Genomic DNA, 112610 nt, shown 5'->3' with positions numbered 1-112610 from the left:
CACCTGGTTCCCGACCTGGCTGGCCACCGAACGCCATATGCCGTGGCTGAAGGTTGGTTTCTTTTCCATCCTGCCGTTTGTTGCCGCCGCCGGTGGGGTGATGTTTGGCGGCTGGATCTCCGACAAGCTGCTCAAAGCCACCGGGTCGGCCAACCTGGGGCGTAAGCTGCCGATCGTCGCTGGCCTGCTGATGGCCAGCTGTATCATCTCCGCCAACTGGCTGCAGAGTGACCTGGCGGTGATCCTGGTGATGTCGTTTGCCTTTTTTGGCCAGGGGATGGTGGGCCTCGGCTGGACGCTGATCTCCGACATCGCCCCGAAGGGGCTGGGCGGACTTACCGGTGGCCTGTTCAACTTTTGCGCCAACCTCGCGGGGATCCTCACCCCGCTGGTGATCGGCTTTATCGTCGCCGGGTTCGGCAATTTCTTCTACGCGTTGATCTACATCGGCGGCGCCGCGCTGCTGGGTGTGGTGGCCTATCTGTTTATCCTCGGCGACGTCAAACGTATCGAGTTATCGCAGTAAACAAAGGAGCAAGGCATGGTGATTAGTGGGAATACGCGGCTGATAGCGCATCTTGGCTATCCGACCGCCAGTTTTAAGGCGCCGATGATCTACAACCCGTGGTTTGTCGACCAGCAGGTGGACGTGAAGGTGGTGCCGATGGGGGTCAAACCGGAGGACTATGCCGCGTTTATTCCGCCGCTGTTTACGATGACCAATATCATCGGCGCGCTGGTGACGATGCCGCATAAAATCGCCACCTGCGAGCTGGTGCAGCGCCTGAGCCCGACGGCGGCTATCGCCGGCGCCTGTAACGCCATCCGTCGCGAGGCGGACGGCAGCCTCTCCGGGGACATGTTCGATGGTGACGGCTTTGTGCTGGGCCTGCGCCGCAAAGGATTTCATCCTGAGGGGACGCGGGCGCTGGTGGTCGGCAACGGCGGAGTGGGGTCGGCTATCGCCGCCTCTCTCGCGGCGGCAGGGGTTAGCGCTCTGACCCTGTACGATACCCGACCGGAGGTGGCGCACGCTCTCGCCGGACGGCTGCATCAGCACTATCCGCAGCTCGATATCACCCTGATGCAGCGCGATCCGGCCGGACACGAGCTGGTGGTTAACGCCACGCCGCTGGGGATGAAGGTCAGCGATCCGCTGCCGCTGGACGTGGACCGTCTGGCGCCTGGCACCTGGGTGGGGGAGGTGGTGATGACCCAGGAGTATACCCCGCTGCTGAGGGCCGCCCAGGCGCGACAGTGCCCCATCCAGCGCGGGACCGACATGCTGTTTGAAATGATCCCCGCCTATCTGCGCTTTTTCGACCTGCCGGTAGCCACCCCTGAACAGCTCCGGGCGCTGGCGGAAATTCGCTACTGACGTGGCGGCAAACCGGGTAATATAGCGCTATATTATCCGGTTTATAGCGACGATCTATAATGTCCACTCCTCTCACGCTGCTGGCGGCGGGAAGCCTGAAAAGCGCTTTTCTGCCGCTGGTGGCGTACTTTCAGCAGCAGACTGGCCTGGCGGTCGATGCGCAGTTTGGCCCTGCCGGCCTGCTGCGCGAGCGGATCGAGGCCGGGACCCCGTGCGCGGTTTTTGCTTCCGCCAACGCGGCGCACCCGCAGGCGCTGCTCCAGGCGGGTCTGGCGCAGGAATGCCAGGGATTTGCCGGCAATCAGCTGATGCTGACCGCCAGGCGGTCGCGAGACAACGATGGCCTGGACTGGCTGGCGCTGCTCAGCACGCCCCGCCTGCGGCTGGCGACCTCCACGCCGGGCTGCGATCCGTCAGGAGATTACACCTGGCAACTGTTTGCCCGAATCGAGGCGCGCTGTCCTGGGTTGGGCAACGCGATGGCCGGGCGGGCGCAGCCGCTGGTCGGCGGCAGAGACTCACTGAGCGTGCCGCCGGGAGAGATAGCCGGCGCGTGGCTCATTCGCCAGAATCTGGCGGATCTGTTTATCGGCTACGCGCACTATGCCCCCGCGCTGGCCTCCTGCGACGATCTGCGTACCCTGACCATCCCGGCAGCGTGGAATATTCGCTGCGATTACCAGTTGGCGCGCCTCAGTGCCGATCCCGCCGCGCTGGCCCTGTATCGCTTTATCCTCGGCGACGTTGGCCAGGGGTATCTCCGGCAGGCGGGTTTTATGCCGTTCAGCGACGCAGAGTAAACCCCGGCGCCAGCAGAGGGGACGCGGACGCGGGATAGTAGATCAGACGTACTGGCAGGCCGTATGCTTGCCGGAGGTGCGTTTCGCTCAGCACTTCGGCAGTCTCGCCCGCCAGCCACTGGCCCTCCGGCAGAAGCAGCAGCGTATGGCTGGCCACCTGTAGCGCATGATTCGGATCATGAGTGGTGAACAGGACGGTGCGCGTCTGGCGGTGAGCGAGGTCGTCGATCAGCTGGAGCACCACCTGCTGGTTACCGAGATCCAGCGCCGAGCAGGGCTCATCCAGCAGGATATTCTGACTGGCGCTGACCAGCGCGCGGGCAATCAGCACCAGCTGCTGCTGGCCGCCGGAGAGCGCGTCGAAGTCATCCCCGGCCAGGGCGGCAATCCCCAGCTGCGCCAGCGCCTGCTCAACCCTCCGGGCATCCTCCTCGTCCGGCTGGGCAAAGAGATCCACGTGCCGGGCGCGGCCCATCAGCACCACATCGCTCACTCGCCAGCGGAAAGCGGGACGAAACGACTGCGGAACCAGGGCGACGCCGCCCTCGCACTGCGCCCGGCCGCTCAGCGGCGGCAGCACGCCGGTCAGGGTATCCAGCAGAGTACTTTTTCCCCGGCCATTGGCGCCCAGCACCGCCCAGATCTCGCCGGGACGGCAGGCCAGCGTGAGCGGGGCGAAGAGCGGCTGACGGTGGCCGTAACGTAGCGCTTCCAGCGACAATGAGCGGTTCATTGGAGCGTATTCCGGCGTCGGGATTGCACCAGCAACAAGGTAAACAGCGGCGCGCCGAGCAGGGCTGTGATGATCCCGATCGGGATCTCCGCCTGCGTCAGCGTGCGCGCCATATCGTCCACCACCAGCATCAGGGCGGCGCCGAGCCAGAAGGCGGCGGGCAGCAGGCGACGATGGTCGGCGCCCACCAGCAGACGGGCGAGGTGCGGGACCACCAGTCCCATCCAGGCGATGCTGCCGCTGACCGCCACTTGCGCTGCCACCAGCACCGCGCAGCAGACCAGCACGGCGCGACGCAGCGCGGCCACCGGAACGCCAAGACTGCGGGCATCGCGCTCCTCCAGCGCCAACAGATTGATTCGCCAGCGCAGCTTCCACAACACCCCGGCGGCCACCGCCATGGGCAGGATCATGAGCAGTACCTTATGCCAGCTGGCGGTTGCGAAGCTGCCGAGCAGCCAGAAGACAATGTTCGGTAACGTCTCTTCGCTGTCGGCGAGGTACTGCATCAGGCTGACCAGCGCGGCGAAGAAGCCGCTGAGGATGATCCCGGACAGAATCAGCCCCAGCGTGCTGTCCCGCCCCTGCAGGGCGGCGAGGGCGTAAATCAGCCCCAGCGCGACGAGGCCAAAGAAAAAGGTCGAGGCCATCATCAGCAGGCCGCCGACGCCCAACAGGATCGCCAGCGTGCCGCCGAAGGCGGAGCCAGAGGTCACTCCGATGATGTGCGGGTCGACCAGCGGGTTCTGGAACACGCCCTGTAAGGTAGCGCCGCACAGCCCCAGCGCGCCCCCGGCCAGCAAAGCTATGACCACGCGCGGCAGGCGAACCGACCAGACGATCTGTCCGATCACCCCTTCGCCTGGTGGGAGATGGATCAGGGTGTGGCCAACGGCGCTCAGGCTTAACGGGAACTGGCCGAAACAGAGAGAGGCGACTGCGATCGCCAGCGTCGCCAGCGCCAGGCTGCCCTGCAACAGCCAGGGACGGTGGTTAGCGGGCATCTGGCGTCCACGCTACGCGGTAAAAGCGTTGATAGTAATCCCTGGCTTGACTGTCCACATCGATGTTCTGGTAACGCGAAGGGTAGAGTTTTTTCGCCATCCACAGCTCGCCCAGCGCCAGGGCCTCCGGCATCGGGTAACCCCAAGCTTTGGCGTACTCCGGCATCAGCCACACGCGGTGATGTTTCACCGCATCGATCGCCTGCCACTGCGGGTCGTTCTCTATCTGTTTGACCACCTGCGGATAACGGTCCTGGACGAAGATCACCTGCGGGTTCCACGCCAGCACCTGCTCCAGCGACACCTGACGGGCGCCTGTTACGCTGGCGGCCGCCACGTTCAGCGCCCCGGCGTGCGCCATCATCAGACCGGTGTATTTGCCGGCGCCGTAGGTATTCAGATCGGGGTTGGCCATATACACCCGCACCCGCTGGTTCTGGGGAATATCGGCCACCGGCGCATTGGCTTGCTTACGCGCCTCAAAGGTGTAGTGAATCAGCGCCTCGGCCTCGGGCTGGCGTTCGACGACCTCGCCGATAAGGCGGATCCCCTCTACCAGTCCGGCGTTATAGGCCTGCTCCTCGTCAGCCATGGTGGGGTTCATTTTACTTTTTTCCCCAGCGGCATCCTGGCGCAGCGAAATGGCCACCACCGGGATCCCGGCCTGTTGGATCTGCGCGATCATCGCCGGCGGCGCATAGTTGGCGACGAAAACCACCTGCGGACGCAGCGCCAGCAGGCTTTCAATATTGACCTGAGTGAGATCGCCCGGGGTCGCCAGTTGCCCGATCTCGGGCATAAAGCGGGCGAACTGCGGCCCGAGCTGTTTCTGCCAGCTGCTTAAGACGCCGACGATATCCTCAGCGGCATGCAGTTGCACCAGCAGGTTGAGCGTCTGATGCTGCAGAACCACGACGCGGGTGACGTGGTTGGGGAGGGTGACCTGGCGACCCAGCTGGTCGGTGACAGTGCGGTCGGCGAAGGCCTGACCGGTGAACAGGCTGGCGCTGAGCAGCGTCAGGCCCAGCAGTAAGGGGTGTTTTGGCATGATCTGGCCCGAATGGCGTGAAAAATTCGTTGTGTATTAAATTATATAACGACGCCGGGCGCAATGGTTGATCGCGTTTACCCTCACTACGATCAAGGCATTTCGTACCACACTTCTTGATCCTCCATGCGCGCCTCTATCTGGCCCGCCACCCTCTGCAGCGTAGAGAGATGCTTTTGCGCCGCCTGCTCAATGGTCATGGCGCTGGCGATATAGACCAGGTTGAGGCAGCCGATGACCCGCTGCTGGCTGCAGACCGGCACGGCGATAGAGGCGATTTTCTCCTCCTGCCGCCAGCCGCGGAAGTTTTCTCCATAGCCGTTCTGGCGGGTGCGGGCGAGGATCGCCGCCAGCCGTTCCGGTTCGCGGGCCAGCTGATACTCCGCTTCCGGACGGGCTGCCAGCATGCTGAGAATGGCGTCGCGCTCCGCGTCGGGAGCAAAGGCCAGCCACGTCAGACCGGAGGCGGTGAGCAGCAGCGGCAGTCGCCGTCCGACCATCGCCCGGTGAAACGACAGCCGACTGAAACGGTGGGTGGTTTCGCGCACCACCATGGCGTCGACGTCGAGGGTGGTGATGTCCGTCGGCCACTGTACTTCGCGCAGCAGCTCGCCGAGCAGCGGCGTGGCGAGGGCAGAAATCCAATGTTCGTCACGAAATCCGTCGCTCAGCTGGCGGACGTTAATGGTCAGACGAAAGCTGTCATCGGAGCGGCTGCGGCGGACAAAACCCTCCTCCTGCAGCGTCTCCAGCAGCCGGCGCACGGTGGTGCGATGCAGGCCGCTAAACTCCGCCAGCTGGCCCGGCGTCGCGCCGCCGTCGAATTTATTTAACAATTTTAATAACAATAAACCCCGGCTTAATCCGCGCACCGTTTTGTACGCTGTGGACCCATCGTCATGCATCAAACCCTCCTGAAAACGCTTTATAAACAGCGCTGTGCACCTGGTGCACATTCGATGATGTTTTGATTGTAGCCGAAAACCCCCGCCCTATACTCAGCCCATTATAAAAATACGTTTACACATGATTAACAAATGGCCTGCCGGTCTGGCCGTTTCCGAGTCGTGAGGTCGCTGAGAATGACAACATCTACACCCGATATTCAACCCGCCGTGCAGCATACCGCCCAGGTCGCCATCGCCGGCGCCGGTCCGGTAGGCCTGATGATGGCCAACTACCTTGGCCAGATGGGCATCAGCGTGCTGCTGGTGGAAAAACTCGACAAACTGATCGATTACCCGCGGGCCATCGGTATTGACGATGAATCGCTGCGGGCGATGCAGGCGGTGGGGCTGGTGGATGACGTGCTGCCGCACACCACGCCGTGGCACGCCATGCGCTTTCTGACCCCGAAGGGCCGCTGCTTTGCCGACATCCAGCCGATGACCGATGAGTTTGGCTGGTCGCGGCGCAACGCCTTTATCCAGCCGCAGGTGGATGCGGTGATGTATCACGGCCTGCAGCGTTTCCCACAGGTCCGTTGCCTCTTCTCCCGCGAGGTGGAAGCCTTTAGTCAGAACAGTGACAGTGTCACGTTAAATATCAAAGGGCCGGACGGCGAGCGGGAGACGGTGCGCGCGGACTGGCTGGTGGCCTGCGACGGCGGCGCCAGCTTTATTCGCCGTACGCTGAACGTCCCCTTTGAAGGCAAGACCGCGCCGAATCAGTGGATCGTCATCGATATTGCCAACGACCCGCTGGCCACCCCGCACGTCTATCTGTGCTGCGACCCGGTGCGGCCCTATGTTTCCGCTGCGCTGCCACACGGCGTGCGCCGCTTTGAATTTATGGTGATGCCCGGGGAAACCGAAGCCCAGCTCAGCGAGCCGCACAATATGCGCCGCCTGCTGAGCAAAGTGCTACCGGACCCGGATCGCGTCGAACTGATCCGCCAGCGGGTCTACACCCATAACGCGCGCCTTGCCGAGCGCTTTCGCATTGACCGGGTGCTGCTGGCCGGCGACGCCGCGCACATCATGCCGGTCTGGCAGGGCCAGGGATACAACAGTGGCATGCGCGACGCCTTCAACCTGGCGTGGAAGCTGGCGCTGGTGGTCAACGGCAAAGCGGGAGAGGCGCTGCTTGACAGCTACCAGCAGGAGCGTCGCGACCACGCGAAGGCGATGATTGACCTGTCGGTGACCGCCGGCCACGTGCTGGCGCCGCCGAAGCGCTGGCAGGGGGCCGTGCGCGATGGCCTCTCGTGGCTGCTGAACTACCTGCCGCCGGTGAAACGTTACTTCCTCGAAATGCGCTTTAAGCCGATGCCGCAGTATCGCGAGGGGGCGCTGCTGACCGATGGCGCAGATAAATCTTCGCCGGTGGGCAAAATGTTTATTCAACCGCAGGTGACGCTGGAGAATGGCGAGAGCCTCCTGCTCGACGAGGTTATCGGGGCGAATTTCGCCATTATCGGCTGGGGCTGCAACCCGCAGTGGGGGCTCGACGCCGGGCAGATCGCTCGCTGGCGCGCGATAGGGGTGCGCTTTATTCAGGTGGTGCCGGAGGTGCAGATCCACCGCGAGCAGGATAACGCTCCGGGCACGCTGCGGGTGGGGGATAAGCAAAACCGACTGAAGAGCTGGTTTGCGCAACATCACACCGCCATCGCTGTGGTCAGGCCGGACCGCTTTGTCGCCGCCCTCGCTATCCCGCAAACCCTCGGCGCGCAGCTGACCGCCCTGGCGGAAAAAATGACCCTCGCAGCCGGGGATACCGCCCACGCTGAAGAGAAGGTGGCCTGATATGCATGCCTATCTGCACTGTCTGTCGCACACCCCGCTGGTGGGATTCGTTGACCCGGAGCAGGCGGTCCTTGATGAGGTCAACGGGGTGATTGCCGACGCCCGGCGGCGGATCGCTGAATTCGATCCCGAACTGGTGGTGCTCTTCGCCCCCGATCACTACAACGGTTTTTTCTATGACGTGATGCCGCCGTTCTGCCTCGGCGTCGGCGCCACCGCCATCGGCGACTTCGCCAGCGCCGCCGGCGACCTGCCGGTGCCCACCGAGCTGGCAGAAGCCTGCGCTCACGCCGTGCTCAACAGCGGTATCGACCTGGCGGTGTCGTACAACATGCAGGTGGACCATGGCTTCGCCCAGCCGCTGGAGTTTTTGCTGGGTGGGCTGGATCGCCTGCCGGTGCTGCCGGTGTTTATTAACGGCGTCGCCGCGCCGCTACCGGGCTTTCAACGCACCCGGCAGCTTGGCGAGGCGATGGGCCGCTTCCTCAACACCCTCAATAAGCGGGTGCTGATCCTCGGCTCTGGCGGGCTGTCGCACCAGCCGCCTGTGCCGGAGCTGGCGAAGGCCGACGCCCATCTGCGCGACCGCCTGCTCGGCAGCGGCAAACAGCTGCCGCCGGACGAACGCGAGCTGCGCCAGCAGCGGGTGATCAGCGCCGCCCGCCGGTTTACCGAGGACCCGCGCTCGCTCCATCCCCTCAATCCGGTGTGGGACAACCGCTTTATGAGCCTGCTGGAGCAGGGGCGGCTGAGCGAACTGGACGCGATCGGCAACGACGAGCTGTCGGCGATGGCCGGCAAATCGACGCACGAAATTAAGACCTGGGTGGCCGCCTTTGCCGCGCTATCCGCTTTTGGCCGCTGGCGTAGCGAAGGCCGCTATTACCGGCCGATCCCCGAGTGGATCGCCGGATTCGGCTCGCTGAGCGCCACCACCGAGATTTGATTAACCGGGAGACTAACATGAGCTATCAACCGCAAACCGAAGCCGCCACCAGCCGATTCCTCAACGTCGACGAAGGGGGCCGCACGCTGCGTATCCATATCAATGACTGCGGCGACGGGAAAGAGACCGTGGTGATGCTCCACGGCTCCGGGCCGGGGGCTACCGGCTGGGCCAACTTCAGCCGCAATATTGACCCGCTGGTCGAGGCGGGCTATCGCGTGCTGCTCCTCGACTGTCCGGGGTGGGGGAAGAGCGATTCGATCGTCAACAGCGGCTCGCGTTCGGATCTCAACGCCCGCATTTTGAAAAGCGTGGTCGATCAGCTGGGGATCGATAAAGTCCATCTGCTGGGCAACTCGATGGGCGGCCACAGCGCAGTGGCCTTCACCCTGAGCTGGCCGGAGCGGGTGGCTAAGCTGGTGCTGATGGGCGGGGGGACCGGCGGCATGAGCCTGTTCACGCCGATGCCGACGGAGGGCATCAAGCTGCTGAACGCCCTGTACCGCGAGCCGACCATTGAAAACCTGAAGAAGATGATGAGCATTTTCGTCTTTGACACCCGCGACCTCACTGACGCGCTGTTCGAGGCGCGGCTGAACAATATGCTGTCGCGCCGCGACCATCTGGACAACTTCGTTAAAAGCCTCGAAGCCAACCCGAAGCAGTTCCCTGACTTTGGTCCGCGGCTGGGCGAGATCGCTGCGCCAACTCTGATCGTCTGGGGACGCAACGACCGCTTCGTGCCGATGGACGCCGGGCTGCGCCTGCTCGCCGGGATCGCCGGCTCTGAGCTGCATATTTACCGCGACTGCGGCCACTGGGCGCAGTGGGAACATGCCGACAGTTTTAATCAGCTGGTGCTCAATTTCCTCGCACGAGCCTAAGGAGTGATGATGACTTTTTCTCTTGACGCGCTGGCGCAGCAGCTGCGCGACGCCGAACGGACCGGCCAGGCGATCGCCCCGCTGCGCGATATCCTCGGCGTCGACAACGCCGACGCCGCCTACGCCATCCAGCGTCTGAACGTTCAGCACCACGTGGCCCATGGCCGGCGGGTAGTGGGCCGCAAGGTAGGCCTGACCCATCCCAAAGTGCAGCAGCAGCTGGGGGTCAACCAGCCGGATTTCGGCACCCTGTTTGCCGACATGTGCTACGGCGACAACGCCGACGTGCCGTTTGGCCGCGTGCTGCAGCCGAAGGTGGAGGCCGAGATCGCCCTGGTGCTGAAACATGATCTGCCCCATGCCGATACCACTTTTGATGAACTGTATAACGCCATCGAATGGGTGCTGCCGGCGCTGGAGGTGGTGGGCAGCCGGATTCGCGACTGGTCAATCGGCTTTGTCGACACCGTCGCCGATAACGCCTCCTGCGGCCTGTACGTCATCGGCGGCCCGGCGCAGCGCCCGGCGGGGCTGGATCTGAAGCAGTGCGCCATGCGGATGACCCGCAACCAGGAGCTGGTCTCCAGCGGCCGGGGCAGCGAGTGCCTGGGGCATCCGCTGAACGCCGCGGTCTGGCTGGCGCGCAAGATGGCCAGCCTCGGCGAACCGCTGCGGGCGGGGGATATCGTGCTCACCGGGGCGCTAGGCCCGATGGTGGCGATTAACGAGGGGGACAGCTTTGTCGCCCATATCGAAGGTATTGGCTCAGTCGCGGCACGCTTCGTCGCCGCCGGAGAAGGACATCGTGATGCGTAAACGTAAAGTCGCCATTATCGGCTCCGGAAATATCGGCACCGATTTAATGATTAAAATTCTGCGCCACGGCCAGCATCTGGAGATGGCGGTGATGGTCGGCATCGACCCGCAGTCGGATGGTCTGGCCCGCGCCCGGCGCATGGGGGTAGCGACCACCCACGAAGGGGTGGGCGGCCTGATGCAGATGGCGGAGTTTGCCGATATCGACTTCGTCTTCGACGCCACCAGCGCCGGGGCGCACGTCAAAAACGATGCCGCGCTGCGCGAAGCGAAGCCGGGGATCCGCGTCATCGACCTGACGCCGGCGGCGATTGGCCCATACTGCGTGCCGGTGGTCAACCTCGCGGCCAACCTCCACCAGGGCAACGTCAATATGGTGACCTGCGGCGGCCAGGCGACCATCCCGATGGTCGCCGCGGTCTCGCGGGTGGCGAAAGTACATTACGCGGAGATCGTGGCCTCCATCGCCAGTCAATCCGCCGGGCCGGGCACGCGGGCGAATATCGACGAATTCACCGAAACCACCTCGCAGGCGATTGAAAAAGTCGGCGGCGCGGGCAAGGGCAAGGCGATTATCGTGCTCAACCCGGCGGAGCCGCCGCTGATGATGCGCGATACCGTGTATGTGCTGAGCGAGATGGCGTCCCAGGAGGCGATTGCCGCCTCGATCGCCGAGATGGCGGCGGCGGTGCAGGCTTACGTCCCTGGCTACCGGCTGAAGCAGCAGGTGCAGTTTGAGGTTATCCCCGAGGATAAGCCGGTCAACCTCCCCGGCGTGGGCCGTTTTTCCGGCCTGAAAACCGCGGTTTACCTCGAAGTGGAAGGGGCGGCGCACTATCTGCCGGCGTACGCCGGCAACCTCGATATTATGACCTCGGCGGCGCTGGCGACGGCGGAGCAAATGGCCGGGGCAATGAACAGCGCGGCGGGAGCGACAGCATGAACGGTAAAAAACTTTATATCTCGGACGTGACGCTGCGCGATGGCATGCACGCCATTCGTCACCAGTATTCCCTGGCGCAGGTGCAGCAGATTGCCGGCGCGCTGGATAAGGCGGGGGTCGACTCCATCGAAGTGGCCCACGGCGATGGGCTGCAGGGATCCAGCTTCAACTACGGCTTTGGCGCCCACAGTGATATCGCCTGGATTGAAGCAGCGGCGGCGGTGGTCAGCCAGGCGAAAATCGCCACCTTGCTGCTGCCGGGCATCGGCACGCTGCACGACCTGAAAGCCGCGTATCAGGCCGGGGCGCGGGTGGTGCGGGTCGCCACCCACTGCAGCGAAGCGGACGTCGCGGCGCAGCATATTGCCTTTGCCCGCGAGCTGGGAATGGACACCGTCGGTTTTCTGATGATGAGCCATATGATCTCCCCGCAGGCGCTGGCGCAGCAGGCGCTGAAGATGGAATCCTATGGGGCGACCTGCATCTACGTGGTGGATTCCGGCGGGGCGATGACCATGAACGACATTCGCGACCGCTTCCGCGCGCTGAAGGCGGTGCTGAAGCCGGAGACCGCCACCGGGATGCATGCCCACCATAACCTGAGCCTCGGGGTGGCCAACTCTATCGTCGCGGTGGAAGAGGGCTGCGATCGCATAGACGCTAGCCTGGCCGGGATGGGGGCGGGGGCGGGCAATGCGCCGCTGGAGGTGTTTATTGCCGCCGCCGACAAGCTCGGCTGGCAACATGGCACCGATCTCTATGCGCTGATGAACGCCGCCGACGAGCTGGTGCGGCCGCTGCAGGACCGCCCGGTGCGCGTCGACCGCGAAACGCTGGCGCTGGGCTACGCCGGGGTCTACTCCAGCTTCCTGCGCCACAGCGAAGCGGCGGCGGCGCGCTATGGCCTCAGCGCGGTGGATATTCTCGTCGAGCTGGGCAAACGGCGGATGGTCGGCGGCCAGGAGGATATGATCGTCGACGTCGCGCTGGATCTGCTTAACCGCCAAAAATAACAACGCGCGGCTGACCACGCATCAGCCGCCCATCACCTGATCCGCTTGTCCGGCTATCGCCAAGGTACCCTATGACCAAGATAACGACCGCAAACTCCTCGCGCCTGATGGTCACCATCGGGCTCTGTTTTATGGTGGCCCTGATGGAGGGGCTGGATCTGCAGGCGGCGGGGATCGCCGCCGTCGGCATGGCGCAGGCCTTTGCGCTGGATAAAATGCAGATGGGCTGGATCTTCAGCGCCGGGATCCTCGGCTTGCTGCCCGGCGCGCTGGTGGGCGGCATGCTGGCGGACCGCCACGGGCGCAAACGCATCCTGCTGAGCTCGGTGCTGTTGTTTGGCCTGTTCTCGCTGGCCACCGCGGTGGCCTGGAGCTTCCCGACGCTGCTGCTGGCGCGCCTGCTCACCGGCGTCGGGCTGGGGGCGGCATTGCCGAACCTGATTGCCTTAACCTCGGAAGCCGCTGGCCCACGCTTTCGCGGCCGGGCGGTGAGCCTGATGTACTGCGGCGTGCCCATTGGCGCCGCGCTGGCGGCGGCGCTGGGGTTCTCTGGCCTCGCCGCGGCCTGGCAGACCATCTTCTGGATTGGCGGCGTGGTCCCGCTGCTGCTGATCCCGCTGTTGATGCGCTGGCTGCCGGAGTCGCAGGCGTTTCAGCGCGTGGAGACCAGCGTACCGCTGCGCACCCTGTTTGCCCCGGGACATGCTGCCGCCACGCTGCTGCTGTGGCTGGGCTATTTCTTCACCCTGCTGGTGGTCTATATGCTCATCAACTGGCTGCCGATGCTGCTGGTGGGCCAGGGGTTCAGCGCCAGCCAGGCGGCGGGGGTGATGTTCTCTCTGCAGATCGGCGCCGCCTGCGGCACTTTGCTGCTGGGCGCGCTGATGGATAAGCTTACTCCGCTGCGCATGTCGCTGCTGATATACAGCGGCATTCTGGCATCGCTGCTGGCGCTGGGCAGTGCGTCGACGCTGAGCGGGATGCTGCTGGCGGGGTTTGTGGCCGGGCTGTTCGCCACCGGCGGCCAGAGCGTGCTCTACGCGCTGGCGCCGCTCTTCTATCCCGCGGCGATCCGCGCTACCGGGGTCGGCACCGCCGTGGCGGTGGGCCGCCTCGGGGCGATGAGCGGCCCTTTGCTGGCCGGCAAGATGCTGGCCCTCGGCACCGGCACCGTCGGGGTGATGGCAGCCTCAGCGCCGGGCATCGTGCTGGCCGGCGTGGCGGTGTTCTGGCTGATGCATCGCCAGCAGCGCGCGGCCATGGTCTGATGCTGTCCGGCGGTCTGGCGGAAAAATGCCGGGCCGCCGCCTTGCCTCTCCGCATGTCCTGGCCTAAGGTAAGACATCATTCCCTGTCGTTTATCGTCTCTATGGCTTACCGCTCCCGCTTGCTCGACGCTATCCCTGGCATCCGCCACGCGTTTCTCGATGTCCACGAAACCGCCGCTTTTCCCTATGCCGAATTGGCCCCGGTGAAGCTGGTCCATGGCAATGAGGTGCATCACTATCAGCAGCCGCTGCCGACGCGGCCGCACGCCGACGCGGTGTTTACCGCCGTGGCCGGGCAAAAGGTGGGGGTGGTGACCGCCGACTGCCTGCCGATACTGATCGCCTCGCGCGACGGTCGCTTCGTCTGCAGCGTCCATGCCGGCTGGCAGGGGCTGGCCAGCGGCATTGTCGACAACAGTCTGGCGACTTTTCGCCAACAGGGGGTGGCGCTGACCGATCTGGTCATCGCCGTGGGGCCGCATATTCACCCTTGCTGTTACGAAGTCTCCGCCGGATTTTATCAGCAACTGCTCGACCAGCCCGGCGGTGACCGGGTGGCCCGGCACCGCCAGCGGCTGTTCCATTCCCGTTCGGCCCCGGTCAGCGATCCGCTTAAAGCCGCAGCGCGCGGCAGCGATAATCTGTGGTTTGATCTGCGCGCTTTCGCTGAAGCGATCTTCACAGAGGCGGGGGTGGCGCCGGCGAGCGTTGAATGGCTGGGGAGCTGCACCTATTGCACGCCGCAATCGCTGGGCTCCTACCGGCGCCGGACCCATTTTCCGGCGCCGAAGAGCTTTCAGTACTCGTGGATCATGCGTCAGGCCTGAGGCGCGCTGGCGTTAGATCACCCGAAAACCGTGGGTGCCGTCGCGGGCCAGCTGATCCACCAGGCCGTACTCCCACTCCAGATAGGCCTGCATGGCCTCTGCGGAATTATCGGTCCCTTCATAGGGACGGCGATAGCGGTCCCGGCGCTCGACGGCGAGGCCGTCGTCGCCATGGGCCAGCGGCAGACCGGCGGCGATCCACGCCAGCGTCCCGCCGCGCAATACCTGTACCGGCTTACCGGTTAAGGCCGCCACCTCGGGCACCGCGTAGCGGGCCAGCAGGCTGCTGCCGCAGGTCACCACGTAACGTTGCGCGGGAGGGATCGCTTCCAGGGCCTGGCGCAGCTGCGAGCGCGTCAGCCACCACGCGCCGGGGATATGGCGGGCGACAAAGTTGGCGCTGGTAGTGAAATCGAGCACCACCGTCCCGGGCTCCTCCAGCTGTTGCGCCAGCTGCGCCGGGCTTATCTCCTCCGCCGGCGGGGCGGGGGGCACTTCGGCGGCCGGCACCCCGCGCTCGCTCAGCTGGCTGGGAGACAGCGCGCTCAGCCGCGCCGTCTCCCAGCCCATCTGCGCCAGCCACGAGCCGGTCATCGCCGCCCGGACGCCATCGTCATCCAGTAACACTATCCGCGCTCCCCGCACGCTGGCGAAGTGATCGGTCTCCTGCACCAGCTGGCCGCCTGGCGCGCTCAGGCTGCCAGGATAGTGGCCCGCCGCGTACTCCTCGGGGCTGCGGACATCAAACAGGAAGGTGGTGCGGTCGCTCTGCTGCCGCCAGCGTTGTAGCGTCGCTTCATCGATGACTGCCACCCCGGCCCGTTCGGCGAGATGCGCCGCCTCGGCGGCCCGGACGCCGGAGGCGCGGGCGGAGGGGTCGTATTGCCGCTGCTGCTGGTGCGCCAGCGTCTGACCGGCCAACGTCCAGCCGATAGTGCCATTGCGCAGGGCATGGACCGGGTTCGGCACCCCGGCGTTGATCAGCGACTGGGTGCCGATGATGCTGCGGGTGCGTCCGGCGCAGTTGACGATGATCGGCGTCTGCGGGGAGGGCGTCAGGCTCTCCACCCGCAGGACCAGCTCGCCGCCGGGCACGCTGATGCTGCCGGGGATGCTCATGGTCTGGTACTCATCGAAGCGCCGGGCGTCGACGATCACCACCTCCTGTCGTCTGTCGATGAGCGCCTGAACCTCCTGGGCGCTGAGCGACGGCGTGTGACGCACGCTTTCCACCAGCTCGCCAAAAGCTTTACTGGCAGAGTTGACGTCCTGAAACAGCTCGCCGCCGCTGCGGCGCCAGCCGGCGAGACCCTCGGCCAGCAGGGCCACATCCTGATAGCCCCAGGTCCGCAGCCGTTCGACGGCGATCTCCGCCAGCCCTTCGCCGTTGTCGTAGACGGTGATCGGGGTGGTGAAGCGCGGTATCCGCCGGCGGACCTCCAGCTCCAGTTTGCTGAGCGGCAGATTGACGGCAAACAGTGGATGAGCGGTGGCGAAATCGGCCTCTTCACGGACGTCGATCAGCGCCAGTTCACGACGGTCGAGCAGCGCCTGACGGATCCCGGCGGCCTGGCGATAAGCGTAAGTGGACATAATGGTTATCCTTGGTGTTCGCGGGAGGAATCCCAGATATTGGGTAAATGGCGGTTGGAGTAGCCGGATATAAACGGTTTTTGCTGGCCTTCCGGGGTATACACTGCGCGCTTCACCGCGCCGATGTTGCCGCCGTAAACATGTATGCTGATGGAGACGCGATCCGCCAGCGCATTGCTGACGCGATGAATGTCGCCATCGTCAGCGGAGACTTTCTCCACCTGACCTGCCTGCAGAAGCGTGGCGGCGCCCAGCGCGCGCGGTATGCCATCGGCATCCAGCTTGTAGCGTTGATTTTCCTCCGCGCCGCGCAACATCCCAATGGCCCCCCACACCCGGTGGTCATGGATCGGCGTCGCCTGCCCCGGCCCCCAGACGAAGCTGACGATCGAGAAGCGCTCCCCGGAGTCGGCATGCAGCAGATACTGCTGGTAATGGTGTGGGTGCGGCAGGGTGTACTCTTCCGGCAGCCAGTCGTCGTGACGCACCAGCGCCGCCAGCCGCTGCGCCACGGCGTCAAGCAGCGGCGCGGTCGAGTGGTGTTCCCGGTGCAGACGGTCAACCTCATGAATAAAATGGCGTAATTTTTCCAGTCGTGGTGCAGTCATGTGCGCTTCCTGTCAGAGGGACTGGTCAAAACGCTAACAGAGGCGTTAATATTATTTAAATGCAATTTACGCATATATTAATATGCAAATTTCACATAAGGATCCTATGCGCATCGACGATATTGACGCTCTGCTGGCCACAGTGCAGTTTTCTTCCCTCAATCAGGCGGCGGATTATCTGGGGATCACCCAGTCGGCGATCACCCGGCGCCTGCAGCGTCTGGAGCAGGAGCTGAACGTCACGCTGTTAGCGCGTCAGACCCGCCCGCTGACCCTGACCGCCGCCGGTCAGCGGGTGTACGAGCAGTGCCTGAGCATTAAGCGCGAGACGAAAAAGCTCTACAGCCTGTTGGATCCGCAAGGCGAGCCGCGCGGCGCGCTGCGTCTCGGCGTACCGCAGAGTATCAGCGAGATCGCGCTGCCGGCGGCGCTGGCGGCGCTGAGCCAGCAGTTTTCCGCACTGTCCCCGCAGGTCACCTGCGGCTGGAGCGGAGAGCTGCAGCGCCGGCTGGAAAACGGCGAACTGGACGGGATGCTGGCGATGGGCCCCGCCCAGCAGACCCTCGCCGAGGGCTACAGCGGGCGTCTGCTGTGCCCCCTGGAGGTGGTGCCGATTGCCGCCCGGCGGCTGAATCTGCGGGCGTCGTCGCTGCGGGAGTGCGTCGAACAGGGCTGGATCCTTAACCCCGATGGCTGTGGCCTGCGCGCCGGGCTCATCCGCGAGCTGCAAAGCCAGGGCCTGCGCCTGAAGCTTAACGTCGAGAGCGCGGGCGCCCAGCTGCAGATGGCGCTGGTGGCGCAGGGACTGGGGCTGGGTCTGGTGCCGCGGGCGGCGCTGGCGGCCAGCCCGTGGCGGGACGAGATCGAGGTCGTCAACCTCAGCGATTTTCAGCCTGCGGTGTCGCTGTGGCTGATCCACGCTCAGTATCTGGCCAACCTGCAGTCGCCGCTGATCTTTTTCGCCAGCAAAGTGGTGCAGCAGCTGACAGTATCCGACTGAAAACACTACTCATTTTCTATTAATGCAAGCCTTGCATATTAAGATATGATAAAAATGCATTTTGTTCATTAACACACTCTGTATAGGGTAATGACCAGCGCCGCCGTCGCGGCCACTCCATTACCCTGACGCAAGGAGTTGTTCATGAGCATTCAGTTTCTTGGCATGATTGGCCACCGCCTCTCTTCCGAAACGATTGCCCCGGTGGGGCCGATCTTTGACCGCGACTATATTGTTCGCTTCGCGCAAACCCATGAAGCCGCCGGGTTCGATCGCCTGCTGGTGGGGCACTGGTCCGATCAACCCGACGGCTTTCTGGTAACCGCCCTGGCCGGACTGTCGACGCAGAAAATTCAGTACCTGCTGGCCCATCGCCCCGGTTTTGTCTCGCCGATCCTCGCCGCCCGCAAATTCGCCACCCTTGAGCATCTGCTGGGGGGCCGGCTGGCGGTGCATATCATCAGCGGCGGCAATGACGCCGAGCAGCGCCGGGACGGCGATTACCTCGACCACGACCAGCGCTATGCCCGCACCGACGCCTTCCTCGACGTGGTGCGCCAGGTGTGGACCAGCGAGCAGCCTGTCGATATTCACAACGATTTTTATCAGGCCGAACAGGCCTGGTCAGCTATTCGTCCGCTGCAAAAGCCGCATCTTCCCATCTACTTCGGCGGTTCGTCGGCAGCGGCCATCGCCGTCGCCGGCAAACACGCCGACGTCTTCGCCCTGTGGGGCGAGTCGCTGGCGCAAACCGGCGAGACCATCCAGCGCGTGCGCGCCGAAGCGGCGAAACACCAGCGTGACATCGGTTTCAGCGTCTCGTTCCGGCCGATTATCGCCGACAGCGAAGCCGAGGCCTGGGAGAAAGCCGAGCATATCCTGCATGTCGCCACCGAGCAGGCGGCGCAGCGCGGGGGCGGTTTCAAGGCCAAACCGGACAGCATCGGCGCCCAGCGGCTGCGGGCCACCGCCGCGCAGGGCAGAGTGGTGGACAAACGCCTGTGGACCGGCATCGCCCAGCTGGTGGGCGGCGGGCATAACTCAACCGCCCTGGTGGGTACTCCGGAGCAGGTGGCCGATGCGCTGCTCGATTACTACGACCTCGGGGTGCGCAACTTCCTGATCCGCGGATTCGACCCGCTGAACGATGCGGCAGACTACGGCCGGGCGCTGTTGCCGATCGCTCGGGAAAAAGCCGCGCGGCGTGCGGTGGCGGAGCGCGCATCGTGATCCATCCTGAGCGCGACGACTGGGCGCAGCAGCTGACGGCGGTACGCCAACAGATGGCGGAGCAGGCGGCCAGCCTCGACGCCAGCGGCGACTTTCCCTGGCGCAATATCGACCACCTGCGCGCGGGGGGCTGGTTAAGCCTCGCCGTGCCGCGTGCTTACGGCGGCGCGGGCGCCAGCCTGGCCCAGCTGCAGCAGGCCATCGCCGCCATCGCCTGGGGTGAGCCGGCGACGGCGCTGATCGTCTGCATGCAGTATCTGCACCATTTGCGGCTGGCGGAAAACGACGCCTGGCACGCGCCGCTGCGCCAGCAGGTTTTTCACGACGCCGTCGAACGCGGTGGCCTGATCAACAGCCTGCGCGTTGAGCCGGAGCTGGGTTCCCCGGCGCGCGGCGGCCTGCCGGACACCGTGGCGAGCCGCTGCGCGGACGGCTGGGACATCAACGGTCATAAAATCTATACCACCGGCATTGAAGGGCTACGCTGGCTGGCGGTATGGGCGAGAAGCGATGATAACCCGCCGCGGGTGGGCACCTGGCTGGTGCCTGGCGACAGCGCCGGGATTAGCGTGGTGAAAAGCTGGGATCACGCCGGGATGCGGGCCACCGGCAGCCATGAGGTGATTTTTCGCCACGTGCGGGTGGCGGCAGAGCACGCGGTGGATGTCTGGCCTGTCGATGCACCACCCTCTGCCCAGGCGGAACCGTTGCGCCTGTTCGCCAACCGGCAGACGGCGCTGCTGGCGGCGATCTATGACAGCATCGCCCGCGCCGCTCACCACTGGCTGGTGAGGTGGCTGACGGGGCGGGTGCCCGCGGGCCTCGGCCATCCGCTTTCCCGCCTGCCGCGGGTGCAGGAGAAGGTCGGGCAGATCGCCGGGCTGCTGCTGGTGAACCGCAGCCTGCTGGAGCAGGCCGCCGCGCTGCGCTTTTCCGCCATCGAGGCCAATCTGGCGAAAGTCACTATTACCGACAACGCCATTCAGGCGGTGAATATCGCGCTCGAGCTGACCGGCAATCATGGCCTCAGCCGACAGAACCCGCTGGAACGCCACTACCGCAATGTGCTCTGCGGCCGGGTGCATACCCCGCAGAGCGACAGCGCCTGGCTGGCAGCCGGCCACTTCGTCTTTCAATCACAAGGATAATCACGATGCGTCTATCATTCTCAGGCCGGGTGGCGGCAGCGCTGATGCTGCTGGCGCTGGGCGGTTACGCGACGGCGCAGGAGCGGCTTACCCTGCGCATTGCCGATCAAAAAGGCGGCATGCGTTCGCAGCTGGAGGCGGCCAACGCCCTGCAAAACCTCCCCTATGACATTAAGTGGGCCGAGTTCCCGGCCGCCGCACCGCTGGCGGAAGCCCTTAACGCGGGCGCCGTGGACGCGGGGATCATCGGCGATGCGCCGCTGCTCTTCGCCCTGGCTAACGGCGCGCCGGTGAAAGCGATTGCCGTGGACAAAAGCAACCCGGCGGGGACCGCAGTGCTGGTTTCCCCCGGCAGCGCGATAAAAACCGCCGCCGGGTTAAAAGGCAAGCGCATTGCCACCGGCAAAGGGTCGATTGGTCATTTCGTGGCGCTGAAAGCGCTCGAGCAGGCGGGCATCTCACCGAAGGAGGTGCAGTGGGTGTTCCTCGGCCCGGTGGACGCCAAAGTGGCGCTGCTTAACGGTTCGGTGGACGCCTGGGCGACCTGGGAACCCTACACCACCCAGATGGTGAAGACCAACGAGGGGCAGATCCTGGTGAGCGGCAAAGGGCTGCTGCCGGGGAATACCTTCCTTGCGGCAACGGATTCCGCGCTTAACGATCCGCAAAAGCGCGCCGCGCTGCAGGATTATCTCCAGCGCCTGGCCGGCGCCGAGCGCTGGGCCTACGCCAATCTCGACAGCTACGGCAAAACGCTGGGGGAGATCATCCGCTTCCCGGCCGAGATCGCCCGCGCGCAGTTTGCCAACCGCCAGTCGCAGTGGCAGCCGCTGGCAGAGGAAACCGTGACCCAGCAGCAGGCGACGGCGGACTTTTATCTCGCCAACGGCCTGATCCGCACCCGGCTGGACGTGAAGCCGACCTTTGACCCCAGCTTTAGCGTGCCCGCCGCGGCGGCCCACGCGGAGGTGACGCCATGACCCGAACCGCTTTTTCCCGCCGCCGTTTTTTACAGCTCAGCGGCGGCCTGGCGCTGGCCGGGGTCTCTCTGCCGCTGTGGGCTCACGATATGGCGGAGATGGCCAGCGGCGATGCCCATCCGGCGCTGCGCCTGCCAGAGCCCTACAAGATCAAGCTGGCGATCAATAAAAGTGCGGTATGCCTCGCGCCGGTCGCCGTCGCCGAGCAGCAGAAGATTTTCAGTAAATATAACCTCGACGTTGAGTTTGTTAACTTCGGTAACTCCACCGATGTGCTGCTGGAGGCGATCGCCACCGGCAAGGCCGACGCCGGGGTGGGGATGGCGCTGCGCTGGCTGAAGGCGCTGGAGCAGGGCTTTGACGTCAAGCTCACCGCCGGGACCCACGGCGGCTGTCTTAACCTGCTGACGGCCAAAGACTCGCCGTTCGGCGGCCTCGAGAGCCTGAAGGGACAAACCATCGGCGTCACCGACATGGCCGGGCCGGATAAAAACTTCTTCGCCATTCTGCTTAAGCGCCACGGTATCGACCCGATCAGCGACGTGCAGTGGAAAGTCTACCCGGCGGATCTGCTCAGCGTGGCGCTGGACAAACGCGAAATCGCCGCCATCAGCGGCAGCGAGCCGTTCAGCTATCGGCTGCTGGAGACCGGCAAGTATCAGCTTGTCGCCAGCAATATGACCGGAGATTATGCCAACCTCAGCTGCTGCGTGCTGGGGGTGAGCGGGAGCCTGGCGCGGGACCATAAACCGGCCGCCGCGGCGCTCACTCAGGCGATCCTTGAAGCGCACAGCTATGCCGCAGAACACCCGGAAAGCGTGGCGCAATCCTTCCTTGCCCATGCGCTCAATACCAATGAAGCGGAGGTGAGCGGCATTCTGCACGGGCAGGGGCACGGCCACCACGCGGTGGGTGAGGCGTTCGTGAAAGAGCTGACGCAGTACGCGGTCGACCTGCAGCGGGTGCAGGTGATCAAACCGGGCACCGATCCCCATCAGTTTGCGGAGAGTATCTATGCCAACGTCTTCGCCTGAGCAGGTTCTGGCGCGCCCCACCGTCCGCGCGCCGCTGTGGGGAGAAGGGCTGCTGGCCGCCGCGCTGTGGCTGCTGGGCGGTCTGTTTACTCTGACCTGGCCCGATGCCGGGCGGCGCTGGCCGTTTAGCGAGGGCTGGGCGCTGGCGCAGTTCACCTTCGGCGGCGGCTTGCTGCTGCTGGCGCTGAGCTATCGCTACTGGCGAGCGCGCGGCGCGCGCGTGCGGCATGCCGGCAAGTGGCTGGCGCTGCTGCCGGTGCTGTTCGCTGCCTGGGAAGGGCTGACCGCCAAGAGCGGCGTGCTGCCGGTGCCGTTTTTCGCGCCGCCGCAGGCGCTGATCGAGGTGCTGCATGATGACTGGCCGCGTCTGCTCGACAGCCTGTTGCACTCCCTGGGGCTGCTGGGGCTCGGTGTGCTGCTCGGCACCAGCAGCGGGTTCATCACCGGTCTGGCCATTGGCTGGTCGCAACGAATTGGCTACTGGGTTCATCCGGTGTTACGCCTGCTGGGGCCGGTGCCGTCTACCGCGCTGCTGCCGCTGTGCCTGTTTATTTTTCCGTCAAGCTTCGGCGCCAGCGTGTTTTTGATTGCGCTGAGCACCTGGTTCCCGGTCACGGTGCTGACCTGGTCCGGGGTCATTGGCATTGACAAGGCGTGGTACGACGTGGCGCGGACCCTCGGCGCCAGCCAGCGTTTCCTGATCCTGCGGGTGGCGATCCCCGCCGCGCTGCCGAACGTCTTTGTCGGCCTGTTTATGGGGCTTGGCGCGTCGTTTTCGGTGCTGATTGTGGCTGAAATGGTCGGGGTGAAGTCGGGGATCGGCTTTTACCTCCAGTGGGCCCAGGGCTGGGCGGCCTATCCCAATATGTACGCCGCGCTGCTGGTGATGGCCTTGCTGTGCTCCGGCCTGATTAGCGGATTATTTATGCTGCGCGATAAGCTGCTGAGCTGGCAGCGGGGAGGGATGCAATGGTAACCGCGACATCAGGTTCGCAGACGATAGCGCGCGGCGCGGCGGTATCGATAAGCCATCTTCATCACGCGTTTACGCTCGGCAAACAGGCGGTGCCGGTGCTGGAGAATATCAGCCTGCAGCTGCGGCCGGGGGAAAGCGTGGCGCTGCTGGGTCCTTCCGGCTGCGGTAAATCCACCCTGCTGCGGCTGCTGGCCGGGCTGGAAGCGCCGCAGAGCGGACAGATGCAGTTCGACGGCGCGCCGCTCGGCGCTCCCGGGCCGGAGCGCATACTGGTGTTTCAGGATCCGACGCTCTATCCGTGGCTGACGGTGCGGCAGAACGTACTGCTGGGCCCGCAGGCGCAGGGCAAAAGGGGGCTGGAAGCCAAGGCCGACGCGCTGATTGACCGCATCGGGCTGCAGGCCTTCAGCGAGGCGTGGCCGCGGCAGCTGTCAGGGGGGATGGCGCAGCGCGCCGCGCTGGCGCGCGCGTTGTTGAACGAGCCGCGCCTGCTGCTGCTCGACGAACCGCTGGGCAAGCTGGACTCGCTGACCCGCATCAGTATGCAGCGGGAGCTGATCGCTCTCTGGCAGCAGCAGGGTTATACCAGCCTGCTGGTGACCCACGATATCGAAGAGGCGCTGCTGCTGTGCGAGCGGGTGCTGGTGATGTCGCCGCGTCCGGGGCGGATTATCGCCGAATTCGCGCTGCCGCTGGACTTTCCCCGCCATCGCGATAACCCGCAGCTGCTGCAGCATCGTCAGGATATATTGCGCATCCTCGGCCAGGAGGAGGACTGGTAAGGTGAACGCAATGCCCGGTGGCGGCTGCGCCTTACCGGGCCTACGAACTCGAGGGGAAGGTCCGTAGGCCGGTGCAAGCGCAGCGCCGCCCGGCAATCGACGTCCGGCGCCAGTGTAAGGGTTAAAAATCCATCTTCACCGTGAACTGCACCTCGCGCGGATCGCCAATCTGGTTACCGAGGTTATTGGTGCCGATGGAAGAGGTGTAATAGGTCTTATCAAACAGGTTCTTCACGTTCACCTGCAGCGTCACCGGATACTGCAGCTTCATCTTATAGGCGGCGAACACTTCTGCCACCGCATAGCCCGGCAGATAATAATCCGCGCCGTTGGTGCCGGAGCGCTTGCTGACCGCATGGCCGCCGCCGCCGATCGTCAGGGTGTTGCTGTTGTAGACGTTATGAATGTCATAGGTCAGGAACAGCGAACCGGTGTGCTTCGGTACGTTCGGCAGCGGTTTCCCCGCGTAATCCGGATCTTCCAGCACTTTGGCGTCGGTATAGCCGTAGCTGGCAATCATGCTGAGGTTATCGGTAATTGACCCGGCCAGATCCACCTCCACCCCCTGGGAACGCACCTTGCCCGCGGTTTTCGCCACCGTCTCATCGCCAATACTCTCGGTGTACAGCACGTTGCGCTTATGGATATCAAACAGCGCGATATTGGCGGTAATGCCCTCCAGCAGGTCGAATTTGGCGCCCACTTCGTAGGCGGTGGACTCTTCCGGCGGCAGCTCGCCGATATAGCTGGCGATCGACGACTGCGGCATAAACGACTGGGCGACGTTGGCGAACAGCGACACGTTCGGCGTCACTTTGTAGACCAGGCCGGCTTTCGGCGTCCATTTCTCATCGCGGCTGTCGGTATTGACGTTAAACGGTCGGCCTTTACCGGCGTACTGGGTGTAATACTGGTAGCGCACGCCGGCGACGGCGATCCAGTTGTCGGTGAGGTACAGCGCGTCCTGCACGTAAGCGGCATAGCTCTCCTGCTGGATCCGCTGATCGCTGTCGGACGCGGAGACGGTATTGCAGGTGTCCAGGGTGCCGTAGACCGGATGATAGATGTTAAAGCCTTTCACGTTCTTGCAGCGCAGCATATCGGTGCGCAGCAGATCGTAATTCTCATAGGCGACGCCGGTCAGCAGTTCGTTATAAAAGCCACCCACCACCACGTTGCCCTGCAGGTCGGCGCGGGTCGAGTGCATCTTCTGCGTGGAGCCATGGGTACCGTCAACCCGGCGGGTGAGGTTGCCGGTCGCCGAATCATAGGCCATCACCCGCGCCTGGTTATCGTTATAGTGATCCTGGCTGTAGCTGTAATCGAAGCGCGCGGTCCAGGCGTCGTTAAGGCGATACTCGGCGTTGAGCTGGGCGAGGTCGGAATAGCCATCGGTAATATTAAAGGCTTCATCGAAGCGGGTTTTGCGATCGACGTTCACCGCATGCCCGGTATTGAGATCGAAGATAGTGCCGCGGTCGAAGGGGGCGCTGTAGTCGCGGTGCGAATAGGACGCGGTCACCGTCGCCCGTTCACCAAACCAGGTCAGGGAAGGGGCGATAAAGCGGCTTTTGTTTTTACCAAAATTGCGCCAGTAATCCTCATTCTGGTATTCCCCAATCAGCCGGTACGCCAGATTTGTACCTTCGATGGGACCCGTGACGTCGACGCTGCCGGTGCCGCCGCCAAAGCTGGTGGACGTCGCGGAAACCGAACCAGAGAACTGCCGCTCAGGCCGTTTGGTGATGACGTTGATCAGCCCGCCGGGGTCGAGAATACCGTACAGCGTCGAAGCTGGCCCCTTCAGGACTTCCACCCGTTCGGTGGCGGCGTTAAAACTGCGCGGCAGCACGGTGCGCAGGCCGTTGGTCATGATCGAGCCGTCGCGGTTAGCGCCGAAGCCGCGGCGGGTAAAAGCGTCCTGGGTGCCGCCAAGGGTGTTGGTCTGCACCACGTTGGCTACGTTATACAGCGCCTCATCGAGCGAGGTGGCGTGCTGATCTTCGAGAACCCGATCGCTGACGGTATTCACCACCTGCGGAATATCCAGCAGCGGCATTGAGGTCAACGTCGCGGTAGAGGAGCTGAGCGGTTGATAGCCGCTGGTGGCGCTCTGCCGGGCGTCGTTGGCCACCACGATGATGGTCTCTTCCGCATCGTTGTTATCTTTCGCCGCGTGATTTTCCGCGGCCATTAATCCCGGTGAGGCTAAAAAAAGAAGCGAAAAAAGCGCCCGCCCTTGCAACGAGGTGAAGGCGACATGGGGTTGAGTCATTATCTTTTTCTCGTGAACGAATCTGCCTTTGCGGTCAGATAAAGCCAATAAAATCATTGCCCTGAATAATAAAAACACGTGGTTTAGCGTCTGAACGCGCCTTTATATGTGTAATTGAGAATCATTCAACCATGAAGGAATGTAGTAGTAAACGTTAGGCAAGATAAAATTTCAGCGGCGAGGAACAGGACGTTTTAAACGCCTCCAGTAGGGAGCATTATGTAGTTATCGCTTTGATATTGTTTTATTTTAATTCTATTGCGTTGGCGCAGCCTCGCTGTAGTCAGCGTCCCCGCAGGAAGACGATGGCGACTATTGACTACTACATTCATCCCCGTCATGATCAAAAGAGAATGAGATTTATTTTGATTTGACTGCAGAATGTCCAGCCATCGCCTGGAACGCTGCGGCGCAGGAGCGAGTTATGCCACAGCGGGTGACACCTGCAGTGCAGGGGATCGTACTGGATGCCCTGTCAGCCGGCTACGGCCAGACCCTGATCGTTGACGACATCAACCTGACCATCCCCAGCGGCAAAATGACGGTGCTGGCAGGGGCGAACGGCTCCGGCAAATCAACGCTGTTGTCGACTATCGCCAGGATGCTGAAGCCGCTCGGCGGCTGCGTGCGTCTGGACGGGCAAGCCATTCATCAGATGCCGACGAAGGCCGTCTCGCGCCAGCTCGGGATCCTGCCGCAATCGCCGCTGACCCCGGAAGGGTTAACGGTTTTCGAGCTGGTCTCGCGTGGGCGCTATCCGTGGCAGGGTCTGATGCGCCAGTGGTCAGACGCCGATGAGCTGGCGGTGGAGGAGGCGCTGCGCTTAACGGGCACCCGCGAGTTCGCTCATCTGCCGTTGGACAGCCTCTCCGGCGGCCAGCGTCAGCGCTGCTGGATCGCCATGGCGCTGGCCCAGCAAACGGCCACCATTCTGCTCGATGAGCCGACCACCTGGCTCGATCTGCGCTATCAGGTCGATATCCTCGAGCTGCTCCAGACCCTGACCCGCGAACATGGCCGCACGGTGGTGACGGTGCTCCATGACCTCAACTTTGCCGTGAACTACGCCGATCTGCTGGTGTTTCTCAAACAGGGGCGCATCGCCGGTACGATTAGCGACAACGAAGTCTGTAGCCCTGAGCTGATTAAACGCGTGTTTGACGTTGACGTGCAGATGTCGATTAACCCGCAAACCGGCAAACCCTTCTTTATGCCGTTTCGCGCCCGCCAGGCGGCGGCGCAATGAGCGTGACTATCCTGCTTTCCGCGCGGCGGCGCGCCCGTCCCCGACTGGCGCTGCTCCTGCTTACGCTGCTGCTTATCGCCGGTTCGCTGGTGCATCTTGGCCTGGGCGCCCGCTGGATCGCCCCGCAGACGGTGCTGCAGGCGCTGCTGGAGTACAATCCGCGCAATTTCGAGCAGCGGATTATCGTCGAACTGCGCCTGGTGCGGCTGGCGGCGGCGCTGCTGACCGGCGCGGCGCTCGGCGTCGCCGGGCTGCTGCTGCAGACGGTGATCCGCAACCCGCTGGGCGAGCCGCATATCCTCGGCCTTAACGCCGGCGCGTCGCTGGCAGTGGTGGCGACCTCCGCGCTGGGGCTCTCTCTCGGCGCTTTCCCCGCCGCGCGGCCGCTGACCGCCGCCTGCGGCGCGGCGCTGCTGTTCGGCGGGGTGATGGTGCTGGCCTCTGCCGGTCGCGGCGGAGCGACGCCGCTGCGCATCACGCTGTGCGGGGTAGCGCTGTCGGCGTTTGCGTCGGCGGTGACGGCGGCGATATTAATTCTCGATGAACAAACGCTGCTGGCGATGCGCACCTGGCTGGCGGGCGATCTGGCCGGGCTGAACTGGAGCACGCTGTGGACGGCGCTGGTCCCGGCGCTGATCGGCCTTGGCGTCGCGCTGTTCCTTGCCCCGCGCCTTAACGTGCTGGCGCTGGGGGATAAGGTGGCGCTGGGCCTCGGCGTGAACCTCGTCCAGACGCGGCTGCTGGGCCTGCTGGCGATTGCGCTGCTCTGCGGCGCGGCGGTGGCGGTGGCCGGACCGATCGGCTTCGTCGGGCTGGTGGTGCCGCACGTGGTGCGCCGTCTGGTGACGGAAGATATCCGCCTGGCGCTGCCCCTGGCGGCGCCGGTAGGGGCGCTGGTGCTGCTCCTGGCAGATATCGCCGCCCGGACGCTGGTCGCGCCGCAGGAGCTGGCCACCGGGGCGATGACCGCCCTGGTGGGCGCACCGCTGTTTATCTTTATCGCCGCGAGGTTTTTTAAATGACGCGCGCCGTTCACCGGGCCGGTTTTCGGCCGCTGCTTTTCGCTTCCCGCCAGCTGCTGCTGCGCCCGGCGGCGCTGAAAATTGCCGCCTTTATGCTGCTGATGCTGCTGGCGCTCGGGCTGTACAGCCTCAGCCGCGGCAGCTATCCGCTGCCCGCGTCGACGCTGGCGCAGGCCCTGCTGGCGCCACAGGAGATGGGCGAGCAGCCGCGCTTTATTCTGTTTGATATTCGCCTGCCGCGGATCCTGATGGCGCTGCTGTGCGGGGCCATGCTGGGGCTGGCCGGCGCGGCGATGCAGAGTATCACCCGCAACGGGCTGGCCGACCCGGGGCTGATCGGCGTTAAAGAGGGGGCCAGCATCGTGGTCCTGGCGCTGGTGCTGTTTTTCCCGGCGGTAGGCCTGGTCTGGCGGCCGCTGGCGGGGATGGTCGGTGGCGTGGCGGTGGCCCTGCTGGTCCTGACGCTGGCCCGCGACTGTTCGCGGCCGCGCTTTATTTTAATTGGCATCGGCGTCTCCTGGACCCTGGCGGCGGCGGTCGGCATCTTTATGACCACCGCCGACGTACGCGACGTGCAGACGGCGATGATCTGGCTGGCGGGCAGCCTGCAGGCCGCCACCTGGCCGCTGCTGGCGGTGGCCTTTTGCTGGGCGCTGCCCGGGGCCATCATCCTGTTCTGTACCGCCCGGGCGGCGGACGCGGCGCTGCTGGGCGACCGAACCGCCATCGGCCTCGGGGTGCGTCTGCAGCAGTTGACTCTGCTGCGCTTTTTCGCCCCGGTGCTGCTGACCTCGGCCAGCGTCTCCTGCGTCGGCAGCCTGGGCTTTGTGGGCCTGATGGCGCCGCATATGGCGCGTTTCGTGCTGCGCGGCGGCCAGGTCTCGCTGCTGAGCGGCAGCGCCCTGATTGGCGCCTTGCTGGTGCTGGCGACCGATACCCTTGGCCGGTTGGCGTTTGCGCCGCTGCAGATCCCGGCGGGGATTGTGATTGCCCTGGTGGGCTGCCCGTTCTTTGTTGTCTTGCTCTGGCGTCGCCGTGATGCCCTTTAATCAGGAAGGTATTATGCGTTGGTTCGTCTCATTGCTGCTGTTGCTGACGGGGGCCGTCAGCGCCGCCGACCCACAAACTCAAACTTTTACCGATGATTTAGGCCGCACGGTCACCGTCCCGCTGCATCCGCAGCGCATTGTTTCGATGCACGATCTCGATATTACTATTCCGCTGATTGAGCTCGGGGCGCCACCGATCGCCAGCCACGGCCGCACGCGCCCGGACGGCAGCCACTATCTGCGCTCCAGCGCCCAGCTCACCGGTGTCGATTTCGATAACAGCGATATCCGCTTTATTGGCACCGCCGATATCGATCTGGAAGCGGTGGCTGCCGTCAGGCCGGATCTGATCATCACCGAGCCCAGTCGCCACGTGTCCGTGGAGCAGCTGGAGAAGATTGCCCCGACGGTGAGTATCGACCATCTAGAGGGCAGCGCCCCGGAGATTTACCGCAAGCTGGCCCAGCTGACCAGCACCCAGCCGCGGCTGGCGATCCTTGAGCGTCGCTATCAGGAACAAATCAAGCAGCTGAAAGCGATGGTCAACCCTTCTCAGTACACCGTCTCGGTGATCCAGGCGAACAATGGCAAGGTCACGGTGCATCATTCGTATCATGCCCTGGGCCGGGTGCTGCGCGACGCCGGGTTCCGCTTTCCGCCGCTGATTGAGCGGATCCCCGACGGCCAGCGCATTGACGTCAGCGCGGAACAGCTGCCGGAGCTGGACGCCGATTTTGTCTTCGCCACCTGGCGGTCGGATACTGGCGGTAAGCCGCAGGATGAGCTGCAGGCGATGGAAGCGGTGATGCCCGGCTGGTGCGACTTTATGCGCGCCTGCCGCACAGGGCACTATATTTTGCTGCCGCGGGAGGAGGTGATCTCCAACTCCTACGCCGCGCTCTCCCTGATGGTGGCCCAGGTGCAGTCGCATATTGCCGGCAGGCCGCTCCCGGCGGAGGCCAAATGAAAAGCGCGGTAAAAAAAGAGAAGGGGCGGGTCGACCTGTTCGGCGAACGCTATCGCGCCCGGGCGCATCAGCTCTCTCCCCGACTGCGGGCCGTGGTCAGCTATATCAACGACAACCGCGAGGTGGTGCTGGAGCAGACGGCGATGGAGATCGCCGCTGCGACCCAGACCTCCGACGCCACGGTGGTGCGCGCCATCCAGGCGCTGGGCTTCGCCGGGCTGCGCGAGCTTAAGCAGACCATGGAGCGCTGGTTCGGCACCTCGGTCACCTCGGCGGAAAAGATGCGCTCCACGGTCACCGCGCTCTCCAGCGACGTCAATTCCAGTATTGATTTTGTGCTGGAAGGCCATCAACGGGTTTGCGAGGTCCTGTCGCGGGCCGACAACCGCGCGGCGGTGGCTCAGGCGGTGGCATTGCTCAGCGACGCACGCCAGGTGGGGATCTTCGGTATCGGCGCCTCGGGGATCCTCGCCGAATACACCGCCCGGCTGTTCAGCCGCATTGGCCTGCCGGCGTATGTGATGAACCGCACGGGTTTCAGCCTCGCCGAGCAGCTCATCGGCCTGCAGCGCGGCGATGTGCTGATCATGATGGGGCAAAAATCGCCCCATCGTGAGGGGATGACCACCCTGCGCGAGGCGAAGCGCTTGGGTATTCCGACCATCCTGCTGACCCAGGCGGTGGACTCGCGCTTCAGCCAGGAGGCGCAGGTGGTGATTGACGTCCCGCGCGGCGGGGACAGTAGCCGGATGCCGCTGCACGGCACGGTGCTGGTCTGTCTGGAGATGATTGTTCTGTCGGTGGCCTCCACCACGCCACAAAAAACGGTGAAATCCCTGAAGCGAATCAACGACCTGCACCGGGCCATTGGTAAATCCGGCGGTAAACGCGGCAGTTGATAAGATAATTCACCAACGGGAAGGTTTCCGGTTGCATATAAAAGTCAGTGTGTGTATTTTTATGCAAAATAAATGCATAAAAAGGAAATCTCATGGTCAAGAATTTGCTCAAAGCGTGTTTCATGATGGCCGCGCTGACGGCAGCCGGACAGGCGGCTGCGGAAACCTATACCGTCGGCTCCGGCGGCACCTACCGGCCGTTTGAATTTGAAAACAGCCAGAAACAGCTGGAAGGTTTCGACATCGACATCATCAAGGCCATCGCCAAAGCCGAAGGCTTTGACGTCAAGCTGGTCAATACCCCCTGGGAAGGCATCTTCGCCACGCTGAACACCGGCGACCGCGACATCATCATCTCCGGGATCACCATCACCGATAAACGCAAACAGATGGTCGATTTCTCCGCGCCGTACTTCCCGGCTGAGCAGTCTATCGTCGTCGCCCAGGACTCGAAGGTGGATTCGCTGGCGGCCCTGAAAAACGAGAAGGTCGGGGTGGTGAACTCCAGCACCGGCGATATCGTGGTTTCTGAGGTGCTGGGCAAGAACAGCACGGCGATCAAGCGCTTCGACAATACCCCGCTGATGCTCCAGGAACTGTTCGAGGACGGCGTCAGCGCCGCGGTGGGTGACGTCGGGGTGGTGAAGTACTACATCAAACAGCACCCGGAGAAGCAGTTCAAGCTGGTGCCGGATGCCAAATTCGAACGTCAGTATTTCGGTATCGCGGTGGCGAAAGGCAACAGCGAACTGCTGGGCAAAATCAACGCCGGTCTGCAGAAGATCGTTGCCGACGGGACTTACGCCAAAATCTATAAAACCTGGTTCGACGACAACGTGCCGACGCTGCCAGCGCAATAAGCCACCTTTTTCAGTGACCACGGCTATCGCCCAGGCGATAGCCGTATTTTTTAGGGAAGGACTATGACGGGATTCCGTTGGGAGATCATCGAGGAGTACGGCCCGCTGTTTGTGGACGGCGCCCTGATGACGATTAAATGTACCATTATCTGCGTGATCCTCGGGACGCTGTGGGGGTTAACCCTCGGTCTCGGACGGATGGCGAAGGCCGAGCACGGGCCGTGGAAATATATTCTCCGCTACCTGGTGCAGTTTCCGGTGCGCTTTTACGTTAGCGCCTTCCGCGGTACGCCGCTGTTCGTGCAGATCATGGTGGTGCACTTTGCGCTGGTGCCGCTATTTATCAACCCGCGCGACGGCCTGCTGGTGACCAGCGGCCTGATGAGCGCCGACTTTGCCCGCGAGCTGCGTGCCAGCTACGGGGCGTTCCTCTCCTGCATCGTGGCGATCACCCTTAACGCCGGGGCCTATGTGTCGGAGATTTTCCGCGCCGGCATCCAGTCGATCGACAAAGGGCAGATGGAGGCCTCCCGCGCGCTGGGCATGCCGTGGTGGAAAACCATGCGCAAGGTTATCCTGCCGCAGGCGTTTCGCCGCATTCTGCCACCGTTGGGCAACAACGCCATCGCCATTGTTAAAGACTCGTCGCTGGCCTCGGCGATTGGCCTGGCCGATCTGGCCTACGCCGCGCGCACCGTCTCCGGCGCCTACGCCACCTACTGGGAACCCTACCTGACCATCTCCCTGGTCTACTGGGTGATCACCTTCCTGCTGGCGCAGCTGGTTAACCGTCTGGAAAAGAGGTTTGGCAAAAGTGATTCACATTAATAACTTACATAAGCGCTTTGGCGACAGCCACGTGCTGCGCGGCATCAGCTGCGATATTAAACCGCAGGAAGTGGTGTGCATCATCGGCCCGTCCGGCTCGGGGAAAAGTACCTTCCTGCGCTGTATGAACGCCCTGGAGACAGTCAGCGAAGGCGAGGTGGTGGTCAACGGCTTTGCCGCTCACGACCGCACTACCGACCTCAACAAGATGCGCGAAAGCGTTGGCATGGTGTTCCAGCGCTTTAACCTGTTCCCGCATATGACGGTGCTGGAAAACCTGATTATGGCGCCGATGAATCTGCGCAATATGCCGCGCCAGCAGGCGGTCGACCTGGCGGAAGCCTTGCTGGCGAAGGTGGGCTTAAGCGATAAGCGCGACGCCTGGCCCTCGAGCCTGTCCGGCGGCCAGCAGCAGCGGGTAGCCATCGCCCGCGCGCTGGCGATGAAGCCGTCGATTATGCTGTTTGATGAGCCCACTTCGGCGCTGGATCCGGAGCTGGTGGGCGACGTGCTGGAGGTAATGAAAAACCTCGCCAGCGAGGGGATGACCATGGTGATCGTGACACACGAAATGGGCTTTGCCCGCGAAGTGGCCGACCGGGTGATCTTCATCGACCAGGGCGTGATTCAGGAAGAGGGCAAGCCGGGGCAGATCTTTAGCGCGCCGAGCAACCCACGCACCGCCGCGTTCCTCAGCAAGGTGCTGTAAACCGAGCGGGCTGGCGCCAGGCCAGCCCGCTGAGTGTTGTCAAATATATTGATGATGTTTTTCATCATCAGTATAAACATTGACTGAACTCATATATCCCGCGATAACCCCTTTGTTAATCTCCGGGTATCGCTTTGGGCTTCTTCAGGAATATAACGTTGGAAATCTTTTTTTAACCCACTGAAAAATAGAGACTAACTATTTTTCATACGCCAAAAATCATGGTCCGTTAATGACGGACTCGGTTTCGTATGGGTTAAAAAAGGTACGTTATGACAGTTACATGGACGGTCACGCCCGTGGGGTATCAGCACATTGCTAAACGCTGCCCCGCCTGCAATGTAAAACGCGACTTCGCACCTTCCGGCGCCATCCGGGTGAATTCGCAAAAGAAGCTGCTGGATATCTGGAGCATCTATAAATGCACGCACTGCGATTACACGTGGAATATCGCCCTGTTTTCCAGGCTGCACGTCAGCAAGATAAACCGTAAACTGCTTCAGCGCTTGATGCAGAACGATGCAGCTATGGTTCACTATTATGCCGCTGACCTCGCGACGCTGAAGCGCAACCGCGCCGAGCCGTCGGGGCAACCTGATTTTCGTATTCATGAGCAATGGTCGGTGACGCTGATGGCGTGCCCGCGGATAACGGTGCGCGTCAGAGTCAGTCGGCCATTTCGCATCAGCCTGCTATCAATACTGAAAAAACAGCTCAAGCTGAGTACGGCTGAAATCCGGTGGTTGGTCGCGACAGGGCATATCGAGGGTATTCCACTAAAACAGCTCAAGACGAAAAAGCTGAAGGCGATGGAATATCATTTTCAGCTGGCGGCGGAAACGCTGTATGCGCGACGCCGGATTACGTTATCACTTCGCGGTAGATAACTCGTCGGGGAGAGAAGTCGTAGCGCTTTAACCGCGGTTTTTCGTGATTCTCAATGAAATCAGGACGGCGAAGTCGGCCGTCCTGAATGACGCATTACTGCCTGAAAAAGGCACTTCCGCATCAGCCATTCAAGCTGCCGACGCATAATAAACAAACGCCAGCTTATTGCCGTCGGGATCGCGGACGTAGGCGCTGTGAAAGCCGTTGCCATATTGTGGGCGATGACCGGGAGCGCCTTCGTCACGTCCGCCGAGTTGCAGGGCGAGGGCATGCAGTTCCGCAATATGTTCGACGGAGCGGGCGTTAAGCGCCACCATCGTTCCATTACCCACCCCGGCAGGCTGCAGGTCAAAAGGAACGCCCACGCACAGCCCACAGGTGTGGTTGCCATTGAAGGTGCCCCATGATGCTCCCTGTTCGTTACGGCCGGCTTTGGGCTGCCCCAGCAGCGCCATTAACGGGTCATAGAACTTGATGGCGCGTGGCAGGTCATTGGTTCCCAACATGATGTATGAAAACATAGTGTCCTCCTGTTGCGGGCAAAAAGGTGTCTTTCGCCCGCTTACTGCGTGAAGCTGATCGCAACAGACCCGGCGCTGCGCTCAGCCTCGCCATGGTAGACCGCCTCAATATTATTCCCCTGCGGATCCAGCACAAAAGCGGCATAGTAACCAGGATGATAGTGTCGTTCGCCAGGCGCGCCGTTATCGCGGCCGCCATGGGTCAGCGCCGCATGGTAAAAAGCGTCCACCCTGTCACGATCTCTGGCCTGGAACGCCAGGTGGTGGCGTCCTGTCAGTTTCCCGGCAGCCTCCGGGCTGTGGCGTGAGGCCACCACCAGTTCGTCGGCCAGCAAGTAGTCATTAGCAGTGGTAATAACCGGGATCTCCAGCGCCGACAGTACGGCAGTATAGAAGTCTTTGCTTGCCTCAAAGTCTTCGACAACCAGCAGGATATGATCGATCAATCTGCCACGATGTAACGTCATGCTTTCCATGGAATTTCCTCTCGGCAGGGGGCCGGCAATGGTTATAGCAGTGAGCCAGCAGGAACAGGATTCCCTCAGGTAAGGGCCATAAAAAAAGGGCTGGCGCCAGGCCAGCCCGTCAGGACTACTGCGCGGACTCCGTCGCTTCGTCCATGTCGTCTTCCTGCTCGCTGGCGAGCAGGATTTTCTCGTTTTTGCACAGACACTGAATCAGCAGGAACAGCACGCCGCTGGCCACCAGGGTGGCGATCAGGCCATCGTAGCCGGTGATGCCGATCAGCATGCCGCTGACTACCGGCCCGGCGACGCTGCCGGCGGACCAGAAAAAGCCGAACAGGGCGTTAATCATAATCAGCTTCTGTCCGCTGAAGGTTTTCCCCGCCCGCACCAGCGACAGGGTATAAAGCGCCCCCGCCGCGGCGCCCAGCAGCAGGCAAATGGCCATCAGCTGAATGCGCGAACCGAGCATCAGCGGCAGGGCCAGCAGCGACAGGCTGAAAACCACCGCGCAGGCCAGATGCACGCGGCGAATGCCGACCCGGTCGGCCAGCCAGCCGAGCGGGGTCTGGAACATCGCATCCCCGGTAAGCACCACGGTCACCAGCAGCACCGCCATTCCTTCATTAAGCCCTTTATCCATACCGTACAGTGGCAGCAGGGCGAGGATGCTGGCGTCGAAGAAGGCGAAGCAGAAGACCCCGGAGGCCAGTACCGGCAGGAAGGCGCCGAGGCTGCGCCAGCTGGCGCGCTCCCCAAGGCTTTCGCGGGTGCCGGTGGGCAGATGGCGCAGCATCAGCAGGCAGACGGCGGTGACCGCGACGATCGCCATCAGCGCCGAGGCCTGCCAGGCAGGGCCGACGGAGATCAGCAGCGGCCCGGCCAGCTGGCAGCCGGTAAAGGCCGAGGCGTAGATACCGGTGAGGGTGGCGCGCTGGTTGCCTGCCGCGCCGCCGGTGATCCAGCTTTCACCGAGGACGATAATGACCCCGGAGGCCAGGCCGGTCAGCAGGCGCGGCAGCAGAAGCAGCGTCATATCGGTGGTCATGCATGAGGCGATGGTCGCCAGCGCCAGCAGGATCAAACTGCCGCTCAGCAGCACGCCCATCTCAACGCGCCGGCACAGCGCAGGAGAGAGGAAAGAGGAGATCATCATGCCGGCGGGCGGCAGGGCGGCCAGCAGGCCGACATACAGCGGCGCGATCTGCTGCTGCGCCAGCTCAAGACTGATTAACGGCACCGTATAGCCGGTGATAAATCCCACGAGCGACGCGGCCATGATCATCGCCAGCGTGGGAGCAAGACGATTCTGGTCTGGGTTAAACATTTTATTTCCGATGACGGAGAGGTCAGTAGTGGATCCTTCGGCAAATTGCCGTCCTGAGCTGCATAATAATTAATCGCCTGGCCGTTGTCACCGTTGAAATCACTACCAAAAAAGGACCGCCGGGCGACGGCAGGCCTGTACGCCGCGCCGCCGCCGCATTTCGTGACGTTGTCAGCGTGTTAACGACAGGATATAACGGAGGGAGCGGCAGCGAACCGACGCCGGTGAGCGACGGGTAAAAACGCAACGCATGACCAAATTATTCAGCATTACGCTATGCAGGAAAGGAGTAATACATGGCCGTATCGCCGTCACTGATCGCCGAAGCCACAGGCTGGCGACGTGAGTTTCACGCCGCGCCTGAGCTCGGATATCAGGAGCAGGAGACCTCGCGCCGCGTCGCCGAGCTGCTGGCATCGTTTGGCCTGCAGGTTCATCGCGGGCTGGCCGGCACCGGCGTCGTGGCGACGCTGGAAAACGGCCCCGGGCCGGTCATCGGCCTGCGCGCCGATATGGACGCCCTGCCGATCACCGAGCTGGGGAGCGTCAGTTACCGTTCGCGCCGCGCCGGGGTCATGCACGCCTGCGGCCACGATGGCCACACCGCGATGCTGCTGGCGGCCGCCGCCCATCTGGCGCAGACCCGTCAGTTCAGCGGCACCGTCCACTTTGTTTTCCAGCCAGCGGAAGAGAACCTCGGCGGCGCGCGCAAAATGGTGGAAGAGGGGTTATTCGAACGCTTCCCGATGGATGCGATTTACGCGCTGCATAACTGGCCGGGGATCCCGCTTGGCGAAGTGGCGCTCAGCGATGGCGCGATGATGGCCTCCCTCGACGCCTTCGAGATCACCCTGCGCGGCAAAAGCTGCCATGCGGCGATGCCGGAGAGCGGGGCCGATCCGATCGTCGCTGCGGCGCAGCTGATTATGGCGCTGCAGACCATTCCTTCCCGCCGCCTGTCACCACAGGATTCGGCGGTGGTCAGCATCACCCAGATAAACGGCGGCGAGGCGATCAACGTCCTGCCGGACACCGTGGTGCTGCGCGGCACCTTCCGCTGCCTGAGCAATCGCGTTCGCGCCCGCGTGCGGGAGCTTATCGAAAGCTATGTGGCGACCCAGCCACAGGTGTCCGATGTGCAGGGCGAGATTAGCTGGTTTCCGGGGTATCCGGTGACCAAAAACCATGCGCCCCAGGCGCAGCTGCTGCGCGAGGTGGCGGTCGCCACCCTTGGCGCGGAGGCGGTGCGCTGGAACCAGGCGCCGTCGATGGCCTCAGAGGATTTCGCCTGCATGCTGGAGGCCTGTCCGGGGGCCTATTTCTGGATCGGCACCGATGGCGAAACGCCGTCGAAGCCGCTGCATAACGCCAGCTATGACTTTAACGATGCGCTGATTAGCCACGGGGTGGCGATGTGGGTGGCGCTGGTGGAGAAACAGCTGCCGGCGGCGTAACCCACCGGCAGCGGCAGCAGGGAGCGCGCGCTCCCTGAGGTCAGACGTCGGCGGCGGCTTTCAGTCGCGCCTTCATGTCGCTGTAGGCCGTCCAGGCATAGCGCTCCGCCCACTGCTGGTCGGCTATCGCTTCCACTTTCACCGCACAGTATTTGGTTTCCGGCGTTTTGGAGATCGGATCGAGGTTATCCTGGGTCAGCTCATTGCAGGCGCCCACCCACCACTGATAGGTCATATAGACCGCGCCCGGGTTGATGCGATCGCTGAGGTCGGCGCGGGTGATGACTTTCCCGCGTCGGGAGCTGACCCACACCAGCTGTTTGTCAGCGATCCCCAGCCGTTGCGCATCCACCGGATTTATCTGCACCCGTCCCGGCTCGTCGGCCAGCGACTGCAGCGCGGCGCAGTTGCCGGTCATCGAGCGGCAGGAGTAGTGCCCCACCTCCCGCACCGTGCAGAGCACCAGCGGCCATTCATCATCCGGACGCTCCGCCGGCGCGCGCCAGGCGGTGGCGAACAGCTGCCCTTTACCCGATGGGGTGTCGAAGCGGTTGTCTTTATACAGCCACGGCGTGCCGGGGTGGTCGAGGGTCGGGCACGGCCACTGAACATGGCCCATATCGCCCATTTTCTCCCAGGTCACGCCGTAGAAAAGCGGGCAGAGCTCGCGCATCTCGTCCCAGATCTGCTGGTTGTTCTCATAGTGCATCGGATAGCCCATTTCGCTGGCCAGCAGACTGATGATCTCCCAGTCGCGCTTCACATTCCCCGCCGGAGGGATTGCCTGTTCAAACCGCTGAAACCCGCGGTCGGCGCAGGTGAAGACGCCACCGTGCTCGCCCCAGGAGGTGGCCGGCAGCAGGACATCGGCAATCTCCGCCGTTTTGGTCATGAAGATATCCTGCACCACCACGAAGTCCAGCGCCTCGATGCCTTTGCGCACCAGGCCGAGGTCGGCTTCGGTCTGCAGCGGATCTTCACCCATGATGTAGTAGGCTTTGATCTCGCCGGTCAGCGCTTTATGCGGCACTTCGGTGATGCGGGTGCCGACCTGGTCATCCATCTGCGCCGGGTCGATCCCCCAGGCGGCGGCGAATTTGGCCCGCACGGCGGGGTCGGTGACCTCCTGATAGCCGGGGAACAGGTTCGGCAGCACGCCCATATCGCAGGCGCCCTGCACATTATTTTGCCCACGAACCGGGCCCACACCGACGTTCGCCCGCCCCAGGTTGCCGGTGAGCAGCGCCAGGCTTGCCAGGCCGCGCACCACGTCCACCGCCTGGCCAAACTGGGTGACCCCCATGCCCCACATAATGGTGGCGGAAGGGGCGGCGGCAAACATGCGCATCGCCTCGCGAATTGCCTGCGCGCTGACCCCGACAATCTCTTCCACTGCTTCCGGGGCGTAATCCTTCACCGCCTCGCGGTAGGCGTCCAGCCCTTCGGTGTAGCGTTCGACATAGGCTTTGTTGTACAGCTCCTCCTCCAGCAGCACATAGCCGAAGGCGTTCACCAGCGCCATATTGCTGCCGTTGTTGAGCTGCAGATGACGGTCGGCTATGCGTGCGGTTTCAATGCGTCGCGGATCGCAGACGATGATTTTGGCGCCGTTGTCCCGGGCCTTGATTACCCGGCGGGCGACGATGGGATGGGAGTCGGCGCAGTTGTAGCCAAAGACCAGCAGGCACTTCGAGTTTTCGATGTCGCTTATCGAATTGCTCATCGCCCCGTTGCCCAGCGCCTGCTGTAGCCCGGCGACGGAAGGGCCGTGGCAGACGCGGGCGCAGCAGTCGACGTTATTGGTGTTCAGCACCGCGCGAGCGAACTTTTGCATCACATAGTTGGTTTCGTTGCCGGTGCCGCGCGAGGAGCCGGTGGTCATGATGGCGCGCGGGCCATGCTTCTCTTTAATCTCCCTGAGCTTGCTGGCGGTATAGCGAATCGCCTCCTGCCAGCTGACCGGCGTAAAGGCGCCGCCTTTCTGGTAGCGGATCATTGGTTGTTTAAGACGGGGCGTCAGGAGCTGCGTGTCGTTCAGAAAATCCCAGCCGTAATAGCCTTTCAGGCACAGCTGGTTCTGGTTGGTGACGCCGTCGGCGGCTTCCGCGCGAATGATTTTATTGTTGTCGACAACCAGTTTAAGTTTGCAACCCGCCCCGCAGTAGGGGCACACGCTCGTGATTTTTTTCATCAGTAACAGACCTGTTAACAGTGAACAGAGGATCGCTGTCGCGCCGGGCCCGACGGGCAACGATCGCGGTATCGCCTGGTGGTGATGCGGACGCAGGCCCGCTGCGCTATGCAGGTCTCGTGCCAGATTTTAATGTGTTGATTTGTAATGAAAAACTTCAGATGGATGATGACGGGAGCGTGACCTCGTCACTAATGACGATGACGCAGAGCGCCGACGTCAGACGCTCTGCGGGGGAAAACGCCGCTACGCGAGAGGGCGGCAGCGGGTGATATGCGACTCGCTCAGGCCGACGTCGCGTGCGGCGGCGCAGATTGCCTGCCAGCTGCCCGCATCCAGCGGGATCCCCTCGGCCAGGCGCGCTTCGCGGTTGGCGGCTTCCCATTCGCCGGGGGCCAGCACCGGGGCATCGGGATCGTGCGGCGACTGTTTACACCATGCGATAAAGGCCTCCGTCTGCGCCTGGCTGTCCGGGGCATCGAACGCGTCCGGGCGCAGGATCACGGTGGTCATGCAGTTAAAGATGGCGTCGACGCTGGTCTGCAGGCTTTCCTGATGGGTGGTTTGCCCCCCGGAGAGCGCGCCGCCGAGCACTTCACACAGCGTCGCCAGGGCATAGCCTTTGTGCTGGGCGAAGGTGAGCAGGGCGCCCAGCGGCGAGGTTTGCATCACCGCCGGATCGGTGGTGGGCAACCCCTCGGCGTCGATCAGGCAGCCGGGGGCCACGGCTTCCCCTTTGTGCCAGGCGACGCGGGTTTTTCCAAAGGCGATGGCGCTGGTGGCGTAGTCCAGCAGCAGCGGCGGATGGCCCTCTCGCGGAAACACCACGCACAGGGGGTTGGTGCCGAAGCGACTGTCTTTTCCGCGGAACGGAGCGACCATCGGGTCGCCGATTACGCTGACGAAGTGAATGGAGATCAGTCCGGCGGCGGCGCACTGCTCGGCCCAGTAGCCGATGCGCCCGACGTGATGCGCATTGCGCAGGGCGATAGCCGCCATGCCGTGCTGCTTCGCCTTTTCGATACCTAACTGCATCGCTTCGTGGGCGACTACCTGGCCGAAGCCGGCGTTGCCGTCGAGGGTGACCACGGCGCCGGCATCTTTGGTGACCGTGGCGTGGCGGTTGAGCTGCAGAAAACCGCCGGCATGGGATTTCACATAGCTTGGGATCATCCCGACGCCATGGGAGTCATGCCCGGCCAGGTTGGCGGCGATCAGGTGGTCGGCGACCAGCGTCGCTTCTTCTGAGCGGCTGCCGAGATGGGTAAACAGTGAGACGACAAACTGATGCAGATCCGTCGCCAGAAAGCGGTGTCCTGTTGGCACTGATTCTCTCCTGTAGTCTGTTGTTATTTTGTTATGTTTGCCGTTTTATGCTGCGCCGCCCGGCGCAGAAGGTCAAGGGCGGGGGCTCCGGGCGTCACGCCACTGCGCCAGCGTCTGCGTTATACGCCAGACGATAAAAAACCGGTCCGCGATCGCGTTTTAATTAACGTCATAAACACCACATTTTTAAATTCTGCCACTGTCACAAAAGCCAGAAAAAAGCCAGCCCCGGCGTTGCAAGGGCAGCTGATACCACTATATGTTAAATTTGTGTTTATTAATTGATGATTAAAGGTTGGTATCATGTATAAGAAAATAAGTGGTTTAGTGGTTTCACTGACGGCCGTTTTCGCCTGTGCCGCCTGGGCGGAGGTGCCTGCGGGCTATCCGGCGGATTATCAAAAAACGGTTGATGCCGCCGTCAAAGAGGGCAAGGTGGTGATCTATTCCACAACCGATACCAAAGCCGCCGGGCCGTTAATTAAAGGATTCGAAGCGCAATATCCGGGCGTCAAAGTCGAATATAACGACATGAACAGCACCGAGCTGTATAACCGCTATATCAGCGAGCAGGCCGCCGGGGGCGGCAGCGGGGACGTGGTGTGGAGCTCATCGATGGATACGGCGCTGAAATTAGCCACCGAATACGCGGAACAATATGCCTCGCCGGAGGTGAAGCAATTGCCCGACTGGGCGGTGTGGCAGCAGAAAGCCTATGGCACCACCTACGAGCCGGTGGTATTTATCTATAACAAACGGCTGATCCCGCAGAATGAGGTTCCGGATTCGCATACCGCGCTGGCAAAATTGATCGCCAGCCAGGCCGATAAATTTAAAGGCAAAGTCACCACCTACGATATCGAAAAATCGGGCCTCGGCTTTATGCTGGCGGTGCAGGACAGCCAGGCCGACGCGAACTATTTTACCGACCTGGCGAATATCGCCAAAGGCGGCCTGACGGTGCAGTCTTCCACCGGCACGATGATGGAGCGCGTCTCCTCTGGCGAAAACCTGATCGGCTATAACATCCTTGGCTCCTATGCGGAAGCGCGGGCGAAAAACGATCCCTCTTTAGGCATTGCCTATCCGAAAGATTACGTGCTGGTGCTCTCCCGCGTCTCGTTTATTAGCCAGGGGAGCGAACATCCCAATGCGGCAAAATTGTGGCTGGACTATGTCCTGTCGGAAAAAGGCCAGCAGATCCTCGCCAGTCAGGCGGATATTCCCTCTATTCGTCGCGATATTGAAGGCAAAAATGATATCGACGGCATGACCGCGCTGCTGGGCAAAGCGTTAAAACCGATCCCGGTCAACGAAACGCTGCTGGATTATTTACAGCCGCAAAAACGTCTGCAGTTTATTAAACAATGGCGCAGCGCCGCCGCGAAATAATCCTCCCCCGGGGCATCGCCGATGCCCCTTATTCACACCCGGCGGGTTTATTCACCTGACCAAAGGGATGAACCATGAATGTATTACGCAGAAAGTGGCAGGGGCTGCCGCGCGGCGTGGTGGTGTGCATCACGGCGCTGGTGATTTATGTCCCGCTGTTATTTATTGTGGTGCAGAGTTTTCTCTCCGCGCCGTTCTTTTCCCGCTCCAAATCCTGGAGCCTGGAAGCCTTCGCCTTTATTTTTACCGACCCGGATTTTTATCTGGCGTTAAGGTCAGGCTTTATTCTGGCCTTTGGCCTGGTGATTATCGCCATTCCACTGGGCGGTATTTTGGCCTTTCTGATGGTACGCACCGATTTACCCGGCCGGCGTTTCATTGAGCCGCTGATCCTGGTGCCGATCTTCGTCTCGCCGATGGTGCTGGGCTTTGGCTACGTGGTGGCCGCCGGGCCGGTAGGCTTCTTTTCCCAGTGGGCGCAGCAGCTGATCGGCTTTGTGCCGTGGAATATCTACTCGATGTTCAGCATTGTGGTCATCGCCGGCTTAACCCACGTGCCGCACGCCTATCTTTATATCTCTTCGGCGCTGCGCAGCGTCGGTTCCGACGTGGAAGAGGCGGCGCGCACCGTCGGCGCCACGCCGCTGCAGGTGATGACCTCGGTGAGTCTGCCGATGGTGCGGCCGTCCATTCTTTACGCCTGCGTGCTGCTCTTTTTCCTCGGTCTGGAGGTCTTCGGTCTGATGCTGGTGCTGGGCGACCCCGAGGGCAACATGGTGCTGGCGACCTATCTCTACAAGCTGACCAATAAGCTCGGCACCCCCTCCTACCATCTGATGGCGGCGGTGGCGGTGGTGCTGATCTGCATCACCATCCCGCTGGTGATGCTCCAGCGGCGGCTGATGCGCACCGCCAACCGCTTTGTCACCATGAAGGGCAAGGCGTCGCAGGCGCGGGCGCTGCCGCTGGGCAAATGGCGCTGGGTGGCCGGGGCGGTGGTAGTGGCCTGGCTGACGGTGACCATCGGCGTGCCGCTGCTCGGCGTGGCGCTGCGCGCTTTTATCTCCAACTGGGGAGTCGGCGTGTCGCTGTGGGATGAGCTGTCGCTGACGACGTTCCACAATATCTGGCAGCAGCCCAACCTGCTGCGGGCGATCGTCAACTCGATGGCTATCGGCATCGTCGGCGGCGCGCTGGCGGTGATCTGCTATCTGTTTGTCGGTATCGCCATGCACCGCAAAGCGGACAACGTCACCCGCTTTCTTGATTACAGCGTACTGGTCCCGCGCGCGGTGCCGGGGCTGCTGGCCGGTCTGGCCTTCCTGTGGGTGTTCCTGTTTGTGCCGATGTGGCTCGATCAGTCGCTGAAGCACGGCTGGCTCTCGGCGCTGCCGGTGGCCGACTGGCTGCGGGAGCACCTTATCGTGCAGCTGCGTGCCCTGCGCAACACCATCTTCAGCGTCTGGCTGGCCTACACCGTGGTATGGATGGCTTATGGCCTGCGGCTCATCTCTTCGACGCTGCTGCAGGTGGGCCCGGAGCTGGAGGAGGCGGCGCGCAGCACCGGCGCCTCGCGGGGGCAGATCACCCGCCACGTCACCGTCCCGCTGTCGCGCTATGGGCTGATTGGCTCCTGGCTGCTGATGTTCCTGATCTTTGAGCGCGAATATTCCACCGGCGTCTATCTGCTGTCGCCGGGTACCGAAACCATCGGCTCGATGCTGGTGTCGCTGTGGGCGGCGGGGGCCATCGATATCGTCGCGGCGCTCTCCTTTATCAATATTCTGCTGGTGGTGATTGGCCTTGGCATCGCCCTGCGCTTTGGAGTGAAATTACATGATTGAGTTATCGGTAGAAAACCTGCATCTCACCTATGGCGACAACCCGGTGCTGAAAGGGGTGTCGATGACGCTCGGCCGGGGAGAGGTGGTGTCGTTGCTGGGGCCGTCGGGAAGCGGCAAAACCACGCTGCTGCGGGCGGTGGCCGGGCTGGAGAAGCCGACGAGCGGACGGATCGCCATCGGCAACCGCACGGTGTACGACGGCACGCCGCGCAGCGAAATCCCGGCCGAAGAGCGTAACCTCGGGCTGGTGTTCCAGTCCTATGCCCTGTGGCCGCACAAAACGGTGTTCGACAACGTGGCCTATCCGCTGAAGCTGCGTAAAGTCGCCGCCGGGGAGATAAAAGAGCGGGTGCAGCGCGTGCTGGATCAGCTGGGGCTCGGGCACCTTGGCAACCGCCATCCGTACCAGCTCTCCGGCGGCCAGCAGCAGCGGGTGGCTATCGGCCGGGCGCTGGTCTACAACCCGCCGGTGATCCTGCTGGATGAGCCGCTCTCCAACCTTGACGCCAAGCTGCGCGAAGAGGCGCGGGTGTTTCTGCGCGAGCTGATCGTCAAGCTGGGCCTGTCGGCACTGATGGTCACCCACGATCAGAATGAGGCGATGGCCATCTCGGATCGTATTCTGCTGCTGAACAATGGCGTCATCGAGCAGCAGGGGACGCCGCAGGAGATGTACGGCAGCCCGGCGACGCTGTTCGCCGCCGAGTTTATGGGCAGCAATAACCGCCTGCACGGCAAGGTAATGGCGCTGGAGAACGGCAGGGCGCGGATCGAAGGCGCCAGCTGGAGCCTGTGGGGGCGAGCGGGCGAGGGGGTTAGCGTCGGCGAGCCGGCGACGGCGGTGATCCGCGTCGAGCGCCTGCGTCTGGACGGCGCGGCGCAGGATAACAGTCTCCAGCTACCGCTGCTGACCAGCATGTACCTCGGCGACCGCTGGGAGTACCTGTTCCGCACCGAGGGCGACGATTTCCCGCTGCGCGCCTACGGAACGGCGCTGCGCGATGCCGAACACTGTCATCTGACGCTCCCGGCGGAGGATGTGTGGATTTTTCCGCAGCGGTAACCGCTGGTTAAGACGCCAGATGGCACACGGCTTCAATATTGTGCCCGTCTGGCGCAATCACAAAGGCGGCGTAATAACTGGCGTGGTAGTTTGGTCGTAACCCCGGCGCGCCGTTGTCCTTTCCTCCGGCGGCCAGCGCCGCCTGCCAGAAGGCATCGACCTGCTCGCGGCTGTCGGCGCGAAAGGCAATGTGCAGCGGCGCCGGTTTTTCCGTACTTTGATAGAGGCATAGAGAGACATCGCCGCTGCCGGCCAGCTCTGCGCCGTAGGTCGGCTCGCCTTCGCCGACCAGCGTTACGCCAAGCGGGGCAAGGGCTTGTAAAAAGAACGCTTTGCTCGCGGCATAATCACTGACGCCGAATTTCACATGATCGAACATATCTTCTCTTCTCCTGCGGATGGGATATCGCCAGCCGAACGCGTTAGCCGGGAAATAGATGCAAAATAGTTAACAACGGTTATTAACTTTTTTAACAGCTCAAAATGTTTAATTATTCCTAATACGAGTATTTACAGACGTTTAATCTGCCATGTACCATAAACAAAAAATAACATTTGTGATACAAGTCACTCTTTTTTGGCGCATGGGTAAGCTCAGCGCGGTGTGAACGCCGCCGGTTTACCGCCTCAAGGTTATGGCAGCACCCTTCTCACGATGACATTCCGGTGAATTTCTCTCCGATTTCCCGCGTTTCGTTGAGAATCGTCTACTATCCAAACGATAACCCTATAAATGATATCGCCTCTGGCGATGTTTTATCCGACTTGCCGGGCCGGGCCAGACGCTAAGCGGTTTAAAAGCGCAATGGTATCGGTTCCAGCACGACATTCACTGGTTTTGTCAGCGACAAAAACAGTAATTTTCAATGACAGGAATGTGATGATGTCGAGCGAGAAAACTAACAATTCCAGGCGTGATTTCCTGGTGAAGTCGATGGCGCTGATCCCGACGGTGGTGATCGGCGGCGCGGGAGCAGGGGCCATTGGCGTGGCCACCAGCGCGACCGCGCAGGCGGCCCCCGCTTCAGAGCCAGCCTCCGGGAACACGGCGGCGGCCAGCGACTGGAAGCCGCAGTTCTTCAACGATCGTGAGTGGGCGTTTATCAACGCCGCCGTCGCGCGCCTGATCCCAGCGGATGAACTTGGCCCCGGCGCTAAAGAGGCCGGCGTGCCGGAGTTTATCGACCGCCAGCTTAATACCCCTTACGCCACCGGCTCCATCTGGTATATGCAGGGGCCCTTCAACCCCGACGTGCCGAAAGAGATGGGCTATCAGCTGCCGCTGGTGCCCAAACAGATCTATAACCTCGGGATCGCCGACGCCGAGGCCTGGTGTCAGGACAAGTATCACAAGACCTTCGCTGAACTGAGCAACGAGCAACAGGACGAGGCGCTCGGCCTGTGGGAATCCGGCAAAGCCGAGTTCAAACAGCTTCCGGCCTCGCTGTTCTTCACCTATCTGCTGCAGAACACCCGAGAAGGCTTCTTCAGCGACCCGATCCATGGCGGTAATAAAGGCATGGTCGGCTGGACGCTGATTAATTTTCCCGGCGCGCGCGCCGACTTTATGGACTGGGTTGAACGGGGCGAACGCTACCCCTTCCCGCCGGTATCAATTAATGGGGAGAGGGCGTAATCATGGCCACCGTATTGAAAAAAACCGATGTCGCGATCGTCGGCTTCGGCTGGGTTGGGGCGATCATGGCCAAAGAGCTGACCGAAGCCGGGCTCAACGTCGTGGCGCTGGAGCGCGGTCCGATGCGCGACACCTGGCCGGACGGCGCCTATCCGCAGGTGATTGATGAGCTGACCTACAACATCCGCCGCAAGCTGTTCCAGGATCTGTCGAAAAGCACCGTCACCATCCGCCATAACACCAGCCAGCAGGCGGTGCCGTATCGCCAGCTGGCGGCTTTCCTGCCGGGTACCGGCGTGGGTGGGGCCGGGCTGCACTGGTCCGGCGTCCATTTCCGCGTCGATCCCATCGAACTGCGGATGCGCAGCCACTATGAAGAGCGCTACGGCAAAAACTTCATTCCCCAGGATATGATCATCCAGGATTTCGGCGTCACCTACGACGAGCTGGAACCGTTCTTCGATAAAGCGGAGAAAGTGTTCGGCACCTCCGGGACTGCCTGGTCGATCAAGGGCAAGGTCGTCGGTAAAGGCCGCGGCGGCAACGCTTTCGCCCCGGACCGCTCAGACGACTTCCCGCTGCCGGCGCAGAAAAACACCTGGTCAGCGCAGCTGTTTGAAAAAGCGGCGCTCGAGGTGGGTTACCATCCCTACAACCTGCCGTCGGCCAACACCTCCGACTCCTATACCAACCCCTATGGCGCGCAGATGGGTCCGTGCAACTTCTGCGGTTTCTGCAGCGGCTACGCCTGCTACATGTACTCTAAAGCCTCGCCGAACGTGAACATCCTGCCGGCGCTGCGCCAGGAAAAACGCTTTGAGCTGCGGACCAACGCCAACGTGCTGAAGGTCAACCTGACCGACGACAAATCCCGCGCCACCGGCGTGACCTACGTCGACGGCCAGGGGCGCGAAATGGAGCAGCCGGCGGACCTGGTGATCATCGGCGCCTTCCAGTTCCATAACGTGCACCTGATGCTGCTCTCCGGGATCGGTAAACCGTACAATCCGGAGACCGGCGAAGGGGTGGTGGGGCGTAACTTCGCCTACCAGAACATGACCACCATCAAGGCCATTTTCGACAAAGACACTTATACCAACCCGTTTATCGGCGCGGGCGGCAACGGCGTCGGCGTCGACGACTTCAACGCCGACAACTTCGACCACGGCGCGGCCGGCTTTGTCGGCGGTTCGCCGTTCTGGGTCAACCAGGCCGGGACCAAGCCCATCTCCGGTTTCCCGGTACCGCCGGGCACCCCGGCGTGGGGCAGCAAGTGGAAAGCGGCGGTGGCCGATACCTACACCCATCACCTGTCGATGGATGCCCACGGCGCGCACCAGTCCTATCGGCAGAACTACCTCGATCTTGATCCGAACTACAAAAACGTCTTTGGCCAGCCGCTGCTGCGCATGACCTTCGACTGGCAGGAAAACGACATCAAGATGGCGCAGTTTATGTTCGATAAGATGGCGCCGATCGCCAAAGCGATGAAGCCGAAATATATCCTCGGCAGCCCGAAAAACGCCAACAGCCACTTTGATACCACCACCTACCAGACCACCCATATGAACGGCGGGGCGGTGATGGGGGAGGATCCGAAAACCAGCGCCGTTAACCGTTATCTGCAAAGCTGGGACGTGCATAACGTCTTCGTCATCGGCGCCTCCGCTTTCCCGCAGGGGCTGGGCTATAACCCAACCGGCACGGTGGCCGCGCTGGCCTACTGGTCAGCGAAGGCGATCCGCGAGCAGTATCTGAAAAATCCGGGTCCCCTGGTGCAGGCATAAAGGAAGGCAGATGATGAAAATGCAATGGTTATCGGCCCTGGTGCTTGGGGCATTGAGCTGCGCGGCCTTCGCCGAAGAGGCGCCTGCGGACAGCAATCTGATTAAGCAAGGGGAGTATCTGGCGCGGGCGGGGGACTGTGTCGCCTGTCACACCAACGGCAAAGCGGGCAAACCTTTCGCCGGCGGTCTGCCGATGGAGACGCCGATCGGCACCATCTACTCCACCAATATCACGCCGGATAAAGAACACGGCATTGGCGGGTACACCTTCGAAGAGTTCGACGATGCGGTGCGCAAGGGCGTGCGGAAAGATGGTTCCACGCTCTATCCGGCGATGCCGTATCCCTCGTTCGCACGGATCAGCGAAGCGGACATGCGCGCCATGTACGCCTACTTTATGCACGGCGTGGAGCCGGTGAATGTCGCCAACAAGGACACCGACATCCCGTGGCCGCTGTCGATGCGCTGGCCGCTGGCGTTCTGGCGCGGCATCTTCGCGCCGACGCCGAGCGACTTTGTCGCCAACCCGCAGGTTGACCCGGTGCTGGAGCGCGGCCGCTATCTGGTGGAAGGCCTGGGCCACTGCGGCGCCTGTCATACCCCGCGTAGCCTGACGATGCAGGAAAAAGCGCTCAGCGAAAGCGAAGGCGATGATTACCTGGCGGGCAGCAATGCGCCGATTGACGGCTGGGTTGCCTCCAGCCTGCGCGGCGAAAACCGCGACGGTCTGGGGACCTGGAGCGAAGCCGAGCTGGCCGAGTTCCTGAAAACCGGACGTAACGATAAATCGGTGGTCTTCGGCGGCATGAGCGATGTGGTGGAGCACAGTCTGCAGTATCTTTCTGATGACGACATCACCGCCATCGCCCGCTATCTGAAGTCGCTCCCGCCGCGCGGCGGCAAACAGACCCCAGCCCCGGTGGAAGACAGCGTGGCGAAAGATCTGTGGAAGGGTAACGACAGCAAAACCGGCGCCGCGCTGTACGTCGATAACTGCGCCGCCTGTCACCGCACCGACGGCGCAGGCTATAAACGCGCCTTCCCGTCGCTGAAGGGCAATCCGGTGGTGCAGACCGAAGATGCCACTTCGCTTATCCATATCGTTCTGACCGGGAGCACCACGCCGGCGGTGAAAGATGCGGTCTCCAACCTGACCATGCCGTCGTTCGGCTGGCGTCTGGACGACCAGCAGGTGGCGGATGTGGTCAACTTCATCCGCACCAGCTGGGGCAACAACGCGCCGGCGGTCAGCGCCAGCGATGTGGCGAAGGTGCGTAAGGAGACCGTGGCGCACGATGAGAAGGCGTTAGGCAACGCTGATATCTCGAAGCTGCCGGGGGCCGGACAGTAACCGTCAGGGTTGCGTCGCCCGCGCGGCGCAACCCATACTTAGCCAGGACGTAAAATACTGTCTGAATCAAGGAGTTTGCCTTCATGCTGCATGCAGAGCGACTGACCTGCATCGTTGACGATCGACCGCTGTTTGCGGAGCTGACGCTGTCCCTTGCTGCCGGTGAGCTGCTGCAGGTCGCCGGTGATAACGGCGCGGGGAAAACCTCGCTGCTGCGGATCCTCTGCGGCCTGGCGCGCCCGGAAAGCGGCGGGGTGAGCTGGCAGGGCCAGCCGCTGGCGAAGGTCCGGGAGTCATTTCATCGTCAGCTGCTGTGGCTGGGCCATAAGCCCGGCGTCAACGCGGCGCTGACCGCCGATGAAAATCTGCGTTTCTTCTTTCCGGGCAGCCGCCTTCAGCAGCGGGAACGCGCCCTCGCCGCCGTCGGCCTGGCGGGCTATGAAGATCTCCCCTTGAACCAGCTCTCTGCCGGGCAGCAGCGCCGGGTGGCGCTGACCCGCCTGTGGTTAACCGACGCGCCGCTGTGGATCCTCGATGAGCCGTTCACCGCCCTCGACGCCACAGCGATGGAAACCCTGACCCGACGCCTGGAGCAGCACGCCCGGCAGGGGGGAAGCGCGATCCTCACCACCCACCAGCCGCTGCGGCCGCTGCGCTGCCCGTTGCGCACCCTGCGCCTCGGCGGCGGCGACGGGAGGTGGCAATGATCCGGGCGCTGTTGGCCCGGGAACTGCGCCTGGCGTGGCGCAGCGGGGCGGAGATCCTCAATCCGCTCTGGTTCTTTCTGATCGTCATCACCCTGTTTCCGTTCGGCGTCGGCGCCGCGCCGCAGCTGCTGGCGCAGATTGCGCCGGGCGTGGTGTGGGTCGCCGCGCTGCTGGCGGCGCTGCTGGTGATGGAACGGTTATTTCGTGACGACTGGCAGGACGGCTCCCTGGAGCAGCTGTTGCTTCTGCCGACGCCGCTGGTGGCGGTGGTGCTGGTGAAGGTGGTTGCCCACTGGATGATGAGCGGCCTGCCGCTGCTGATCGTCTCGCCGCTGGCGGCGCTGCTGCTGGGGATGAGTCTGCATGACGCCGGCGTGCTGGCGCTGACCTTGCTGCTCGGCACCCCGACGCTCAGTTTTCTCGGCGCGGTGGGGGTTGGCCTGACGGTCGGCCTGAAGCGCGGCGGCGTCCTGCTGAGCCTGCTGGTGCTGCCGCTGGCGGTGCCGCTGCTGATTTTCGCCACCGCGGCCTGCCAGGCCGCCGCCGCCGGGCTCCCGGTCGGCGGCTATCTGGCGATGCTGGCGGCGTTCTTAACCGCCAGCGCCACCCTGTGTCCGTTCGCCACCGCCGCCGCGCTGCGGCTGACCGTGCAATAATTCGCTGCGCCTGCGGGCGCGGCCATCATAACCGTGTGAGTAAGCGTCTATGTGGAAAGCGTTACATCAACTGGCGATCCCCGAGCGGCTGTACCGCCTGTGCGGATGCTGGATCCCCTGGCTGGCGGCGTTGAGCGCGCTGTTGCTGGTCATCGGTCTGGGGTGGGGCTTTGGCTTCGCCCCGGCGGACTATCAGCAGGGGGAAAGCTACCGGATCATGTATCTTCATGTCCCGGCGGCGATGTGGTCGATGGGGCTGTACCTGGCGATGGCCGTTGCGGCCTTCGTCGGGGTGGTCTGGCAGATCAAAATGGCCGACCTGGCGATCGCCGCCCTGGCACCGGTGGGGGCGATCTGCACCCTGGTGGCGCTGGTCAGCGGCGCGGCGTGGGGCAAGCCAATGTGGGGGACCTGGTGGATCTGGGACGCCCGCCTGACCTCGGAGCTGGTGCTGCTGTTTCTGTATGCCGGGGTCATCGCCCTGTGGCACGCCTTTGACGACCGGCGGCTGGCCGGGCGCGCGGCGGGGATCCTCGTGCTGGTCGGGGTGGTCAATCTGCCCATCATTCATTACTCGGTCTACTGGTGGAATACCCTGCACCAGGGTTCGACCAACTTGCAGCAAACCATCGACCCGAGCATGCGTCTGCCGCTGCGGATCTGTATCTTTGCTTTCCTCGCGCTGTCGGTCACCCTGACCCTGATGCGCCTGCGTAACCTGATCCTGCAGCTGGAGCGTCGTCGACCGTGGGTGGTGGCGCTGGCTAACAAAGGAGCCGTCCGATGAGCCCCGCTTTTTCTTCGTTCGCCGCCTTCCTGAATATGGGCGGCTATGCCCAGTACGTCTGGCTGGCGGTGGCGGTGGCCGTCGCCGCCTTTGGCCTGCTGACGGTGCACACCCTGTGGGCGCGGCGGGCGCTATTCCATGAAGTGCGACGCCAGCAGGCGCGCGAGCGGCGGATCGCGGCTGCCCGCGAACATGACAAGGAGGCCGCGGATGCAAGCGCGTCGTAAAACCCGGCTGTATATCGTGCTGGCGGTGCTCGCCGGACTTGGGCTCACTGTCAGCCTGACGCTGTACGCCCTGAGCAGCAATATCGATCTGTTTTACACCCCGGGGGAAATTATCTACGGCAAAACGGAAACCCGGGCGCTACCTCATACCGGGCAGCGCCTGCGAGTGGGGGGCTACGTTCAGCCGGGCTCCCTGCAGCGCGACCCGCAAACCCTCGACGTGCGCTTTAAGCTGTATGACGCCCGCGGGGTGGTGGACGTTAGCTATAAGGGCATTCTGCCGGACCTGTTCCGTGAAGGGCAGGGCGTGGTGGCCCAGGGCGTGCTGGACGGCGAGCGGCATATTACCGCCCAGCAGGTGCTGGCCAAACATGATGAAAATTACACCCCGCCGGAGGTGAAAAACGCCATGACGCCGGAGAAAACGGGGGCGCAGCCATGATGCCGGAGCTGGGCAACTTTTTATTGTGTCTGGCGGCGGGGCTGGCGCTGCTCCTGAGCGTCTATCCCCTGTGGGGCGCGGCGCGGCAGGACCGCCGGCTGATGGCCCTGGCCCGGCCGCTGGCCTGCGGGCTGTTCGCCTGTATCGGCGGCGCTTTCCTGCTGCTGGTGCACGCCTTCGTGGTCAACGACTTTACCGTCCGCTACGTGGCGGAAAACTCCAACAGCGCGCTGCCGGTGTGGTATCGGGTGGCGGCGACCTGGGGGGCGCACGAGGGCTCGCTGCTGCTGTGGGTTCTGCTGCTCAGCGTCTGGACCTTCGCCGTCGCCCTCTTCAGCCGCCGGATGCCGCTCGACGCCGTCGCCCGGGTGCTGGCGGTGATGGGGATGATCGCCCTGGGGTTCCTGCTGTTTATCCTCTTTACCTCCAACCCGTTCAGCCGCGGCCTGCCGCAGTACCCCATTGATGGCCGCGACCTTAATCCGCTGCTGCAGGATATCGGCATGATTTTCCATCCGCCGATCCTCTATATGGGTTACGTAGGCTTCTCGGTGGCTTTCGCCTTCGCCATCGCCTCGCTGCTGGCGGGCCGGCTGGATACTGCCTGGGCGCGCTGGTCGCGTCCCTGGACCCAGGCGGCATGGATGTTCCTCACTCTCGGCATCGTGCTGGGCTCGGCATGGGCCTATTACGAACTGGGCTGGGGCGGCTGGTGGTTCTGGGACCCGGTGGAAAACGCCTCGTTTATGCCGTGGCTGGTTGGAACCGCGCTGCTGCACTCCCTGGCGGTGACCGAGAAGCGGGGCAGCTTCCGCGCCTGGACGGTGCTGCTGGCCATCGCCGCCTTCTCCCTGTGCCTGCTGGGCACCTTCCTGGTGCGCTCCGGGGTGCTGGTCTCGGTGCATGCCTTCGCCTCGGATCCATCGCGCGGGCTGTTTATCCTGGCGCTGCTGATTGTCGCCATCGGCGGGTCGCTGCTGCTGTACGCCCTGAAGGGCGGCCGGGTGCGGGCGCGGGTGGAACATACCCTGTGGTCGCGCGAGTCGTTCCTGCTTGGCAACAATATTTTGCTGATGGCCGCGATGCTGGTGGTGCTCCTCGGGACGCTGTTGCCGCTGGTGCATAAGGAGCTGGGCCTCGGCAGCATCTCCATCGGCGAGCCGTTCTTCAATACCATGTTCACCGCCCTGATGGCGCCGTTTGCGCTGCTGCTGGGGCTGGGACCGCTGATCCGCTGGCGGCGCGATGACATCGCCAGGCAGATTAAGCGCCTGATTATCGCTCTGCTGGTGACGTTGTCACTTTCTCTGGCGCTGCCGTGGCTGCTACAGGACCGTATCACCGCCATGGCGGTCATTGGCCTGATGATGGCCCTGTGGGTGCTGATCTTCGCCCTGCTGGAGGTTCACGAACGGGCCACTCATCGCCACGGCTTCTGGCGCGGCCTGCGGACGCTGACCCGCAGCCAGTGGGGGATGGTGCTCGGTCACGTCGGCGTGGCGGTGACCGTTATCGGCATCACTTTTAGCCAGAACTACAGCGTGGAGCGCGATGTACGGATGCGCCCCGGCGACAGTATCGATATCCATCGCTATCACTTTGTGTTTAACGGCGTGCGCAATATCGTCGGCCCCAACTGGACCGGCGGCGAAGGCATTATCGCCGTGACCCATAGCGGACGCCCGGAAGCGACGCTGTATGCCGAGAAACGCTTTTACACCGCCAGCCGGATGATGATGACCGAGGCGGCGATCAGCGGCGGGCTGACCCGCGATCTGTACGCCGCGCTGGGGGAAGAGCTGAGCGACGGCAGCTGGGCGGTACGTCTGTACTACAAACCGTTCGTTCGCTGGATCTGGTACGGCGGGGTGCTGATGGCCCTCGGCGGTCTGTGCTGCATGCTCGACCCGCGCTATCGGATGCGTAAGAAACTGCAGGAGGCCTCATGAACCGGAAGCTGCTGTTTATCCCGCTGGCGCTGTTTCTGGCGCTGGCCGCCGCGCTGTTCTGGCAGCTGATGCGCAATGCCGATGGCGACGACCCGACGACCCTTGAGTCGGCGCTGATTGGCAAACCGCTGCCGGAGTTTCGCCTTGAAGCGCTGAATACCCCCGGTCAGACGCTGGACCGGCGGACGCTGATTGACGGCAAGCCGCTGCTGCTCAACGTCTGGGCCACCTGGTGCCCAACCTGTCGCGCCGAGCATCAGTTTCTCAACGGCCTGGCGCAGCAGGGCGTGCGGGTGGTGGGGATGAACTACAAAGACGATCGCCAGAAGGCGATGAGCTGGCTGCAGCGCCTGGGTAATCCGTACAGGCTGAGCCTGTACGACGGCAACGGCATGCTCGGCCTGGATCTGGGAGTTTATGGCGCGCCGGAGACGTTTCTCATCGACGGTCAGGGCATCATCCGCTGGCGGCACGCCGGCGACCTGAACGAACGGGTGTGGCGCGAGGAGCTCCAGCCGCTGTGGAATCAATACAACCGGGGGGCGGGCTGATGAGAGGGGTAATGGGCATCCTGCTGGCGCTGATGGTGACCGGCCAGGCGTGGGCCGCCATCGATACCTGGCAGTTTAAGGATGAGGCCCAGGAGCAGGCCTTTCGCGAGATCACCTCCCAGCTGCGCTGCCCGAAATGCCAGAACAACAGCATCGCCGACTCGAATGCGATGATTGCTGCCGATATGCGGCAGAAGGTGTACGAACTGATGCAGCAGGGGAAAACGAAAGGGCAGATCGTTGACTATATGGTGGCCCGCTACGGCAATTTTGTCAGCTACGAGCCGCCGCTGACCGCGGGCACGGTGCTGCTGTGGCTGGGGCCGGGGCTGTTCGTGCTGGCGGGCGCCGGGATGATTATCGCCCGCGCGCGTCGTCGCGACATCCCTGACGCGGCGCTCAGCGCTGAAGAGCGCCAGCGGCTGGCGGAATTATTAAAAGAAGGAAAAGAACGATGAGCCTGTTGGTGGTTATCGCCGGGCTGTTGCTGGCTGGCGCGCTGGGACTGCTTTATTACCCATGGACGGGCAACGGGGCGGTGGACCGCGATACCCTCAACCGCGCCCTGTATCAGTCGCGCCTGCAGGAGCTGACGCAGGAGCGCGGCGAGGACAACCCGGCGCTGGTCGTCGAGCTGCAGCGCACGCTGCTGACCGATATCCCGCCCCAGGCACAGCCTGGCGAACGGCCGCTAAGCCGCTGGGCGCTGCTTCCGGGGGCGCTGCTGCTGGTGGTCCTGAGTCTGGGCCTGTATCTGAAAACCAGCGATATCGGCCAGGTGCTGCTCTGGCAGCAGGCTGAACGGCATTATCCTGCGCTGTTGCAGCAGGTTAAGGACCCGACGGCGGCGCCGCTGCGAATGGATGAGCTGGCGGAGCTGCGGCTTGGCCTGCGCAGCCACCTGCAGGATACCCCGAATGACCTCCCCGGCTGGCAGCTGCTTGGACGGCTGGGCCTGTTGTTAAACGATGGCGAGACGGCGATCGGCGCCTTTGGCCGGGCGCATGCTCTGGCGGCGGATGACCCGGCGGCGGCTTTCGATTACGCCAGCGCGCTGGTGCGGGCGGGAGATAGCGGTCAGGTTCGGATGGGCGAGCTGCTGCTGCGTGACCTGCATCAGCGGCAGCCGAACAGCCTGCCGGTGCTGGAGATGCTGGCCCTGAGCGCGGTGCGCAATGAAGATTACCCCGAGGCCGTGGCAGCCCTGCAGGCGCTGCTGGCCCGGCTGCCGGAAGGGGATGCGCGGCGCGAGGCGATCGTCCGCCAGCTGGCGCAGGCGCAGCAGCAGGCGCAGTAACTGCCCGGCGGTGCTGCGCAGGCGCGGGTCTGGGGCATGCCACCAGAAGAGTACGGGCAGCCCTGTTTTTGTAGGCCGGGTCAGGCGCAGCCGCCACCCGGCACAAAATCGGCTCCGTGCCCGCTGTCCTTGCCCGGCGGCGCTACGCTTGCGCGGGCCTACGAAGGGCGCGAATAGAGCGCCAAATCGCGGGCAGTTTTGTAGGCCGGGTATGGCGCAGCCGCCACCCGGCACAAAATCGGCTCCGTGCCCGCTGTCCTTGCCCGGCGGCGCTACGCTTGCGCGGGCCTACGAAGGGCGCGAATAGAGCGCCAAATCGCGGGTAGTTTTGTAGGCCGGGTCAGGCGCCAGCCGCCACCCGGCACAAAATCGGCTCCGTGCCCGCTGTCCTTGCCCGGCGGCGCTACGCTTGCGCGGGCCTACGAAGGGCGCGAATGGAGCGCCAAATCGCGGGCGGTTTTGTAGGCCGGGTATGGCGCAGCCGCCACCCGGCACAAAATCGGCTCCGTGCCCGCTGTCCTTGCCCGGCGGCGCTACGCTTGCGCGGGCCTACGAAGGGCGCGAATAGAGCGCCAAATCGCGGGTAGTTTTGTAGGCCGGGTCAGGCGCAGCCGCCACCCGGCAAAATAACGGCACAAGAGTGGCGCAATAGCGTAGCCAGGATAAGGCGCCACGCGCCGCCATCCGGGAACTTCCCAGCAGGCGCTACGCATAGCCGCTAGCGCGTTACGTCCCCCTGGTGTCGATCACGCCTGCTGTGTGCCAGATATAGTCATTAAACTCTCAGGCGTAAATTTTCCCCGATTGAACCATGTGCTCATTAATACAGCAGTCGCGCCCCGGCAGTCGTCACTGACACACTGCGCGTGGTCCTTGTCAGCAGGCGGATTTGCATCCGTTCTTCCTGCCCGGAAATCGCCTGCTCAAGCGGGCTGGGTCACGCCGAGCTGGGCGGCAGCGCGCGTAAAGCTACCCTCACGCACCACGGTAACGAAAGAGAGTCAGTCGTTGAGATTGCGCCTGGCCATGCTCGTTTCCGGTCCATTTATAAATTTTACTCATAAGGGTATTAAGTATTCATTAGCTAGTTAACCCGCTGCATATTGCTAATAATAAAGCGATGAAAAAGTCAACGCTAACCCTTATGCAAAACGCTTACCGCAGAACATCACTGCTGCTTCTTGCCGGCCTGATTTTCGTCACGCAGTCCGCTATGGCGAGTGACAACGACCGGGGAGTGGCGCAGGAGACGCTTATGAAAATTGAGATCATCGTGGAGGGAGAAACCGCTACCGCCACCCTCTATGATACGCCGACAGGCCGGGACTTTGCGTCTTTGCTTCCTCTCAGCCTGACGCTGGAAGACTATGACGATATTGAGCGTATAAGCGACCTGCCGCGCAGGCTTTCCACGGTGCAGGCACCGGACGGCATGACGCCGGAAGCCGGAGATATCACTTACTACGCGCCGTGGGGCAACCTGGCGATTTTTGCCCGGGGCAGGGCTTACGGCCGTTCACTGATCCCGTTAGGGAAAGTGGATTCCGGACTCCCGGTCCTGCAGCGCCACGGACCTCTTGCGGTGCAGATCAGGGTAGCCAACTGACCCACAGCACCTTCCACATCGCGATTATCCCTCTTATCCCGTCCCCGTATGCCGTTTCAGCTCTTCCTTCAGCGCTGCAGGCTCCGGGGCGCAGACTTCATGTTATCTACTGAAAAGAAATCCCTGAATGAGTAATAAGACAGACGAAAACAGAAAAAATAACACCGGAAGCGGGAAACAGCCTGAGCACTGGAGTGGTGTCTTTGCCATGACGCTGTGCGTCTTTGCCCTGATCGCCTCCGAATTCATGCCTGTCAGCCTGCTGACACCGATGGCGCAGACCCTTCGTGTCACCGAAGGTATGGCCGGACAGGGCATCGCCATTTCCGGGACATTTGCAGTGGTAACCAGCCTGTTTATTTCCGTGCTGGCAGGCACGCTTAACCGGAAAACGCTGCTGCTCGGTCTGACCTGCATTATGGCAATTTCCGGTGCTGTTATTGCGATGGCGCCCAATTACCTGACCTATATGGCGGGCAGGGCCCTGATTGGCATTGTGGTCGGCGGATTCTGGTCGATGTCGGCCGCGACGGCAATGCGTCTGGTCCCGGTGCATCGTGTTCCGCTGGCGCTGGCTATTTTCAACAGCGGCAATGCTCTGGCTACCGTCGTGGCTGCCCCTCTGGGCAGCTGGCTCGGATCGGTTGTTGGCTGGCGGGGTGCCTTCTTCTGCCTGGTGCCGGTCGCCATCATCGCGTTTGTCTGGCAATTACTCAGTCTCCCTTCTATGTCGGTCACCCGTCAGACGGCGGCTTCCCGCAACGTTTTCACGCTGTTTCGTCGCCGGGTGGTCACGCTGGGCATGCTGGGTGTGGGGATCTTCTTTATGGGGCAATTCACGCTCTTTACCTACATCAGGCCTTTCCTTGAGACGGTGACGCGGGTGGATGCCGCAACGGTGACCTTGGTCCTGCTGGTTATTGGTGTCGCGGGTTTCATCGGCACTACCCTGATTGGCCGGGTGCTGAAAAGCGGGTTCTACCCGACCCTGATGGCCATCCCTGTACTGATGGCTATCACTGCGCTGGCCCTGATTGCCTTCGGCAGTCATGTAGCCATCGTGACGGCGCTGCTCGGGCTGTGGGGGCTGATTTCCACTTCCGCACCGGTGGGATGGTGGGCATGGGTTCCGCATACCTTCCCTCAGAATGCCGAAGCGGGCGGCGGACTGATGGTGGCGATGGTGCAACTGTCCATTGCTCTCGGTTCGACGGTGGGCGGTCTGCTTTTCGACCATCACGGCTACCAGAGCACCTTCCTGGCCAGCGCCGCGATGCTGATTATCGCAACCGTACTGATCTTTCTGACCTCGCGGGCAGACACTTCTGCCGCAGACCATTCATAAACCCAGGAGTAACGCCATAACAGTTAAAGCTTACGGCGCCCATGCGTGCATATTGCCGCTGGAGCCGATGGATAAGGCCTCGTCGTGAGGAAAGAATATGTCTACGGGCGGGGTCAGTCCAAATCACTCAATGTTGCGCCCATTTGTTCGAGAACTGGTCACCCTAATTTTATGATGTACGTTAGGTTTTCGCGTTCAGTAATATTACTTTTTACTCGATGACCGATTGCGTAGTACCTCTCCGACAACAGGAGCAGCGGTAAACGCGTTTGGCCAGCCGGCATAGAACGCGGCTTGGGTAACGATCTCACCAGCCTCCTCAGCAGATAGTCCATTATCCATCGCTCTGTTGAGGTGATAGCCAATCTGTGCACTTTGTCCGGATGCGATTAAGGCGCTGACCGTAACCAGGCTTCTGTCGCGGGGTTTCAGCGCGGGTCTTTGCCAGAGATCCAGGAACAGGGGTTCAGCAGTGAACTTAACCAGGCCTGGAGATATTGAGCCAACATTTTTTTCCACTGTTTCTGAACGCTGCTTTTCTGCTTCCTGATTGAGGGGGAGCAGATCCGGAGAAGCGTCAGGAATTGCATCCGCCGTAACGCCACGAGATTCAAAAACCGTTTTGGTCACGCTGATGGCTGACATTGCATTTGGCCAACCTGAGTAGAACGCCAGATGGGTAATGATTTCTGACAGTTCCGCTGGTGTCACGCCGCTATCGAGAGCGACTTCAATATAGTGCTTAAGCTCGCCTGGCTGGTTGCGGGCAATCAGCATGGCAATGGTCACCATACTACGGTCCCTGGGCGAGAGGGAATCGCGTGTCCACAGATCTTCAGTAATGGCTTCACGGCTGAAGCGCGCCAGAGCCGGAGAGACAGCACGAATATCAGCTTCCGAAATCGCTGAAGGTTCAATTTTCATCATCGCTTTACCTCTTGTTTCCTCAGCAATAGCAAAATCAGAAATAACAAGCGACATGGCCGCCGCTGCAATTATGCTTTTCATGTTAATCCTCACTGATCAACGGTGCGGATCTTGTTTGATTCCGCCTTTGTTACGAAGAAATACCGGTTTTACCGGGATAGCGTCCTTACTGGCGCTCATATGCGCCGTTTGCCTGAGATAGTCCCGAAAGTGTGGCGTTTGTCGGTGCAGTTGATACGCTTCCTCACTGGCGTAAATCTCATAGAAATACCAGCGGTTCGGAGTCTGTGAGTCTGTAGCGGCATACATAGCTAACACGCCTTTCTCTACTTTGAGCGACTCAGCCATTTCAGGCATGACGATGTTTTTAAATTCGGTCTGAAATTCAGGCTTTACCTCGACGATCACCAGATTATTAATGGTTCGCTCATTCGGTATGATGTGTTTGTCCCCCAGAAATTGGGGCTCCAGAATGATTTTATTTTTCCGTTCGATAATGTCAGGTGCCCGGGCAGCGAATGCCTTGTACGGGTCGCCATTCAGATGTTTGTGGTAAGCGCTTTCGTTTTCATAGAGCTCCACCATGAATGCATGACTTGGATGGTCGCTGCGTTGCAGGGCGTACATCGCCAGCGTACCTTCTTCATGAACAACCGAAGCAGAAATCGTCTGTCTGGCCACGTCTGCAAAATCGTTGCCCCGATCGGGCCTGACCCCAATCTCGAAGAGATTCATCACTGACTTATCCAGCACATCCGGTTTTGTTGCAAAAACCGGACTGCTTATTAGTATGCAAATTAAAAGCATAAGGCTCTTTTTCACGAGGCTCCTTTTACTGACATTACTGTTTAAGTCGTTCGATCAGCTGGTGCTGGTAGGAAGGTAGCCGATCGCTACGGGCGCCCTCAAAGACCAGGGGAGGAAGCCACGTCATACCTGCGTGCAGGGCGCTGGCTTTCATTGGTAAAAACACATCCGCGAGCGATACCCCGATCCTGCCGTCTGGCCCGTAAGTTGAGCTTCCCCCCGCAGCCGTACTGACAATAAGCATCTCCTTTCCCTGCCACAAACCGGGTCCGACACTCCCCCAGGTTTCATTAAGCCAGGCTTTCATCATCGGCGTAATATTGAACCAGTGTGTCGGGAAGATAAAAACGACACGACTGTGCTCACGCATCATTTTTCGCTCCGCGTCGCCATTAATCTGACGTGTGTCATAACCATACAATGTCTCAAGGTTGCGAACCGTCACGCCTTCCAGACTCTCAGCGGCTGCCTGCAGCCCTTTTGTCAGAACTGAGCGTTCCGGATAAGGGTGTGAGACGATAACGAGCGTTTTAATGTCGGTCTTTTCACGACTATGTGCATGGCTAACGGGCATCAGGAAGATAACTGCAAACAAAAACAACGCTGCTGTTCTGTGCTGCAGTAACCAGATCATAAAACCTCCTATAAAAGTGAATAAGGGCTACCGCGTCCAGACCTGCCTGGCGTCTTTCGTTTGCGGCGTGTTTTGCGCCATGATCCCCGTCAGAACATGCGGCTGGTAGGTTTCTTCCAGAAACCGGATTTCCTCCTGGCTCAGTTGAAGATTGACGGCGTTTACCGCGCCATCGACGTGATCTTTTTTTGTGGCCCCTACAACAGGTGACGTGACTTTTGTCAGCAGCCAGGCGAGAGATATTTCCGTCATGGACACCTGATGCCGTTCGGCAAGTTCGGCTACACGCTCAATAATGAGCCGATCCTGTTCAGCCGTGCTGTCATATTTCCCGCGCGCATAATCATCCTCCGCGGCTCGTCGCGTGTGGCCTTCTTTCCGGGAGAGACGACCGCTGGCCAGCGCGCTATAGGGGGTCATGGCGATATCATCTTCAGCGCACAGACCGAAGAGCTCTCGTTCATCTTCACGCATAATCAGGTTGTAGTGGCTCTGCACGGAAACAAAGGGCGTCAGCCCTTCGCGTTCGGCAAGGGCGTTCGCCTTCGCCAGCTGCCAGGCATAGCAATTGGAAATACCAATCGCGCGCACCTTGCCGGCGGTCACGGCGGCGTGCAGCGCTTCAAGCACCTCAATAACTGGCGTGTTGTAATCCCAGATGTGATAGATGTAGAGGTCGATGTAGTCCATCCCCAGATTCTGCAGGCTCTGGTCGAGCGATCGGGCTATGGCTTCTTTTCCGCCGATCCCCGCGGCAATTTGCGCGGCGGTTCGTGGCAGAAACTTGGTGGCCAGCACCACGTCCTCGCGTTTTGCCATCTCCCGCAGCGCCCGGCCAACGTATCGCTCGCTGGAGCCGTTCTGATAGGCGATGGCGGTATCGTAAAAATTGATACCCTTTTCGAGACCGTAGCGGATAATGTCCCGGCTTGCTGTTTCGTCCAGCGTCCAGCGATGCTGGCCCGTTAACGGGTCGCCAAACCCCATACATCCCATGCAGATGCGGGAGACCAGTAAGTCACTTTTACCAAGCCGGATATACTGCATCGTTATTCTCCCTTTGGATTATTCACGACGGAATTGAGCAGATCGACAAGCCTTGAAGCGTGTTCCCGGGCAAGCGTTTTTTGCTGCGCGATTTTGTCGGCATCCCGGTCGGCATAGCTGATACCGCAGGTATAAACCGGCGCCAGCAGCTCAAGATTGCACAGCCTTGCCGTGGTCTCGAACGGAATAAGATACGCTTCAATGGCATGGCCAAAGAAACCGTCAGCGGTATAGAGCGCCTGTGGCGCCCCGGTAGTGAAGGAGAGGAGCAGCTTTTTACCGCGCAGTTTCGCCGTTGAGCCATGCGCGAAGCCGTGGACAAAGACCTCGTCCAGCCATGGTTTCATTACCCCGGGTAGCCCATACCAGGAAAAAGGAAACTGCCAGACAATCACATCGGCCCTGAGCAGGCTTTCCTGCTCCGCAGCGATATTGAATTTGCCGTCCGGATAGAGCCAGTCCAGACGACGAATTTCAGCATCGGGAAGGGCGGTAGCCACTTCATCAAGGATAGTGGCATTGGCGACGGAATGGTTCAGCTCAGGATGACCTGAAACAACAAGGATATTTTTCATTTCAATCAGTTAAACATCATTGGTGAATATTTAACCCAGTATAGAGTGACACCATTATTTTTTTTAGAGCAGTAAAGGCTCATTCACTTTTAGACAAAAACTAATAATGGTCGACGGATCTTATTGTGCCCGGTCATCATGAACCCGTGAACTACGCCGTGATGCCCAGTAAACGTTCTGCATTGCGAAACGCGATGGCCTCTTTTTCAGCCTTATTGACCGGCAGACAGTCGATAAATGTTTTTACACCGTCCAGGGTCTGATAGGGATAATCGACGGAGAACAGGATCCTGTCTGCCCCCATTAACTCGTAGATAAACTGGAAGTGCGGCAGTGTCAGCATACCTGACGGGGTAACATAAACGTGTTCCTGGAAGGTTCTCGTTAGCGTGCGTGACAGACCCGTTGCAGCCAGCGGAAGGCTGTCATCAAGACGCTGCAGCCAGAAGGGCAGCATCTCCCCCCAGTGGCCACTGATTACCTGCAGGTGGGGATATTTATCAAATGCGCCCGATAACATCAGCCGTAACAAATGGATCCCGGCTTCGTGATGCCAGCCCCAGCCAAACATAGAGAGCCTGGCGTTGACCTCTGCGCTGAAGCCCGTGAAGTAGGCCTGTTGCACGCTTTTAAACGGTAATCCGGGATGAAGGTAGAGTGGCACATTCAGTTTATTAAAGCGGGAAAGCAGGGAGTCATAGTCAGGATGATCGAGAAAGCATGAAGAGGGTCGGCCATTGAGAAGTGCCCCTTTAAACCCCAGTTTTTCAACTGCGCGGACAAGCTCTTTTTCAGCCTCTTCCGGCTGTGCCCAGGGAAGTGTGGCAAATGCCGCGAAGCGATCCGGGTGATTTCTTACCGCCCCGGCAAGGCGGTCGTTTGCCGCCGTATTTAATGTTACCGCTTCATCCCCGGGTGCCAACTGGGGGAATCCGCCCACAGAAAGGATCTGCAGGGTAATTCCAGCCTCATCCATATCCCTGAGGCGGCGGCTTCCCAAATCTGCGCCTTTCGCGTTTATCAGCGCATTCTTTTCTATCTGCGGCCGGCTTCGGTCAGGATTATGACCATCAGCGACGGTTTTCCCCCAGTCGCCAAGGAAAGGCGCCTGCTCAAGCGCAACAGGCATACACGCTCGCCCTAACTCGCTGTCGAGATAATGTTCTTCGAGGCAAATGATTTTCATATTCTCACCCTTCATACAAAGCAGTAAAAGTGATGCAGATAAGGATCAGCCGGAACTGTCCATACGTGAATGTCATTCATGACAGTCTGTCCCGGACGGGCGTTACACCATCGGTTTTTCCCAGGCGCCTCGTGTATCCACTCTGGTCTCTGTGGCGAGTTGTTCCAGCAGGATGATTTCCTCCTCGCGTAACTGGATATCTGAAGCACTGGCGGCGTCCAGAACGTGATGGACTTTAGTCGCGCCGATGAGTGGAAGGGTACCTTTCGCAATAGCCCATGCGATGGCTATCTGTGCAACGCTGGCATTCCTTTCAGCTCCCATTTTTTTCATGGCGGCGGTTAATCTTTCTATCTGCGGCAGTACTGCGTTATAACTTTCGGCCCGGCCACTCCCGGCAGGCATGGGATGATTTGAATCATAACGACCACTGAGCGCGCCTTGCTCCAGGACCATGTAAGCAAAGAACGTGATGTTATTTTGTCGGCAATAATCAAGGATCCCGGCCTCTTCAGAGGCGCGATAAAGCAGGCTGTAGTGATTCTGTACTGCACTGAGGGAATAACCGGAAGCGTTAAGGATTTCGTTGGCGCGTCTGATTTGTGCCAGATTGTGGTTGGAAACACCGACGCGTTTTACCTTACCGCTTTGTAAAAGTGGGATCAGTCCTGGCGTCCATTTCTCAACATCGAGGGGATTATGGATCCAGTAGAAATCAATCGCGTCCACACCCAGGCGTCCCAGGCTGGCCTCAAGCATATTGCTGACAGGCTGCGCTGACTGTTCGTCCGCAATCTGCGGCGTGAATTTGGTGGATAAAATCATATCCTCGCGGGGGAATTGACGGACTAACGTTCCCAGCGCAGCCTCTGAACTCCCCATGCCATATACTGCTGCGGTATCCCAGAGATTGAGGCCCTTACTCATGGCCGTGGTGAACACGTCTGCCATCTGAGTATCAGAAAGATGATTGCCGAAGACGGTGTCGCCACCGGCAAAGCCTGTGCCCCAGGACCATGTGCCGAGCGCGACGGGAGGAAGAGTTTTCATATTCAGCTCCTGAAAAAAGGCCGGATCGTTGCTGACGTAAACCGGCCAAAGAGGGTGAGTAACGATGAAAGACAGATGAATGAATTAAGCTGTCTGGCGGAGCGCATTTAACAGCGCCACACCGACACCGTGCGCTGAAGCGGGATTCTGCCCCGTGATAAGGCGACCGTCAGTAACCACGTTTTCAGACCAGTTCGGAGCTTCATGATGAAGCGCGCCATGCTCGCGGAGTGCAGTCTCAAGCAGGAAGGGAACCACATCTGTGGTGTGAACTTCTTCCTCTTCCTTGTTGGTAAAGGCCGCCACGTTTTTGCCTTTTACCAGGTATTCGCCGCTACTGAGTTTTGCGTCAACCAGTGCCGCAGGTCCGTGGCAGACGGCTGAGACAATCCCATCATTTTCATACACTTCGCGGATAATACGCTGGGCATCCTGGCTGTCGCGGAAATCCCACATGGTTCCATGCCCGCCCGCAAAGAAAACGGCGCTGTAATCGGTACCGTTCAGCTCGGATAACGCAGGCGTTGTGGCCAGGCGCTGCTGAAAATCGGTTTCGTTCCAGAACCAGGCGTTGACAGGGTCACTGAGGTCAAATCCATCCACCGGTGGCTGTCCCCCACGAATGCTGGCTATCGTCGTTTTTAGTCCGGCATCTTCCAGTACTTTCAGCGGATGCGTCAGCTCGGCCAGGAAAAAACCGGTCGGTACACCGGATGCACCTTTAATTGGATGGCTGGAGACAACACACAGCACGGGTTTATCTGCAGGTTTCATATCGGGCCTCACTTTTACTTTTTGAATTCAGCGGCAAAAAGATTTTCCCAGTTAATAAAGGAGCCAAGCGGAATGCACTCGAAGCTTAATAAGCCTGCTTTTGCCAGCGGAAATTCGGCCATGACGTTCACCGCTTCATCGACAGAGTCACACTCAAGAAAAATAGCGACGCCAGGTCTGTCCTGACGGAAGTAGATGTCGCGGATGAACCCGGATTTATACAATCCCCAGGCGTGCAGCGCTTCAGCGTTAAGGTGTGGAGCATATTTTTCCAGCGATGCTCCAGGTGCGGGGATATCCAGACATAAAATTCGCATCATAGTCTCCTGAACTCAGGTCGTTGTAGAAAGAGATAAAAGTATAAGAGGCGAATTTCATGAAGATTAGAGGAGCATTGACTTAAGCATCTTTAGACTGTACTTAATAATCTGGCGGAGATTGTTTAAGGAACACATTATGAATAATGCCCTTTATAACCAGATACGCATCTTTCAGAGCATTGCACGTGAGGGTAATATTTCGGCAGCCGCAAGAAAACTGGCAATTACGCCTCCTTCTGTCAGCAATGCGCTTAAGCTGCTGGAAGAGCATATTGGCCATCCGCTTTTTGTGCGTACGACCCGCCGTATTGAGCTGACGGAAACCGGGCAGCTGTTGCTGGAACAGACCGCTGCGGCGGTGGAGTCGCTGGAAAATTCGCTTGAAAGCATTCGCGACCAGAATCAGGAGCCCTCTGGTATTGTGCGAATCACACTCTCGCGTTTTGCCTATTTGTTAATTCTTAAGCCTGCAATGGCGAAATTCTGTCAGCAATATCCGGGCATACAGCTGGAAATATCGGTCTATGACGGTACCGTGAATATCATCGAAGGGCGTTTTGATCTGGGGATCCGTTTTGGCGATATTCTTGAAGGCGGGGTGGTGGCGCGGCCGTTAATGAAACCCTTTCGTGAAGGATTATATGCATCCTCAGCTTATATCAGCGAGCATGGAATGCCTGAGGTGCCGGCAGACCTCAGTCAACACAAGCTGATTGGCTACCGTTTTATCACTAACAACCGCATCCTTCCGTTGCTCCTGAACGACCACGGAGAACAACTGACGGTTGAGATGCCCGGACAATTAATCAGTAACGATATCGATGTTATGGCTGACGGGATCCGTAACGGGCTGGGAATTGGACGCCTGTTTGAACCCATCTGGCAGTTACAGCCCGACAGGGAGCACTTTATCCCCGTGATGGAGTGCTACTGGAAAACCTACCCGCCAGTTTATCTCTATTATCCCAAAAACGCGGGTAAAACGAAAAGAGTGAAGACCCTGATTGATTTTCTGCTATCCGCTACGAGGCGATAAAGACGTTAACTCATTGTTCAGTATGGAGGCGCTATTTCACAACCCCAGCGGCCTGGCCTCCTGTATAAACTCAATCAGAAGACGAAGCCCGGTCGGCAGTTGCCGGCGGCTTGAATAATAGATATGAAAACCTTCCTCCAGCGGTGACCATTCCGTAAGCACCAGGCGGAGCCGCCCATCCTTGACATAGGGAGCAACGAGAGGCTCCGGAAAATACATCAGGCCAGCCCCGCCCAGTACGGCTACAAGGCCCGTTTCGGCATGATTGACCGTCACTGAGCCTGGCACTGTCATTTGGTATGTTTCGCCGTCTCGCTTAAGTTCCCAGCGATAAACCCGATCGTCGCCGAGACGATTGCTGATGCAGCGATGGTGTAATAAATCATCCGGATGTTCAGGCGTTCCGTAGCGTTCCAGGTAGTCGGGGGAGGCCGCGATAACCCAGCGAATATCGGCGGATAGACGCCGGGCAACCATATCCTCCGGGACGGTGCCGCCATAGCGGATGCCGGCATCGAAGCCCGCATCAGTGACGTCAACCATACGGTTGCTGGCCACAATATCGATTTCAATATCGGGATAGCGATCCATAAAAGCGGGCATGACCGGCGCAAGCAAAAGATTTGCCGCTTCAACGGCTGCATTGATGCGGATACGTCCGGTAGGGGTATTGCGATACCGGTTAAGCGATTCAAGCGCGCCTTCTATGGTGTCGAAAGGCTGAAGAACAGACTGAACCAGTTCCTCACCAGCTGCCGTAGGGGTGACGCTCTTGGTCGTGCGATTAAGCAGGCGAACCCCGAGCCGGGTTTCCAGTCCCTTCAGGGCATGACTCAGCGCTGATGCACTGACGCCTAGTTCAATCGCCGCACGGCTGAAGCTGCGATGACGTGCAATCGCCATGAAATAAATGAGATCGGCAACATCAGCTCTGCTTATTTGCATACAGAATAGTTTTCCTTGTGCGTTAAGGCCCGAATGCGTTGATAAGGAAATGATATACACCTTAGACCGATTAGGGCTAATCCGTTGCTGAATTTTATTCACAAGTCCATCCACTCATGTCCTCTCACTGAACATGTTGTGCTTCGTTATTCTTGAAAATTATGCACTCTGGCTGGTGGGCCAGGGCGGAACATTCACCTAACGGAGCCGTTTATGAACTATACGCATCTTGGCCGCACTGGCCTGAAAGTCAGCCGCCTTTGTCTCGGAACCATGAATTTTGGTGACGTCACCGACGAGAAAACCAGTGCCCGCATTCTGGATGAAGCGCTTGAGGCGGGTATCAATTTCATTGATACAGCGGACGTGTATGGCACCGAACAATCCCCCGATATCCAGCAAGGCTCAGGGCTGTCCGAGGAAATTATTGGTCGCTGGCTTCAGCAGGGTGGCCGCCGTGACCGTATTGTTCTGGCGACGAAAGTCTATCAGCCTATGGGACCTGGTCCGAACGATCGCCGGCTTTCTGCTTACCATATTCGCAAGGCCTGCGAGGACAGTTTGCGACGTCTTAAGACCGACCATATTGACGTCTATCAGATGCATCACATCGATCGTCATACACCGTGGGAAGAGATCTGGCAGGCCATGGAACTGCTTGTTCAGCAGGGAAAGGTTCTTTATATCGGTAGCAGCAATTTCGCCGGCTGGGACATTGCGACTGCGCAGTCAGTCGCCACGGCCCGTCATTTCCTGGGCCTGGTCGCCGAGCAAAGTCTCTACAATCTGACTGCCCGAACTATTGAGCTGGAGCTCATTCCCGCATGCCGTCATTTTGGCCTGGGACTGATCCCCTGGAGCCCGCTTGCCGGAGGGTTGCTTGGCGGCGTACTGAAAAAGATGGCAAGCGGGCGCCGAGCAAGGCCCGCGTTTGCCCGCCAAATTGAACAGTATCGTCCGCAGCTGGAAGCCTATGAAGGATTATGTGAGAACCTCGGCGAAACCCCTTCCGATGTGGCGCTGGCGTGGCTCCTGCAGAATCCTGTCGTTACCGCTCCACTGATTGGGCCTCGTACGGTCGAACAACTCCAGCAGGCGCTTCACGCAACGACAGTCACGCTATCAGACGACACCATGAGCTGTCTCGACGAAATCTGGCCAGGCCCCGGGGGAGAAGCGCCTCAGGCTTACGCCTGGTAATGACCAAATTGATGAATCCTTTCTTCGTTATAGGGAGTTCCAGTTTATGAGCAAGATGATGCATGACCAGCCTTCTGCTGCCGTACCCGCTTCCTGGGACCGGCGCAATTTTCTGATCGCCGGCGCCGGTCTGGCGTTGGCCGCAACCACCCTTGGCAGGAGCGGCGCCGTGATGGCGAAACCGGCTGGTCAGGACACGCCGAACGCCCCTGCGGATGCTGTTCCCGTCCAGAAGGAAACCTTAACCACGCGTAAACTCGGCTCGCTGGAGGTTTCCGGCATGGGACTCGGGTGCCTGCCGATGGTGGGCTATTACGGCGGAGGTCCGCGCGATCGTAAAGCCATGGTTTCGCTCATCCGGGCAGCCTTCGAACAAGGTATCACGTTCTTTGATACTGCCGAGGTGTACGGCCCCCATCTCAGTGAAGAATTTGTCGGGGAAGCACTGGCCCCCGTTCGCGATCGTGTGGTGATTGCCACCAAGTTCGGCTTCGGCGTGGAGGAGGGGAAGCCCACTTCCCTTAATAGCCATCCTGACCATATCCGCCGCGCCGTAGAAGGCTCACTAAAGCGTCTGAAAACGGACCACATCGATCTTCTTTATCAGCATCGCCCCGACCCGAATGTGCCGATCGAGGATGTGGCGGAAACCGTGAAGGCGCTGATCCAGGAGGGGAAAGTGAAACACTGGGGACTGTCGGAAGCGAGTGCCAGGACAATCCGGCGCGCACATGCGGTACTCCCTGTGACTGCAGTGCAGAGTGAGTATGCCATGTGGTGGCGGGAACCGGAGACGCGGATATTTCCGACGCTCGAAGAGCTGGGTATCGGTTTCGTACCTTACTGCCCGACCGCCCGCAGTTTCCTTGCCGGGGCAGTCAATCCAGATCAGCGGTTCGACAGCACAGATCGGCGGCATAACCTGCCACGCTTCCAGCCCGATGCCCTGGCCAAAAACATGGTGCTGCTTGAATTCGCGCAGTCCTGGGCCCGTCGCAAAAACACCACTCCGGTTCAGTTCGCGCTGGCCTGGGTAATGGCCCAGCGACCCTGGATTGTCCCTATCCCGGGTACGACGCAATATCCGCACCTGATAGAAAATAGCGGCGCACCGCAAGTCCGGTTGACGGACAGCGAGCTACGCGAAATCGATGCGGCGCTTGCCAAAATCCCATTGCAGGGCGGTCGCGCCGATCCGTTTACCGAAAGTCAGTTTGATAAAAGTTAATACCTGCTGTCACAGGGAGACTGCAGGTGAAGTCTCCCTCTGTATTATTGCCGGGGATAAACCACATGAATGGACTAAATCATAAAGCGCTTACATGCAGTGCCGTCCCCATACCGCCCTGGGAGCGTTCTCTTCAGGCCGTGGAGGCCCAGCCGTACTTCAGCGTTTCACAGGCGTCGCTCGTGCTCGAAGGGATCGTGTTCGATCGGAACAATAACCTGCTGTTTGTTGATGTGGCGACGGGGCGCGTGTTTAAGCTCACCCCGGAGTGGCAGCTTTCCATTGTCCTTAAGGAGAATACGCTCGGTGCTTCCGGCCTGGCGGTACACAAGGATGGACGGATCTTTATCGCCTCGGTGGGCGATATGCAGCGAGGTTCTGTTCGGGCTATCGAACCCAACGGCACCGGTGAGCAGATGATTGTTGCTCCTGATGCCGGATTTCTTGTCAACGACCTGGTCTTTGATAATCAGGGCGGATTTTATTTCACTGACAGCCGGGGAAATTCAGCCGATCCACAGGGTGGAGTGTTCTACGTTAGTCCCAATGTCGGGTCAATTCATGCCATCCTGCCTGGGCTCGCAGTCGGGAACGGCATAGCGATTGACCCTGACGGTACTCAGATATGGGCCACAGAACACGCTAAAAACAGGCTTCATCGCGTAAGACTGTCAGACGCCACCACGGTCGCCCCGTTTGGTTCAGTTGTTACCTATCAGTTCACCGGGCCGGCGCCAGACGGGGCCCGTGTCGACAGCGAAGGCAATGTATATGTGGCCATCTCAGGCCAGGGCCGCGTCATGGTCTTCAACCGCAACGGACTGCCGATTGGGCAAATTGTGCTGCCTGACCGCGACAAAGGCCGTAACCTTAAATCGACAAGCCTGGCGATCCGCCCCGGGCATCGCGAGTTGTTTATTGTCGCCAACAGCGGGAGCGAACCTGGTGGAGCGATGATTTTTCGATCGGGCGCATTCGCGCCGGCACCGTTTCCCTTTTCACATCAGTGACCGGGAATGAGTGGTCTGGCAGACCCGGCAACGCCGGGCCAGGGCAGGGTGTTAACAGTTCTGGATTGCTGAAGGCGGCGTGAGGGAAGGCGGCGTATCCGGAAGCGGGGGAATGATCCCGTCAACGGGGTGCGGCAGATACTGTGCCTCGAGTTCTATGATTTCGGCATCGCTCAGAGAAAAGTCCAGCGCGCTGATAGCCGTGGAAAGATGTTCTGGTTTCGTTGCGCCAATGATCGGTGCTGTGATGACGGATTTTGATAACAGCCAGGCAATTGCAACATGAGCTCTTGGCACCGCGTGCTTTTCGGCAATGCTGGCAACAACATCAATAACGGGCTTATCCAGAAGGGCTGCGTTCTCATACATTTTTAACGCAAAGGCATCGTTTTGCGTTCGTCGGGACGTGACACTCCAGTCGCGCGTGAGCCTGCCGCGTGCCATCGGACTCCAGGGGATCACCCCAATGCCCTGGTCTTCACACAGGGGCAGCATCTCGCGCTCTTCTTCCCGGTAAAGCAGGTTGTATTGCGGTTGCATCGTGATAAATCGGGTCCAGCCGTTACGCTCAGCGGTATGCTGCATTTTTGCAAAGCGCCAAGCTTCCATAGAAGATGCGCCGATGTAACGTACTTTTCCTGCTTTAACGAGGTCATGCAGAGCCTCCATGGTCTCTTCAACAGGCGTGGAGTGGTCAAAGCGGTGAATCTGAAAGAGATCCACATAATCCATGCCTAAGCGCATCAGGCTATCGTCAATAGACTGAAAAATGGCCTTGCGGGAAAGAAACCCGGTATTGGGTGAGTTGCGCCACGGAAAGAAGGTCTTTGTCGCTACAACGATCTCGTCACGTCTGGCCATTTCTCTCAGCGCTTTTCCAGTAATCTCTTCAGAACTTCCGCCTGAGTAGATATTCGCGGTATCAAAAAAATTAATGCCGGCTTCAAGCGCCTGGCGAATGAGCGGACGTGACGCCTTTTCATCCAGGGACCAGGGTTGAGGCAACCGTTCAGGTTCGCCATAGCTCATACAACCGAGACAAAGACGGGAGACTTTCAACCCGCTACGACCCAGATTCACATACTTCATTCGGTGTTCCTTCTTTTATTGCCAGCAATTCTGTATGTGACAGGGTATTGCACTGGTATGAAGGGAACCAGCATGCGCCATTGAATGGTGTTATGAGTTTTTTTCACAAGTAGTCGACAATGGAATTAAAATCGAAGTACAGTCCCGACAAAGTAACATTGGTGATCGCATCAAACATCCCTGCTTTCATAATGCGCTATCGGTAACAAAAATCTCCATGGGCTGTTAACACTTATTAATATCTCAAGTATAGTTGGGATTCATATGTTAAATTTGGTGGCTATATGGACCTAAAAATTCTACGTTACTTCCTGACCGTTTCAAACACTAACAATATTACCAAGGCTGCGGATTTGCTACACATTACGCAGCCAACATTAAGTCGCCAGCTAATAATGCTTGAACAGAGCCTTGGTGTGGAGTTGTTCGAAAAAAATGGCAGGGCAATGACCCTCACACCAGAAGGTAAATTATTAAAGAGTCGCGCCAGAGATATTTTGGATCTTGCTGCACTAACAATAAAAGAACTAACCGAAAAGAATGTTTTAGTTTCTGGTGAAGTTACCATTGGAATAGTGGAGTCACAGGGTAGCGAATTACTTTTAGACTTAATTAAACCCTTCTCTTTATCTTACCCTAACGTCAGGTTTAACTTCTATTCTGGCGTAACAGAATATATCATCAAAAAAATGGATGAAGGAGAGGTTGATATTTGTGTGTTATTAGACCCGGTTGATACATTAAGTTATAACGTCATAAGATTACCCACATATGAAGAATGGGGTGTGCTGCTACCCGTCGACGATCCTTTAGCCAAAAAGGAAAAAGTTGAAATGAAAGATCTGATCCATCAGCCACTGATGCTTCCAGCGAGGCCTTCTGTTATTAATGAAATAGAAAACTGGTTTGGCCGCTCGAAATATCATATTAATATATTAGGAACCTACAACAGTCTTGTCATACCTATTCAAAGCGTCAGGAAAGGTATTTGTTACGTGGTATGTATTGATAGCCCACTTGTACGTAATGTGAATGGATTAACTTTTCGGCAGTTTAACCCGATAAGGCGTACACAAAGCCTGGTTCTATGGAAAAAAGGCCGTATATTTAATACCGCAACAGATTTATTTGTTAAAACGATTTCACGCTATCTGAACCAACCTGAATACTAATAGCCAACGTCTAACGATTAATGTCAGGGTGATTTAACCGGACAAACAGCCAAAACATGAACTCTTTATCTTCATTATAGTTGTGATATCCATCACATTATTTAAAGGAGGTTGAATTCTTATGCTGTAAAAGTAGCATCTGGATCTCGTTTTATGATTATGGACATACTGAAATCGACCAGTAACAGTAGTTTATGCAAAAGCGAAAAAAACAAACCCGATGATTATCAAGAGGTTTTGTTGCTGTGTCATTACGATTACCATGCCTGTGAGGCATAGTAATGCATAGTTTAAAGGTATTTGATTCAATATTTTTCAACTGTTAGATTCCCAGCATCAAAAACTGGAGAATCTTAATGAGCGGTAAATACCATAATCTGATAACCTCTATAATTTCTCATATTGGCGGGATTGGGAATGTAAAAGATTTAACCCATTGCCAAACTCGGTTGAGATTTGTTTTGGTTGATAATAATATTGACATTGCTAAATTGAAATCCCTTGAAGGGGTAATCAATGTCATTATGAGTGGAGGTCAGTGCCAGGTGGTTGTCGGCACTCATGTTAAGGATGTTTTTGATGCATTTAATGACGCGTACCCAGCACGCAGCTCCAGCAGTTCTAATATATCCACATCGAAGAATAGAAAAATAAGTTTAAGTTCAGTTATGGACTTTATCTCTGGAACATTCAACCCTCTCATACCCGCTATTTCCGGGGCAGGGATGGTAAAAGCATTGCTGGCTTTACTTGTCGTGTTTAACCTTATTGGTAAGGAAGAGAAGACCTATGTAGTTATAAACTTTATGTCTGACGCTGTTTTTTACTTTTTGCCAATTTTACTTGCCTATAATGCGGCATCAAAATTAAAGTGCAATCCAATACTTGCCGCAGTGCTTGGTGGTATTTTACTTCATCCTCAATTTGTCCAGTTACGATTGACAGGCGATCCAATAGAGATTTTTGGGTTGCCTGTTAGGCTCGTAAACTATGGTTCCTCTGTTGTTCCAATTTTACTCATTGTTTGGCTACAGTCATTTGTTGAACGTTTTTTGAATACAATAGTGCCTAATGCCATCAAGATTATCTTTGTCCCTATGTTGACTCTGATGTTTGTCGGTATTATAGGGTTAACGCTGCTTGGTCCACTGGGAGGGTATATTGGAGATTATATTGCATTAGCTTTTGTGGGTTTACAATCTGTCGGTAGTTGGACAGTGCTTTTCCTTGTAGCAACACTTTGGCCAATATTAGTTATGTTTGGCATTCATTTTAGCATTACGCCACTTTCTATTGCACAACTTACAACATTAAAAGTCGAAAATATTATTGGTCCAGGTGCGATGATAGCCAATATCAGTCAGGCCGTTGCTGCGCTGGTTGTTGGTTTTAGAACTCAGGAGAATACTACTCGTCAAATCGCACGTTCTTCAGGAATCACTGCACTAATGGGGATTACAGAGCCTGCACTCTATGGTGTAAATTTACCAAAAAAATACCCGTTAATCGCTTGTATGACAGGAGCCGCTTGCGGTGGTTTATATGCCGGGATTACAGATGTGTATCGTTATGCCGTGGGATCATCGGGACTTCCAGCTCTGCCTTTATATCTTGGCGAGAACCTGTGGAACATCTTTAATATTCTTATTGCATTACTTATTTCCGTTATAGTAACGGCTATCCTTACCTATATTCTTAGTCTGAAATACGAACCGGCTTCAGTGTGTACCGGTAATGCTGAAGCACCTGCAGAATCGCACATTTCAGCAGAAAAAAATAATATAGAAGGGATAATGAATCCAATAAAAGGGAATGTAATCCCATTAGAAGAAGTAGAGGATGAAGTTTTCTCTTCCGGTGCCCTTGGAAAAGGATTAGCCATCGTTCCTGTTGAAGGAAAGGTATTGGCACCATTTGACGGTACCGTTGTTTCAGTTTTCCCGACTTTACATGCTATCTGTCTGGAATCAAATAATGGTGTTGAATTATTGATCCATGTAGGTATTGATACCGTGTCATTGAAAGGGGCGCCCTTTAAGTCTTACATTGAAAAAGGACAGAAGGTGACTTCAGGACAACTCATGATTGAATTTGATATTGGGGCGATTAGCGCAGCCGGTCTTTCTCTGCACACCCCTGTTATTATTACTAATCTTGAAGAAACTTCAGAGCTTGAATATACACAAGACCAACACAAGGTAATTGACGCCACGAAAAAGATAATGAGCGTCAAGTTATAAATGTATTCCGAATCAATAATATTAAGGGCTTAATATGCTATACAAAAATCTTAAAGTTTTTCCGAATGAATTTTTATGGGGAGCATCGACTTCAGCTTTCCAGGTTGAAGGAGGGTGGAATTGCGATGGCAAAGGTCCTTCGGTCCAGGATGCCCTTGGTGCCCGGCATGCTGACATTACCGATTTTACTGTAGCGAGCGATCATTATCATCGCTATAAAGAAGACGTTCGTTTATTTGCTCAAATGGGATTAAAAAGTTATCGTTTTTCAGTTTCATGGTCGAGAGTATTGCCTCAGGGGCAAGGTGAAATAAACGAGAAAGGGGTTGATTTCTATAATAATTTAATTGATGAGCTGTTGCGTTACAATATAGAGCCTATATTGACTCTGTATCACTTTGACTTGCCATTGAAACTTGAAGAGCAAGGTGGATGGAGTTCAAGAAAAACCATTGATGCATTTATAGAATACGCGAGATTGATATTTGATCGTTTTGGTGACCGGGTAAAATATTTTTTAACTATAAACGAACAAAACGTAATGATTTTACACGGTAATGCCATTGGAAAAAAACATAACAGCAAAAAACACGCTTACCAGGAAGCACACCATATGTTTGTAGCACAGGCAGCAGTGATGAAACTGTGCCACGAACGTGTGCCTGAGGGTAAGATTGGACCGGCACCAAATATTATATCGGTATACCCAGCGTCCTGCCATCCAGAGGATATTATTGCAGCAGACAACTGGATGGCAATTCGTTGTTGGCTTTATCTTGATATGGCAGTTTATGGCCAATATAACAGCCTCGCCTGGTCATATTTATGTGATCGAGGTTATCAGCCTGATGTCCTGGAGGGAGATGATGAAATACTGAAGAATGCTAACCCTGATTTCATTTCTATTAATTATTATGCCACAATGACGGTCAGTGCGAGTCGTAATGATGGTCATGATATTACCTTCCGCGAAGGTGATCAGCAGATCACCTATGGTGAGGAAGGTATTTATCGGGCAGCAGTTAACCCTTATCTCGAGAAAACAGATTATAACTGGCTGGTCGACCCTATAGGTTTTCGCACGACTTTAAGAGCCGTATGGGATAAATATCGATTACCCATCATGATCTCTGAAAATGGGTTAGGTCAACATGATTGTCTTGTAAATGGTAAAATTGATGATCAATACCGCATTGATTATTTACAAAAGCATATTGAACAAATGCAGCTTGCAATAACCGATGGTGTAGAAATTTTCGCTTATTGTCCCTGGGCCGCTATAGACTTAATCAGCACCCATCAAGGCTATGGCAAGCGGTATGGATTTATATATGTTGATCGTGATGAATTTGATCTTAAAGAGCTCGCCAGAATCCCGAAAAAAAGCTTCTGGTGGTATAAAGATGTGATTAGCAAGAATGGCTTGTCCAGGCCCTGAATTATTTATTTGATTAATTATAAAGTATACCCCATCTGGTTAACCTAAAAATTAGATGGGGGGATGCTGTTTATCTTTTATTTAACAGATGATAGTGTTCATAAATACTTATTGTTAACGCTTGGCAAACAACAATAAAATCAAAATCACAAGGGTACTAATTGATGGCAATCAAGAACAGCCTTACAAAACTTATATGTATTTCCGCACTTCTACTAGTTAATGCTTATGCTATTTCTGCACCGACTCTTTCGCCGGAGGATATTGATGCAATTGTTCGGAAGTTAAAGGAAGAGTTATCGAACGACGATAAGTTAAAATTCAAAGAGAATGACAACAAAAAATTAATTGCGAATAAAATAACGACAGGTGAACCATTATCCGCCTCGACGAATGAGGCAGGTACATTTAATAATATGTCGGATAGTGAATTCCACGATCTTGCGTTAAAGATTAAGAAGGAAATAGGGTTTAATTATTCCGGTTATTTTCGTGCAGGAATGGCAACAACAACCAATGGTGGTCCGAAAGACTATGCCATTGGTAGTCTTGGACGATATGGTAATGAAAACACGGGGTGGTTTGATCTCACCTTTACACAGCGAGTGTTTAAAGATCAAACTAGAGAGGCTGAAGCAATCGTTACTCTGGACGGTAATGTTAGCCAGTCAAATTCCAGTGGATGGTTCGATACACCCTCTGAGAAGGGCAGTTATCTACAATTTTCAGATATGTATCTAAAAACCACGGGTTTTATACCACCAATTCCTGATGCAATATTGTGGGTTGGTAAGCATAAAATTGCTAAACGAGAACTCCAGATGCTTGACTGGAAATATCATAATGCAGTAACCGCAGGCGGTGTAGGCTTAGAAAATATCACATTGCCTGTTGGTAGTTTGGATATTGCATTACAACGTCAGGATAAGGATGCTGCTGATGAAACAGTCAACACGAATTTCATTGATTTTCGTTATAATAAAATACCTGTATCTCATAATAAGACATTGGAAATAGATGGTAAATATCATATGGCAAATAAAACAGATAGCCAGAATGATATCGAATTTAAAGATGCTGCAATGGGAACTATCACTTTAACCACACAACATGATGATGGTGGTTTCAATGAATTTGGGTTTCAACTTGGTAATAATTCGATTGCTAGTAGCATGGCTAAAATAAATGACTCAGAACCGGGCTATTTGTATATACCAGGCAGTGCCAGTGGCTATACATGGCGCTTTATCACACAAGGGGAAAATTATTTATCCCCCAATATAATAATGGCCAGCACAGTAGTTGCTGGGATGGCTAAAAATATTCATACCATTGAAGATAAACATCCACACTCTGACTCGGAATTTTTGCGTGCAGTGGTTCGGCCAGCCTGGATTTGGGATCAGTATAATCAAACAGGAATAGAGTTGGCTTATTTTAATCAAAGAAATACTAATATCGACGGAACTCTTCGAGAATCAGGCTATAAAGCAACAGTTTATCATGCACTTAAAGTTGCAAATAGCATGTTAAAATCACGCCCGGAAATTCGCTTCTATACCACCTATATGGATGCAATTCATAACGAAATTACTAATTTCAGTTTCAATGACGATAAAAGCCGTCAGTTAAGCTTTGGCGTTCAGGCAGAATTGTGGTGGAGATGAACGGCCTATATATTTTTCACATTTTTATAACAATGATTATTCACTGTAAAAATTCACTGGCCATCCAATACATCCGATAATTGAATGGAGGCCAGTCTCTTAACAGAAGGTAACCGGCATCATGTAACTCAGTAGCCAGCCGTTCGTGGTAAACACCGGTGGCCTCCATCACCACATGAACTTCTTCCGGACCGCAGTGCTGGAGCCTGAGCCAGCGAAGTATATTTTCAACTGAATTGCCCACGTCGTGCCAGAAGCGTAACTAATAACGCCAGAAGCCCGCAAATATTGATGCTTCGTTTCGCCAGGATGCTTACACTTACACTCAAACCAAAAAAAAGCCCCTGCGCGAAAGCAGGGGCAAGCCATGTCAGAGCTTATTTTTTATTAGTTAAATACCATCCCGCCGTCGATCAGCAATGACTGACCGGTCATGTAATCAGAATCCGGGCTGGCAAGATAGGAGACGCAGGCGGCGACATCTTCCGGCTCGGATAGCCGACCGAGGGTGATGCGTTTGGCGAACTCGGCGGTACCGTAGCCCAGCGGTTTACCGGCGGCTTCTGACACCTGGCGGTCAATTTCGGCCCACATCGGCGTTTTGACAATCCCCGGGCAGTAGCCGTTGACCGTGATGCCCAGCGGCGCGAGGTCGCGAGCGGCGGTCTGGGTTAAGCCGCGCACCGCGAATTTACTGGAGCTATACACCGCCAGCTCCGGGTTGCCGACGTGGCCGGCCTGGGAGCAGGCGTTGATGATTTTCCCGCCGTGCCCCTCTTTCTTAAAGGCTTCGACCGCCGCCTGAATGCCCCAGATCACCCCTTTGACGTTGATGTTGTAGACTTTATCGACAATTTCCGGGGTAATGGACTCGATCGGCGTGGACGGCGCCACGCCGGCGTTGTTGACGATGACGTCGAAGCCGCCCAGCGTTTTGCGCGCCTGTTCGACGGCGGCGAACACCTGATCGCGGTCGGAGACATCCACTTTCACCGCCATGGCGCGGCCGCCGGCCTGGTTGATTTCGGAGGCGACCGCTTTGGCGGTGGCGTCGTTATAATCGGCAATGGCCACGGCAAATCCATCCTTCACCAGACGAAGGGCGATAGCTTTACCAATCCCCTGGCCGGCGCCGGTAACAAGTGCGACTTTTTTCATTTTCCTTTCCTTATTGTGATGACTTACAGAATCTGACTCAGATGCAGCTGGCCCATCAGCAGCGGGTTATCGCGATAATCCACCGGAATGGCCACCACCGCCGGGCCGTCGACGTCCATCGCCGCGCGCAGGGTCGGCTCCAGCGCCTCGGCGCTTTCCACGGCAAACCCTTTGGCGCCGAAGGACTCGGCATAGGCTTTAAAATCCATCGGCCCGAACTCGACGCCGGACAGGCGCTGATATTTTTTCTCTTCCTGGATGGCCACCATGTTGTAGCCGTTATCGACCCAGATCAGGTGCAGCACGTTGGCTTTCAGGCGGACAGCGGTCTCCAGCTCCATGCTCGACTGCAGGAAGCCGCCGTCGCCGGAGACGGAGACCACTTTGCGCTCAGGATTGACCAGCCAGGCGCCGATGGCCCAGGGCAGGGCGACGCCCATGGTCTGCTGGCCGTTGGAGATCATCACCTGACGGGCGCGGAAGCTGTACAGGTAGCGGGCAATCCAGATATGGAAGCTGCCCATGTCCACGGTCAGCGTGACGTCGCTGTTGACGATATCCTGCATGGCGCGAACGATGCGCAGCGGATGCAGAGCAAACTGATTCAGCTGCGCGCCGCGGCGGTCCAGCAGTTCGCGCTGGTGCTGGCGGTCGCGGAGGATCTCCGCCGCCTGCGGGGAGAGCACCAGCCGGCGATCGATATTTTGCGCCAGCTTGTTGAGGGTGCCGGCGATATCGCCCACCAGCTCGACGTCCGGGGTGTAGTTGCGCTCTTCATAGGCGGGCAGGACGTCGATATGCACCAGCGTCGCGTTGCCGCTGTTCCACATCGCCGGTTCATATTCCACCGGGCTGTAGCCGATGCAGATCACCAGGTCGGCGAGCTGCAGCAGACGGTCCCCGGCCTGGTTGTTAAACAGCCCGACCCGGCCGGCGAAGCGAGAGAAGTTATCCTGATTCACCGCCCCGGCGGCCTGATAGGTGCTGGTGACCGGAATATGGCTGGCCTCCAGCAAACGGCGCAGCGCCGCGCTGTTCTCCGGCTGGCTGGCCATCAGGCCGAGCAGGAAGATCGGGTTTTTCGCCTGAGCGATAAGCTTCGCCACCTGGTCGATGGCGGCATCCGGCGCGGCGCCCATCTGCGGGGCCCCGCTGGCCGGCAGTACTTTGCCGCTGACCGGGCCATCGACCACATCCTGCGGCAGGCTGACGAACGCGCTGCCCGGGCGGCCCTGCTCGGCGGCGCGGAAGGCGTTGGAGACCACTTCCGCCAGCGCGTCCGGCGCGGTCACCTCGACGGCGTATTTCGTCACCGGGCTGAACATCGCCACCGTATCCATACTCTGGTGGACCTGTTTGGCTTTATCGGCGCGTTTCACCGCGCCGCCCAGGGCCACCACCGGGTCGCCTTCGCTGTTGGCGGTGGCCATACCGGTGATCAGGTTGGAGCAGCCCGGGCCGGAGGTGACCAGCGCCACGCCGGCTTTACCGGTAATGCGCCCGACGGCGGCGGCCATAAACGCGGCGTTGGCTTCGTGGCGTACCGGAATAATGCGAATGGAGGAATCCAGCAGTGAGTCGAATACCTTGTCGATTTTGGCGCCAGGGATGCCGAACACCTGACGTACCCCCTGGGCTTCCAGCTGGCTGACGACGAGATCGGCGCCGTGCGCCCACTGGCGTACCGGATACTGTTTGTCCATGTGACCCCCTTAACTTTCTACGGAACGGATGGCGGCATCGAGATTATCGGGATGCAGATTGGCCTGCAGGAACGCGCTGTCGGCGGGCAGGTCGATCATCAGCTTGTGAATTTCGCCGAAGGTCAACACTCCGTGGTCGAGCTGGTAATCCAGCAGGTGACCGCCGCCTTTGCGGTCATCGGTAATAAAGTGCTCGTGATACCCGGCGACGTTGATCCCCTGCATATGCTGCGGGGTACGGAAGCCGACCAGTACCCCTTCGCGCTGGTTAAAGCGGAACACCGGCTGATCGTCGAGGACGTCGGTCATCGCCCGGTACGGCGGCGTCTGGCGAGGCACGGTGCGGGTATGGGCATGGCGGAAATGGCCATCGATGCGCAGGGCGCAGAACAGGTTGTCAGAGGGAATTTGCTGGTCGATCACCTCGTGCAGCTGCTGGCGGCTCACCGGGTGGTCGAAAGTTTTCCGGTACTGCGGCTGGAACCAGGTCATCACCGCGAACGGCGTTTTCTGCTCCGGCTGCGCTTTGCGTGCGCTGCCGTCGGCCCGCAGCTGATAGACCTGACTGCTGAAGGCGATCAGCTCCCCGTCCAGCTCATTAAAGGTGCCGAGACCGAAATCGCCGTGCTTCAGCAGGTCGGCGATGGTGGTGCTCCCTTCGTAAACCCCGCTCAGCAGGGCGCTCATAAGCGATGTCTGATAGAGCACGCTCTCGGGATGCTGCGCGGAAAACGCCCGCAGGGTTTCGCATAGACTCTCTTCGCAGGTGCATTCAGCAGAATGATTCATATACCACTTCCTCGTTCAATAAATATAAGAAAGGTTAAATAAATGTTGACCCGATTCAGCTCACAGTTCCAATATAGAAACCATGCTGGTTTGAGACGTTTTCGATATGGAACTTCGTTATCTTCGCTATTTTGTCGCCGTCGCCAGGACGCGGCACTTCACCCAGGCCGCCAAGGAGCTGGGTATTTCACAGCCTCCGTTAAGTCAGCAAATTCAGCGGCTTGAGCGCGAGGTGGGGACCCCGCTGTTTCGGCGTTTGACCCGCGGGGTGGAGCTCACCGAGGCCGGTGAGTCGTTCTATGAGGATGCCCGTCAGATCCTCGCCATGAGCGATGCGGCGCTGGAGAAGGCCAAGGGCATTGCCCGCGGGATGAACGGCAGCCTGTCGCTAGGCATTACCAGTTCTGATGCTTTCCACCCGCAAATCTTCACGCTGCTGCACCGTTTTCAGCTAGACCACCCCGGGGTGACCCTGCACCAGATGGAAGACAACATGGCCAATCTGATGACCGCCCTGAGCGAGGCCGAGCTGGATATTGCCTTCGTCCGTCTGCCGTGCGAGAGCAGTAAGGCCTTTAATCTGCGGATTATCGATGAGGAGCCGATGGTTATCGCGCTGCCGCGCGATAACCCGCTGGCGACGCAGCCGACCCTGGCCCTGGAGCAGCTGCGCGACGTGGCGCCGATCCTCTTCCCGCGGGAAGTGGCTCCGGGGCTGTATGAGCTGGTGTACAACAGCTGCCTGCGCGCCGGCATCGATATGGAGCGCGCCTGGCAGTCGTCGCAGATTTCGTCGTCGCTGAGCATGGTCAATGCCGGGTTCGGCTTCGCGCTGGTCCCGCAGTCGATGACCTGCATCCAGCAGCCGAACGTCAGCTATCACCCGCTCAGCGGGGCGCCGCTGAAGACCGATATCGCCATCGCCTGGCGGCGCTTCGAGCGCTCGCGCACGGTGAAACGCTTTCTGGCGATGTTCTGATCTTCGCGACGCCTGCGGCTTACTGCGCCACCCAGCCGCCGTCCATGTTCCACGCCGCGCCGCGCACCTGGGCGGCGGCGTCGCTGCACAGAAACAGCGCCATTTCGCCCAGTTGCTGCGGGGTGACAAACTCCCCGGAGGGCTGCTTTTCCGCCAGCAGCTGGGCGCTGGCCTGCTCCGGGTCGACCCCCTCGGCGATGCGCTTATCGATCTGCTGCTGCACCAGCGGAGTCAGCACCCAGCCGGGGCAGATGGCGTTGCAGGTGATGCCGCTGCGCGCGGTTTCCAGGGCCACGGTTTTGGTCAGGCCGACCACCGCGTGCTTGGCGGCGACATAGGCCGATTTCTCTTTCGACGCCACCAGGCCATGCACTGAAGCAATGTTGATGATGCGCCCCCAGTTGCGCTGGCGCATGCCCGGCAGCGCCAGGCGAGTGGTGTGGAAGACGCTGGAGAGATTGATCGCGATGATGTCGTTCCATTTGTCCACCGGGAACTGCTCCACCGGGGCCACGTGCTGGATGCCGGCGTTATTGATCACGATATCGACGCCGCCGAAGGTGCTTTCGGCATAGCGCATCATCGCCTCGATCTGCCCGACGTCGCGCAGGTCGGCGTCGTGATAGCCGGGGATCTTGCCCAGCGCGGCGACTTCAGCCCGGGCGTGGCTGCTGTCGCCGAAGCCATTGAGCACCAGCTGGGCGCCTGCCTGCGCCAGCACTTTGGCGATCCCTAAGCCGATGCCGCTGGTGGAGCCGGTGACCAGCGCTGTTTTACCGTTTAAATTCATCATATTTCTCCTTCAGTCGGGTCTCAGACAATGCCGGTCACATAGAACGTGGCAATGACAAACAGTACCGCGAGGCTTTTGATCACCGTGATGGCGAAAATGCCGCCGTAGGCCTGGCGATGGCTCAGGCCGGTGATCGCCAGCAGGGTGATCACCGCCCCGTTATGCGGCAGGGTATCCATGCCGCCGCTGGCCATGGCGGCGACGCGGTGCAGGACCTCAAGCGGAATATTGGCGGCGTGGGCGGCGGCGACAAAGGTCTCGGACATCGCCGCCAGGGCAATGCTCATTCCCCCGGAGGCCGAGCCGGTGATCCCGGCCAGCACCGTGACGCTGATCGCCTCGTTTAACAGCGGATTGGGAATAGCCGCGAGGGCTTTCGACAGCACCAGGAAACCCGGCAGGGCGGCGATAACCGCGCCGAAGCCATACTCAGAGGCGGTGTTCATCGCCGCGAGAATAGCCCCGCCCACCGCCGTCCGGCTTCCTTCCGCCAGCCGGCCGCGAATATTGCGGTAGCCGCAGACCAGTACCAGCACAATGCCGGAGAGCAGCGCCGCCTGTACCGCCCAGATGGCGGTGATTTTCCCCACCTCGGTGACCACAGGCTTCGCCAGACCCGGGAGGGTGAGCTCATGGCTGGCGCCGTACCACTGCGGGATCCAGTGGGTAAACAGCAGATTCAGCACCCCCACCAGCAGCAGCGGGGCGATAGCGATCAGCGGATGCGGCAGGTTGATGTCATCCGGGGTCTCCGGCTCATTTTGCAGGTCGGTCCCATAGCCTTCGCCGCTGGCCTGCGCTTTGCGGCGCTGGCGCTCCAGCCACAGCAAACCGAAGAGGATAATGAACAGCGAGCCGATAAGCCCCAGCCACGGGGCCGCCCAGGCGTTGGTGCCGAAGAAGCTGGTGGGAATAATATTCTGGATCTGCGGCGTGCCGGGCAGGGCGTCCATGGTAAACGAGAAGGCCCCGAGGGCGACGGTGGCTGGGATCAGCCGTTTGGGGATCCCGCTCTGGCGAAACAGCTCGGCGGCGAAAGGGTAGACGGCAAAGGCCACCACAAACAGCGACACCCCGCCGTAGGTCAGCAGGGCGCACACCAGCACGATCACCGGGATCGCATGGCGGCGTCCAAGGATGCGGATGGCGGCGGCGACAATCGACCGCGAGAATCCCGACAGCTCAATCAGCTTGCCGAATACCGCGCCCAGCAGAAACACCGGGAAATAGAGCTTCACAAAGCCGACCATTTTTTCCATAAACAGGCCGGTAAAGGCCGGGCCGACCGCGCCCGGGTCGGTGAGCAGCACCGCGCCGAGGGCGGCGATCGGCGCAAAGAGGATCACGCTGTATCCACGGTAGGCTGCCAGCATCAGTAATGCCAGCGCGGCCAGGGCTATTATCACACTCATCACGACGTCTCACTCTCATTGTTATTGTAGGGGTACAGAACGAGATACTAGGGTTTCAGGGCGAAGCGCAGCTGGTGTTCCCGGCGCGACTGGATGCGCTGGCGCCGGGCCTCGTCCCAGCGGTAAAAGCCTTGCCCGCTGCGGGCGCCGGTGTCGCCTCGCGCCACTTTCTCCGCCACCAGCGACATCATCTCGGTGCCGCTGGCCAGCTCCGGCAGCAGGTGCTGGCAGATATCCTGGACCGTCGCCAGGCCGGTCATGTCCGCTGCCTCCAGCGGGCCGACCATCGCATAGCGGCGGCCCAGCGAGGCGCGCATCACCTGGTCCACCACCTCCGGGGACGCGATGCCGCTGTGGACGATATGCAGCGCTTCGCGCAGCAGGGCGAACTGCAGCCGGTTGCCGACAAAGCCCGGCGCGGCGCGGTTGAGCACCACCGCTTCCAGCGCGCAGGCGGCGCAAAAGTCGCTCACCTGGCGCGCCAGATGAGGCAGGGTGGCGCTCCCGGGCACCACTTCCACCAGCGGGATCAGGTGCGGCGGATGCCAGAAATGGGCGATCAGTAGCCGTTCCGGGAGGCGCATGCCCTGCGCCAGCTGATCCGGCGGCAGGCCGCTGGTGTTGCTGGCGATAATCGCCTCGTCAGCGATCAGCGTTTCCAGTTCGGCATACAGGGCGTGCTTCAGCCCCAGCCGTTCGGGGATCGCTTCAATCAGCAGCGTGGCGTCCGCCAGCGCTTGCAGCGCCGGGGTAGGGGTTAAACGGCTCAGCACGGCGTCGCGGTCGGCGGGATCCTGCTGACCGCTCGCCTCCAGCTCGCGCAGGATCGCCCCGGCCACCGTGGGTACCTCGGCGAGACGTTGCGGATCGGTGTCATACAGGCGGACGGGGTGACCGTAACGGGCGAAATGGCAGGCAATGCCGACGCCCATCAGTCCGGCGCCGAGTACCGCCAGGCGTGGTGTAAACATAGTGGCTCCTGTTAACGTTGAAGGGTCATGGCGATGCCCTGTCCGCCGCCGACGCACAGGGTGGCCAGCCCTTTGCTGGCGCCCCGGCGCTGCATCTCATGCACCAGGCTGACGAGGATCCGGCAGCCGGAGGCGCCGATGGGATGGCCAAGGGCGATGGCGCCGCCGTTAACGTTGACCTTCTCGCTGTCCCATTCGAGCAGCTGGCCGACGGCCAGCGCCTGGACGGCAAAGGCCTCGTTGGCTTCGATCAGATCCACCTCGTCCAGCGTCCAGCCGGCGCGCTGCAGCGCCTGGCGGCAGGCGCTCACCGGGCCGATGCCCATCACCGACGGGTCGACCCCGGCGACCGCCGCGCTGACAATGCGCGCCAGCACCGGCAGCCCAAGCTCGTGCGCTTTATCGACGCTCATCAGCAGGACCGCCGCAGCGCCGTCGTTCAGCGATGAGGCATTCCCGGCGGTGACGCTGCCGTCAGCCGGGCGAAACGCCGGGCGCAGCTGGGCCAGCTGCTGCTCGCTGGTCTCCGGGCGCGGTTGCTCATCGTCGGTCACGACACGCGGCGGCTTTTTGCCCTGCGGGACGCTGACCGGGACGATCTCCTCGCGAAAGCGTCCGGCGGCGATAGCGGCCGCCGCTTTGCGCTGGGAGCTGGCGGCGAAGGCGTCCTGGCGCTCGCGGCTGATGTCGAAGGCGTCGGCAAGGTTCTCGGCGGTAATGCCCATGTGGTAGTCGTTAAAAGCGTCCCATAGGCCGTCCTGGAGCATGCTGTCCTGCAGGCTGGCATGGCCGAAACGCAGGCCGTCGCGGGCGCCATTCATCAGATAGGGAGCATTGCTCATGCTCTCCTGGCCGCCGGCGATAACGATCTCGGCGTCGCCGCAGCGGATCGCCTGCACCGCCTGCTGAACCGCTTTCAGCCCTGAGCCGCACACCAGATTGACGGTGACCGCTGGAGTGTCCACCGGCAGGCCGGCCCGCAGCGCGGTCTGGCGCGCCGGGTTCTGCCCGCAGCCGGCGGTGAGCACCTGGCCGAAAATCAGTTCATCGACCGCTGCGGCGGGCAGCTGGCAGCGTTCAAGCAGGCTGCGCACCACTGCCGCGCCGAGGTCGACGGCGGAAAGCGGGGCGAAGGCGCCGCGAAAGCTGCCGACCGGGGTGCGTACGGCAGCAACTATGGCAATATCGGTCATGGTCTCTCCTTAGCTGAAGCGCATTTCGCGCACGTCGTCGGCGACGATCAGCCGTCCCGCCGTTTTACGCATCACTTCGTCGGGGCTGACCCCCGGGGCCACTTCGCGCAGGACAAACGCCCCGTCGACAATGTCCAGCAGGGCCAGGTCGGTGAGCACCCGGCGAATGCAGCCCACGCCGGTGAGCGGCAGGGTGCACTGCGGCAGCAGTTTGGATTCGCCGTTCTTTGAGGCGTGGGTCATCACCACGATGATGTTCTGCGCGCCGGCCACCAGGTCCATGGCGCCGCCCATCCCCTTGACCATTTTTCCGGGGATCATCCACGAGGCGATATTCCCTGCGACGTCGACCTCAAAGGCGCCAAGAACCGTAAGATCGACGTGGCCGCCGCGGATCATGGCGAACGACTGGGCCGAATCGAAGATCGCCGCCCCGGTTTGCGCGGTGACGGTCTGTTTGCCGGCGTTGATCATGTCGGCGTCGAGGGTTTCCTCATCGGGAAACTCGCCCATCCCCAGCAGGCCGTTCTCCGACTGGAGCATCACTTCAATGCCGGCGGGAATGTAATTGGCCACCAGCGTCGGGATACCGATCCCGAGGTTGACGTAGTCGCCGTCGCGCAGCTCCTGGGCGACGCGCATCGCCATTTGTTCGCGGGTTAACATCTCAGTGCCCTCCGGCGCGCAAGGTGCGCTGTTCAATGCGTTTTTCGAATTGCCCGACGATCAGCCGGTCGACATAGATCCCCGGGGTGTGAATGGCGGAGGGCGGCAGTTCGCCCGGCGGCACAATCTCTTCCACCTCCACCACCGTAATGCGCCCGGCGGTGGCCATCAGCGGGTTGAAATTCTGTGCGGTATGGCGATAAACCACATTGCCGTACCAGTCAGCCTTCCAGCCCTTCACGAGGGCGAAATCGCCGCGAATAGCTTGTTCAAGAATGTAATTTTTACCCTCGAACTGGCGCACCTCTTTGCCTTCGGCGACCGGCGTGCCATAGCCGGTGGCGGTGTAAAAGCCGGGGATCCCGGCGCCGCCGGCGCGGATTTTTTCCGCCAGCGTTCCCTGCGGGGTGAGCTCTACCGCCAGCTCGCCGCTCAGCACCAGCTGTTCAAACAGCGCGTTTTCCCCGACGTAAGAGGCCACTACCTTGCTGACCTGGCGCGACTCCAACAGCATGCCGAGACCGAAGCCATCGACGCCGCAGTTGTTGGAAACCACCGTCAGCCCCTTCACCTGGCGACGCTTCACCTCGGCGATCAAATTCTCGGGTATACCGCACAGGCCGAAGCCGCCGGCGAGCAGCGTCATGCCGTCCGTTAACCCTTCCAGCGCCGCTTCGTAGCTGGCGACGCGTTTATCCAGTCCTGCCATCTTGTCTCTCCTGCCTTGCGATACCCTTATCATTGGCGCGGGCGACTGATTTGATAATTTTGAATTTGTGACTCACTCATTTGGAAATTTAATTAATTTCCTGTTAACTAATTTCTTTCAATTAGTTAACAGGATGAAAAATGAGAATGAGTGTCAAACAGTTACGCGCGTTTTTAGCGGTAGCTCACACTCTCAATTTCGCCCACGCCAGCGAAAGGCTGAATCTGTCGCAGCCAGCGCTCAGCCTGACCATCAAAGGGTTGGAGGAGGCGCTGGGGGGCGCGCTGCTGCAGCGCAGCACCCGCAAAGTGACCCTCACCCAGGAGGGGGAACTCTTTCTGCCGATGGCCCGTCAACTGCTGGCCGACTGGGATAACGTTGAGGAGGCGATGCGCCAGAGCTTTACCCTGCAGCGCGGCAAAATCTCGGTCGCCGCGATGCCGTCGTTCGCCGCCAACGTTCTGCCGGAGGCGCTGAAAGCCTTCCGCGACCGCTATGCCGGGGTGAACGTCACGGTGCATGATGTGATCAATGAGCAGGTAATCGAGATGGTGCGTGAGGGGCGGGTAGAGATGGGCATCGCTTTCGAGCCATCGCCCAACCACAACCTGCTGTTTACCCCGCTGGCGGTGGACCGCTTCGTGGCGATCGTTCCCCGGCAATCGCCGCTGGCGAAGAAAAAAAAGCTCACCTGGCAGGAGCTGTTAACTCTCGACTTTATCACCCTCCAGCGTCCCTCGGCGGTGCGCCTGATGCTGGAGGAGGCGCTGGCGCGCAGCGGGCGTCAGCTGGACGTGGCGCTGGAGAGCCACCAACTGGTGACGGTGGGGAGGATGGTAGCCAGCGGTCTGGGAGGCAGCGCGGTGCCGGCGCTATGCAAAACGCAGATGACCTCGCTGGGGGCAGTGTGCATTCCGCTCAGCGATCCGCCGATTGAAAAGTGCGTTGGGGCGATCCATGCCGGACATCTGCCGCTGTCGAAGGCGGCGCAGGCGCTGCTGGATACGTTGAAAGGGTATTTACCCACCTGAGGGGGCGTGGGGAAAAAAAACCGGCCCGCAGGCCGGTTTGATAATCAGATTTTGCAGGCGTCGCCGCAATCGTCATCGGCAACGATCGCCTGGGCTTTTTTGTCCGCTTCTTCCAGACGCTCCGCGTTGCGCTCTTCCGCTTCATCCAGGCCACTGAAGACCAGGTTGTCGAGATCAATTTCCATAAGTTACCTATCGTTGCTGGTTTTGAATCAGCGTCAAGTATAGGGCATAACCGCCTGCGGAGGTAACCGCTCTTCGCGCCGAACGCACAGAGCGTTAAGTCCGCCGGCAGCAGATAAAACCCACCATAAATAACCGTTGACAGGATGGCGTTAGCTTTAAATATCTCCACCAGAATAATTTCCTGCCTAAATATTAAATGAAAGGACAACGAAGGTGTAATTAAGCATTGACGAATGGCTTTTATGTTAATATGGCCGCGATTATGGATGAATCTATGGATCTTAATCAATGGAACATACTGTTACAGGCGCCATCAAAGAATGGCGTAAACATAATAAAGTGATCGGTCAGGTCAAAATAAGCTATAAAAAATTCTTACGAAAATGCAGAGAGCTCTCGCTCGCAGGAGGTAAATACAGAGAATATCAAGGACTTTGCGCCAAATATCAGTGCGCACGATTGACCGCCGTGACCCAGGGACTGGTGCCTTTCGAGGATAAACCCTTTAAGGCCTATCTTAATAAACGGATGTCAAAACGGCGCAAGCTGGATATTGCCCACGGTTCGCTGAATTTTATCGAGAAAACGTTTCAGCCCGATGTGCTGCCGCAGCTCTATAACGTGGCGGATTTTGGCCGGACGATGTTTGCTATTCCTCTGAAAAATGGCGAAAAGCTTGACGTTAAGCTGCTGGCATCGCCGTTTCAGGAGGAGGGTGAGCTGATGCTGCAGCTGTTTCTCGGCGACCGGCGCGTTTATAGCGTCTGTTTTTCCTGTACCGACGATGGCCGCGCTTATATCGGCGGAATACAGGGCGGGAAAGATATCACCAATGATGAGGTGAAGGTGCTGACCAAAGAGCTGCATGGCGCGCGGCCGAAAAATATCATCATGAGCGTGCTGTATGGTTTCCTGCGTTATTTCGGCATCACTACGGTCTACGCGATCGATTCCGATTACCACGTGAAAAGCGATCTGGTGAAAGCCAGTTATTCATCGCTGTGGCTGGAAATGGGCGGAGAGAAACAGGCTCGCGGCTGGTATAAACTGCCGGCGCAGGAGATCAAAAAAAGTCTTGAAGAGGTAAAAAGTAAACACCGCAGCCAGTTTATTAAGCGCGAAGGTGTCAAAGAGCTGATTCAGCTCGAAATGGCGAACGCTCTGCGGCAAATAACCTTGAATCCGCAGATGAATTAACGCCTTTCCCACGTCAGGCAGGCAGCAGGGGGCTGTTGTCCGCCTGACGATATCCTTTCTTTACTGGCCGCTCTCGCCGATCGGCGGCGACACCGAGTTGGTGAGCAGCGGGGCGCTGCGCCACCACACTATCAGCGCGACCAGCGCGATAACGCTCAGCACGCCGAAGGCGGTAGCAAAAGAGTAGCGCCCGGCGATAGCGCCGGTTAACGCCGGACTCATCGCCGCCCCGGCGCCCTGCATTAGCATCACCACGCTTTGTCCGGCGTTAACGTGCCCGCTGCCGCGCAGCAGCGAGACGATAAAGCTGGGCACCGCCACCCCCAAAATCCCTGCCGCCAGACCATCAAGAATTTGCACCGGGACCATCATCGCCGGGGCGTCGCTGGCGGCCGCCAGCGCCGCGCGGATGGGCATGATCAGCAGCGCCAGCAGAATGCATCGCCAGTAACTATATTTGTCGATGCTGCCGGCGACCCGGATGGCCACCGGGATCATTACCACCTGCGAAATAATCACCGTGGCGGCGGCAAACAGCCCCGGATTGAGGTGTCCCGGCGCGGTGGCGATCCGCATGCTGAGCATCGGCAACAGCGCGGCGTTGGCGAGATGGAACAGCATCAGGGTCACGCCGGCGATCAGCAGCGGCGTATGGCGGAACAGGATGGCAAACCCAGGCAGTGCGGGCGGGATTGCCGACTCGAGGCCGCGGGCGGCGTCATCGTCAATATCGCTGCTGCGGATTGCCAGCAGGGCGATCAGGGTAAACAGGGTGGTACAGGCCATCAGGATGAAAATGCCGCCGATGCCCCAGTACCAGGCGATGGCCCCGGCAATCAGCGCGGTTAAGAAATTCCCCGCGTGGTTGAAGGCTTCGTTTTTTCCCATCTGAGCGCTAAAGCCGCGCTGTCGGGTCAGCCCAAGAGTGATCCCGGCGATTAACGGTCCGACAAAGGCCGCGCAGATCCCGCTGGCAACCTGTGAAAGAGCCACCACGCTGGTCTTCTGACTGAACCAGAGCAGCAGGGTGGTCAGGGTGATCGCCAGGCAGACCCCGGCCAGCAGCACGCGCTTATGCCGCGAGGTGTCGGTGATGAAGCCCGCGGGCAGGGTCGCCAGCAGGCCGGCCACGCCGCCGACGGTCATCAACAGGCCGATGTCCTCCGCCTGCCAGTGACGCTGGGTGAGAAAGATCCCCAGAAACGGGCCGAGGCCGTCGCGAACGTCGGCGATAAAGAAGCTGGTCAAACATAAAGCCCGCAGTGAACGAAGCGACATTTTCTTCCTTTAGCATGAACGATCCGCGGATCAGCGGCGGACCAGGGCGGTCATGGCGTGCGCCACGAATAATAGCCGGGATCGGACCCGGCAGAGAGCCTCATTCTTTATCGCACCGTTCGATGAAACCAAAATGTCACCCAGTCGTCGGGTAACGTGGCAATGCAACATACCTGCTCGTCGCGGCTTCCGCCAGAGGCCTACGAAAGTTCTGTATCAGGGCAACCGCGCCGCTCTCAGCGTTCGTCTGCCTTAACGATCTGCAGCGCGGCGGGATTCGCCACGCTGCCGCTGGCGGTGACGAACCCGGGATGGACGGCCTCGCCGCTGGCGCTGTCCACCAGCGCAATATGCGGCGCGCTGTGCAGCACCTGCTGGTGGCCCCATTCCATCAGGGCGAACAGCACCAGCGCCAGGCTACGGCTTTTTTCGGTGAGAACATATTCATAGCGCTCGCGAGCCCCCGCTTCCCGATAGGGGACTTTGCGAAGCAAGCCCATTTCGGTCATGGTTTTCAACCGGGTGGTGAGCGTCTGGCGGGTGATATGGGTATGCGCCTGCATCGTTTCAAAGCGCGTCACGCCGTAAAACGCCTCGCGGAGGATCAGCAGCACCCAGCGGTCGCCCAGTATTTTGGCTCCTTCCGCCAGGCCGCACAGCTCAGGATCGAGGTAGGGCAATGATTTATTTTTTGACATCGTGAGATTGGCCTTCTACTCTGAGTTTGAAATTTAGACTTAGATGCTAAGGAGCATAGCGTGCCATTTGTTAACGTGCAAACCATTAAAGGGATCATGACCGCGGAACAGAAAAGTGAGCTGCTGCGGCGGATGACCGATCTGCTGGTGGAGATTGAGGGGCAGGGCGATCCGCAGTTCCGCCAGTCGGTGTGGATCCGCATTGATGAACATGACCCGGAGCAGTGGAGCCTGGGGGGCGTCCAGCCGACGGCCGCGATGATTGCGGCTAAATTCGCCGCGGCGCGGCGCGACTGATTTCCTGAAAAAAGCGGGCTGCGAAGCCCGACCCGGCGATCTGGCGCAGAAGAGGGCCAGGTCGCCGGGTAATATTGCTATTAGCTATGGTGCAAAAGCGTATTTTGCGGCTAAGGTAACGGTCAGGGAACCCAACAAACAGGGCGCGATGCCAGACGACCCGCCTGGCGCCACTCTCAAACTGGTGAAAACAACGGATGTCTAGCGAACAGATGCTGCCGCTGGCGGCGCAGAACAACAATATCATCCGCCTGGCCGTCGCTCAGGCGCTGGCCGGTGCCAACTCGGTGGTGTTCTACGCCACTGGCGCTATCGTCGGCAATACCATCGCCCCCAGCCCGTCGCTGGCCACGCTGCCGATCACCCTGTTTGTGCTGGGGATGGCGGCCTCGATTCTGCCTTTCGGCGCGCTGGCGCGTAAGCGGGGCCGCAAAGCCGCGTTTATGGCCGGTACCGGCGCCGGGGTGGTTACCGGTCTGGCGGCCGCTCTGGCGGTGGTGCTGGGCTCTTTTCTGCTGTTTTGTTTCGCCGCGATGCTTGGCGGCGCCTATGCCGCGGTGGCGCTCAGTTTTCGCTTTGCCGCCACCGACGGCGTCGCTCCGGAACGTCGCGCCCGCGCGCTGTCGCTGGTGATGGGCGGCGGCGTGGCCGCCGGGATCATTGGCCCGATGCTGGTCACCGGCACCATGCACCTCTGGCCGACTTATACCTTCGCCTTCACCTTCCTCACTCAGGCGCTGGTGGCGGCGCTCGCCGCCATTCTGCTGGCAGGCGTGACGCCAGCAGAGCCCGCGGCGGCCAGCGTTCGCGGAGGGCGGCGGCTGCGCGAGATTGTCCGCCAGCCGGGCTTTGCCACCACGGTGTTCAGCGGCGCGGTGGCCTATATGGTAATGAATTTTCTGATGACCGCCGCGCCGCTCTCCATGCATATGCACGGCCTTTCCCAGCAGGCCGCCAACCTCGGGATCCAGTGGCATGTGATGGCGATGTACGGTCCGGGATTTGTCACCGGCCGGCTGATCCAGCGCTTCGGCGCAGCGCGCATGGCGGCGGCGGGATTGCTGATCACCGGCGCCTCGGTGGCGGTCGGTCTCAGCGGCGTCGGGGTGTATCATTACTGGCTGTCGCTGATTTTGCTCGGCATCGGCTGGAACTTTGGCTTCACCGGCGCCTCGGCGAAAATCATCGATTTCCACCGCCCGGAAGAGAAGACCCAGGTTCAGTCGCTCAACGATTTTCTGGTCTTCGGCGTGATGATCGTGGGTTCGTTTTCGTCCGGCGTTCTGCTCAACGCCTTCGGCTGGAACGCGGTGCTGTGGGGATCCCTGGCGCCGGTGGGGCTGGCGCTGTTCACCCTGCTGCTGCGCCCGTTATCGCCGCCCCGCGCTTAGCGTCTGGCCTGCCGCTGCGCGGGCCCTCGTTTTGTGCTTTTTAGCTATGCATTGCTGAAATTCATCTTAACCTGCGCGCGAATAAACGTCACACACGCTACATGCTGTAGTAATCTCTACATCATGACAATGCATCTCTTGATCCTTAACCTGACGACGTCTCAAGCCACGCTGCGCATGCGTGTCTGGCGAACCCTGAAGCAGAGTGGGGCGGCGGTCCTGCGCGACGGGGTCTACCTGCTGCCCGACGTGCGCCAGGGCTATGACATTTTCCTCAGCACCTGCCAGGCGATCCGCGCGGAGGGCGGGGCCGGGTATGTGTTTACGATTGAGTCGGCGGAAGAGGAGGCGCTCAGGCCGCTATTCGATCGTCGCGAACAGTATGATGCGCTGTTGCAGGATCTGCTGGCGCTGCAGGGGGCGTTATCCGCCGACGGACTGGCGGCTCAGCTCAAACAGCTGCGTAAAATTCAGCGTGACTACCAGCGGATCGCGGCTATCGATTTTTTCCCGGGGGCCGCCCGAGAGCAGGCCGCTGAGCGACTGGCCACCCTCGAGCAGGCGATTAATCAGCGGCTATCGCCGGACGAGCCGCAGGCGGTTGCGGGCGAACTGAGCCTTCTGGATAGAGAGGCCTTTCGCGGCCGTTTGTGGGCCACCCGCCGACGCCCGTGGGTCGATCGTCTGGCCAGCGCCTGGCTAATTCAGCGCTTTATCGACCCTGAGGCGCGATTCCTGTGGCTGGCCGCGCCTGAGGACTGTCCGGCGACGGCGGTTGGTTTTGATTATGACGGGGCGCCGTTCAGCCATGTTGGCACGCGGGTGACCTTCGAAGTTCTGGTCCGGCGCTTTGCTCTGGAGGCCGCGATCCCCGACGCTCTGGGCCGGCTGATCCACTTCCTGGACGTCGGTGGGCTATCCACCCCGGAGGCGGCGGGGGTGGAAAGCATTCTTGCAGGGCTGCGGGAAACCATTACGGACGATGACCAACTGCTGGCGGCAGCCTGCTCGCTGTTCGACGGCTTACTGAAGTCCTGTGAAATGAGGTCTGGTAATCATGAGCAAAACGGTGGTTCTTCCGCAGACTGACAGCCCTTCCGTCGTCGCTTCCGTATCCTTCTGGCAGGCATTTCGCTTCTGGCTGAAGCTCGGCTTCATCAGCTTCGGCGGACCTGCCGGGCAGATCGCCATGATGCACCAGGAGCTGGTGGATAACCGACGCTGGATCTCGGAAGGGCGATTCCTGCACGCGCTCAACTTTTGTATGGTCCTGCCGGGCCCGGAGGCCCAGCAGCTGGCGACCTATATCGGCTGGCTGATGCATAAAACCTGGGGAGGCATCATCGCCGGGGTGCTGTTTATTTTGCCCTCGCTGGTGTTGCTCATCGCGCTGGCGTGGATCTACCTCGTCTGGGGAGATGTCGCGGTGGTGGCGGGGGTTTTTTATGGCATCAAACCCNNGGGGATTTTTTATGGCATCAAACCCGCCGTGGCGGCGATCGTGCTGCAGGCGGCGCACCGCATCGGCTCGCGGGCGCTGAAAAATGGCGCCTACTGGGCCATTGCCGCCGCAGCCTTTGTCGCTATTTTTGCGCTGAACGTACCTTTTCCGCTGATCGTCCTGACCGCGGCGATCGTCGGGTTTATCGGCGGACGGGTGGCGCCGGCGACCTTCGGCAAAGCCGACGCCCATCGCGCGCAGAGTCAGCCTGGCGGGGCAGCCATTATTGATGACGCGACGCCGATCCCAGCCCACGCCCTGTTCAGCTGGCGGCGCACTGCCCGGGTGCTGATCGCCGGGATACTGCTGTGGCTGGTGCCGATGGCCACCCTGGCGCTAATGCTGGGCTGGGCGCACCCGCTGACCCAGATGAGCTGGTTCTTTACCAAAGCCGCGTTGATGACTTTCGGCGGGGCGTATGCCGTCTTGCCTTACGTTTACCAGGGGGCGGTGACCCACTATGGCTGGCTGAGCGCAGGGCAGATGATGGACGGCCTCGCCCTGGGGGAATCCACCCCCGGACCGTTGATCATGGTGGTGACCTTTGTCGGGTTTGTCGGCGGCTACACCAAAGCGGTGTTGGGCGTTGATGATGTGCTGCTGGGGGGCATCGCGGCGGCGTGCCTGGTGACATGGTTTACCTTTTTACCCTCGTTTATCTTTATTCTCGCCGGCGGGCCGTTTATTGAAACCACGCATAATAAAATGGGATTTACCGCGCCGTTGACCGCCATTACCGCCGCGGTGGTGGGCGTTATCCTGAATCTGGCGCTGTTTTTTATCTGGCATAGCGTCTGGGGGCCATCCGGTTTCGACCCATGGTCTGCGGCCATTGCTCTCGCCACCGCCGGGCTGCTGTTTCGCTATAAGTGGAAGCTGACCTGGGTACTGGCCGCCGCCGCCTCGGTGGGGCTTATCGTCCATATGGCGGGACTGTCCGGCGCAGGGTGAGGTCGGCTTCGGGCTGAAAAGGCGGGAGGCAGGGACGGTATGGGGAAAGGGGCCGATGCCTGGTGAAACAGTCGTCGGCCGGAAGGTATGGTAATAGCAATGTCTCTATTTCTCAAAGCATCTATAAGACTTCGCGTTACCAAAAGCGAGCTGCGTAATTAAAATGCTTCATCTGATGTTCATCAACATATGAGCTAGTTTCATCGGTGACTACAGGATTTGTGGAGACGGTGTTACCTGAGATATATAACGGGATGCCTGCCTTATTTTTACCTGTGTAAATCCCAGCGTGATCTCCTGGCTTTTTGCCGTTAGACTGGGCGGGATAATCTACTCTTAAAACAATATCGCCAACGGCAATGTCGGAAATATTTATTATTTTTCCGTGCGCTAATGACTCCTGATAGAATTTCGCTACGCTGGCGGTTTTAGGCAGGCCGGGAATACCAGCCTGACAGCTACACCAGTAGACGAAAGCCATACACCATGGCGAGCCGGAGGGGCTACCCACGTAGTCGAGATAGGTATTTACCATCGGGCCAGAGTTGCTGTTAAGTGGTTCCTCTTTAACATTAAGCTGACTTCTTGCTGCGTTTATTAAGTCATTACCATTAGGCATGTTCTTATCCTCATGAGGTAGATTGTTAAATTGTGGATGGCAGAGAATGATTTTTTCGAGTTTCGCTCCTTATCTGGCTGAACTTTTCTGTTTTTATCTTTGAAGTATTTATTTGTTCTTGAAGTATCTATTTAATTTTGTAAGGGGAAGGCTTGTCTGATAAGCGGAAGTAATATCTCGCCTGATTTTTTTGTAATTATGCCAATCAAAATTAATAAGAAATTGATAAGCGGTTTCTGCGCCAAGTCTAAACAATTTAAGTTTGTTGGCATCGCACATACTGAAGTCTAACCAGCCAATGTCTCCAGTGTCTATGAATGATACTAGCTTATTGTAATCAGGGTTTTTTTTAATGAAATCGTAATTCATGGCATGTCTGGCGGTGTTGAACGATTGAGCAAATATATCAAGGGTGCTATTAATTTCATGACTGTGATCGTCAAGTTGCAGTTTGACACCAAATGTGGGTCTTGCTGGAATTTTTGTGGGGTTGTGAAAAACATCAATCGGAAAGTTTGACATGATGCCGCCATCAACAAAACAAGCGATAGGTGGCGGAAATCGAGTGGCTAATCTGCTTTGAAAACTAATGCCGGTATATTTTTGCCATTTCAATTGTAGATTATTATCCATATGAGGTATTTTTACCGTGTAGGGCTGAAAAACAAAAGGGATAGACATAGAGCAGCGGCAGAACACCGCGGGATTTACATCGTTCGGTTTTTCCCAGTATAGTTCTGCCATGACAGGAAGTTCAACTTTATATTCGGTGGCTAAATCTGCTGTTATCAGGCATAAATAGTCATGATTTACATCCAGTTCATCAAGGGATTGTTTACCTTCAAGTTGGGATGGTTTATCAATGCTGGTGCTTCTAAGCTTCCATCCGTATGGAGTCGTCGCCATTCTTTTTCTAAGATCGTTGACTGTATAAATATTAAAAGATGATAGCTGTTTTTTAAGCCAGGACTCAAATTCATCGCCTCTATTCAGTCCTTGCATTATTTTTAAGTTGTCCGTTGTCGTAAGAAACCTTAAAAATGCACTAAAATATTTAAACCCTGACTTGTTTTTAGAGTTCATTAAGCCTGTGGCAGTATCCATAAATTTCTTTGGGTCATAATCTCCGTCCTTTTTCCCATCAATAAATGTATTTATTGGCATGTTGGCGATCATATCTATTAGGCGTTCGCTTTTTTCTTTTTCAGGTACATCTATTGCAGATAATAACAAGGCGGCAATTGAACCGGCTGACGTGCCTGCGATACCAATGAATCTTATCCCTGCTTGCTCTAAAATATATATGTAACCTACAAGGGCTAATCCGAGGACGCCGCCACCCTCCATTACCAGATCAACGTATTGATGGCCATTTTCATCAATAGTGTCACTGAATTCTTTATTGGACAGGGCGGTGGCTTTATTTTTTATTTCTTCAACTACTTTTAGGTACCTATTCACGGATAATGACATTTTAATTTCCTTAGCAACGGATCTGATCATTGTTGATCATAAAAGGGAATTTATTGGCCGTTATCAGAAGACCTCTTTTTTACTCAAAGAGAAAATTGAGAAAATGCTGTGAACAATTTTTAACGGCCGTCTCGTCAACTACAGAAAAGTATAACGGAGGAAACAGAGACACCACTCATTCATATGAATGAGTGACGTAAAAAACTCGCCGTGCGGGCAGGGGGAAGAGAGACGGGCCCGCTCCGCGTTAGCCCGCACGCGGAGCGGGGGCGATTAGGTCGCGGGGCTTTCGCGGGTGGCCCGCGCCAGCGGGTTGCTGTCCAGCTCCAGCTGGTCGCGCAGCGCCCAGCCGCGCAGCTTGCCGGGGTTAAGCAATCCTGCCGGGTCGAGAGATTGTTTAACCGCCACCACGTCAGGGCGGATAACCCCCTGTTTGCCGTCCTCAACCTGCAGTACGTGGGGATTGTTAATTTTGACGTCGTTATCGCGAAATATCTGCATGATCGCGTTGAGACGTTCGGGCGTGGTATAGCGCACCAGCTGCAGACCGCTGGCGGTAAGGTTGCCTTCGATATCGCGCAGAAATTCAATATGGGACATTACCTCCCCGGCGAAATGCTGCTCCATCTGTAAAATTTGCTGCGGATAGCGCAGCGGATCAAACGCCGTCTGTAGATAGGTCAGCGTATTGTCCACCTTGAGCGCATGCAGGGTGGTGTGGTTCCAGCAGTATTCCATTAACGAGGCGTTTTGCGTCCGGGCCTCGTCGCTGGTCTGACGGATGGCGTTGCTCCCGCGATGGCGCGGTAACAGACTGGCGCAGAGTCCTTCGCTCTCCTCGGCGATCAGGCTGATAACCGCATGCTGGCCGGCGCGGTAACGATCGTTCAGGTGGCTAAAATAATCGGCGATCGGCGTGGCCAGCAGCGCCACCTGGCGCTTCACCAGTCCCGGGGAGCGGACGCAGGCGTTGGCATAGTTCAGCGCATCGGCGAAATCGTCAAACACGTCCAGGCGTTCTATCCACTGGTGCGCGGGAGCCAGCGCCAGCTCAACCTCGAGAATGATGCCGTTGGTGCCGTAGGCGTGATGCAGCAGCAGCGCTTCGGGAGCCGGGACGGTCAGTACGCGAGGGACCGGCTCGACGGTCATCACTTTGACGCTGAGCACATTGCCGGGCGCCGCCAGCGGCCCATAGTTGATGGAGCCGATGCCGCCGAACCCGCCGCCGTAGAGGCCGCCCAGGCTCGCCAGGCGATAGGTCGACGGCATACAGCGCAGCTCCCAGCCCGTCGGGCGGGCGGCGGTTTCGATGTCCGCCAGGCGAATGCCGGCCTGGGCTCTCACCGTGCCGTTGCCGAGAGCGACGATCTGGTTGAGCCCGGTCATATCCACCAGCATCCCGCCTTCGAGGGGGACCAGTTGGCCGTAGTTGCCGGTGGCGCTTCCGCGCAGGGTCAGCGGCAGCTGGTGCTGCGCGCAGGAGGCGACCAGTTGCCGCAGCTCCTCTTCATCGCGCGGGCGAACCACCGCGTCCGCCTGTTTTCCCGCCAGCTGCTCGGTGAGTACCGGACTGAACCAGTGAAAATCGCGGGAAAGCCGTTTGAGTTTCGCCGGCTGCAGGGTCCACTCCAGCGCCGGGAGTGCCTGCTGGATCGCCGCTATCGCTTGTTGACGCTGTTCATCAGTCATCATTCTTTTTCCTGTTCGTCAGCAGAACATTAATGAGATTGCACGGCTTCGCTTTCATGCCAGGCGCTGAGCGCCCGACGCGAGACCCAGGACATCACGCCGAACAGCGCAATCCCGGCGAGAGAGATCAGCAGCAGCGCGGCAAACATCAGCGGGATATCCAGCTGATAGCCGGCCTGCAGGATCTGATAGGCCAGCCCGGTATTGGTCCCGCCAGTGCCGGCGACAAACTCCGCTACCACCGCGCCAATCAGCGACAGCCCGCTGGAAATACGCAGCGCGCCGAAGAAATAGGGCAGCGCCGAGGGGATACGCAGTCGCACCAGCGTTTGCCAGCGGCTGGCGTGATTGAGGCGGAAATAGCTCAGCAGGCCGGGAGAGACGCTGCGCAGTCCCTGGGTGGTATTGGAGATGATGGGGAAGACCGCCATCAGGGTGGCGCACACCACCAGCGAGAGGGTGGCGTCCTTCACCCAGATGATGATCAGCGGGGCGATGGCGACGATCGGCGTCACCTGCAAAAACACGATGTAGGGAAACAGGGCGGTTTCCACAAACCGGTTCTGCACCAGGATAAACGCCACGGCGGCGCCGATGACAATCGACAGCAGAAACGAGATCAGGGTGATCTTAAGGGTAAACAGCAGCGCCAGCAGCAGCGGCGTGAGATGCGTCCACAGGCTGTCCAGCATCACCAGTGGCGACGGCACCAGAAAGGCCGGGATGCGGAAATAGCTTACCGCGCCCTGCCACAGGAGCACCACCGCCACCGCGACGAGGGTCGGATAGAGAATTTTGAGAAAACGCGGATGCTGGATCCACGGCGTTGCGGTTGTGGTTTTCATATTATGGCTCCATACCAGACTGGCTGGCCTGCAACAGACTGTCCTGCAGCTGACGGGCATACAGGGAAAAGGCCGGACTGACGCGGAACGCCTCGCTGCGCGGGAACGGCTCCCGGATGGCGATATCTTCCACCACCCGTCCGGGACGGGCCGCCATCATGATCACCCGCTGCGAGAGAAACACCGCTTCGTGGATCGAGTGGGTGACGAAGACCACCGTCAGGTTCTGCTCCTGCCACAGACGCAGCAGATCGCTGTCGAGCTTGTTGCGCGTAATTTCATCCAGCGCGCCGAAGGGCTCATCCATCAGCAGCAGCTTTGGCCGGGTGACCAGGCCGCGGGCGATGGAGACGCGCATTTGCATGCCGCCGGAGAGTTCGCGCGGCAGGACGTCGGCGAATTTGCCCAGCCCCACCAGTTCAAGGACTTCACTCACCCGGGTATTACCTTCCGCGCGCGGCACGCCGGCCAGATCCAGCGGCAGCCTGACGTTATTGCGCACGCTGCTCCACGGCATCAGGGTGGCTTCCTGGAAGACGAACGAGAGCGGATGCTGGGCCTTTTCCCGGCTGTCGCGCCGCCACAGCATCAGCTTGCCGTCGCTGGGCTCCACCAGGCCGGCGACCATCTTCAGCAGCGTACTTTTACCGCAGCCGGACGGACCGAGCAGGGTAATGAACTCCCCCTGATTGATGGTCAGGTTGACGGGCAGCAGCGCCCGGGTGCCGTTGCTGTAGATCTTCTCCGCCGACAGCACCTCAATGGCCGGCGTGGCGGAGGTGGGCGTAAAGCGGGTGTCGCTCATCACGGTCAGTTTCGGGGCGGTATTCATGGCATCACTCCGGCGTCTTTGACCATATCCAGGGTGTAAGTCTGCTCAAACGGCACCTTGCTGGCGTCGATCAGTTTGTTTTTCACCAGCATGTCCCAGGTTTTCTTCAGCCGCGGCTCGGTGATGATGCCGATACCGCCGGTCTTAGCATCGCCGCCGGTCACCAGCTGGTAGTGCTTCATCTGGGCAATGCCAAAGGCGATCTGCTCGGCGCCCATTTGTGGATTCGCTTTGCCGATCAGGTTGTTTCCGGGGGTGGGATTCTGCAGGTAGCTTTTCCAGCCCTCCATGGAGGCTTTGACGAAGGCCGCCACCGCCGCCGGACGTTTGCGGATGGTGTCCGCCATACAGATGATCGAGTTGCCGTAGGGCGGGTAGCCCCAGTCGCTGAGCGGATAGACATAGAACGGCTGCCCGCCTTTGGCGACGGAGAACGGCTCGGAGGTGACGTAGCCCTGCTGCACCAGATTTTTATCGGCGAGGAACGGCTGGACGTTAAAGGTATAGGGGCGCACTTTGCTGCCAGCCAGACCCAGCTCGCTCTTCGCCCACGGCCAGAAGGAGGTATAGGCCTCGGTGGCGAGCAGGAAGGTTTTGTCTTTAAGCTCAGCCGGGTTGCTTACTTTGTCATGGGTGATAAACACCGTCGGCGAGTGCTGGAACACGGTGGCGACGGTTACCGCATGCACCCCCGCCTGCCAGGTCTCCAGCGCCTGGCCGTTGTCGCCAAGGGTGCAGTCCGCCTGACCGGCCGCCATCAGCTGCATAACGTTGATCTGCGGGCCGCCCATTTTAATTTCGACATCGAGACCGGCGTGTTGGTACAGCCCGGTGGCCTGGGCCTGGTAAAACCCGCCGTGCTCCGCCTGGGCATACCAGTTGGTGAGAAACGTAAACTTCTCCGCCGCGAAGGAGGAGGCTGAGGTCGCGAGGGCGGCCACGGTCAGCAGGGTAAAAACGGGCGTCGATCTGGTATTCATCAGGGCTCCTTGGAATCAGCAGCGATAGAGGGGGGGAGGGACTGGACAAAGCCGTGCCAGTGCTGTTTGCCCCAGGTCGGTTCGCGACGTTCGACCCAGGCCATGCGGTGGATCTCGATGATTGCCTGCGCCCAGCTGGCGGCGAGGGAGTCGAGCAGCCCTTCGCCTTGCTCCCGCGTCGCCGGGGTCGGGTCGCCAATCACCCCGCTGGGGCCAAAGTCATACGCTGCCCATGCCGCCGCCGGGCGGCCTTTCGACAGGGTCGGGCAGGGGAATTCCGGCGGGAAGTTGGCGACCGCCCGCTCCATATGAACGCACTCCGGCGCCAGCGCCAGCATCAGCGCCGTTTCGCTATGGCCGGCGTGCATCGCCATCCGCTGTTCATGCGGGCTGAGAAACTGTTTTTCGCAGTTGGGCACGTTGAACACATCGTGCGGGATGGCGATGAAATCCCCGTGGCGCAGGCGCATTTCCCGGCAGGCGATCTGCAGGATCTGCGGCTGGCCGCCGTGGCCGTTGATCATCAGCAGCTTGCGAAAACCGGCCCGATAGAGAGATTCGGCGATCTCCAGCAGGGTATGCAGCAGCGTATCGCCGCTGAGGGTCAGGGTGCCGGGAAAATGCAGATGCTCCTCTGACTTACCGTAGACGATCGGCGGGATGGCGTAGGCCGGGATCGCCGCCGGTAGCCTGGCGAGGGCATGGCCCGCCACGCCGGAAGATATCACGCTGTCCACCGAGCAGGGCAGATGCGGGCCATGCTGTTCGATCGCCCCGGTGGGGAGGACGATAACCGTATTGCTTTTATCCGGCAGGGCGGCCACGTCCGTCCAGCTCAGGAAAGGGAGAAAGCGCGCTGCAGGAATGTAACCGTTAATCATCGCGGTGCCTCGAGTGAATTGGCTGGGGTAACCAGACGGTTGCTTCGACTTCAATCAATACCGTGGCGTCGGGCAGCATTTCGCTGACCTGCACCACGGTGGAAACGGGCGGTTGGTCGGGATAAAACAGCTTCCTGACCCGGCTGTAATAGGGAAAATGGTCAAGGTTGCGAAAGTACTGCACCAGCTTGATAACGTCGCTCATCTGCCCTCCCGCGGACTCCACGGTGCGGCGGATGCTTTCCAGGACGTACCAGCTCTGGGCGAGGATCGGCCCCTGTTTCGCATCGGTTGAAAATTCGCCGGTCGCCCCCAGCAGCTCCCGCACCGGCTCAGGCACATCCTGAAAGCCATTGACGATGGTGCCGGTCAGGGGATTGACCGGAATAATGCCGGAGAGAAAGATAAAATCGCCGGCTCTGCGCCAGGCGGCATACCGCGCCAGCGGCGCCCCCGCGCCTGCTTCAAGACTCATGTGCCATCTCCTCCTGCCACACTCGCCGGTGGGTTAACCTGCCGTGGTTAACCACCAGACGGGCGGCGCTGTTTAAAGGCCAGGTAAAGCGGTCGCTACCCGGGAAAATCACCACGCTGGCCGCCGCCCCGACGGCAAAGGGCACCGCGTCTGCCGGCGAACTGGTTAGCGCCGCGCGATCGCAGATCAGCCGCGACTGCCGGTCGAACGGGTCGCTAAGCTGGGCGCTGAACAGGCCGCAGGCCAGGGTGTCCAGCGGGTCGTAGCTTCCCGCCGGACAAAAAGCGTCCTGCACGTTGTCGCACCCAAGCAGGGTGGCCACGCCGGCGGCCTGCGCCTCGTGCAGCAGGGTGATCCCCCGCTGGCGCGGCGTGCGGCCGAACGTCGCATCCTGCAGCAGCAGGTTGGTCATCGGCAGGGCGATAAGGGTGACGCCGTGCGCCGCCAGCTGACGCAGGATTTGCGCCGCCTGCGCGTCGCTGCCGGCGGCCAGCGCGCAGCCGTGGCTGCAGCAGATATGTCCGGGGAAAGGGTGGCGGGAGAGATGATCCGCCAGCCAGGTCAGCCCCTGAGACACCTCGCTGAGCTCCTCATCGATATGCAAATCCAGATCCAGTTTCCAGCGGGCTGCGCTATGCAGCAGGTTTGCCATGGCGGCGGCGTCCCAGTTGGAGGAGTGGATGAAGCCGCCCAGCAGGCAGCGCTCCCCGCTGTTGGCGACCGCACGGGCAATGGCCTCGGCATCCGCCGGATCCTCAAACAGAGGCAGCGGGACCAGCGCCACCCGCTCCAGGGTGATGCCGCCGGTATCGAGGCGGGCGATCTCCTGCCAGGCGTCCGGCGCGTCGGTGGTAAACCAGTCGATATGGCTGCGCAAATGGGTCACGCCATTCGCTGCCGCCCGGGCCAGCGCGGCGGACGCCCGACGTTGAATATCCGCCCCGGTCCAGTGTCGGCGATCCTCATGCATGGCGTGGATCGCCGGCAGCAGCCCGGCCTGCGCCGGACGGCAGCGTTCAATGGTAAAGGTTTTATCCAGATGGGCATGGGGTTCCACCAGACCGGGGAGCGTCAACGCCCCCGCCAGATCCCACAGGCCGGGAGCCGGCTGGTCGGTTGGGGTCAATGCGGCGATCCGGCCATCGCGAAAGGCCAGGTCCGCCAGCAGCGGTTCACCGTTGGCCTGCGTCGGCCAGCCGTCGGGCAGCGCCCAGGCCGGGAGTCGGGCGCGGCTGATACCGGTGAGCGGCGCGCAAGAGGAGGAGAATGTCATCGTCAGTCTCCTCACAGATCCAAAACCAGACCCGGTGATTTCGCCCGCGAACAGCAGAGCGTGATCTGGTCGTTGCCAGCTTTCTCTTCCGCCGTCAGCACGCTGTCCCGGTGCTCGGGGATCCCGTCGAGGACCCCGGTAATACATGACCCGCACATTCCCTGTTCGCAGGAGAGCATGACCTCCACCCCGGCGTGCTGTAATACCTGAGCAATGGTTTGATCCGCGGCGACCTGCAGACGCTGCCCGCTGGAGGCCAGCTCAATATAAAAAGCGTTTTTCGCCGCAGTATTATTTTCCGCCGCGGGAGTGAAGCGCTCGAATACAAATTGCGACGGCGACCAGCGATATTCATCCATGACCGACCGCAGTCGCTGAATAAAGCCCTCCGGGCCGCAGGCCACCACCGCGGTATCAGGATCGGGCGCGGTTAAGCATGGGGGGATCTGCTGGCGAAACGACTCGCCTTCCTCGCTGCAGTGAATCGCCACCGTGCCGCTCGCGGCCAGCTGAGCCAGGCGCGGGGAGAAGGCGGTCTGGCGCGAGCTGGCGACATAATAATGCAGCTCCAGCTCTCCCTTTCTGGCGGCAATCGCGTCAGCCATCGCCAGCAACGGCGTGATGCCGATACCGCCGGCAAACAGCAGGTAGCGCCCGGCTTGCGGCAGGGGGAAATGGTTGCGCGGCTGCGAAATGGAGAGCCGATCGCCGGCTTTGAGCTGCTGGTGCAAATAGCGTGAGCCGCCGGTGGAAGCGTCCGCCAGCCTGACGCAAACTTCATAGCGATTTCCGCGGTCAGGCATGCCGCACAGGGAATATTGCCGCGGGCCAACGCCGGGAATAATAATATCGATATGCGCCCCGGCGGAGTAGGCCGGTAATATTTCCCCGGCCGCTGCCTGCAATATTAAAGACAGATTTCCCTCTCCGTTAGGCCGTATTTCCCCGACCGAGACCGAAATAAAATCGTGGCTGTGCATTACCGTTTACTCTCCCTCATTCCGCTGTCTGCAGGGCGGCCAGGGTCGGCGAAGAGATAACTCCCCTTCGCGGTGAACTGTCCGGCGTGCAAGAAAATGGGTGAAACGATCGTTTCTCCGCTATGAATGCTACGGTATTGTGATAAAACTGTTGCGTCCAGAGCTTTGATTCGCACAACCCGTTGCAAAAAAGAGAGCACCCAAACGATGTTTGCCTTCTCCCGATTTCTGCTCTATTTCACTGAAGTGGCCCGTCAGGGGTCGTTTCGTAAAGCGTCAGAGGCGCTGCATGTCTCTGCGTCCTCTATCGACCGTCAGATTTTGCGTGTGGAACAGGAGCTGGCGATGCCGCTCTTCGAGCGCCATCCCACCGGGCTGCGGCTGACCGCCGCCGGGGAGCTGCTGCTGCATGCGGCCAATAACTGGAAAAAGGACTTTACCCGGGTCTGTGAGCAGCTGGATGACCTGCGCGGACTGCGGCGCGGGCATGTGCGCATCGCCACCATCGATGCCATTAACCGGCATTTCTTTTCGACGATGCTCAAAGAGGTGCATAAACATTATCCCAACATCTCTTTTACATTGACCACCATCAACAATATCCACATCCAGCAGGCGCTGATCTCCGGCGAGGCGGATTTCGGCATCATGCTCAATCCGCAGACCTCCCGTGAACTGCAGGTAAGGGCGTTTGCCGAAATGAATATGGGGATCGTGGTGCCGACCGGCCATCCGCTGGCCAGCCGCAGCGCTGTGCGCTTTAGCCAGTGCATCGACTACCCGTTTATCCTGCCCTCCGCCCCATTGATGATCAGCGAACCTGTAGAGGCGCTGGTGAACATCAGCGGCAACGAGGTGAAGGAGGTGGCAGTGTCGAATAACATCCACATGATCCGCACCCTGATTAAAGAGCAGATGGGTATCGGCATACTGTGCCGGCTGGATATTCTCGATGAGATTGAGTCCGGCCAGCTGGCGTTTGTGCCGCTTACCGATCCGCAGCTTAAGCCTTTCACGCTGGCGCTGTGCGTCTCGCCCGCCCGCCAGCTTTCACTTGCCGCCTCGATGATGTTGAACCAGCTGGAGATGCTCTTCAGCCAGCTGTGAGAGACCGGCAGGCACTAAAATCATTCATTAGCGCACCATAATGGTGCGTTTTTTGTGTGCATGAATCAAAGGTTGCATGCCCCAGGGCGGCGGCGCAGGCGATTTTGCGCGGCCGCGCGCGGGCGATAAAATCTGGCATTGTTTTTGTATAGCTAAGTGTGAGTAGAAGCGGTCAGTACGGGTTATCCATACGGGACATTGCTCAGTCACCATGTCGCGGTTCAATGTTGACCGGGATGGGAGGCTGAGCCACATTCGCTCGCTCCCCCTCCCGGCGTAAAGAGGAGAGGGATAATGAAAACAGGCGCACGCCTTCCCCGGGGTTTACGCTGGCTGGGCCTGATGGCCCTCGGCGGTGTCTCGCTGGCCGTTCAGGCCGAGGAGAAAATCGTTCTGCTGACCTCCTGGTACGCTCAGGCGGAGCAGGGGGGGTATTATCAGGCTCAGGCCACTGGGCTGTATAAAAAATATGGTCTCGACGTCGAGATCCGCTCCGGTGGCCCCCAGGTCAACGGCATGCAGTTGCTGTTGTCGAAGCGGGCCGATGTGATCATCGGTTACGATCTGCAGCTACTGGAAGGCATTCAGCGCGGCTTCCAGGCGAAAGCCATTGCCGCGCCCTTTCAGTACGATCCCCAGGGGCTGCTGACCCATGCCGATGTCACCTCCCTGCAGGGGCTGAAAGATAAAACCATTCTGGTCTCCAGCTCCGGTCAGGCGACATGGTGGCCGTGGCTGAAGGCGCAATACCAGCTGAGCGACGCTCAGGTTCGCCCCTATACCTTCAATATTCAACCCTTTGTCGTCGACGACGCTGTCGCCCAGCAGGCCTATGTCAGCTCCGAGGTGTTCCAGGTGCAGAAGGCCGGGGTGAAGGCGAACTTCTTCCTCTTTTCTGAGCATGGTTACCCTCCCTATGGCGGCATTCTTATCGCCCGCCCGGCCACCATCGCCGAGCGTAAAGCGGCGATGGCGAAGTTTGTCCGCGCCTCAATGGAGGGCTGGGTGAGCTATCTCAAGGATCCGGCGCCGGGCAATGCGCTGATTAAGCAGGACAATCCGAAAATGACCGACGATCTGCTCGCCTGGGGCGTGACCCAGATCCGTGAGCATCATCTGATCGACGGCGGTGATGCCGTCAGCCAGGGCTGGGGGACGATGACCGACGCGCGCTGGCAGAAGACCCGCGATTTTATGGTCAGCGCCGGTCTGCTGGCGGCGGCCACCGACTGGAAACAGGCCTACACCACCGAATTTGTTCAGGCCATGCAGGTTAAACCCTGAGGAGCGACGCCATGTCATTAATGATTAAAAATGCCCATGCCATCCTCAGCGGTCTGCCCGGAGAGGCGGCGCGGCTGGCCGGGCCAGATATTCGCATCCGCGACGGCAAGATTGCGGCCATCGGCAGCCTGACGCCGCTGCCGGAAGAGCGACAGATCGATGCCCGCGACTGTGTGATCTATCCGGCATGGGTGAACACGCACCACCATCTTTTTCAGTCGCTGCTGAAGGGCGAGCCGCAGGGGCTGAACCAGAGCCTGACGGCCTGGCTGAGCGCCACGCCGTACCGCTTTCGCGCGGCTTTCGATGAGCATACTTTTCGTCTGGCGGTGCGCATTGGCCTGGTGGAGCTTCTGCGCTCGGGCTGCGCCAGCGTGGCGGATCACAACTACCTGTACTGGCCAGATATGCCTTTCGATACCTCGGAGATTGTCTTCAGCGAAGGGGAAGCGCTGGGGATGCGCATCGTTCTGTGCCGGGGTGGGGCGACCCAGGGG

The 112610-nt window shown here is 59.6% G+C and carries 107 protein-coding genes and 4 pseudogenes (1 of these 111 running past the window's edge); 63 read left to right on the top strand and 48 right to left on the bottom strand.

The genetic code is table 11. The features are described 5' to 3' along the window. The 3 genes in view from KHQ24_RS23265 to KHQ24_RS23255 are tightly spaced (at most 56 nt apart) and all read left to right on the top strand, a layout consistent with a single transcriptional unit that may run on beyond the window. Nucleotides 1–526 carry the 3' end of an MFS transporter gene (locus KHQ24_RS23265; protein WP_004203068.1) on the top strand. It extends 797 nt beyond the left edge of the window, so the window shows 526 of its 1323 coding nt (coding positions 798–1323); its start codon lies off the left edge, out of view; its stop codon occupies nt 524–526. Nucleotides 527–541: 15 nt separating this feature from the next. Continuing rightward, the gene (locus tag KHQ24_RS23260; protein ID WP_032456243.1) at nt 542–1378 is read left to right on the top strand and encodes a shikimate dehydrogenase family protein; all 837 of its coding nucleotides are present in this window, start codon (nt 542–544) and stop codon (nt 1376–1378) included. Nucleotides 1379–1434: 56 nt separating this feature from the next. Next, entirely contained in the window at nt 1435–2178 is a 744-nt protein-coding gene (locus KHQ24_RS23255) for a substrate-binding domain-containing protein (protein ID WP_064187674.1), read from the top strand. Here the strand turns inward: KHQ24_RS23255 and KHQ24_RS23250 are convergent. The 4 genes from KHQ24_RS23250 to KHQ24_RS23235 form a co-directional block, all read right to left on the bottom strand. Further along, nucleotides 2162–2911, bottom strand: a complete 750-nt coding sequence (locus KHQ24_RS23250; RefSeq protein ID WP_211777499.1) for an ABC transporter ATP-binding protein — start codon at nt 2909–2911, stop codon at nt 2162–2164. The two genes, KHQ24_RS23255 and KHQ24_RS23250, sit on opposite strands and share 17 nt — an antisense overlap. Next, nucleotides 2908–3915, bottom strand: a complete 1008-nt coding sequence (locus KHQ24_RS23245) for a FecCD family ABC transporter permease (RefSeq protein ID WP_004203061.1) — start codon at nt 3913–3915, stop codon at nt 2908–2910. The genes KHQ24_RS23250 and KHQ24_RS23245 overlap by 4 nt, the downstream gene beginning before the upstream one ends. Further along, a complete protein-coding gene (locus KHQ24_RS23240) occupies nt 3905–4963 on the bottom strand; it encodes an ABC transporter substrate-binding protein (protein ID WP_211777498.1) in 1059 nt (352 codons plus the stop codon). Before KHQ24_RS23240 ends, KHQ24_RS23245 begins: the two co-directional genes overlap by 11 nt. 92 nt (nt 4964–5055) lie before the next feature. Beyond that, a complete protein-coding gene (locus tag KHQ24_RS23235) occupies nt 5056–5868 on the bottom strand; it encodes a DNA-binding transcriptional regulator (RefSeq protein ID WP_211777497.1) in 813 nt (270 codons plus the stop codon). A gap of 177 nt (nt 5869–6045) precedes the next feature. Here KHQ24_RS23235 and KHQ24_RS23230 point away from each other — a divergent pair, with 177 nt between their 5' ends. The 8 genes from KHQ24_RS23230 (at nt 6046) to KHQ24_RS23195 (ending at nt 14407) form a co-directional block, all read left to right on the top strand. Further along, complete coding sequence (locus tag KHQ24_RS23230) at nt 6046–7710, top strand: bifunctional 3-(3-hydroxy-phenyl)propionate/3-hydroxycinnamic acid hydroxylase (protein ID WP_004203057.1); 1665 nt, start codon at nt 6046–6048, stop codon at nt 7708–7710. A 1-nt stretch (nt 7711) separates the two neighbouring features. Further along, a complete protein-coding gene (gene mhpB / locus KHQ24_RS23225) occupies nt 7712–8656 on the top strand; it encodes a 2,3-dihydroxyphenylpropionate/2,3-dihydroxicinnamic acid 1,2-dioxygenase (RefSeq protein ID WP_023318525.1) in 945 nt (314 codons plus the stop codon). A 17-nt stretch (nt 8657–8673) separates the two neighbouring features. Beyond that, nucleotides 8674–9540 carry a 2-hydroxy-6-oxonona-2,4-dienedioate hydrolase gene (mhpC, locus tag KHQ24_RS23220; RefSeq protein WP_053810240.1) on the top strand — a complete coding sequence of 289 codons (867 nt, stop codon included), beginning with the start codon at nt 8674–8676 and terminating at the stop codon, nt 9538–9540. Nucleotides 9541–9549: 9 nt separating this feature from the next. Then, a complete protein-coding gene (gene mhpD, locus KHQ24_RS23215) occupies nt 9550–10356 on the top strand; it encodes a 2-keto-4-pentenoate hydratase (RefSeq protein ID WP_049092550.1) in 807 nt (268 codons plus the stop codon). Continuing rightward, nucleotides 10349–11299, top strand: coding sequence for an acetaldehyde dehydrogenase (gene mhpF, locus KHQ24_RS23210; RefSeq protein ID WP_130945818.1), 951 nt, complete (start codon nt 10349–10351; stop codon nt 11297–11299). The genes mhpD and mhpF overlap by 8 nt, the downstream gene beginning before the upstream one ends. Continuing rightward, on the top strand, nt 11296–12312 hold the full coding sequence (mhpE, locus tag KHQ24_RS23205) for a 4-hydroxy-2-oxovalerate aldolase (protein WP_053810242.1): 1017 nt from the start codon (nt 11296–11298) through the stop codon (nt 12310–12312). Before mhpF ends, mhpE begins: the two co-directional genes overlap by 4 nt. 71 nt (nt 12313–12383) lie before the next feature. Next, entirely contained in the window at nt 12384–13580 is a 1197-nt protein-coding gene (gene mhpT / locus KHQ24_RS23200; protein ID WP_004203051.1) for a 3-(3-hydroxy-phenyl)propionate transporter MhpT, read from the top strand. Nucleotides 13581–13681: 101 nt separating this feature from the next. Continuing rightward, nucleotides 13682–14407 carry a polyphenol oxidase family protein gene (locus KHQ24_RS23195; protein ID WP_048326368.1) on the top strand — a complete coding sequence of 242 codons (726 nt, stop codon included), beginning with the start codon at nt 13682–13684 and terminating at the stop codon, nt 14405–14407. Nucleotides 14408–14419: 12 nt separating this feature from the next. Here KHQ24_RS23195 and KHQ24_RS23190 read toward each other — a convergent pair whose 3' ends face one another. Together KHQ24_RS23190 and KHQ24_RS23185 are read right to left on the bottom strand one after the other, a co-directional pair. Next, nucleotides 14420–16000: a rhodanese homology domain-containing protein gene (locus KHQ24_RS23190; RefSeq protein ID WP_064177699.1), complete on the bottom strand. Its 1581-nt coding sequence runs from the start codon at nt 15998–16000 to the stop codon at nt 14420–14422. A gap of 5 nt (nt 16001–16005) precedes the next feature. Next, on the bottom strand, nt 16006–16608 hold the full coding sequence (locus KHQ24_RS23185; protein WP_048295026.1) for a cysteine dioxygenase: 603 nt from the start codon (nt 16606–16608) through the stop codon (nt 16006–16008). Between the two features lie 106 nt (nt 16609–16714). Between KHQ24_RS23185 and KHQ24_RS23180 the strand changes: the two genes are divergently transcribed. From KHQ24_RS23180 to KHQ24_RS23150, 7 genes and pseudogenes are all read left to right on the top strand, one after another. Next, nucleotides 16715–17608 (top strand): LysR family transcriptional regulator, encoded by an 894-nt coding sequence (locus tag KHQ24_RS23180; protein WP_017901276.1) that lies wholly within the window; start codon nt 16715–16717, stop codon nt 17606–17608. 144 nt (nt 17609–17752) lie between these two features. Continuing rightward, nucleotides 17753–18848: pseudogene (locus tag KHQ24_RS23175) on the top strand (LLM class flavin-dependent oxidoreductase). Next, the gene (locus KHQ24_RS23170) at nt 18835–19986 is read left to right on the top strand and encodes an acyl-CoA dehydrogenase family protein (protein ID WP_048295024.1); all 1152 of its coding nucleotides are present in this window, start codon (nt 18835–18837) and stop codon (nt 19984–19986) included. The pseudogene KHQ24_RS23175 and the gene KHQ24_RS23170 overlap by 14 nt, the downstream one beginning before the upstream one ends. 5 nt (nt 19987–19991) lie before the next feature. Continuing rightward, a complete protein-coding gene (locus KHQ24_RS23165) occupies nt 19992–20966 on the top strand; it encodes an ABC transporter substrate-binding protein (protein ID WP_032456231.1) in 975 nt (324 codons plus the stop codon). After that, nucleotides 20963–22000 (top strand): ABC transporter substrate-binding protein, encoded by a 1038-nt coding sequence (locus KHQ24_RS23160; RefSeq protein WP_109938549.1) that lies wholly within the window; start codon nt 20963–20965, stop codon nt 21998–22000. Before KHQ24_RS23165 ends, KHQ24_RS23160 begins: the two co-directional genes overlap by 4 nt. Further along, entirely contained in the window at nt 21981–22976 is a 996-nt protein-coding gene (locus KHQ24_RS23155; protein WP_053810247.1) for an ABC transporter permease, read from the top strand. The genes KHQ24_RS23160 and KHQ24_RS23155 overlap by 20 nt, the downstream gene beginning before the upstream one ends. Further along, nucleotides 22970–23758 carry an ABC transporter ATP-binding protein gene (locus KHQ24_RS23150; protein WP_048324560.1) on the top strand — a complete coding sequence of 263 codons (789 nt, stop codon included), beginning with the start codon at nt 22970–22972 and terminating at the stop codon, nt 23756–23758. The genes KHQ24_RS23155 and KHQ24_RS23150 overlap by 7 nt, the downstream gene beginning before the upstream one ends. Before the next feature lie 121 nt (nt 23759–23879). Here the strand turns inward: KHQ24_RS23150 and KHQ24_RS23145 are convergent, their stop codons facing one another. Then, a complete protein-coding gene (locus tag KHQ24_RS23145; protein WP_211777511.1) occupies nt 23880–25952 on the bottom strand; it encodes a TonB-dependent siderophore receptor in 2073 nt (690 codons plus the stop codon). 505 nt (nt 25953–26457) lie between these two features. Here KHQ24_RS23145 and KHQ24_RS23140 point away from each other — a divergent pair. From KHQ24_RS23140 to KHQ24_RS23100, 9 genes and pseudogenes are all read left to right on the top strand, one after another. Next, nucleotides 26458–27279, top strand: a complete 822-nt coding sequence (locus tag KHQ24_RS23140) for an ABC transporter ATP-binding protein (RefSeq protein ID WP_049092162.1) — start codon at nt 26458–26460, stop codon at nt 27277–27279. Then, nucleotides 27276–28301: a FecCD family ABC transporter permease gene (locus KHQ24_RS23135; protein WP_048324554.1), complete on the top strand. Its 1026-nt coding sequence runs from the start codon at nt 27276–27278 to the stop codon at nt 28299–28301. Before KHQ24_RS23140 ends, KHQ24_RS23135 begins: the two co-directional genes overlap by 4 nt. Beyond that, complete coding sequence (locus KHQ24_RS23130) at nt 28298–29350, top strand: FecCD family ABC transporter permease (protein WP_060655985.1); 1053 nt, start codon at nt 28298–28300, stop codon at nt 29348–29350. The genes KHQ24_RS23135 and KHQ24_RS23130 overlap by 4 nt, the downstream gene beginning before the upstream one ends. After that, on the top strand, nt 29340–30317 hold the full coding sequence (locus KHQ24_RS23125; protein WP_211777510.1) for an ABC transporter substrate-binding protein: 978 nt from the start codon (nt 29340–29342) through the stop codon (nt 30315–30317). Before KHQ24_RS23130 ends, KHQ24_RS23125 begins: the two co-directional genes overlap by 11 nt. Next, nucleotides 30283–31216: pseudogene (locus KHQ24_RS23120) on the top strand (MurR/RpiR family transcriptional regulator). The gene KHQ24_RS23125 and the pseudogene KHQ24_RS23120 overlap by 35 nt, the downstream one beginning before the upstream one ends. A gap of 92 nt (nt 31217–31308) precedes the next feature. Further along, a complete protein-coding gene (locus KHQ24_RS23115; RefSeq protein WP_004203029.1) occupies nt 31309–32076 on the top strand; it encodes a basic amino acid ABC transporter substrate-binding protein in 768 nt (255 codons plus the stop codon). A gap of 63 nt (nt 32077–32139) precedes the next feature. Then, nucleotides 32140–32904 (top strand): amino acid ABC transporter permease, encoded by a 765-nt coding sequence (locus KHQ24_RS23110; RefSeq protein ID WP_004151161.1) that lies wholly within the window; start codon nt 32140–32142, stop codon nt 32902–32904. Next, the gene (locus KHQ24_RS23105) at nt 32891–33613 is read left to right on the top strand and encodes an amino acid ABC transporter ATP-binding protein (RefSeq protein WP_002908374.1); all 723 of its coding nucleotides are present in this window, start codon (nt 32891–32893) and stop codon (nt 33611–33613) included. Before KHQ24_RS23110 ends, KHQ24_RS23105 begins: the two co-directional genes overlap by 14 nt. Before the next feature lie 299 nt (nt 33614–33912). Continuing rightward, complete coding sequence (locus tag KHQ24_RS23100; RefSeq protein ID WP_025999180.1) at nt 33913–34500, top strand: DUF1062 domain-containing protein; 588 nt, start codon at nt 33913–33915, stop codon at nt 34498–34500. 129 nt (nt 34501–34629) lie between these two features. On the opposite strand, the gene KHQ24_RS23095 is transcribed toward KHQ24_RS23100, so the two are convergent. From KHQ24_RS23095 to KHQ24_RS23085, 3 genes are all read right to left on the bottom strand, one after another. Next, entirely contained in the window at nt 34630–35022 is a 393-nt protein-coding gene (locus tag KHQ24_RS23095) for a VOC family protein (RefSeq protein ID WP_211777495.1), read from the bottom strand. 41 nt (nt 35023–35063) lie between these two features. Then, a complete protein-coding gene (locus KHQ24_RS23090) occupies nt 35064–35498 on the bottom strand; it encodes a VOC family protein (RefSeq protein ID WP_017899595.1) in 435 nt (144 codons plus the stop codon). 115 nt (nt 35499–35613) lie between these two features. Then, complete coding sequence (locus tag KHQ24_RS23085) at nt 35614–36813, bottom strand: MFS transporter (protein ID WP_048324548.1); 1200 nt, start codon at nt 36811–36813, stop codon at nt 35614–35616. Between the two features lie 296 nt (nt 36814–37109). Between KHQ24_RS23085 and KHQ24_RS23080 the strand changes: the two genes are divergently transcribed. Then, nucleotides 37110–38267, top strand: a complete 1158-nt coding sequence (locus KHQ24_RS23080; protein ID WP_004203021.1) for a M20 aminoacylase family protein — start codon at nt 37110–37112, stop codon at nt 38265–38267. A 40-nt stretch (nt 38268–38307) separates the two neighbouring features. On the opposite strand, the gene fdhF is transcribed toward KHQ24_RS23080, so the two are convergent. Then, entirely contained in the window at nt 38308–40458 is a 2151-nt protein-coding gene (gene fdhF / locus KHQ24_RS23075) for a formate dehydrogenase subunit alpha (protein WP_108450355.1), read from the bottom strand. Nucleotides 40459–40704: 246 nt separating this feature from the next. Beyond that, a complete protein-coding gene (locus KHQ24_RS23070; protein ID WP_004203019.1) occupies nt 40705–41784 on the bottom strand; it encodes a malate/lactate/ureidoglycolate dehydrogenase in 1080 nt (359 codons plus the stop codon). Between the two features lie 303 nt (nt 41785–42087). Between KHQ24_RS23070 and KHQ24_RS23065 the strand changes: the two genes are divergently transcribed. The 3 genes from KHQ24_RS23065 (at nt 42088) to KHQ24_RS23055 (ending at nt 46083) form a co-directional block, all read left to right on the top strand. Next, nucleotides 42088–43176, top strand: coding sequence for an ABC transporter substrate-binding protein (locus tag KHQ24_RS23065; RefSeq protein ID WP_049092158.1), 1089 nt, complete (start codon nt 42088–42090; stop codon nt 43174–43176). Nucleotides 43177–43250: 74 nt separating this feature from the next. After that, nucleotides 43251–45020: an ABC transporter permease gene (locus tag KHQ24_RS23060; RefSeq protein ID WP_004189548.1), complete on the top strand. Its 1770-nt coding sequence runs from the start codon at nt 43251–43253 to the stop codon at nt 45018–45020. Then, complete coding sequence (locus KHQ24_RS23055; protein WP_064177706.1) at nt 45013–46083, top strand: ABC transporter ATP-binding protein; 1071 nt, start codon at nt 45013–45015, stop codon at nt 46081–46083. The genes KHQ24_RS23060 and KHQ24_RS23055 overlap by 8 nt, the downstream gene beginning before the upstream one ends. 7 nt (nt 46084–46090) lie before the next feature. Here the strand turns inward: KHQ24_RS23055 and KHQ24_RS23050 are convergent, their stop codons facing one another. Then, the gene (locus KHQ24_RS23050; protein ID WP_017899590.1) at nt 46091–46462 is read right to left on the bottom strand and encodes a VOC family protein; all 372 of its coding nucleotides are present in this window, start codon (nt 46460–46462) and stop codon (nt 46091–46093) included. A gap of 501 nt (nt 46463–46963) precedes the next feature. Between KHQ24_RS23050 and KHQ24_RS23045 the strand changes: the two genes are divergently transcribed. The 12 genes from KHQ24_RS23045 to ccmI all read left to right on the top strand — a co-directional run bounded on the left by KHQ24_RS23045 (nt 46964) and on the right by ccmI (nt 57473). Continuing rightward, on the top strand, nt 46964–47719 hold the full coding sequence (locus tag KHQ24_RS23045; RefSeq protein ID WP_017899589.1) for a gluconate 2-dehydrogenase subunit 3 family protein: 756 nt from the start codon (nt 46964–46966) through the stop codon (nt 47717–47719). Between the two features lie 2 nt (nt 47720–47721). Beyond that, nucleotides 47722–49506 carry a GMC family oxidoreductase gene (locus KHQ24_RS23040; RefSeq protein WP_002908285.1) on the top strand — a complete coding sequence of 595 codons (1785 nt, stop codon included), beginning with the start codon at nt 47722–47724 and terminating at the stop codon, nt 49504–49506. Between the two features lie 10 nt (nt 49507–49516). Further along, on the top strand, nt 49517–50857 hold the full coding sequence (locus KHQ24_RS23035; RefSeq protein WP_074377609.1) for a c-type cytochrome: 1341 nt from the start codon (nt 49517–49519) through the stop codon (nt 50855–50857). Between the two features lie 83 nt (nt 50858–50940). Then, nucleotides 50941–51564, top strand: coding sequence for a cytochrome c biogenesis heme-transporting ATPase CcmA (gene ccmA / locus KHQ24_RS23030; protein ID WP_048295014.1), 624 nt, complete (start codon nt 50941–50943; stop codon nt 51562–51564). Next, a complete protein-coding gene (gene ccmB / locus KHQ24_RS23025) occupies nt 51561–52220 on the top strand; it encodes a heme exporter protein CcmB (protein ID WP_004203006.1) in 660 nt (219 codons plus the stop codon). Before ccmA ends, ccmB begins: the two co-directional genes overlap by 4 nt. Nucleotides 52221–52269: 49 nt before the next feature. After that, nucleotides 52270–53007 (top strand): heme ABC transporter permease, encoded by a 738-nt coding sequence (locus KHQ24_RS23020; protein WP_004203002.1) that lies wholly within the window; start codon nt 52270–52272, stop codon nt 53005–53007. Next, nucleotides 53004–53234, top strand: a complete 231-nt coding sequence (gene ccmD / locus KHQ24_RS23015) for a heme exporter protein CcmD (protein ID WP_023286548.1) — start codon at nt 53004–53006, stop codon at nt 53232–53234. The genes KHQ24_RS23020 and ccmD overlap by 4 nt, the downstream gene beginning before the upstream one ends. After that, complete coding sequence (gene ccmE, locus KHQ24_RS23010; protein ID WP_004143391.1) at nt 53218–53676, top strand: cytochrome c maturation protein CcmE; 459 nt, start codon at nt 53218–53220, stop codon at nt 53674–53676. The genes ccmD and ccmE overlap by 17 nt, the downstream gene beginning before the upstream one ends. Beyond that, complete coding sequence (locus KHQ24_RS23005; protein ID WP_049092281.1) at nt 53673–55625, top strand: heme lyase CcmF/NrfE family subunit; 1953 nt, start codon at nt 53673–53675, stop codon at nt 55623–55625. Before ccmE ends, KHQ24_RS23005 begins: the two co-directional genes overlap by 4 nt. Next, the gene (locus tag KHQ24_RS23000) at nt 55622–56176 is read left to right on the top strand and encodes a DsbE family thiol:disulfide interchange protein (protein ID WP_004202997.1); all 555 of its coding nucleotides are present in this window, start codon (nt 55622–55624) and stop codon (nt 56174–56176) included. Before KHQ24_RS23005 ends, KHQ24_RS23000 begins: the two co-directional genes overlap by 4 nt. Before the next feature lie 11 nt (nt 56177–56187). Next, nucleotides 56188–56634 (top strand): cytochrome c-type biogenesis protein, encoded by a 447-nt coding sequence (locus KHQ24_RS22995; protein WP_074195372.1) that lies wholly within the window; start codon nt 56188–56190, stop codon nt 56632–56634. Continuing rightward, nucleotides 56631–57473: a c-type cytochrome biogenesis protein CcmI gene (gene ccmI / locus KHQ24_RS22990; protein ID WP_065904635.1), complete on the top strand. Its 843-nt coding sequence runs from the start codon at nt 56631–56633 to the stop codon at nt 57471–57473. Before KHQ24_RS22995 ends, ccmI begins: the two co-directional genes overlap by 4 nt. Nucleotides 57474–58299: 826 nt before the next feature. On the opposite strand, the pseudogene KHQ24_RS22985 reads toward ccmI, so the two are convergent. Continuing rightward, nucleotides 58300–58459 (bottom strand): annotated as a pseudogene (locus KHQ24_RS22985) (LysR family transcriptional regulator); the annotation flags it as partial. A 269-nt stretch (nt 58460–58728) separates the two neighbouring features. On the opposite strand from KHQ24_RS22985, the gene KHQ24_RS22980 reads away from it, so the two are divergent. Both KHQ24_RS22980 and KHQ24_RS22975 read left to right on the top strand, forming a co-directional pair. Continuing rightward, nucleotides 58729–59079 carry a cyclophilin-like fold protein gene (locus KHQ24_RS22980; RefSeq protein ID WP_040241394.1) on the top strand — a complete coding sequence of 117 codons (351 nt, stop codon included), beginning with the start codon at nt 58729–58731 and terminating at the stop codon, nt 59077–59079. Nucleotides 59080–59206: 127 nt separating this feature from the next. Further along, nucleotides 59207–60424 (top strand): MFS transporter, encoded by a 1218-nt coding sequence (locus KHQ24_RS22975; protein ID WP_074194568.1) that lies wholly within the window; start codon nt 59207–59209, stop codon nt 60422–60424. Nucleotides 60425–60628: 204 nt separating this feature from the next. Here KHQ24_RS22975 and KHQ24_RS22970 read toward each other — a convergent pair whose 3' ends face one another. The 9 genes from KHQ24_RS22970 to KHQ24_RS22930 form a co-directional block, all read right to left on the bottom strand. Next, nucleotides 60629–61432 (bottom strand): carboxymuconolactone decarboxylase family protein, encoded by an 804-nt coding sequence (locus KHQ24_RS22970; RefSeq protein WP_049004716.1) that lies wholly within the window; start codon nt 61430–61432, stop codon nt 60629–60631. Nucleotides 61433–61447: 15 nt separating this feature from the next. Next, nucleotides 61448–62158, bottom strand: coding sequence for a putative quinol monooxygenase (locus KHQ24_RS22965; protein ID WP_049004719.1), 711 nt, complete (start codon nt 62156–62158; stop codon nt 61448–61450). 34 nt (nt 62159–62192) lie between these two features. Beyond that, nucleotides 62193–62732, bottom strand: a complete 540-nt coding sequence (locus tag KHQ24_RS22960) for an NAD(P)H-dependent oxidoreductase (RefSeq protein ID WP_228298034.1) — start codon at nt 62730–62732, stop codon at nt 62193–62195. A gap of 87 nt (nt 62733–62819) precedes the next feature. Beyond that, nucleotides 62820–63839: an aldo/keto reductase gene (locus KHQ24_RS22955; RefSeq protein WP_065696969.1), complete on the bottom strand. Its 1020-nt coding sequence runs from the start codon at nt 63837–63839 to the stop codon at nt 62820–62822. 2 nt (nt 63840–63841) lie between these two features. Beyond that, nucleotides 63842–64414 (bottom strand): NAD(P)H-dependent oxidoreductase, encoded by a 573-nt coding sequence (locus tag KHQ24_RS22950; protein WP_211777494.1) that lies wholly within the window; start codon nt 64412–64414, stop codon nt 63842–63844. 151 nt (nt 64415–64565) lie between these two features. Beyond that, nucleotides 64566–65600 (bottom strand): amidohydrolase family protein, encoded by a 1035-nt coding sequence (locus KHQ24_RS22945; protein ID WP_153668748.1) that lies wholly within the window; start codon nt 65598–65600, stop codon nt 64566–64568. A gap of 102 nt (nt 65601–65702) precedes the next feature. Continuing rightward, nucleotides 65703–66650, bottom strand: coding sequence for an aldo/keto reductase (locus tag KHQ24_RS22940; protein ID WP_049004063.1), 948 nt, complete (start codon nt 66648–66650; stop codon nt 65703–65705). A gap of 84 nt (nt 66651–66734) precedes the next feature. Continuing rightward, nucleotides 66735–67424: a type 1 glutamine amidotransferase domain-containing protein gene (locus KHQ24_RS22935; RefSeq protein ID WP_064794669.1), complete on the bottom strand. Its 690-nt coding sequence runs from the start codon at nt 67422–67424 to the stop codon at nt 66735–66737. A gap of 14 nt (nt 67425–67438) precedes the next feature. Next, entirely contained in the window at nt 67439–67741 is a 303-nt protein-coding gene (locus tag KHQ24_RS22930) for a hypothetical protein (protein WP_053810270.1), read from the bottom strand. A gap of 139 nt (nt 67742–67880) precedes the next feature. Here KHQ24_RS22930 and KHQ24_RS22925 point away from each other — a divergent pair, with 139 nt between their 5' ends. Then, nucleotides 67881–68780, top strand: a complete 900-nt coding sequence (locus KHQ24_RS22925) for a LysR family transcriptional regulator (protein ID WP_153668752.1) — start codon at nt 67881–67883, stop codon at nt 68778–68780. A 36-nt stretch (nt 68781–68816) separates the two neighbouring features. Here the strand turns inward: KHQ24_RS22925 and KHQ24_RS22920 are convergent, their stop codons facing one another. Continuing rightward, nucleotides 68817–69725 carry a LysR family transcriptional regulator gene (locus KHQ24_RS22920; RefSeq protein WP_004184079.1) on the bottom strand — a complete coding sequence of 303 codons (909 nt, stop codon included), beginning with the start codon at nt 69723–69725 and terminating at the stop codon, nt 68817–68819. A 213-nt stretch (nt 69726–69938) separates the two neighbouring features. Here KHQ24_RS22920 and KHQ24_RS22915 point away from each other — a divergent pair, with 213 nt between their 5' ends. From KHQ24_RS22915 to KHQ24_RS22905, 3 genes are all read left to right on the top strand, one after another. Then, nucleotides 69939–70925 (top strand): aldo/keto reductase, encoded by a 987-nt coding sequence (locus KHQ24_RS22915; RefSeq protein ID WP_094311869.1) that lies wholly within the window; start codon nt 69939–69941, stop codon nt 70923–70925. Between the two features lie 46 nt (nt 70926–70971). Further along, on the top strand, nt 70972–72153 hold the full coding sequence (locus KHQ24_RS22910) for an aldo/keto reductase (protein ID WP_208692889.1): 1182 nt from the start codon (nt 70972–70974) through the stop codon (nt 72151–72153). Nucleotides 72154–72218: 65 nt separating this feature from the next. Continuing rightward, nucleotides 72219–73163, top strand: a complete 945-nt coding sequence (locus KHQ24_RS22905; protein WP_211777509.1) for an SMP-30/gluconolactonase/LRE family protein — start codon at nt 72219–72221, stop codon at nt 73161–73163. 51 nt (nt 73164–73214) lie between these two features. On the opposite strand, the gene KHQ24_RS22900 is transcribed toward KHQ24_RS22905, so the two are convergent. Continuing rightward, on the bottom strand, nt 73215–74252 hold the full coding sequence (locus KHQ24_RS22900; protein ID WP_049004058.1) for an aldo/keto reductase: 1038 nt from the start codon (nt 74250–74252) through the stop codon (nt 73215–73217). A gap of 284 nt (nt 74253–74536) precedes the next feature. Between KHQ24_RS22900 and KHQ24_RS22895 the strand changes: the two genes are divergently transcribed. From KHQ24_RS22895 to KHQ24_RS22880, 4 genes are all read left to right on the top strand, one after another. Continuing rightward, nucleotides 74537–75424, top strand: coding sequence for a LysR family transcriptional regulator (locus tag KHQ24_RS22895; protein WP_040241338.1), 888 nt, complete (start codon nt 74537–74539; stop codon nt 75422–75424). A 356-nt stretch (nt 75425–75780) separates the two neighbouring features. Continuing rightward, the gene (locus tag KHQ24_RS22890) at nt 75781–77664 is read left to right on the top strand and encodes a beta-glucoside-specific PTS transporter subunit IIABC (protein ID WP_211777493.1); all 1884 of its coding nucleotides are present in this window, start codon (nt 75781–75783) and stop codon (nt 77662–77664) included. A 34-nt stretch (nt 77665–77698) separates the two neighbouring features. Next, a complete protein-coding gene (locus KHQ24_RS22885; RefSeq protein WP_211777492.1) occupies nt 77699–79102 on the top strand; it encodes a glycoside hydrolase family 1 protein in 1404 nt (467 codons plus the stop codon). 164 nt (nt 79103–79266) lie between these two features. Next, a complete protein-coding gene (locus KHQ24_RS22880; protein WP_049004054.1) occupies nt 79267–80769 on the top strand; it encodes a carbohydrate porin in 1503 nt (500 codons plus the stop codon). 109 nt (nt 80770–80878) lie between these two features. Here the strand turns inward: KHQ24_RS22880 and KHQ24_RS24530 are convergent. The 4 genes and pseudogenes from KHQ24_RS24530 to budA all read right to left on the bottom strand — a co-directional run. Next, nucleotides 80879–81007: pseudogene (locus KHQ24_RS24530) on the bottom strand (IS110 family transposase); the annotation flags it as partial. Nucleotides 81008–81156: 149 nt separating this feature from the next. Continuing rightward, nucleotides 81157–81927, bottom strand: a complete 771-nt coding sequence (locus KHQ24_RS22875) for a (S)-acetoin forming diacetyl reductase (protein ID WP_004151179.1) — start codon at nt 81925–81927, stop codon at nt 81157–81159. Nucleotides 81928–81950: 23 nt separating this feature from the next. Then, complete coding sequence (gene alsS, locus KHQ24_RS22870; protein ID WP_004202990.1) at nt 81951–83630, bottom strand: acetolactate synthase AlsS; 1680 nt, start codon at nt 83628–83630, stop codon at nt 81951–81953. Between the two features lie 9 nt (nt 83631–83639). Beyond that, nucleotides 83640–84419, bottom strand: coding sequence for an acetolactate decarboxylase (gene budA, locus KHQ24_RS22865; RefSeq protein WP_002908205.1), 780 nt, complete (start codon nt 84417–84419; stop codon nt 83640–83642). Nucleotides 84420–84525: 106 nt separating this feature from the next. Here budA and KHQ24_RS22860 point away from each other — a divergent pair, with 106 nt between their 5' ends. Continuing rightward, complete coding sequence (locus tag KHQ24_RS22860) at nt 84526–85398, top strand: LysR family transcriptional regulator (RefSeq protein WP_004145376.1); 873 nt, start codon at nt 84526–84528, stop codon at nt 85396–85398. A 19-nt stretch (nt 85399–85417) separates the two neighbouring features. Here the strand turns inward: KHQ24_RS22860 and KHQ24_RS22855 are convergent, their stop codons facing one another. The 6 genes from KHQ24_RS22855 to KHQ24_RS22830 are packed head-to-tail and all read right to left on the bottom strand — an operon-like array spanning nt 85418 to nt 91142. Continuing rightward, on the bottom strand, nt 85418–86188 hold the full coding sequence (locus tag KHQ24_RS22855) for a 3-hydroxybutyrate dehydrogenase (RefSeq protein ID WP_004202988.1): 771 nt from the start codon (nt 86186–86188) through the stop codon (nt 85418–85420). Nucleotides 86189–86211: 23 nt separating this feature from the next. Further along, nucleotides 86212–87606 (bottom strand): GntP family permease, encoded by a 1395-nt coding sequence (locus KHQ24_RS22850; protein ID WP_196531944.1) that lies wholly within the window; start codon nt 87604–87606, stop codon nt 86212–86214. Between the two features lie 44 nt (nt 87607–87650). Then, the gene (locus tag KHQ24_RS22845; RefSeq protein WP_192080364.1) at nt 87651–88574 is read right to left on the bottom strand and encodes a 3-hydroxyacyl-CoA dehydrogenase family protein; all 924 of its coding nucleotides are present in this window, start codon (nt 88572–88574) and stop codon (nt 87651–87653) included. An 11-nt stretch (nt 88575–88585) separates the two neighbouring features. After that, on the bottom strand, nt 88586–89767 hold the full coding sequence (locus tag KHQ24_RS22840) for an acetyl-CoA C-acetyltransferase (RefSeq protein ID WP_064188103.1): 1182 nt from the start codon (nt 89765–89767) through the stop codon (nt 88586–88588). A gap of 9 nt (nt 89768–89776) precedes the next feature. Beyond that, nucleotides 89777–90433 (bottom strand): CoA transferase subunit B, encoded by a 657-nt coding sequence (locus KHQ24_RS22835; RefSeq protein WP_049003325.1) that lies wholly within the window; start codon nt 90431–90433, stop codon nt 89777–89779. 1 nt (nt 90434) lies between these two features. Beyond that, entirely contained in the window at nt 90435–91142 is a 708-nt protein-coding gene (locus tag KHQ24_RS22830) for a CoA transferase subunit A (protein WP_211777491.1), read from the bottom strand. A 140-nt stretch (nt 91143–91282) separates the two neighbouring features. Between KHQ24_RS22830 and KHQ24_RS22825 the strand changes: the two genes are divergently transcribed. Next, nucleotides 91283–92173 carry a LysR family transcriptional regulator gene (locus KHQ24_RS22825; RefSeq protein ID WP_017899570.1) on the top strand — a complete coding sequence of 297 codons (891 nt, stop codon included), beginning with the start codon at nt 91283–91285 and terminating at the stop codon, nt 92171–92173. Nucleotides 92174–92217: 44 nt separating this feature from the next. On the opposite strand, the gene KHQ24_RS22820 is transcribed toward KHQ24_RS22825, so the two are convergent. Then, nucleotides 92218–92358 carry a hypothetical protein gene (locus tag KHQ24_RS22820; protein WP_002908189.1) on the bottom strand — a complete coding sequence of 47 codons (141 nt, stop codon included), beginning with the start codon at nt 92356–92358 and terminating at the stop codon, nt 92218–92220. Between the two features lie 289 nt (nt 92359–92647). Here KHQ24_RS22820 and KHQ24_RS22815 point away from each other — a divergent pair, with 289 nt between their 5' ends. Further along, nucleotides 92648–93556: a DUF535 family protein gene (locus KHQ24_RS22815; RefSeq protein ID WP_004202981.1), complete on the top strand. Its 909-nt coding sequence runs from the start codon at nt 92648–92650 to the stop codon at nt 93554–93556. A gap of 60 nt (nt 93557–93616) precedes the next feature. On the opposite strand, the gene KHQ24_RS22810 is transcribed toward KHQ24_RS22815, so the two are convergent. Continuing rightward, the gene (locus KHQ24_RS22810; RefSeq protein ID WP_211777490.1) at nt 93617–94834 is read right to left on the bottom strand and encodes an MFS transporter; all 1218 of its coding nucleotides are present in this window, start codon (nt 94832–94834) and stop codon (nt 93617–93619) included. Between the two features lie 236 nt (nt 94835–95070). Further along, the gene (locus KHQ24_RS22805) at nt 95071–95532 is read right to left on the bottom strand and encodes a winged helix-turn-helix transcriptional regulator (RefSeq protein ID WP_017899569.1); all 462 of its coding nucleotides are present in this window, start codon (nt 95530–95532) and stop codon (nt 95071–95073) included. A 60-nt stretch (nt 95533–95592) separates the two neighbouring features. On the opposite strand from KHQ24_RS22805, the gene KHQ24_RS22800 reads away from it, so the two are divergent. From KHQ24_RS22800 to chrA, 4 genes are all read left to right on the top strand, one after another. Then, nucleotides 95593–95829, top strand: coding sequence for a tautomerase family protein (locus KHQ24_RS22800; RefSeq protein ID WP_004202976.1), 237 nt, complete (start codon nt 95593–95595; stop codon nt 95827–95829). Nucleotides 95830–96026: 197 nt separating this feature from the next. Then, nucleotides 96027–97220 (top strand): MFS transporter, encoded by a 1194-nt coding sequence (locus tag KHQ24_RS22795; protein WP_228298033.1) that lies wholly within the window; start codon nt 96027–96029, stop codon nt 97218–97220. A gap of 129 nt (nt 97221–97349) precedes the next feature. Beyond that, on the top strand, nt 97350–98309 hold the full coding sequence (locus tag KHQ24_RS22790) for a chromate resistance protein ChrB domain-containing protein (RefSeq protein WP_114508226.1): 960 nt from the start codon (nt 97350–97352) through the stop codon (nt 98307–98309). After that, complete coding sequence (gene chrA / locus KHQ24_RS22785; protein ID WP_211777489.1) at nt 98278–99672, top strand: chromate efflux transporter; 1395 nt, start codon at nt 98278–98280, stop codon at nt 99670–99672. Before KHQ24_RS22790 ends, chrA begins: the two co-directional genes overlap by 32 nt. Before the next feature lie 136 nt (nt 99673–99808). On the opposite strand, the gene KHQ24_RS22780 is transcribed toward chrA, so the two are convergent. The 10 genes from KHQ24_RS22780 to KHQ24_RS22735 all read right to left on the bottom strand — a co-directional run bounded on the left by KHQ24_RS22780 (nt 99809) and on the right by KHQ24_RS22735 (nt 109722). After that, complete coding sequence (locus tag KHQ24_RS22780) at nt 99809–100291, bottom strand: hypothetical protein (RefSeq protein WP_004202969.1); 483 nt, start codon at nt 100289–100291, stop codon at nt 99809–99811. A gap of 108 nt (nt 100292–100399) precedes the next feature. Further along, nucleotides 100400–101764: a patatin-like phospholipase family protein gene (locus KHQ24_RS22775; RefSeq protein ID WP_211777488.1), complete on the bottom strand. Its 1365-nt coding sequence runs from the start codon at nt 101762–101764 to the stop codon at nt 100400–100402. Nucleotides 101765–102037: 273 nt separating this feature from the next. After that, a complete protein-coding gene (locus tag KHQ24_RS22770; RefSeq protein WP_205437121.1) occupies nt 102038–103459 on the bottom strand; it encodes an FAD-binding oxidoreductase in 1422 nt (473 codons plus the stop codon). Nucleotides 103460–103485: 26 nt separating this feature from the next. Beyond that, nucleotides 103486–104301 carry an ABC transporter permease gene (locus tag KHQ24_RS22765; protein WP_004202964.1) on the bottom strand — a complete coding sequence of 272 codons (816 nt, stop codon included), beginning with the start codon at nt 104299–104301 and terminating at the stop codon, nt 103486–103488. Nucleotide 104302: 1 nt separating this feature from the next. Further along, a complete protein-coding gene (locus KHQ24_RS22760) occupies nt 104303–105133 on the bottom strand; it encodes an ABC transporter ATP-binding protein (protein ID WP_017899561.1) in 831 nt (276 codons plus the stop codon). Then, entirely contained in the window at nt 105130–106113 is a 984-nt protein-coding gene (locus KHQ24_RS22755; RefSeq protein WP_017899560.1) for an ABC transporter substrate-binding protein, read from the bottom strand. The genes KHQ24_RS22760 and KHQ24_RS22755 overlap by 4 nt, the downstream gene beginning before the upstream one ends. Further along, nucleotides 106113–106994, bottom strand: a complete 882-nt coding sequence (locus KHQ24_RS22750) for a creatininase family protein (RefSeq protein ID WP_017899559.1) — start codon at nt 106992–106994, stop codon at nt 106113–106115. Before KHQ24_RS22750 ends, KHQ24_RS22755 begins: the two co-directional genes overlap by 1 nt. Continuing rightward, on the bottom strand, nt 106987–107469 hold the full coding sequence (locus KHQ24_RS22745) for a RidA family protein (protein ID WP_004202959.1): 483 nt from the start codon (nt 107467–107469) through the stop codon (nt 106987–106989). Before KHQ24_RS22745 ends, KHQ24_RS22750 begins: the two co-directional genes overlap by 8 nt. Beyond that, complete coding sequence (locus tag KHQ24_RS22740) at nt 107459–108742, bottom strand: amidohydrolase family protein (RefSeq protein ID WP_211777487.1); 1284 nt, start codon at nt 108740–108742, stop codon at nt 107459–107461. Before KHQ24_RS22740 ends, KHQ24_RS22745 begins: the two co-directional genes overlap by 11 nt. Before the next feature lie 11 nt (nt 108743–108753). Next, the gene (locus KHQ24_RS22735) at nt 108754–109722 is read right to left on the bottom strand and encodes a PDR/VanB family oxidoreductase (RefSeq protein ID WP_004202954.1); all 969 of its coding nucleotides are present in this window, start codon (nt 109720–109722) and stop codon (nt 108754–108756) included. Nucleotides 109723–109929: 207 nt separating this feature from the next. On the opposite strand from KHQ24_RS22735, the gene KHQ24_RS22730 reads away from it, so the two are divergent. The 3 genes from KHQ24_RS22730 to KHQ24_RS22720 form a co-directional block, all read left to right on the top strand. Further along, nucleotides 109930–110829 carry a LysR family transcriptional regulator gene (locus KHQ24_RS22730; RefSeq protein WP_004202952.1) on the top strand — a complete coding sequence of 300 codons (900 nt, stop codon included), beginning with the start codon at nt 109930–109932 and terminating at the stop codon, nt 110827–110829. 294 nt (nt 110830–111123) lie between these two features. Then, nucleotides 111124–112113 carry an ABC transporter substrate-binding protein gene (locus KHQ24_RS22725; protein ID WP_160124718.1) on the top strand — a complete coding sequence of 330 codons (990 nt, stop codon included), beginning with the start codon at nt 111124–111126 and terminating at the stop codon, nt 112111–112113. An 11-nt stretch (nt 112114–112124) separates the two neighbouring features. Then, nucleotides 112125–112610 (top strand): amidohydrolase family protein (locus KHQ24_RS22720; RefSeq protein WP_139816063.1); only part of this gene is annotated, 486 nt, incomplete at its 3' end.

Origin of the sequence: Klebsiella sp. 54, assembly GCF_018223875.1 — a bacterium.
In the GTDB taxonomy this organism is placed as follows: domain Bacteria; phylum Pseudomonadota; class Gammaproteobacteria; order Enterobacterales; family Enterobacteriaceae; genus Klebsiella; species Klebsiella quasipneumoniae.
Note: the sequence above shows the minus strand (reverse complement) of the source record. Positions and strands in the feature narration are given on the sequence as shown.

Coding starts and splice junctions, on each gene's coding strand:
- KHQ24_RS22790 (WP_114508226.1), top strand. CDS start 97,350: ATGCATCTCTTGATCCTTAACCTGACGACGTCTCAAGCCACGCTGCGC.
- KHQ24_RS23185 (WP_048295026.1), bottom strand. CDS start 16,608: ATGACTGCACCACGACTGGAAAAATTACGCCATTTTATTCATGAGGTT.
- KHQ24_RS22905 (WP_211777509.1), top strand. CDS start 72,219: ATGAATGGACTAAATCATAAAGCGCTTACATGCAGTGCCGTCCCCATA.
- KHQ24_RS23135 (WP_048324554.1), top strand. CDS start 27,276: ATGAGCGTGACTATCCTGCTTTCCGCGCGGCGGCGCGCCCGTCCCCGA.
- KHQ24_RS22760 (WP_017899561.1), bottom strand. CDS start 105,133: ATGAATACCGCCCCGAAACTGACCGTGATGAGCGACACCCGCTTTACG.
- KHQ24_RS22980 (WP_040241394.1), top strand. CDS start 58,729: ATGAAAATTGAGATCATCGTGGAGGGAGAAACCGCTACCGCCACCCTC.
- KHQ24_RS22775 (WP_211777488.1), bottom strand. CDS start 101,764: ATGTCATTATCCGTGAATAGGTACCTAAAAGTAGTTGAAGAAATAAAA.
- KHQ24_RS22970 (WP_049004716.1), bottom strand. CDS start 61,432: ATGAAAAGCATAATTGCAGCGGCGGCCATGTCGCTTGTTATTTCTGAT.
- KHQ24_RS22950 (WP_211777494.1), bottom strand. CDS start 64,414: ATGAAAAATATCCTTGTTGTTTCAGGTCATCCTGAGCTGAACCATTCC.
- ccmB (WP_004203006.1), top strand. CDS start 51,561: ATGATCCGGGCGCTGTTGGCCCGGGAACTGCGCCTGGCGTGGCGCAGC.
- alsS (WP_004202990.1), bottom strand. CDS start 83,630: ATGGACAAACAGTATCCGGTACGCCAGTGGGCGCACGGCGCCGATCTC.
- KHQ24_RS22925 (WP_153668752.1), top strand. CDS start 67,881: ATGAATAATGCCCTTTATAACCAGATACGCATCTTTCAGAGCATTGCA.
- KHQ24_RS23250 (WP_211777499.1), bottom strand. CDS start 2,911: ATGAACCGCTCATTGTCGCTGGAAGCGCTACGTTACGGCCACCGTCAG.
- KHQ24_RS23060 (WP_004189548.1), top strand. CDS start 43,251: ATGAATGTATTACGCAGAAAGTGGCAGGGGCTGCCGCGCGGCGTGGTG.
- KHQ24_RS23095 (WP_211777495.1), bottom strand. CDS start 35,022: ATGTTTTCATACATCATGTTGGGAACCAATGACCTGCCACGCGCCATC.
- KHQ24_RS22960 (WP_228298034.1), bottom strand. CDS start 62,732: ATGCCCGTTAGCCATGCACATAGTCGTGAAAAGACCGACATTAAAACG.
- KHQ24_RS23045 (WP_017899589.1), top strand. CDS start 46,964: ATGATGTCGAGCGAGAAAACTAACAATTCCAGGCGTGATTTCCTGGTG.
- KHQ24_RS22915 (WP_094311869.1), top strand. CDS start 69,939: ATGAACTATACGCATCTTGGCCGCACTGGCCTGAAAGTCAGCCGCCTT.
- KHQ24_RS22795 (WP_228298033.1), top strand. CDS start 96,027: ATGTCTAGCGAACAGATGCTGCCGCTGGCGGCGCAGAACAACAATATC.
- KHQ24_RS22920 (WP_004184079.1), bottom strand. CDS start 69,725: ATGCAAATAAGCAGAGCTGATGTTGCCGATCTCATTTATTTCATGGCG.
- KHQ24_RS23145 (WP_211777511.1), bottom strand. CDS start 25,952: ATGGCCGCGGAAAATCACGCGGCGAAAGATAACAACGATGCGGAAGAG.
- KHQ24_RS23235 (WP_211777497.1), bottom strand. CDS start 5,868: ATGCATGACGATGGGTCCACAGCGTACAAAACGGTGCGCGGATTAAGC.
- mhpC (WP_053810240.1), top strand. CDS start 8,674: ATGAGCTATCAACCGCAAACCGAAGCCGCCACCAGCCGATTCCTCAAC.
- KHQ24_RS22995 (WP_074195372.1), top strand. CDS start 56,188: ATGGGCATCCTGCTGGCGCTGATGGTGACCGGCCAGGCGTGGGCCGCC.
- KHQ24_RS22900 (WP_049004058.1), bottom strand. CDS start 74,252: ATGAAGTATGTGAATCTGGGTCGTAGCGGGTTGAAAGTCTCCCGTCTT.
- KHQ24_RS22935 (WP_064794669.1), bottom strand. CDS start 67,424: ATGAAACCTGCAGATAAACCCGTGCTGTGTGTTGTCTCCAGCCATCCA.
- KHQ24_RS23090 (WP_017899595.1), bottom strand. CDS start 35,498: ATGGAAAGCATGACGTTACATCGTGGCAGATTGATCGATCATATCCTG.
- KHQ24_RS23000 (WP_004202997.1), top strand. CDS start 55,622: ATGAACCGGAAGCTGCTGTTTATCCCGCTGGCGCTGTTTCTGGCGCTG.
- KHQ24_RS22910 (WP_208692889.1), top strand. CDS start 70,972: ATGAGCAAGATGATGCATGACCAGCCTTCTGCTGCCGTACCCGCTTCC.
- KHQ24_RS22965 (WP_049004719.1), bottom strand. CDS start 62,158: ATGCTTTTAATTTGCATACTAATAAGCAGTCCGGTTTTTGCAACAAAA.
- KHQ24_RS22875 (WP_004151179.1), bottom strand. CDS start 81,927: ATGAAAAAAGTCGCACTTGTTACCGGCGCCGGCCAGGGGATTGGTAAA.
- KHQ24_RS23115 (WP_004203029.1), top strand. CDS start 31,309: ATGGTCAAGAATTTGCTCAAAGCGTGTTTCATGATGGCCGCGCTGACG.
- mhpF (WP_130945818.1), top strand. CDS start 10,349: ATGCGTAAACGTAAAGTCGCCATTATCGGCTCCGGAAATATCGGCACC.
- fdhF (WP_108450355.1), bottom strand. CDS start 40,458: ATGAAAAAAATCACGAGCGTGTGCCCCTACTGCGGGGCGGGTTGCAAA.
- KHQ24_RS23065 (WP_049092158.1), top strand. CDS start 42,088: ATGTATAAGAAAATAAGTGGTTTAGTGGTTTCACTGACGGCCGTTTTC.
- KHQ24_RS23240 (WP_211777498.1), bottom strand. CDS start 4,963: ATGCCAAAACACCCCTTACTGCTGGGCCTGACGCTGCTCAGCGCCAGC.
- KHQ24_RS22825 (WP_017899570.1), top strand. CDS start 91,283: ATGAGAATGAGTGTCAAACAGTTACGCGCGTTTTTAGCGGTAGCTCAC.
- KHQ24_RS22940 (WP_049004063.1), bottom strand. CDS start 66,650: ATGAAAACTCTTCCTCCCGTCGCGCTCGGCACATGGTCCTGGGGCACA.
- KHQ24_RS23125 (WP_211777510.1), top strand. CDS start 29,340: ATGCCCTTTAATCAGGAAGGTATTATGCGTTGGTTCGTCTCATTGCTG.
- KHQ24_RS22755 (WP_017899560.1), bottom strand. CDS start 106,113: ATGAATACCAGATCGACGCCCGTTTTTACCCTGCTGACCGTGGCCGCC.
- KHQ24_RS22810 (WP_211777490.1), bottom strand. CDS start 94,834: ATGTCGCTTCGTTCACTGCGGGCTTTATGTTTGACCAGCTTCTTTATC.
- KHQ24_RS23040 (WP_002908285.1), top strand. CDS start 47,722: ATGGCCACCGTATTGAAAAAAACCGATGTCGCGATCGTCGGCTTCGGC.
- ccmD (WP_023286548.1), top strand. CDS start 53,004: ATGAGCCCCGCTTTTTCTTCGTTCGCCGCCTTCCTGAATATGGGCGGC.
- KHQ24_RS22945 (WP_153668748.1), bottom strand. CDS start 65,600: ATGAAAATCATTTGCCTCGAAGAACATTATCTCGACAGCGAGTTAGGG.
- KHQ24_RS22770 (WP_205437121.1), bottom strand. CDS start 103,459: ATGATGACTGATGAACAGCGTCAACAAGCGATAGCGGCGATCCAGCAG.
- KHQ24_RS22930 (WP_053810270.1), bottom strand. CDS start 67,741: ATGCGAATTTTATGTCTGGATATCCCCGCACCTGGAGCATCGCTGGAA.
- KHQ24_RS22890 (WP_211777493.1), top strand. CDS start 75,781: ATGAGCGGTAAATACCATAATCTGATAACCTCTATAATTTCTCATATT.
- KHQ24_RS22765 (WP_004202964.1), bottom strand. CDS start 104,301: ATGAAAACCACAACCGCAACGCCGTGGATCCAGCATCCGCGTTTTCTC.
- KHQ24_RS22815 (WP_004202981.1), top strand. CDS start 92,648: ATGGAACATACTGTTACAGGCGCCATCAAAGAATGGCGTAAACATAAT.
- mhpB (WP_023318525.1), top strand. CDS start 7,712: ATGCATGCCTATCTGCACTGTCTGTCGCACACCCCGCTGGTGGGATTC.
- KHQ24_RS23085 (WP_048324548.1), bottom strand. CDS start 36,813: ATGTTTAACCCAGACCAGAATCGTCTTGCTCCCACGCTGGCGATGATC.
- KHQ24_RS22860 (WP_004145376.1), top strand. CDS start 84,526: ATGGAACTTCGTTATCTTCGCTATTTTGTCGCCGTCGCCAGGACGCGG.
- KHQ24_RS22840 (WP_064188103.1), bottom strand. CDS start 89,767: ATGACCGATATTGCCATAGTTGCTGCCGTACGCACCCCGGTCGGCAGC.
- KHQ24_RS22955 (WP_065696969.1), bottom strand. CDS start 63,839: ATGCAGTATATCCGGCTTGGTAAAAGTGACTTACTGGTCTCCCGCATC.
- KHQ24_RS22750 (WP_017899559.1), bottom strand. CDS start 106,994: ATGATTAACGGTTACATTCCTGCAGCGCGCTTTCTCCCTTTCCTGAGC.
- KHQ24_RS23155 (WP_053810247.1), top strand. CDS start 21,981: ATGCCAACGTCTTCGCCTGAGCAGGTTCTGGCGCGCCCCACCGTCCGC.
- KHQ24_RS23160 (WP_109938549.1), top strand. CDS start 20,963: ATGACCCGAACCGCTTTTTCCCGCCGCCGTTTTTTACAGCTCAGCGGC.
- KHQ24_RS22725 (WP_160124718.1), top strand. CDS start 111,124: ATGAAAACAGGCGCACGCCTTCCCCGGGGTTTACGCTGGCTGGGCCTG.
- KHQ24_RS23035 (WP_074377609.1), top strand. CDS start 49,517: ATGATGAAAATGCAATGGTTATCGGCCCTGGTGCTTGGGGCATTGAGC.
- KHQ24_RS23020 (WP_004203002.1), top strand. CDS start 52,270: ATGTGGAAAGCGTTACATCAACTGGCGATCCCCGAGCGGCTGTACCGC.
- budA (WP_002908205.1), bottom strand. CDS start 84,419: ATGAATCATTCTGCTGAATGCACCTGCGAAGAGAGTCTATGCGAAACC.
- KHQ24_RS23050 (WP_017899590.1), bottom strand. CDS start 46,462: ATGTTCGATCATGTGAAATTCGGCGTCAGTGATTATGCCGCGAGCAAA.
- KHQ24_RS23180 (WP_017901276.1), top strand. CDS start 16,715: ATGCGCATCGACGATATTGACGCTCTGCTGGCCACAGTGCAGTTTTCT.
- KHQ24_RS23055 (WP_064177706.1), top strand. CDS start 45,013: ATGATTGAGTTATCGGTAGAAAACCTGCATCTCACCTATGGCGACAAC.
- KHQ24_RS23195 (WP_048326368.1), top strand. CDS start 13,682: ATGGCTTACCGCTCCCGCTTGCTCGACGCTATCCCTGGCATCCGCCAC.
- KHQ24_RS22820 (WP_002908189.1), bottom strand. CDS start 92,358: ATGGAAATTGATCTCGACAACCTGGTCTTCAGTGGCCTGGATGAAGCG.
- KHQ24_RS22730 (WP_004202952.1), top strand. CDS start 109,930: ATGTTTGCCTTCTCCCGATTTCTGCTCTATTTCACTGAAGTGGCCCGT.
- KHQ24_RS23190 (WP_064177699.1), bottom strand. CDS start 16,000: ATGTCCACTTACGCTTATCGCCAGGCCGCCGGGATCCGTCAGGCGCTG.
- KHQ24_RS22855 (WP_004202988.1), bottom strand. CDS start 86,188: ATGAATTTAAACGGTAAAACAGCGCTGGTCACCGGCTCCACCAGCGGC.
- KHQ24_RS22880 (WP_049004054.1), top strand. CDS start 79,267: ATGGCAATCAAGAACAGCCTTACAAAACTTATATGTATTTCCGCACTT.
- ccmI (WP_065904635.1), top strand. CDS start 56,631: ATGAGCCTGTTGGTGGTTATCGCCGGGCTGTTGCTGGCTGGCGCGCTG.
- KHQ24_RS23005 (WP_049092281.1), top strand. CDS start 53,673: ATGATGCCGGAGCTGGGCAACTTTTTATTGTGTCTGGCGGCGGGGCTG.
- KHQ24_RS23110 (WP_004151161.1), top strand. CDS start 32,140: ATGACGGGATTCCGTTGGGAGATCATCGAGGAGTACGGCCCGCTGTTT.
- KHQ24_RS23260 (WP_032456243.1), top strand. CDS start 542: ATGGTGATTAGTGGGAATACGCGGCTGATAGCGCATCTTGGCTATCCG.
- KHQ24_RS22885 (WP_211777492.1), top strand. CDS start 77,699: ATGCTATACAAAAATCTTAAAGTTTTTCCGAATGAATTTTTATGGGGA.
- KHQ24_RS22845 (WP_192080364.1), bottom strand. CDS start 88,574: ATGTTTACACCACGCCTGGCGGTACTCGGCGCCGGACTGATGGGCGTC.
- KHQ24_RS23245 (WP_004203061.1), bottom strand. CDS start 3,915: ATGCCCGCTAACCACCGTCCCTGGCTGTTGCAGGGCAGCCTGGCGCTG.
- mhpD (WP_049092550.1), top strand. CDS start 9,550: ATGACTTTTTCTCTTGACGCGCTGGCGCAGCAGCTGCGCGACGCCGAA.
- KHQ24_RS22830 (WP_211777491.1), bottom strand. CDS start 91,142: ATGGCAGGACTGGATAAACGCGTCGCCAGCTACGAAGCGGCGCTGGAA.
- KHQ24_RS22780 (WP_004202969.1), bottom strand. CDS start 100,291: ATGCCTAATGGTAATGACTTAATAAACGCAGCAAGAAGTCAGCTTAAT.
- KHQ24_RS22835 (WP_049003325.1), bottom strand. CDS start 90,433: ATGTTAACCCGCGAACAAATGGCGATGCGCGTCGCCCAGGAGCTGCGC.
- ccmA (WP_048295014.1), top strand. CDS start 50,941: ATGCTGCATGCAGAGCGACTGACCTGCATCGTTGACGATCGACCGCTG.
- KHQ24_RS23130 (WP_060655985.1), top strand. CDS start 28,298: ATGACGCGCGCCGTTCACCGGGCCGGTTTTCGGCCGCTGCTTTTCGCT.
- KHQ24_RS22745 (WP_004202959.1), bottom strand. CDS start 107,469: ATGAGTCTTGAAGCAGGCGCGGGGGCGCCGCTGGCGCGGTATGCCGCC.
- KHQ24_RS22805 (WP_017899569.1), bottom strand. CDS start 95,532: ATGTCAAAAAATAAATCATTGCCCTACCTCGATCCTGAGCTGTGCGGC.
- KHQ24_RS22975 (WP_074194568.1), top strand. CDS start 59,207: ATGAGTAATAAGACAGACGAAAACAGAAAAAATAACACCGGAAGCGGG.
- KHQ24_RS22740 (WP_211777487.1), bottom strand. CDS start 108,742: ATGACATTCTCCTCCTCTTGCGCGCCGCTCACCGGTATCAGCCGCGCC.
- KHQ24_RS23230 (WP_004203057.1), top strand. CDS start 6,046: ATGACAACATCTACACCCGATATTCAACCCGCCGTGCAGCATACCGCC.
- KHQ24_RS23165 (WP_032456231.1), top strand. CDS start 19,992: ATGCGTCTATCATTCTCAGGCCGGGTGGCGGCAGCGCTGATGCTGCTG.
- KHQ24_RS22895 (WP_040241338.1), top strand. CDS start 74,537: ATGGACCTAAAAATTCTACGTTACTTCCTGACCGTTTCAAACACTAAC.
- ccmE (WP_004143391.1), top strand. CDS start 53,218: ATGCAAGCGCGTCGTAAAACCCGGCTGTATATCGTGCTGGCGGTGCTC.
- KHQ24_RS22735 (WP_004202954.1), bottom strand. CDS start 109,722: ATGCACAGCCACGATTTTATTTCGGTCTCGGTCGGGGAAATACGGCCT.
- KHQ24_RS23140 (WP_049092162.1), top strand. CDS start 26,458: ATGCCACAGCGGGTGACACCTGCAGTGCAGGGGATCGTACTGGATGCC.
- KHQ24_RS23150 (WP_048324560.1), top strand. CDS start 22,970: ATGGTAACCGCGACATCAGGTTCGCAGACGATAGCGCGCGGCGCGGCG.
- KHQ24_RS23080 (WP_004203021.1), top strand. CDS start 37,110: ATGGCCGTATCGCCGTCACTGATCGCCGAAGCCACAGGCTGGCGACGT.
- mhpT (WP_004203051.1), top strand. CDS start 12,384: ATGACCAAGATAACGACCGCAAACTCCTCGCGCCTGATGGTCACCATC.
- mhpE (WP_053810242.1), top strand. CDS start 11,296: ATGAACGGTAAAAAACTTTATATCTCGGACGTGACGCTGCGCGATGGC.